The following is a 112,443-nucleotide window of genomic DNA, read 5'->3' as shown; positions in this document are numbered from 1 at the left end:
GCATCAACCACCCGCACGAGGGGAACTTCGGCTTCGACGTCGACGACAACACGCAGATCTCCGATCTCGCCATCTTCGGCTCCGGCCGGATCCGCGGCGGTGACGGCAACGCGGAGGGCGGTGTCGGCATCAACGGGCGTCTCGGGAAGAACACCAAGATCTCCAACGTGTGGATCGAGCACGCCAACGTCGGTGTCTGGGTGGGCCGCGACTACTCCAACATTCCCGAACTGTGGGGACCCGGCGACGGCCTGGAGTTCAGCGGGATGCGGATCCGCGACACATACGCGGACGGCATCAACTTCACCAACGGCACCCGCAACTCGACCGTATACAACTCGTCCTTCCGCAACACCGGCGACGACTCGCTCGCCGTCTGGTCGAGCAAGTACGTCAAGGACACCTCGGTCGACGTCGGCTCCAACAACCACTTCCGCAACAACACGATTCAACTGCCCTGGCGGGCCAACGGCATCGCGGTCTACGGCGGCTTCGGGAACACCATCGAGAACAACGTCGTCTCCGACACGATGAACTACCCGGGCATCATGCTCGCCACGGACCACGACCCGATCCCCTTCAGCGGCCAGACGCTCATCGCGGGCAACACCCTGAACCGCACCGGCGGGGCGTTCTGGAACGAGGACCAGGAGTTCGGCGCCATCACCCTCTTCGCGCAGGCGACGAGCATCCCCGGCGTCACCATCCGGGACACCGACATCCTCGACTCGACGTATGACGGCATCCAGTTCAAGACGGGCGGCGGTCAGTACACCGGGACGAAGATCTCCGACGTGCGCATCGACAAGTCGAACAACGGCTCCGGCATCCTCGCGATGAGCGGTGCCCGCGGCGACGCGACGCTCTCCAACGTGACCGTCTCGAACTCACGCGACGGCGACCTGCTCGTCGAGCCGGGCTCGCAGTTCACCTTCACCGGCAGCCCCACGAAGGGAGCCGCCAAGCGCTGACCCGACATACTCGCGCGGCCCCGCCCGCGTCCCCCCGGGGGGACGCGGGCGGGGCCTTGCCCCGTGGGCGAGCGGTCCGTACCGCGAGGAGCGCGCGGCGCCCGGTGCGGCGTTCGAAGCGCCCAGGCGACGGGAGGTGGAGTGGGTTCGGGCTTTCCGCCGGTGGTGAACCGATTGTTCTACAGCCTCATCCCCTGCTGTTCGGCCGCGCCGAACTCAGCCCTGCCGCGTAGACGGCCGATGCCTTCCGGCGCCGGTGAGATCGGACGACGGGGCACGGGGCCCTCGTACCCCGCAGGGGGCGGGGCCGCCGCAGCCCCGGCGTGCGTGACAGCCGGGCTCCGGGCGGGGCCGGAGCCATGATGAAGACGACGTCCCCCGGGACGCCGAGGCGTCCTGGGCAGCAGGCTCGTGCGCCAGTGGCGAATCCTCCTGGGCAGGTGCGGGTCTTCACCGCTGGAGGGTCAGGATCTCGGCTCCGCTCTCGGTGATCGCGATGGTGTGCTCGCTGTCCGGCAGCCGGTCGCACTGCGCAGCGTCCAGCCGTCGGCGTCGAAGACGAGGCGGTCAGTGTCTGCCATCACCCACGGTTCCAGCGCGAGGAGCAGGCCCGGGCGGAGGGGGTACCCGCCGCTACCGACACCGGGCCGCGGCCCGTGGTCCCTCTGCCGGGCTCGGCGGCGATCGGTGCGCCCCGGACCCCGGCGCCCCCGCCCGACAGGTCCGCGGGCCGCAAACGGACCGGATCAACCACGAGTGCCGCACGCCGCCGTCTCGCCTGCGGCGCCGCGGGCGATCCGGTCCGGACACAGCCCTCCCCCGGTCTTCCCTGCCGCGACATCCATCACCCCGTTACGCGATGCCGTTCCGAGTGACGACGGCATGCGCGGTCCATGGGCGTCCCGGCCCCGTTCACACCATCGCTGTCAGCACGCCCCCGTCGGCGCGGACCGCCGCACCGTTGGTGGCCGATGAGTGGGGGCTGGCCAGGTAGAGCGCGAGGTGCGCGATCTCGGCGGGCTCGATGAAACGCTGTAGCAGCGTGGTCCGGTTGGCCCCGATGATCGTGGCTTTCATCTCCTCGGCCGTCAGGGCCTGATCCTGGGCGATCCTGGTGACCGTGTCCGCGACGCCGTCCGAATACGTGGGGCCGCCGAGAATCGTGTTGACCGTGACATCGGTGCCCCGCGTGAGCTTGGCCAGACCGTTGCCGAGAGCCAGCATCGCCGCCTTCGTCGCGCCGTAGTGCACCATGTCGGCGGGAATGTTCACGCCCGACTCGCTGCCGACGAAGATGATGCGGCCCCAGTTCCTGTCGAGCATGCCGCCGAGCACGTGGCGCGAGAGCCGGACACCGCTCATGACGTTGACCTCGAAGTAACGCCCCCACTCGTCGTCGGAGATGTCCTCGAAGCGGGCCAGGCCGAAGAGGCCGACGTTGTTCACGAGGATGTCGACGTCTCCCAGGGCCGCGAGCAGGTCCCGGACCTGCGCGGGATCGCTGAAGTCGGCGACCAGGCCGGAGACCCGCGCGTCCGGAAGCTCGGCCCGGAGCCGCCGCAGGGCGTCCTGGACGCCGGTGTCGCTCCGCCCGTTGACGACGACCGTCGCACCCTCGCGGAGCAGGGCGTGCGCGATGGCGAAGCCGATACCACGTGTCGAACCGCTGACGAAGGCGGTCTTGTCGTTCAGTCGCAGATCCATGAGCCGTTCTCGTCCCTGTGGTGCCGTGTCGATGTGCCGTGTCGATGTTTATTCACTTGCCTGGGCAACTGAAACGTAGGCCGGATGACTTTCCTGGTCAAGTCAATGACGCTAGGATGCCTCCATGTCACAACTCAGCGACGACGATCTGGAAACCTGGACGGCCCTGGCCACGGTCCTGGAATGGCTGCCGGCCGCCCTCGACGCACAGCTGCAGCGCGACGCCGAGCTGACACACTTCGAGTACGGGGTGATGTTCGCGCTCGCCGATGCCGACAACCGCACGCTGCGGATGAGCACGCTGGCCGGCTACTCCAACAGCTCCCTGTCCCGCCTCTCCCGCGCGGCGGCGCGCCTGGAGACGAAGGGGTGGCTGCGCCGCGCACCGGATCCGGCCGACGGGCGCTACACCCTCGCCACGCTGACCGACGCCGGCACGCAGAAAGTCGGACAAGCGGCACCGGGCCACGTCGAGACCGTCAACAAGCTGGTCTTCGACCCGCTGACCCAGGCCCAGACCCGGCAACTGCTCGCCATCAGCCGCCGCATCATGAAAGCGATCCGGACCGAGGACGGCTGGAGACCGCCGCCCGGGTCCGACCACTGACGCGATCCGCAGCCCGGCACAGCGGGACCGGACGCCCAGCCGACCGGACACCGCAAGGCCGCATCCCGGATTTTTTCCCCGTACACGTCGTCTTCCGGTACCCGAGGCGGAGAGCACCTTCCCCGCCCGACGATGCGGGGAAGGCGACGTACGCGATCGTCCTGCTGTGCCGGGTACCGAAGGCCACCCGCTCCTCCCAGCGCCCCTGGTTCAAGGGCGAGGCGGCCCGTCGTGCCAGGCAGGCCGCCGGCGACGCGCTCGCCCATGCGATCACCGTGGTGCACATCGCGTCCCGGCACGCCTGCGGTGTTCCGCTGCCTCACCCCGGCCGAGACCAGGCGGCGGCGACGGCACGCCCTCGCGGCATAACCATCACGTGTCGAGATCACGGGGAAACTTCGGTGGTCGCGCAGGGATCTCCTTGCGACGCGGACCAGCAGGGGCCGCGACGGAGACGGCCCTGCGGCACGCCGACCGCGGTCAGGGCGGCGATCAGTCCTACGGTCACTGCTTGCGGCGCACCCGCGTCCGCGAGGAAGGGAGGCAGCAGCACCTCGCGCGGCGGCCGGTCTCCGCTTCTCGACCCCTTCGAGCACCGCGAGCGTCACGCGGTCGAGTGCGGGACAGCCGTCTCAAGCGGCACCGCGCTGTCACTACCCGGTACGTACGCCGAACCCGCCGTCCAGGGCCTCCCAGACACACGGCTTGCCCCTTGGCTCGCGCCACTTGAACCATCGACAGCTGCGAGGCCACCACGATGCTTGAGCGGTGGGCCACCCGGTCGACGCGTCTCCGCAGGCTTTGTGTGCGGCATCGCGGTCCGTGCCGCCGGAGACGACCGTCGCTCCGCGGCCCGCAGCGGCCGCAGGTCGTATCAGTCGAGGGTGTGGCTGCGGGCGGCCCGCAGAATCTCGTCGGAGAGCCCGGGCTCGACGTGGCGTACGGCGCGGGCGATCATCAGTGCACCAACCATTTCGCTGAGCAGGCGAATGGCCCTCTGGCGGGCTTCGGCCGGGTCGGGTTCGTGGCCCTTCCCCTCGGCTTCGCGCAGGAACTCGGTGGTGAAGCCGGCCAGATAGCCCTCGACGCCTTCGGCGTACTCGCCCTGCACCGCTTCGTTCTGCCGTACGGCGTCGGTGACCAGGGAGGCGGAGGGACAGCCGCCGTTCGCGTCGTCACGGTGTGCGGTGGACAGATACCCGGCCACGACGTGTTCCAGCGGAGCGCCGGCCTTGTCCTGACCGTCCTTGAGCATGGCGGCCAGGCTCTCGTGCGAGGCGGCGAAGGAGGCCCTGCACACCTCGACCACCAGGTCGTTCTTGGAGGCGAAGTGGTTGTAGAAGCCGCCGTGGGTGAGCCCGGCTTCCTTCATCAGCTCGGCGATGCCGACAGCGTCGATGCCCTGCGAGCGGAACATGCGGCCCGCCGCTTCGAGGATGTTCCGCCGGTTGCGGGCCTTGTCCTCCTTGGTGATCCGCGGCACTGCAGTCCTTCCGCCGTCGTTCCCGAGTTGACCTTTTCAATGACGACCTTCATCATAACAGGAGTCGCAATGACGCCCATCATTAAAAAGGCTGTCGAACGGGCGCACCGCACGTGCTCCGATGCGGCACCGTCGCGGCCCGTCCGCCCGTTCCCGGGATCCGACGACCCGATGGGATCGCAGCGTCTGTCGATTACGCCGCGGGGGCTTCTCCCCCGTGGCGGTACCAGCACCGAGGAGAACAGAAGTGACACGCAATGAAGCGGTCGTCCGCGAGGCATATCGGCTGGCGGAAGGGGACGTGCTCGACGGACGCGGCTTTCGCGCCCTGTTCACCGAAGACGGAACCTTCAATGACCTGCCGAACGCGATGACACTGCGCGGGGACGAGATCGCACAGGGAGTGGCGGGGCTGGCCGGCGTCTTTCCCGACATCCATCGCGAGCTGCTCGCGGTGCATGTGCTCGGTGACGTCGTCTCCGTCGAACTGCGGATCCAGGGGACGCATCTCGGCGCCTTCCCGACTCCGGTCGGCGAGATCCCTCCCACCGGGAACCGCATCGACGTGCCGACGGCGGACCTCTGGTACCTCCGTGAGGGAAAGATCGAAACGTTCAACTGCTACAACGCGGCGAACGTACTGCTCGCACAGATCGGGGCCACCCCCGACTTCACATCGGCGATCGAGGCCGCCAAGACCGCTGCCACAGGGGCGTAGCACCACGGAACGGCGCCCAGCAGGCTACAGACGCTTCGCCGGGGCGGCCGCCGCCGGCCGCCCCGGCCCGCTCGTCATGCGCCCGCCGCTCCCTCATACGGACGGGCGCACCGATCAACCGGGCGCCACGCGCAAGGGCTTCCCCGAGCGGGGAAGCCCTTGCGCGATTGTGCGGCGAAACGGTCGAGGTCAGGCGTGGCGGCGGTTGCCGGTGATGACCCGGTAGAGCACGAGCAGGATGATCGAGCCGACGACGGCCGCGATCCACGTGGAGACATCGAAGAAGCCGTCGATGGAGTCCACTCCGAAGATGACCTTGCCGAGCCAGCCGCCGAGAAGGCCGCCCGCTATACCGATGAGCATCGTGATGATGATGCCGCCCGGGTCCTTGCCCGGCACGAGCGCCTTGGCGATGATGCCCGCGAGCAGCCCGATGAAGATCCACGCAATAATGCCCATGACTATCCGCCCAACCTGGTCGTATAAAAGTGTTGTAAGGCCCGTCTTTACTGAGTTGCCGCTTCCAAACATCGACGGCGCCCCCTTCTTGCGTGGGAGGGCCTGGGCATTCCAGCGGGCCTTGCCGCTCGACGCCGCCATCCCTGTCAGGGTTCGCGGCGGTCACCGCGGTTCGACAGGCGGCAACACCTGGATGACGGAGGTGTCCGCGGCGGCCGTCCGCTCCTCGGTGTCTCCGCCAGGTGGACAGGCGACGACGTCCTCGGCGCCGAATCCCCGTCGCAACCGACGGCGTTCGCCCCGCTCGGGAAGAGATCGCCGATGAACTCGTGCGCATCATTCTCGGCAGGTACCGGCCCACCGGTTGACCGCGGCGGGAGCGAGGACCGGCAACCGCCCGGACTCGGCCACCCTGGCGCGGGTGAACCTCGCCGCGTGGCGCCCACGCGCGCTCGGCCCGACCTCGCCGCCATCCCCGATAAATGGACGCTCTGTTCATTTCATGGTTATATGAACGCAGCGTTCATAAGAAGTCGTAGAACGACGAGGGGATTTCATGAACACGTCCGCACCCGACCGCGTCGCTCTCGTCACCGGCGGCTCCGGCGGCATCGGCCGCGCCACGGTGGAGAGGCTGGTCACGGACGGCGTCTCGGTCGCCGTCCACTACGCCGGCAATCGGGCCAAGGCGGAGGAGACCGTCGCAGCCATCACTGCGGCCGGCGGCCGCGCGATCTCCGTGGGCGGCGACGTCGCCGACGAGAACGCGATGCGTACCGCCTTCGAGACCGTGGGGTCCGCGTTCGGCGGCATCGACGTCGTGGTGAACACGGCCGGCATCATGGCCCTCGGCCCGGTCGCGACCTTCGACCTCGACGACCTGGACCGCATGCACCGCACCAACATCCGCGGCACGTTCGTCGTCAGCCAGCAGGCCGCGCGAAGCCTGCGCCCCGGCGGCGCGATCATCAACTTCTCCACGTCCGTGGTCCGCACCCAGTTTCCCCAGTACGGCGCCTACGTCGCCAGCAAGGCCGCCGTGGAGGCCATGACCCTCGTCCTCGCCAGGGAACTGCGTGGTCGCGACATCACGGTCAACGCCGTGGCCCCCGGCCCCACCGCCACCCCCCTTTTCCTGCAGGGCAAGGATGAGGAGGCCATCGACAAGCTCGCCAAGGCAACCCCGCTGGAGCGCCTCGGCAGGCCCGAGGACATCGCCGAGACCGTCGCCTTCCTCGCCGGCCCCGCCCGCTGGGTCAACGGCCAGGTCATCTACACCAACGGCGGCTTGGCCTGACCGGCCGCAGCCACCCCCTCCGAAAGGCCCCCGTGTCCCTCACCAGCAACGTCGTCGTCATCACGGGCGCCTCCAGCGGTTTCGGCGCCCTCACCGCGCGGGCCCTGGCAGACGCCGGCCACACCGTGTACGCGGGCATGCGCAACACCACGGGCCGCAACGCGCCGCAGGTCCAGGCCACAGCGGACTACGCCCGCGGGCACGGCGTCGATCTGCGCGCCATCGAGCTCGACGTGAACGCGCAGGATTCCGTCGACGCGGCCGTCGCGCAGGTCGAGGCCGAGTCCGGCGGGATCGACGTGCTCATCCACAACGCCGGCCTCATGGCCACCGGCCCCGCCGAGGCATTCGCCCCGGAACAGCTCGCGGAGCTCTACGACGTCAACGTGCTCTCCACCCAGCGCGTCAACCGCGCCGCGCTGCCCGGCATGCGCCGCCGGGGCCGGGGCCTCGTGCCCTGGGTGTCCAGCAGCAGCGCCAAGGGCGCCACTCCCCCGTACCTCGCCCCCTACTTCCAAGGCCGCCATGGACTCCCTCGCCGTGTCCTACGCGGCCGAGCTGGCCCGCTGGGGCATCGAGACCACGATCGTCGTACCCGGGTCGTTCACCAGCGGCACCAACCACTTCGCCCACTCCGGCCGCCCCGTGGACACCTCCGTCGAGAGCGAGTACGCGACGAAGCACCCCGGGCTCATGGACCAGGTCGCGGAGAAGCTGGCGGCCCTCGCCCCCGAGAACGCGAACGCGTCCATGGTCTCCGACGAGATCGCGCGCATCGTCGCCCTGCCGGAGGGCGACCGGCCCTTCCGCGTACACGTCGACCCCGCGGACGACGGGTCACGGGAAGTCTCGGACACCGCCGGCCGCATCCGCGCCACTTTCCTGGAGCGGATCGGCCTCGCCGACCTGCTGAGCGGCGGTCACTGACCTTGCTCGGATGACGTGCGGGGCCTCGGCCCGCACGCCTCCGGCACGGACCGCAGCGTCACCAACCCCTCACCCCGAACAGGAGCAACCCGTGTCAGAAGCCGCGAAGACCCCGGCGAACAGAGGCCGTGGACGGCGACCCGCCGAGGAGGTGCGGGCAGAGGTCCTGCACACCGTCGGCGAACTGCTCCTGACGGAGGGGACGAGCCGTCTCACCTTCGAACGGATCGCGAAGGCGTCGGGCGCCAGCAAGACCACCCTCTACAAGTGGTGGCCGTCCATCGGCGCGCTCGCGCTCGACGGCTACTTCCATGCCGTCGAGGAGACCCTCGCCTTCCCCGACACCGGGGACATCCGCGCGGATCTGCTCACACAGCTGCACGCCTTCGCCGAGGTGATGACCCGGACACCCGGCGGGCGCGTCCTCACGGAGCTCATCGGCGCCTCCCAGACCGATGCGCAACTGGCCGCCTCCTACCGGGACCTGTACTCCGCCCAACGCCGCAGGCTCGCGGGCGAGCGGCTGCGGCAGGCCCGGGCACAAGGGCAGATCCGCCCCGACGTCGACGTGCAGGTGATGGTGGACCAGCTCTGGGGAGCCGTCTACCACCGGCTCCTGATACCCGACGAACCGGTCACCGATGCCTTCGTCACCGCCCTGGTCGACAACCTCTTCCTCGGGGTCACCGCCCGCCCGGCACCCGGCTCGGCCGGCTGAGCCGGGCGGCCCCGAGCGGGACCACCGCCCCACACGCACGATAGTTCTGTTTTTTTCATACGCATGACGGCCTCTTGCGGCGACGTGTTCACGTCAATACAGTTCCCCGCGTAAAGTTGCAGCGCTACCGGTGGTCCGTTCGCGGCCCCGCGGGGTGCCGCAGTGGAGAACTGATCGAAGGAGCCCTCGGTGGGATTCACGCGGCGCATGTTCTTGCAAGCGGCGACGGCGGCGGGACTGACGGGGGCCATCGCGGGCGGGGAGGCCACACTCGCGCACGCGGCGCCCGCGGCCAGCGCCCCGGGCGACGTGGTCGGCAAGGTGACCGTGGGGTACCAGGGCTGGTTCGCCTGCAAGGGCGACGGCGCCCCGATCGACGGCTGGTGGCACTGGGCGCGGAACTGGGGGGAGACCCCTTCCCCGTCCAACCACGCCATCGTGGCCTGGCCCGATGTCCGTGAGTACCCGGCCACGTACCGAACCGCCTTCGGCAACCTCGGCAACGGGCAGCCGGCCTCGTTGTTCTCGTCCTACGACCAGTCCACCGTCGACACCCACTTCCGGTGGATGAAGCAGTACGGCATCGACGCCGCGGCCCTCCAGCGGTTCAACCCGACCGGCGGCGAAGGGCCGACGCGCGACGCGATGGCGAGCAAGGTACGCGCCGCCGCGGAGGCCGAGGGGGTCAAGTTCTACCTCATGTACGACGTGTCCGACTGGACGTCCATGCAGACGGACATCAAGGCCGACTGGACCGCCAAGATGCGTGCGCACACCGCTTCTTCGGCGTACGCCCGGCAGAACGGCAAGCCGGTGGTGTGCATCTGGGGCTTCGGCTTCAACGACGCCCAGCGGCCGTTCACACCGGAAGCCTGCCTGGACGTGCTCAACTGGTTCAAGGCCCAGGGCTGCTACGTCATCGGCGGGGTTCCGACCTGGTGGCGAACGGGCGACCGGGACTCCCGGCCGGGCTTCAGCGGCGTCTACCACGCCTTCGACATGCTCTCGCCATGGCTGGTCGGCCGGATCGGCAACGCCGGTGACGCCGACAACTTCTACAACGCCGCCACCGTGCCCGACCTCGCCGAGTGCACCGCGCACGGCATCGACTACCAGCCGTGCGTCCTGCCCGGCGGGGTCACCGAACGCCAGCGCGCCCACGGCGACTTCATGTGGCGGCAGTTCTACAACATGGGCCGGGCCGGGGTGCCCAGCGTCTACATCTCCATGTTCGACGAATACAACGAGGGCAACCAGATCGCCAAGACCGCGGAGTCCCGGGACTGGGTCCCCACCGGGTCGGGCTTCCTCGCGCTCGACGAGGACGGCACCGCCTGCTCGTCCGACTACTATCTCCGGCTGACCGGCGACGGCGGCCGCATGCTCAAGGGCCAGCTCCCCGTCACCGCCACCCGGCCGACCCCGCCGCTCGTCGGCGGCAACGGCAACCAGCCGCCGACCGCCCCAGGCAATCCGCGCGCCACCACCGTCACCGACACCACCGTCGCCCTGGCCTGGACCGCCTCGACGGACGACTCCGGTGTGACGGGGTACCGCGTGCGCCGGATCACCGGTGACACGGTCACCCCCGTGGGCACCGCTCCGGGGAACGCCACCACGTACACGGTGAGCGGCCTCTCCCCGTCGACCTCGTACACCTTCGACGTCCAGGCGCTCGACTCCGCAGGCTCCGTGTCCGCGGCCTCGGCCCGGGTCACCGCCACCACGGCGGCCGGCGGCGGCACCCCCACCGGCGATCTGGCGCTGCGCCGGCCGGTCTCCGAAAGCAGCCACACCCAGACCTACGGCGCGAGCAACGCCGTGGACGGCGATCCGGGCACGTACTGGGAGAGCGCCAACCACGCCTTCCCCCAGTGGCTCCAGGTCGACCTGGGCGCTACCACAGGCGTCCGTCGCATCGTTCTCGTCCTGCCGCCGTCCACCAGCTGGGGCGCGCGCACGCAGACCGTCACCGTCCAGGGCAGCACCGACGGCGCCTCCTTCTCCGTGCTGCGCGGCAGCACGGACTGCTCCTTCGACCCGCTCACCGGGAACACCGCCGCTCTGACCCTCCCCGCCTCCACGGCCACCCGCCATCTGCGGCTCGTCTTCACCGCCAACACGGGCTGGCCCGCGGGCCAGCTCGCGCAGCTCCAGGTGTACAGCGCCTGACCCCGGAAGCGGCGGCGGCCCCGAGACCCTCCGTGGGTCCCGGGGCCGGCGCGCTGCATGCGCTTCGCGTCCGCGGGGGTTCGTCATGCCCCCAGGGGTTGCGCTGCATTCGGCGATGAGCGTCTGGTTCCCCGTCACCGTGATGCTCACCGTGTCTCCGGTCTGCGGCGGTCTCCTGCCGTCGACCGTCCAGCCGACGAGGCAAAACCACGCGCGGGGCGGGCGGTGACGGTCACCGGGTCGCCCTTCGCGAGCGACGCCCCCACACCGGCTCAACAGAATGATCACGTTCGAGGCGCGTTGTCGAGGCGTGCGCGTCGAGCGTCGTGCCGGATCGGGGTCCGTCTCGTCGTCGCTGTGCGGGTCGCGCAGCTGCTGCAGGCCCGGTGCCGGAGGCCGCTGCTCGGACCCTGCCGTCGTGCGCGAGACGCTCGACGCGTGCCTGCCCCGCGTCGTCTGGGACTCGTCCTGGTCCCGCACCCGCAGGGTGAGCCAGGAGCGCCTTCCCGCTTCACAGCCGCACCCCGCACCCCGACCTGCCAGCGGCGCAGCAGCAGCTGCTGGGTGATCTCGCCGGCCACCGGCACGCCTGGCTCATGCGCTCGTCCGCAGTCCGGCTGCGAGACCTCGGCCTTCCCGACACGCGGGAAGTCCTGCAGCCCGGACTGGACGACCAAGGTCCGTTCACCGACGACCGGGGTTACGGTCTCCGCTTCGCACCGGAGGGAGCCGGGACGGCATCAGGCGCAGACGATCAGCCGGGGTGACGTCCCCGCTGGGCCTTCAAGCCAGGACCAGGAGGGCAGCGATGATCACCATGGTGGCGGCGGTGCCGAGGTGGACACCGTAGATGGCGGAGCGTGGCCCCTTGCTGCGGGCCACGACGGCCGCGTCACCGGCGGGTATCAGCGCGGCGGCCAGCATGACCCAGCCCAGGAGGTGAGTGGTGGCGCCGATCAGCAGGACCCCGAGAATCAGGCCGGTGCCGATGTCGCGGACGCCCATGATGGCCAGCCATGACCGCATGGCCGGATCGTCGGGGCGGGTGTGGGGAATGCCGAAGCCGACGGCGGAGCCGGGCGCCCATACGGAGCGGGCCCCGACCAGGACGACAGCGGCGGCGATCAAGGCAGCCAGGGCGGTGGCAATGGCGACGAGCATGAGACGGATCCGTTTCGTGGCGGTGTTGGAGAGGCGGAAGACGTCGATGCCGGAGCGGACCCCCGCTCGGAGGCGGGGTAAGACTCCGCATGCACGTAGGGCTTGAGAGACAGGTGGATCATGCGACGGTGGCTCATCTGCCGAGGGGCGCCTGAAGCCACTTGTCCGGCGAGAGTGGACATGGTGCGTCGCCGTCACCGCTCGTGGATGTCGACGAAATGGTTGTCGTGGTCGTCGTGAAGCCGGCTCAACTCCCGCTCGTTGATCGTGGCGAGCTGTGCGAAGTACTCCTCTCGCGGTACGCCCGGCGAGAGTGCCATCAGGAGGGCCGCTGGTTCGGCGCGTTCCTTCCGGATGGCGTGGACGCCGCCCATCGGGGCGTGCGCGGTGTCGCCAGGCCGCAGTCTTCGCCATGCCTGCCCATCGAAGTAGTCGACTTCGCCTTCTTCCACGATGAAGGTCTCGCTGAAGGTCGAGTGAAAGTGCGGGGCAGGTCCCCGGCTGGAGGGCGACATACGCCACCGGTAGATGCTCACCATCCCGCTGGTCTCCGCCGGACCCGCGAGGACTTCGATGGTCGATCCGCCGCCGCCCAGCCGGATCGTTCGCGTCTGCTGCACTCGCCCGGATTCCTCGGAACGCCGGGCAATCGGTTCCGTGTCGGTCATGGCCCGAGTCTCAGGGTTCGGCCGTTCTGCTCGCGCTCACTTCGGCGGTGGCCTAACAATACGGGGATGATCCGCTACCGATTGGGCGCCGGCGCTGCGCGTGTGCGGTGGGCGATGTCACCGATCCACGAAGTGGTCAGCCTTGCCCAGCTGTTGACCGAACCACAGCGTCACACGATGTTCCGTCCGTGGCTTCGCCGTCGCCACCTCCACCTCTCGCACCCGGACCTGCGGGCGCTCAGCGTCTTCATGGCCGAGGGTGCGTACCGGCCCGACTTCCTCGACCCGTCGCCGATGACCAGTGAGCCGACGTTCGAGGAAGGTATGGACGCCCTCCTCGGCGCACCGGCGGACCAGACGTACGCGGAACTGGTCGACGCCACGAGGGGGCGTGGGGCAGACATGTGCCGGCTGCTCGACGACCCCGAGCGAGCCAGGTCCGAGGCCGCCGACGCACTACGGCGCCTCTGGACAGCAGTTGTGGAACCGGAGTGGGTCGGCATGCGGCAGGCGCTGCGTGCCGAGTTACTGGACCGGGCCATCCAGGTCAACCGCGAGGGACTACGCTCAGTCCTTCCGCGCCTGCACCCCTCCGCGGCGTGCGAAGACGACATGGTCACCGTCGAGAAGCCTGTGGACATCGACGTCGACTGCCCGGAAGGGCTCATTCTCGTTCCGTCGCTGTTCATCACCGACCGGGTGCAGTGCACCACTTCGGACCAATGGGCTCCGGCGATCTACTACCCGGCGTCCGGACGGTATCTATGGGCGGCACCCCCCACCCCGAGATCTCTTCACCGTCTCCTGGGCGCGACTCGAGCGAGGATCCTCGCCGCACTCACCACTCCGCTGCAGACGACGGCGGTGGCCGGACTGGTGAACGTCACCGCCCCGACGGCCAGCGAACACCTGGCAGTCCTGCGGGACGCCGGACTGGTCGATTGCAGCCGAGCCGGCCGCACGGCCATGTACGAACTCACCGAGGCCGGGCGCACTCTCCTGGCCGCGGCCTCGCCACCGCCATGACAGGTCGGGGTACTGCTGGTGAACCGTAGCGTGGCGCCCACCGCGAGGCAGCCACGGCCCGGAGCTGCCACCGGGGCAGGAGGCCGCCGGCTTCGGAGTCGGCTGAGAGGACGACCAGGGCACGGTCCAGGGCGTGGAGCCCGGCTTCGCCGGTGATGAAGTCCTGCTGCTCGGCGGCGGTGTCGGTGCACACGGTCCGGGCGGTGGGGGCCGTGGGCAGCAGGCCTCGGACAACGGCCGGACGCTGGGCGGCGAGCCGGGCGAGATGGGCCTCGTGCAGTTCCTCCCCACGGCGTCCGGGCCTCCACCGAGGGCAGGCCGTTGGTGGCGATGTCCTCCACGGCGGCGGCGATCCCGTCGCCGCTCCCGCGGGAGCCGGACGCCGAAGGCAGCGGAGCCGGTACCGGGACGGATCATCCGCGTCGCGAGTCCCTGGACAACTGATGACTGGCGTCAGCTTCTGCGTAAGGATGACCTCATGACGCAGATCGACGATCCGCTCCCTCGTCACGTCGCCGACGCCTACGTCGACGCCCTCATCGTGCTTGACCCGATCACGGGTACGTTCCTCGGCGTGCCGGAGAGTGCCAGCCGCTTGCCCGATACGTCACCGGCCGGCGCGGACGCCCTCGCGGCCCTTGCACGCGAGACCCTCGCACGCCTCACCGAAGCTGAGCGCTTGCCCGGTGCCGGCAGCGGGACCGAGCGCCGCTGCGCTCGCCTGTTGCGCGAACGCCTCACTGCGGAGCTCGCGGTTCACGAGGCCGGTGAACACCTGCGCGCCGTGGGCAACATAGCGACGCCGCCGCACTTCGTCCGCGACGTTTTCACGGCGATGCCGACCCGGACCGAGGAGGACTGGGCAGCCGTCGTCGAGCGTCTGCGGGCCGTGCCCCGGGCGCTGGCCGGCTACCGCGAGTGCCTGACCCTCGGACTCGAACGCGAGTTGCACGCGGCCCCCCGCCCCACGGCCACCTTCGCCGGCCAGCTCGATCAGTGGGTGGATACAGATGGCCAAGGGCGAGGCTGGTTCGAAGAGTTCACGGCCGGCGGTCCCGACGCGCTGCGCGGTGAGCTGGACGAGGCGGCCCGTGCCGCCACTGCCGCCGTCGCCGGGCTGCGGGACTGGATCCGCGCGGAATACGAACCTGCCGTTCAAGGCGCCCCGGACACCGTCGGCCGCGAGCGCTACGCCCGCTGGGCCCGTTACTACAATGGCACCGACCTCGACCTCGACGAGGCGTACGCCTACGGCTGGTCGGAGTTCCATCGACTGCTCGCCGAGATGCGGGCCGAGGCCGAACGCGTCCTCCCCGGCGCCGACACTCCCTGGGCCGCGCTGGCCGGGTTGCGCGAGCACGGCCGGCACATCGAGGGCGAGGAGAAGGTCCGTGACTGGCTCCAGGGCCTGATGGACCAGGCGATCAGCGCCCTGGACGGCACCCATTTCGAGCTCGCCGACCGGGTACGGCGTGTGGAGTCCCGTATCGCGCCGTCCGGAGGCGGAGGAGGCCCGTACTACACCCCTCCCTCCGAGGACTTCTCGCGGCCCGGCCGCACCTGGCTGCCGACCATGGGCGAGACCCGCTTCCCGGTGTACGACCTGGTGTCCACCTGGTACCACGAGGGCGTTCCCGGCCACCACCTCCAGCTCGCCCAGTGGATACACGTCTCAGGAGACCTCTCCCGCTACCAGGCGACCGTCGGCATGGTCAGCGCCAACATCGAGGGGTGGGCCCTCTACGCCGAGCGTCTGATGGACGAACTCGGATTCCTGACGGACGCCGAGGAACGGCTCGGCTATCTGGACGCGCAGATGATGCGGGCGGCCCGGGTGATCGTCGACATCGGCATGCACCTGGAGCTGGACATCCCGGCCGACTCGCCGTTCCACCCGGGTGAGCGGTGGACGCCCCGCCTCGCCCAGGAGTTCATCGGCGCACACAGCAGCCGCCCGGCGGACTACGTGGAGAGCCAGCTCATCCGCTATCTGACGATGCCCGGGCAGGCGATCGGCTACAAGCTCGGGGAACGGGCCTGGCTGCTCGGCCGGGAAAGGGCCAAGGAGCGCCGGGGGGATGCCTTCGACCTGAAAGCCTGGCACATGGCCGCCCTCTCTCAGGGCTCCCTGGGTCTGGACGACCTGATCGACGAGCTCTCACGGCTCTGACGGGCGGGCCAAGGGCTGCACCGAACGCGGACGACGCCCGGGACCGATGAGCCGCCGCGCCGGAGCCGAAGGCTGCCATGGACACGTTTCCAGCGCGCCAAGAAGGGGCCGAGGCCCAGCTTCTGGCGAGGCGGCCGGTGGCGGTGCCCACACCGCCGGCCGCCGCCGGGACGAACAGGTCCTGCCGCTCGCGGGTTTCCGCGATCCGGCCCATGGTGCGGCCCTCCAGGGGGACGTTCAGCGCGAAGTCCGCGTCCATCACCTCGCGGTGACAGGGGCCCACCGACCAGAACAGGTTCTCCACCAGCGCCGTTCCCGGGCCGGGCTCCGGCACCGAGGGCTCGGCAAAGGCGAGATGGCGGGGGTGGGGAAGCCATAGGGGCGGGCGTCGACCGTGAAGGAACCCCACACCGTCACCGGTCCGACGAAGCCTGCGTCTCCGAGGTGAGGAGGCCGGTCTCAGTCGGGTTGCCCGCGAGTGCGGATACGTTCTCGACGGCGCGTTTGAAGTCGGGGCGCCTCCCGAGCGGTTCGTGGTCGCGGACGGCCGAGTGGCGGAGACGGTCCCGGGGCAGCGTGCATCTGCTGACCTGGACCGTGGAAGAGGCCGTCTCCGGCTGAGGAAGCTGTTGTTCCCGTCGATCGCCGACGGCGCGGTGCTGTCGGCGGGCGTGCACATCGCGATAGCGCGCGTTGATGCGTAGTGCACGGCCGACGGCGCCGAGTACCCCTCTGTGGTGCCGGGTCGAACCGGGTTCACAGATCCTGCCTGGTCTACGAGGTAGTCATGCCCGCACTGCGGATTACGGCGAGGGAGCGTGCGGGGCCGGGGTCGTGCCGATGCCGGTGCCGATGCCGTGGAGCAGGGTGTCGACGACGATGTCGGCGGCTTGTCCGGGGGTGAGTCGGGGTAGTTCCCGGGATGCCTGGTGCATGAACAGGGGGATGAGGGCGGCGGCCCACCCCGGCGGGAGCCCGGGTCGGAACAGGCCCTCGTCGGTGGCGCGCTGGAGGAAAGCGTCGACTTCGTGCACGAACTGGTCGCGCCGCTCGCGGGAGGGGGCGTCGGTCAGCATGCGGGCGAGGTCGACGGGCCAGGTCCGGTTGACCTCGATGACACCTTCGACGTAACGGTGCAGGGCGACCTGCACCGGGGCCTCCCGTAGGCGGGCCTCACGGATCACAGCCTCGATGGCGTCGAGCCGGGCCTCGTAGACCGCGGCCAGCAGGGCCTCCCGGGAGGCGAAGCGCCGGTAGACGGTGCGCCGGTCGACCCCCGCTTCCGCGGCGATATCGGCCATACTCGCCCCCGCGTCGACGGCGAGTGTCCGTGCTCCCGCCGTCAGAACAGCTTCCAGGTTGCGTGCTGCGTCAGCTCTCATCCCCAAAACGTACCCTGCATGCGCCTTGTAGGGGATATTCCGTCTCGCGTCTGAGTCGCCAAGCAAGCTAAGTGCTACATTGAAGTGACACATAAGTTCTCGAAGGGATCGAACGTCATGACGACGACCTACGACCGGCTCTTCATCGGCGGCTCCTGGGTGAAGCCCAGCGATCCGGAGCTGCTCGACATCCGCTCCCCTCATGACCAGTCCGTCATTGCCCGCGCCGCCCAGGCGCAGCCTGCCGATGTCGACCGCGCCGTAGCCGCCGCCCGGGCCTCGTTCGAGGCCGGGGTATGGAGTGGCACCCCGCCGCAAGAGCGCCTCGCCGTCCTGCGCCGCTACAACGAACTGCGCGAACAGTACGCGGAGAAGATCGCCGAGCTGATCACCGCCGAGAACGGCTCGGCGGTCTGGTTCACTCTCGCCGGACAGGGCGGCCTGACCCGGCAGGCCAACGCCTATTTCAAGGCCGCCGAAGACTTCGACTGGGAGGCCGTCCTCGTCCCGTCCGACCCGGCCGTCCCCTTCCGCAGCATCGTGCGGCGTGAAGCGATCGGCGTCGTCGCAGCCGTCATCCCGTGGAACTCGCCGTTCTCCGCCGCCAACGCGAAGATCATCCCTGCGCTGCTCGCCGGCAACAGCGTGGTGCTCAAGGTCTCCCCGGAGAACTCCCTCAGCATGCGTTTCCTCGCTGAGCTGCTGGAGCGGACCGGGCTCCCGCAGGGCGTGATCAGCGTGCTGCCCGCCGACCGGGCGACCAGTGAGTACCTGATCTCCCACCCCGACGTCGACAAGATCGCCTTCACCGGCTCCACCCGCGCCGGACGGACCATCGCGTCCATCGCCGGGCAGCAGCTCAAGCGAGTCAGCCTCGAACTCGGCGGCAAGTCGGCCGCGCTGATCCTCCCCGACGCCGATGTCCAGCAGGCCGTCCAAGGGCTGAAGTTCGGCTCGCTCCTCAACAACGGAGAGGCGTGCATCGCGCAGGTCCGCATTCTCGCGCCCCGCTCCCGCTACGAGGAGGTCGTCACCGCGCTCAAGGAACTGGTGGAGTCGCTGAAGGTCGGCGACCCGCTGGCGCAGGACACCTTCATCGGCCCGATGATCCGCCGCGATCAGCAGCAGCGCGTGCGCGACTACATCCGGGTCGGCATCGAAGAAGGGGCCCGCCTCATCACCGGCGGCCCCCACGTTCCCGCGGGGCTGGAGGCGGGCAACTACGTCACCCCGACCCTCTTCGCCGATGTCGACAACTCCATGCGCATCGCCCAGGAGGAGATCTTCGGCCCGGTCCTGGTCGTCATCGCCTACGACGACGAGGACGACGCCGTACGCATCGCCAACGATTCCGAGTACGGCCTCTCCGGCGGTGTCTGGTCCTCCGACACCGGCCACGCCCTCGCCGTAGCCCGGCGCCTGCGCACCGGCACGGTCACCGTCAACGGCGCTCCCATCGGTTTCGACGGTCCCTTCGGCGGCTTCAAGAACAGCGGCATCGGCCGTGAGTACGGTGCCGTCGGCCTCGGCACCTACACCGAGTACAAGACCATCACCACCACCTGAACCAGCCCCGCCCATCGACACGGCCAGCCGGCCGGCCCCGATCGACAGCCCCGGGCGACTGAGCCGTGCGGGCATGTGCCGCACAGGCCGCGGAAGCGCACCTGTAACAGTGGACGACCGCACCACGGGCGGGGTCACTGAACAGAGAGACGGCTGTGGACGCCGTCGACGGGCAGCGAGCCGATGCGCATCCTCCGAGAAGCACGCGACTGCCAGGTCGCCGTCGCCGACAACCTGGTGCACTGGCGCACCGGCCTGGCCGACCGCCCGGAGGCCGATATCCGTGTCTACGAAACCGACAACCACCTCTTTCTGCCCCGGCGCGGGACCATCCACCCCCGCCAGGTACAGCACCCAGCATGTCGACCCCGCCGTCATCACCCGGCATCGCCCAGTGGCTCAGCCGCCGCAGACGAGTGTCCGTACCACCGCCGTCGGCGCCTACCTGAGCAGCCCGCACAGCGCGTGCGAGCCAGGCGGGTGGGCCTGGTAACCCACGGGCTGGGCGAAGCCGGTCATGGCGGTGTGTCTCCTGTCCGCCCCGTTCCGGGTCGAGGGGGAAGTCGATGTCGAACCCGAGCACTCCGAGAGAGCGCCCTCGGTGACGGCCGGTGGTCGGCGAGTATTCCGGCCGAGGCGCCCACATCACCGCTCTTCAGCGCAGGCGACTCGTCATCCAGGTTGCAGGTCCTCGGACTCGCCGTAGCCGGTGAAATCGAAGGAGAGCACCTGGGCTCAGGCCAGCCCGCCCGTTACCCGCAGGTTCTGGCCGGTGATCCACCTGCCTTCCGGGCCTGCGAGAAACGCGACGACAGCGGCCACGTCGGACGCCTCTCCGAGGCGGCCGAGAGGTGTCATCCCGGCGACCGCCCGGAGCGTCTCCGGGGGATTTGCGCCACGGAGCATTTCCGTGTCGGTCGCGCCGGGAGAGACAGCGTTGACCGTGATGCCTCGTGGTCCGAGCTCCCTGGCTGCGACCGCGGTCAGCTGCTCGATCGCGCCCTTGCTGGCGACGTACGGCCCGATCCCCGGCACGGGACGCACAGTGTTCATGGTCGAGATGTTCACGATCCGCCCACCGTCGCGCATCTGCCTGGCTGCATAACGCATCGTCAGGAAGACCGACTTGGTATTGATCGCCATCACGCTGTCGAATACCTCCGCCTCGGTCTGTGCAAGTGGCACCGGGCTGTGGGCCACCGCCGCGTTGTTGACCAGGATGTCCAAGCCGCCGAGGTGCGCCTCTGCGGTTTCCATCAGCTGCTCCGGCGCCTCGGGCTTCTCCAGGTCCAGGCACACCGCCCGGGCGTTGCCACCGTCCGACTGAACGACGCGGACGACATCGGCAGCGGCGTCCTCACTGGTGGAGTAGTTGAAGACTACGTCGACGCCCTCACGGCACAGGCGTTCGACAATCGCTCGACCGATTCCCCGGGACCCGCCCGTGACGACGGCCGTCATGCCTTTGAGCACTGTTCCTCCGCTGTCGAGAAAATGATCTGAGAGCCTGAACGTACTGGTGCCAACGCTCCCGCTCCACCGTCTCGCATGCCTGATCCGCAGACCGGCTCGAAGGACTGCCCGTAAGGAAGCTCGGATCACCCGCAGTGCGAGGGGAGCCTTCTCGGGTGTGATCGCTACGGGCTCCCCCGAATCCGACGTGCCGCGCCCGGGACGGTGGCAAGGATCGCCGACCGGTTCGTCGGTCCGCAGGGCCTGGATTCAACGTCGTACCTCGCCCCTTCGAGCATGTGCAGGAGATCGCGTCCGCTTCTTCGAGGCGCTGGGTGCGTCGAACGCAGGGTGCCTCAGGAATTCGTCCGTGTCCCGGTTCGGCCTCGCGCCGTGCGACCGGGAGCCCGGCGCGGAGAAGACCGAGGTGTCCGCGCACCTGTGACACCCAGGCTGATCCGAACCGGTGCGGTGATACGCGTCGGTCAGGCCCCAGGTGTGGTGGCTCGCGCGGAGCTGGTCGGAGGGGCGGCATGCGCTTCCACGGAACCCGCTCAGGAAGGCAGGTCCTCGGGCCCCGATGCGGCGGTCGCCCAGGGGTCGGCAAGTCGGGATCGCAACAGGCGCCGGTCCGGCTTGCCCACAGCTGTCAGAGGGATCTCCGGTACGAGGTGCACGGCGTGCGGAGCATAGAGAGCTCCCTTGCGTACGGTGACGAAGTTCTGAAGCTCTTCCAACGAGGGATCGTGCCCGGCCGCGGGCACCACGGCCGCGTGCACCTGTTCCAGTGCGTGCCTGTCACGGCTGCCGAAGACCGTACACCGGGCGACGCCGGGATGACGCAGCAGCAGCTCCTCCAGATCGGCCGGATAGACGTGACCCCCGACGACCACGATCATGTCCTTGATCCGGTCGACGATGAAAAGGTGGCCGGCCTCGTCGAGGTAGCCGACGTCGCCGGTGTGCAGCCAGCCGCCCCTCAACACCTCGGCGGTAAGCTTCGGTTGCTTCCAGTAGCCGGGCATCACGTGGTGCGAACGGACGTGCACCTCCCCGAGCTCACCCGGTGGCAGACGAGTGCCGTCCGGGCTCCGGAGGGCGATCTCCACACCGGGCATCGCCCGGCCGACCGTGAGATGGCCGTCGCGACCGGTCAGCTCCTGTTCACCGGGGCCCGCTTCGGTGATGAGTTGGGCCTCGGCCTGGCCGTACCAGCCGTACAGGACGGGCCCGAGGACCGCGGCCGCCTCGCGCAGCCTCTCGGGTGAGGCAGCCGTACCGCCGTACGTGATCCGGCTCAGGCTGCGCAGATCAGTGCCCGGCAGATCGGGGTGGTCGAGGATCTGATAGAGCAGCGGCGGCAGGAGCCAGGTGTGGGTGATGCGTTCACGGGCGACGGCGGCCAGTACCTCACCTGGGTCGAAGCCCTCTTGCAGCACCACCGACCCGTGCTGGTACAACGTGCGGTCGACGAGGAGCCCAGCAAGGTGGGCCAGCGACGTGCAGGCGAGGAAGCGGGGCGGCTCGCCCGCACCCTCGAGCCGGTCATCGAGGCCGCGCCGGTGCGAGGCATGGCTCATCCGGATGCCCTTGGGCATGCCTGTCGTGCCACCCGTGTGCCCGATGCGCCAGTCGTCCCCCGGTCGGGCCGGGCTCCGCAGCGGAAGTGCGGGGCGGCGGTCAGCCAGGGCCAGGACGTCCTCGGCGTACGTGCTCGGCCCCAACGACAACGTGCGGTGCGTGGCCGCCGTGCCCACCAGCTGCGCGCCCGCCTCCTGCCGCCGACCGTCCACGAGGAGCAGCGAACAGTCGACGCTCGCCATGATGTCCGCCATCGTGGTCGCGCTCGTGCCCTCGTAGAGGGTGACGACCTTGCCGCCGGCCATATTGGCGGCGTAGCGCGCGACGAGACCCTCCACGGTACTGCCCGTGAGCAGGGCCACCGTGGTGCCGCGGCCCACACCGCGATCGCGCAGTTCGGCGTCGAGGCGCCGGATACGGTCACGGAGGTCGGCCGCACGGATGTGCGCCCCGTCGGCAGAGGTGATCACAGTCCGCCGCGGCTCGGCGGATAAGACATCGAGGATGGCCTCGACATAGCTGACGGATGAGTCCCTCACAGGGCCGTAATGCCCGCTCATCGCCGTTCTCCCTCGTCGGAATCGTTGTGGCGCCCTTGACGTTAGTGCCGCTCTCCTCATGACCTCCACTACCGATATCGCCATGCACTCATGACGGATGGGGCATAAGGCGTTCCCGCGCCAGCCGGCGGAAGTCCAGCGCGGCGGGTGACAGATAGGCGCCCTGCCGCCAGACAAGGGTCAGCGTGCGACGGCTCTCCTCACCGCGCAGGCGCGCCCAGGCCACCGGGCCGCCCTCACCTATCGTCCGCCGGGCGACGGCGGGCATCAGCCCGACCCCGAGGCCCGCGCCGACCATCTCCGGCGTGGCCGCAGCCTCGTCGCCCTCGCAGACCACCTGCGGTCGCAGCCCCTCCCGGGCGAACAGCCTCTCGAGGAGGGCGCGCTGCCAGTGCCCCGTTCGCGTAGTGACGAACCCCTCCCCTGCCAGCTCGGTCAACGCGACGTCCTCTCGGTCTGCCAGCCGGTGGCCACGCGGTACGGCGAGGAATACTTCCTCCCGGCAGAGTTCCACGGTTGCCAGCCCAGGCCCGGACAACGCCTGGGAAGCCAAGGCGAAATCCACTTCGCCGGAAGCGACGTGTCGCCGCATCCCCTCCAGTGAGGCTTGGAACAGCCGCACCTTCACGCCCGGACGCTGCGCGCGGAAGGCCGCCAGCACCCCGGCCAACTGCAAGAGCGTCTCCGCCGCTACGGCCACCCGTCCAGGACCTCCGGCGGCCGCGTCAGCCATCTCACGTCGTCCGTCGTCAAGTTCGGCCAAGGCATTGTCGACCCGCCCAAGAAACGCGACGCCGTGGTCGTTGAGCCGTATCCGACGCCCCTGACGGTCGAAGAGGCGCACGCCGAGGTCCGACTCGAGCCGGCTGATTGTCCGGCTCACCGAGGGCTGCGCGACACGCAACTCCTGCGCGGCGCGGCTGATGTGCTGGTAACGGGCCACGGCCTGGAAGTATCGCAAGGCAAGGAGATCCATGGCAGCAGTGTCTCCCCCTCGCGTCCGCCGATGGCTGGAACGAGCCTCGGGGCTCTGTGTCCGCGCAGCCGCGACCGCCCGGGCTCCTTGACCCTTGGACCGTGTCCTGCGTGGTGAGTCGGTGGTTGGGTTCAGCGTGGGGAGAAGTACTGGGAGTCGGATCGTTCCCGACGGACTGTGAGAGATCGCGGAGCCGCTGATCCCGCCGTCGAAGGTGCGGCCGCAAGGCGGCGGGCCACAGGACACACCTGATGAGACGCTGTTCGCGGCGCTCATCTATGTCCTGGTCAGCGGATGTTTCTGGCTGGCGTTGCCGCCGTGCTTCGGAATATCGAAGTCGACGGCCCGCCGCAGGCTCCTGATCTGGTCGCTAGCCGGTGTCTGGGACCCGCTGCACGAGGAGATCATGCCCCGGATGGACGACGCCGGCCTGCTCGACCTGTCCCGGGCCGTGCTCGACTCGGCCCACGTCAGAGCCAAGACCGTGTCCTGCATGCCGAGTCGGGCCAGCCGAAAGCCCGCCGAGCTGTGCGCGGCGTTCGAAGCCGCTGGCATCGTGGAGGAGGAATGCCTCGAACCGGGCGAGGCCGACGGCTCCATCACCATGGGCGCCGTCTGTGCTCTGGCCCGCCTCCCGCGCCCGCCCGGAGCGCCCTGCGTCAGGTTGCGCTGGTGGCCCTGCCGTTCGGCTGACGGGGCCGCCCGTGACGTCGGTCGGCGAGCGGCCCCGCCCGACTGCTCGGGTCCTGCTCGTGCACCCTGCCTTCGAACGCCAACGGCTGGGCCATGCAGAGGAGATGCACTGTCCCAACCCTCCGCCTCGTTCGGTACGGTGCGCCCGTGACGTCTGCGATACGAGACCGGCTCCGTCCCTTCCGTGAAGAAGCCGAGGTCCAGGGCGTGCCGGCCGACGATGTGGAGCGGTGGCTGGCCACAGCCCGTCCCTGTGCCACCCTGGCACTGTCCGACGACGACACCGGACCGGTCGTGGGACGGTTCGGCGGTGAACTGCTGCTTCCGGCCGACACCCGGGACCCCGGGCACCCCTTCGTGGCCTCGGTCGACCTCGCCGCACTGCCGGCCGCGGCGACGGACCTCCCCTTGCCGCCTGACGGCCAGTTGCTGTTCTTCGCCCTGCTCGAGACCAGGGAAAACACTTCCATGGGCACCGTGATCCACGTGCCGGCCGACGCGGCCGTCACCCCACGGGATCGGTGCGCGTGGGGGCCGGCGAACATCGCCGAGGACGACAGGGTGTTCGCGAGCTATCCGGAGGGGCCTCTCCGGGCGCGGACCGACGTATCGCTCCCCCACCACCAGTTCGTCGTTCCCCTCGGTGAGGAGGAAGCCGTATACCTTCCCGGGCATCCCCGCTGCTCCGAACTCGTCGAGATCTGGGAGGACACCAAGGACCTCATCGCGCCCTCGGCGCAGATGCAGATCGGAGGATACGCGGACGAGGAGATCGTGGAGTTCGACCCGGTCGACATCGCGGCGTCCCTCGCGGCGCAGGCGGTGGACGCCGGCCACTGGGACGGTCCCGTCTCGGCCGACGTGGCCGACTGGGTGCTCCTGGCCGACTGGTACGCCGGCAGGGACGTGGAGAAGCGGGAAGGCGCGACCGTCCACTGGGTGATCCAGCGCGAGGACCGCGCGGCCCGACGCTTCGAGCGTGTGTTCACCACCGTCTACTGGAACCCCTGAGCAGGCCATGGCGGTGGCGAGCCGGAGCGGCAGGCAACCGGTCTTCGACCACGAGGGCGCACATGCGGCGCACGGGGCCGTTTCCTACGTGGTAAGCCGGGCGAGTCGTTCGTAAACGACCGGCCCGACAAGTCCTGGTTCGATCCGGTTGAGCCACGAGGCGGGAGGGCGGGGATCCAGTGGACGTGCCAGATCGGGCGAGCAACGGACCACTGTTCAGGCGGCTTGCATCTGCTCCCGAAGGATGTCTGCGTGGCCGCAGTGCTGGGCCAGTTCGCGCAGCATGTGGAGGTAGATCCAGCGCATCGGCAGCGGGCCGCGCCGGTTTCCCCGTACGACATCGTCCAGCGACAGCTCCGCGGCGGCCTTCCGCGATGCCTCGCAGGCTTCCCTGTAGGCGAGCTGAACCGAGGCGACGGTATCGCCGTATTCCAGGTCGAAGGACTCGTCGGGTGTGGCCGGAATACCGATCTCGGCACGCGACCGACAGGTGATCGCCTCGTCGAACCAGACCTTCTCCACGAACGTGGCGTGCTTGACGAGCCCCAGCAGCGTGGTTTTCGATGCCACCAGCGACCGCCGAGCCTGCTCCTCGGTCAGCCCGTCCAGACTGGCGTGGAGGGCGGCCCGGTGCTCATCGAGGAACGTCTCCAACTGCTCGCGAAGCGGGGCGGGGAAGGTAACGGGGTCGGTGGTCGATCGGAAGTCCATGACTGCAGACCCTAGCCTGGCGCTTCCGTGAGATGCCTCTCTGCTCACCGGCCACGCATTCAAGTGCCGCCCACTCTGGCTCGGCGGTGAGGAAGCCGACGATGTATCCCCGGATGATCCCGCTTTGGCCCTACATCCGGCCTGGCCGAGCAACTGGACAACAGGGCGGCTGCGTGTGACCGGACTTTGAACAGGGAAGACCCCGACCTCTCCGGCTTTCCGTCGGAGCAAGCTGAGCAACGTTTCGTTGACCACCAACGCGGTGGGGTCGATGCGCTCCAGCGGCTTCGCCCAGTGAGCCTCTTCGAGTTGGTGACCGATCGGGTGATGGGCCGCGAAGCGCAACGAAGGAGGCCCCGAGCTGCTGATCGAGATGGCTGACGTCTGTACCCTCGCCGGGTGCGACCGGGTCGGCGACGGCCGGGCCGACTACTCCCACGAACACCGGCGCCACAACGATGTGCAGGTCATTACCGATCCTGGAGGCCGGCTGCCCGGGCTCTCGCCCGCCCTGCCGGGCCACACCCACGACCTAGGCAGAGGGAGGCCGCCCCCCGGGTGGCTGGGCTGCGGCCTCCTTCCCGTCCGGGCTCAGTCGTAGGACAGGTCGCCCCAGTTCTCCTGGGACAGGCTGCCCGCGAGGTAGAGGTTCCCCTGTGAGTCCAGGATCGCGACCACCTTCTTGTCTGTGCCGTGGTAGGTCGTGAAGTAGAACTTGTTCTTCTCGTGGTCCACTTCGAGGTTGGTGTTGATCGACAGCTCGATGCTCTGCGGGCTGCTGATGAGCACGTCCTTCTTCGGCCAGTAGAGATGGTTCTGCCGCAGCTTGACGCGGCCGTTGCCGTCGCCTTCCCAGTTCTCGTCCGTGGCTACGCCGAGATCGATGTCGGGCATGGAGTCCCCCTCTGTGATCCACGGCCGTTGCCGATGGGCAACCGCCGCGCTCCGGTGAAACAAGGTCGTGGCCGGATGAACGGCTTCCTCATCCGGTGGAGGCGCACGCGCTTCGGGCGCGCACAGGAGCGGTGGGGCCGTGCCCTAGTAGGTCAGGTTCTTCTGCTCTGTGATCAGCCGGCCGGCGAGGCGCAGGTTGCCCTCGGAGTCCAGCACCGCGAGGATGCGCATCAAGCTTCCGTGGTGGGTGGCGAAGAAGAACTTGTCGGCTTCCTGGCTGCTGGAGTGGTTCGTGTTCACCGACAACTCGATGCTCTCCGGGCCGCTGATGAGTACGTCCTTCTTCTCCGAGTCCGAGTAGACCCGGTTCTGTGTCAGCTTGACGCGACCGTTGTAGTCACCGGTCTTCACATCCGATGCCACACCGAGGTCGATGTCGGGCATGGGGTTCCCCTTTACGGTCCGCGGAAGTCCCTGCGGGCACTACCGCACTCTGGTGGACACGAGATCAACGCCGGGCGAGCGGCCTCATCACCCGCAAGGCGTACGTACCGTGCGCGGCGCGCGGGCCCTGCCCCCTTGTCGGGCTGACTTCCCGAGAGGGGAAGAGGGCCGGGGCCTCGCACTGTCAGGCCAGGTACCCCTGATGGGGGAAGACCTTGCCGGCGATGGACATGTGGCCGTCGGAGTCGATGACGGCGATGACCTTCTTCGTGCTGCCGTGGTGGGCCGTGAAGTAGATCTTGTCGCCTTCCTGGCTGCTCGACAGGTTGGTGTTCACCAGCAACTCGATGCTCACCGGCGACCCGACGAGCACATCCTTTTTCGCCGGGCTCGATTGGCCCCGGCTCCCCGTCAGCTTCACGACGCCGTGGAACTCGCCGACTTCCCAGTCATCCGCCGCGCCGAGGTCGATGTCAGGCATGGAGACCCTCCTCTTCGGTCCCGCGGGCGCCCATGAGACACGTCCGCGCTCCGGTGAAAAACAACTTCGTTGCCAGGTAAGGCACTTGGCCACGCGAACTGATCGAGAATCTACCCAGCGCTCACGCGAAGTCGGCACATCCGTCCGAAAATTTCCGGCATAGGAAGAAACTAATAACTCCTGATCGCTTCTGTCCGCGCACAAGACCCCAGGAACACCACACACCACTCGTGCTCCCAGACTGTCCACACGGCAGAGCCGGTGCCGATACGGAGGCGCGCGGTCCAGGTGAGGCAGAGCGGGAATACCTCGTTCGTCTCGATGCGCGCCGCCGAACGAGGCGTACACAGCCACGCCGGCCAGCAAGCACGCATGCGCCAGGACACCGCTGCGGGCCGGTCGTACCGGGGGTAATTGCCGACCCCTGACGAAGGGCCCGTGGGCACGCCCGAGAATGAGCTCGCCTGCCACCCTCGCCTGCCACCAGAGTATGCGCATCGCGTGAGGACCCTGCGTAAGGACTGCGGCAGCCGGGGTCAGGAGTCGAACCGGGGTCAAGGGCTGCGAGAGTGGTGGCATGGATATCCGAAGGAGAAACAACGTCACTGTGACCGGAAACCCGCAGGGGCCGACGGTGGTACTGGCTCATGGATTCGGTTGCGACCAGAACATGTGGCGGCTCACGACGCCCGCCCTCATGAACGATTACCGTGTGGTCGCATTTGACTACGTGGGGTCCGGTTCCTCGGATCTGTCGGCTTTCTCGGTGGAGCGCTATAGCGCTTTGGAGGGTTATGCCCAGGATGTGGTGGATGTGTGCGAGACGCTCGACCTGCGCGACGCCACGTTCGTAGGCCATTCCGTCAGTGCCATGATCGGGGTCCTGGCTGCGGCGATGATCCCGGAGAGAATCGGTGCGCTGATCATGGTGGCGCCTTCTCCGTGCTACATCGACGACGAGAATTACCGGGGCGGTTTCAGCGCCGAGGACATCGACGAACTGTTGGCATCGCTGGAGTCCAACTACCTGGGGTGGTCCGCGGCGATGGCACCGGTGATCATGGGAAACGCCGACAGGCCCGAGCTCGGAGAAGAACTGACGCACAGCTTCTGCGCCACCGACCCGGAGATGGCACAAGTTTTTGCCCGGACCACGTTCCTGTCCGACTCACGGACCGCTCTCCAGGGTGTGAAAGTGCCGACGCTTGTCCTGGAGTGCACCCACGACGTCATCGCCCCGCGGGAAGTCGGCGCCTACGTTCACCAGGCGATCCCCGGATCATCGCTGGTGACTCTCGATGCCACGGGGCACTGCCCGCATCTGTCGGCGCCGGAGGCCACCAACGAAGCCATTGCCGCGTTCCTGAGGAGTCTGCGGTGATGTGCCGCTCCGGACAGCAGTCCGACCCTCACAACACCGGCCCCGAGAGCAGCACGGACGCCGCGTTCGCCGCGCTGTTGGAGGACAGCGCCGACGAACTCTACGAGAGCGCTCCGTGCGGGTACCTCTCCACCCTGATGGATGGCACCATCGCGAAGATCAACACCACTCTGCTGGACTGGCTCGGCCTGGAGCGCGCGGCGGTGGTGGGCCGGATGCGGTTCACCGACCTCCTTACGGTCGGCGGCAAGCTGTACCACGAAACACACTTCGCTCCTCTGCTGCAGATGCAGGGCAAGGTCAGCGGCATCGCCCTCGATCTCAAGCGGGCCGACGGCGGACGGGCGCCGGTTCTGGCCTCCTCCGTGGTCAAGCACGGCGCCAACGGAGAGCCTCTGCTCATCCGCACGACCGTCTTCGACGCACGTGAGCGCCGTGCCTACGAGGACGAGCTCCTGCGCGCCCGCAAGGCGGCCGAGGAGGCCCGCAAGGAGGCGGAGGCCGACCGCCGTCGGCTGCAGGACGCCCTGGCCGTGCTCCAGCAGTCGCTGCTGCCCACCACGCTGCCCGCCGTGCCCGGAGTGGAGGCGAGCGCCCACTACCGCACCGCATCTCCCGACCGCCTCGGCGGAGACTTCTACGACCTCTTCCCCATCGACGGCAAACGTTTCGGCTTCTTCCTCGGCGACGTGTGCGGAAAGGGGCCCCAAGCGGCCGCCGTCACCTCTCTCACCCGTTACACCCTGCGGGCAGCGGCCCTCCACCACCCGGACCCGGTTTCCGCCCTGTCCACCCTGAACACGGTGCTTCACGAGCGCTACACCGGCGGCGATCCCCGCTACTGCACAGCAGTGTTCGGCATCCTCGAACCCGACCTCTCCGCCGGACACACCTCTGTGCGCCTGGCCTCCGGTGGTCACCCCCCTGCCCTCGTCCTGCGGGCCGACGGCACGGCCGACTTCCTGCCCACCCCTGGCGGACTCCTCGTCGGGATCCTTCCTGACGCGCCCTTCTCCTCCGCCGCTACTACGCTCGCCCCCGGCGACACCCTGTTGCTGTACACCGACGGCCTCACCGAAGCCCGCACGGGAGCCGACCGGACCGCGTTGTTCGGAGACGAAGCCCTCCGCACCCACGCCGCAGGCTTTGCCGGGAAGCCGCCGCACGCCGTCATCGAGGCCCTGAGCGGGCTGTTGGACGACTTCGGCGACGGACTCGACGATGACACAGCCCTCCTCGCCCTTGGCGTGCCGGCTACCAGATCGGAGACGAAGAGCACCGCATGACCCCGCTCACAACCACCACTCGAAGCGCTACCGCCGGCCCCCTTCTGGCAATCACGGGCGACCTCGACTACGAAACCGTCGGCCAATTGCGCGACATTCTCACGACCATCGCCCTGCGACCGGGCCAGCTCCTGGTCGTCGACCTGGGCGGCATGACGTTCTGCGATTCCAGCGGCCTCGCCGCCCTCATCGCCGCCCGGACCCACGCCCACGCCGCCGGTGCCGAGATCGCCCTCGCCGCCGTACCCCAGCACACCCTGCGCGTCCTGCGGGTCGTCGGCCTCGACCAAGTCTTCCGTCTCCAGCCCGCCAGTGACGCTCAGGGAAGCCCCGAGGCCGGCCACGGCACGCCGTGACCACAGGAAACGTGGAGGCGTGCGACAACCCTCTGCAGGTCATTGGCCGGCGCCGCACGTGCGGGCGAGAGGCGACAGCCCCGACGGTGCGGCTCGCCCCGCACGGCCGCATCCACCCCTGTGCCGGCTTGGAAGCGTTTCCGGTGCGGACGGCCAGGACGGCATCAAACCCAGCCGACTGGCAGAAGGGCCACGCCGCTGAGGCGATCCCTTCCGGCCTCTGAGAAGCCATGAGGCCGGAAGGGATCAGGCTATGCCACGTCCAGGAAGAACTTCTCGTCGCCGCCGCCGTTGGCGTTGTACTGGCAGTTCACCGTGCCGCCGGGCCCGGTCGCGTCGGTGACCCCGCTGCCCGTCACCAGGCGCAGGAAGATGTTCGCGAAAGCCGCCGACTCGAAGGAGAACGAACCGTCTCTCTGGGCGCGCGCTCGGAACTTCTCGTAAGGGCCTATGAAGAACTGGCAGTTGACCGTGCCGCCGCCGCTCATGTCGGTGGGTACCCCGGAGCCGTCCATGCGCAGGAACACGCTGGGAAAGGCCACCGATTCGAAGGCGTACGAGCCATCGGCCTGTGGCCGAACCTTGAACGTCGTCCAGGCGCCGGTACCGTACTGGCAGTTGACCTTGCCGGCGCCGGGTTCGCTGGGGGCGGTCACGCCGGTCCCGTCCATACGCAGGTACACGTTCGAGTAGTGCGTCGACTGGATCGTGATCGGGGTCTCTCCGAGTTTCGCGAGGTCGGTTTCCGATAGAGCCATGCTGACCATTCCTTCCCTCTGGGATGCGTTGGCGAGTGGGATGAGCGCAGTCGCCGTCCATGCCTTGCGGCGCTGATGCGGTGAGCCGATGGCGGGGCGGCAGGAGGCGGCGATCGACTTTCCCTCGGAGTGCGACGGAAAGTGACCCACCGCCCGGGTGGCACGGGACGCCTGTGCCGTCCGGGCCGAGTGTGAGGTCAGGGGCAGCTGACGAGCACGATGGACAGGGCTGTGCAGGTGAGGGCCGCGCTGTCGTTGGCCGTGTTGGGATCGGCGGGTGCGGAGGCGGTCCGCTCGCCGGTGACGGTGACGGGGCCGAGCGTGAGGAGGTTCAGGGGCACGCGGAAGGTCTTGCTCACGCTCGCACCGACGGCGATTGGGCCGTAGGTACAGGTCACCGAGGCGTTCGCGGAAGTGCATCCGGCGGCAAGGTCGGTGGCCGCGGCGCCGGCCGGGAGTGTGGCGGTCAGCGTCGCCGAGGTGAGAGCGTCCGGGCCGTCGTTGCGGGCCGTGAGGGTGTAGCCGAGGTAGGGCACCAGAATGCCCAGGCGCGGCTTGGCAGTGAGGCCGACCTCGATGTCCGAGGCCTGCGGCGCGGGCCTGAAGGCCATGCCGTAAGGGCCGGTGAACCCGGTGATCGTCGCGGTGACCGTATGGGAGGCGGTATTGATCACCGAAACCTGGTTGCCGGACTGGCTGGTGGCGTAGACGGCCGTGCCGGACGGATTGATCCTGGCCTGAGCCGGGTTGCTGCCCACCGGCACGGTCGCGGTGACGGTGAGGGCCGCGGTGTCGATGACGGAGACCGTCGAGCTGCCGTAGTCGGCGACGTAAGCCCGTGTACCGGCCGCGTTGAACGACACTCCGTTGGGAGCGGTCCCGACCGGGACGCCGGCGATGACCGTGTTGGTGGCCGTGTCGATGACGGAGACCGTGGACCCGCCGTTGTTCGTGACGTACGCGACGGTTCCGGCGGGGCTGACGGCCACACCTGAGGGGGCACTGCCGACCGGGATGGTCGCGGTGACCGTGTTGGTCGCGGTGTCGATGGCCGAAACGGTGTCCTCGTAGTTGTTCGTGACATAGACGGTGCTTCCCGAGGGGGCGACCGCCACCCCGTTCGGGCCGCTTCCGACCGAGACGGTGGCGCTGACCGACGTGGTCGCGGTGTCGATGACCGAAACCGTGCTCGTGCCGTTGTTGGTGACGTAAGCGGACGCGCCAGACGGAGTCAACGCCACGGAGAGCGGGCTGCGGCCGACGGGAACGGTCGCGGTCACCGCGTTGGTCGCCGTGTCGAATACCGAGACGGTGTCGCTTCCGAAGTTCGTGACGTACGCCTGAGTGCCGGCGGGAGACACCGCTACGTTGGCGGGGCTGCTGCCGACCGTGACACTGGCGGCGACGACGTTGGTACTCGTGTCGATCACCGAAACGGTGTTGCCACCGATATTGGCTACATAGGCGAGCGGGCCGGTCGCGGCCTGCGCGGGGGCGCTCAGCGCCGCCACCCCCGTGAGCGCCAGAGCGCCACCGGCGGCCAACGAGACCAGGCGGCGGCACCAGGCGGAAGAGAACCGGCGCATGCGGGCAGGTGCAGAAGGCAAGGGACTTCCCCTCATCGGTCCGCGCGCCGACGGCGGGCCCTGAGGACCCGGGAACCGGCGGCCACGCGGTCGCGCGACTCCACCACCGAGGGCCGGTCGGCCGCTGGCGGCGGAGCTCTGGCCGTACTGCGTGCATCGCGCACCGCCGCCACCGACACCTGCGGACAACGGCGCACACCTCACATTCACCACCGTGGCGTGAACCGGAACCACGACAGCTTCGTCCGACCGGACAGCGGCCAGGCCGCTCCCCCGAAGTCACCAGAATCATCGCGATCCTCCACCAGGAATGCCACAGAACATCCATAGTTGTCTGCAATAGATCTATGGGAATGACTGCGGGAAGCCTTGACGCACCATCAGCACACTCGGCATCAGGCCCCTCGGCCGGTATCTCTGCCATCACCTGTGGCTGCACACAACGGCAGACCGCTGTGGGCGACGCGCAGGGCGGCCTCGGCGAGACGGGCGGCACGGGAGCACCACGAGGGGTGGGAGAAGGAGCTGTTCGAGGGGGCGAACCGCTCCTTCTGACCCGTCAAGCGGTTCGGGCAGCCCTCCGAGCGCAAGAGCTACGGAGACGAGTCCCGGCGCCTGGGGCGCTCGCGAACATCCCCGCCTACGGCAGGGCAACTCCAAGGGGCACCACGAAGTAGCCAGGTCGCCGCACCCGCGCACGCACCATGCCGGTACATGAATCCGCCGCGCAACCGTCGGCCCTGTGGTCGCTGAACCGACGATCCGCGGGCCGGCGGTTCAGGTACGCCGTCCCGCACCGAGCGGCCATCGAGATCACCGTCGACGGCCGAAGTTCGCGTCGTTACTTCTGTCCTCCCTGCCTCTCCATGCCTGCGCCACCGACTGCACTTCTGTATGCGCGTGGTGTTGTTGGTCTGGTTGTCGGTGTCGCGCTTCCATGGCGTCGCTCGCGGTGGCGGGCCACGGCGTCGTTGTTGGCGCAGCGCACCGAGCAGTAGGCGCGTTTGCCGTTGCGGGAGGTGTCAACGAAAGCCAGAGCGCAATCGCGTCGTGCACAACGTCCCAGCCGCTCGGCGTCGGCGGAGCAGATGACGTAGGCGAGTCCGGCCGCGGTGATGGCGCGGATGTGCGCGGCCGGGTCGGCGCCGGGGGCGCTGTAGTGCAGGTGGGGCCGTCCATCATGCAGAGAGATACGGGGGCTGCTCGAAGCGTCGGCGAGGAGCGCGTTGACTGCATCGCACCGCTCATCGAGGTTCTGTCGCCCGAAACATGCGGCCAGGCGCCGGCTCCACGTCCAGATGGTCTCGGCCTGCGCGGTAGTGAGCGTGCGGTTCACCACGCCGTGCGCGGACAGGAGCGGTTTCAGGTCTGCGGAATGGGGTGCCTCGGTCAGGTTGACGAGGTCAGCGGCAAGTCGGGCGGCCTCACCGCCGTAATGGTTGAACTGCATAAGACAATTACATCATGATGTGCCCCGGGTGGGCACCTGGGCGACAGGCTGAAGCGCTGTGTGGCCGTCGCGGCCTGCCGGACGACACCGGATGCGACGAGATCTCGGAGGCGCGATGACGCAGGCTGCCCGCTTGCCGCAGCAGGGGACCGCGACGGCGCCGGCGTTGATGCTGGTCCAGATCGCCTGTCTTCAGGCTGGGTCGGCCGTCGCCAAGGAGGCGTACGCGTCCGTAGGCCCCTCGGCTCTGGCCGGTATGCGGCTGTTTTTCTCCGCCGTGATCCTTTGGCCGCTTGTCCGGCCGTCACTGCGCGAGGTCACGGCGGTACAGTGGCGTGCAGTGATCTCGCTCGGCTTGGTCTTGGCGGCCATGAATGTGGCGTATTTCCAGGCCATCAGCAGCCTGCCGATCGGCGTGGCCGCGACCGTGGAACTGCTCGGCCCGCTCGCCTTGTCGATCGCTCTGTCCCGCCGGCTGGAGCATCTCGCGGTGGCGTTGCTGACACTGGCGGGCGTACTGCTCCTGACGGGCCTGGGGGCCTCGCTGCCCGCCGTCGGGCTGCTGCTGGGAGGCACCGCCGCGTTGTGCCGGGCCGCGTATGTGGCCCTGAGTCGGCGGGTTGGACGGCTGTTTCCCGACTGGACGGGCCTGTCGCTGGCATTGGCCTGCGGTGCCTGCGTTCTGACCCCAGTCTCCGCTGTCACGGACGGTGTTGCGGTGGCGGCCCACCCTGCGGTTCTCCTCACCGGTCTCCTCGTGGCTCTTCTGTCCTCGCTGATTCCGTACGCGCTGGACATGACGGTGCTGCGGCGTATCGATGCCCGTACCTTCGGGGTGCTTCTCGCAGTGAGCCCCGCCGTGGCGGCGGCCGTCGGCTTCCTCCTGCTGCACGAGCAGTTGACCGTACGCCAGCTGGCAGCGATCGCGCTTATCGTCCTGGCTGGCGCCTGGTCGGTGCGGCGGACTGGGCGGCCTGCCGCACCAGAGGCCCGGCCTGACACGCCTGATAGCTGAACCTTCTACTCGATGTAATGGTTGAAGCGCTATAGACAGTGACAGCATGTTGGTGGCATGACACCCACACCCTCGGCCACCGCCACGCCGTCACAAGACCGCTGCCCCGTCTGCCATGAGCCGACCGAGAGGGAAGCGCGGTGGTGGACACTGCGATCCCGACACCGTACGTCCGAGGGCGAGGTCGAGTACTGCACCGGTGGCTGCGGGTGCCTCGTCGTCCTGGTCAACGGCGAAATGGTTAAAGCTCTCCCCGCCGACCGTCGGTGAAGTACGAGCGGAGCCACAGCATCAGGGCCCAGGTTCAGGCACAGGCCACTCTGCGGTGCCGAGGCGGCACCCCGGAGTCAGGCGGCCCCCCTCCCTTATAGACAGCGGGACGGGCCAACCGTTGCGGCGGGAGCCGTACCTTGTCACTGCTGACGTGACCGGGCCGCTCGCCCTACGGGCGAATACTGCAACTCTCGAGTATCGACACTCCACCAGTAGCGCGGGAAGTCGTTCGAGGCGATCACCGGCCGTGTCACCGGATCCCTCCAGCGCCCACACGTTCTGCTCCTGGACGCTACGAGAACAGCGGTGGCGAGCCGGCCCGCGAACGCCAGCTGGTTCACGTCGACGCCAGGGACCAGACGGACGAGTTCGGCGAGCAGTGCGGCATGGGCAAGAAGCGACGGCGACAGGAGGCCGGCGGCGGCTTCGCGGGCGGCCTCACTTCCCACCACTCGTCGTCCACGATCAGCGGCCGGGTACCCACACGTTCACGACCGGCCTGATCGGTCAGACCGGTCACGACCAACCAGGACGCCTGATCGAAGACCCACTCCGCGAAGGGCTCATCAAGAAGCGCCGGCTGGTGCTCACGTCACGTTGCCGCGCAGCAGCGCCGTCGCCGCGCGCGTGGCGCGTGTAGCCACATCGTCGGAGGAGAGGCGGGAGAGCGTCAGGAAATTCTCCGTGTCCAGGGTGACGTAGCCATGGGCCAGGACGAAGAGCTGTTCGAGTAGAAGCAGTGCTTGGGAAGGGTCGGCGCGCCCTCGATCACCGAGGCGACCTCGGAGGCCGAACATGACTTGAGCGGGGAGTAGACGCAGACCGGCTTTCGCTCGACATGCCTGTAGATCATCGCCCCGGGGTCCTGGCAGCCGGGGTGCCACTCGGTCATCAGGTGGCTGGACCGGGCACCGGACTTGCCGCTGTCGGAGGCACACGCCGTGCCGGTGCCCCACCACAGCTCATCCCGGATGGCGAAGGTGGCGTTCACCAGCTTCCGCATGGCCGCGCGCATGGGGGCGCGGTTGACGAACAGGTGCCGCACTCGCCGCAGCGTCGCCTCGCTCTCGCCATGCCTGCCGGTCACCTCGACCCGCCTCAGCGCACGGTGATGACCAGCTTGCCCTTGGTACGGCCTGTCTCCGCCAGGACGTGGGCCCGGGAGCCTTCGGCGAGGGGGAAGGTGCCGGAGACGTGGGCGCGGAGCCTGCCTCGCTGGACGAGCTCGGCGACAGCGCGCATCCCTGCCTGGTCGTGCTCAACGAGGAGGGTGACGGCGCGGACCTGAGCCTTCTTCGCCGCGGCCAGGGTGTCCTCGGCACCCGGCAGCAGGGAGACGAGGACGCCACCGGGAGTGAGCACGCCCACGGAGCGGGTGGCGTTCGCCCCGCCGAGGGTGTCAAGGACGACGTCATAGCGCTCCTCGGTGTCGGTGAAGTCCTCGGATCGGTAGTCGATGCAGGCGTCCGCGCCGAGCTCGCGCAGGAAGTCGTGATGGGGGGCGCTCGCCGTCCCGGTGACGTACGCGCCACGCTCCTTGGCGATCTGTACGGCAAGATGACCGACTCCGCCGGCTGCGGCGTGGATCAACACCCGCTGCCCGGGCCGGAGGTCCGCGGTCTCGACGAAGGCCTGCCAGGCAGTGAGCGCGGCCAGAGGCAGCGCGGCGGCCTGGACGTGGTCGATTCCGGCGGGCTTGGCGACGAAGGCGCGGCTGGGGCCTGTCACGTACTCGGCGTGGGAGCCGGCCCCGTACGGGTAGGGCAGCATGCCGAACACCTCGTCACCGGGCTTGAAGAGGGTGACGCCGAAGCCGGTCTCCACCACGGTGCCAGAGACATCCCAACCGAGGGTCAGCGGCGGGGGCGGCAGGAAAATACTGAGGGCGCGGTGCTTGAAGTCCGTGGGGTTGAGACCGGCCGCGTGAACGGCGACGAGGATCTCCCCGGGGCCGGGCGCGGGTCGGGGAAGCTCAGTCAGCTGCAGGACCTCGGGGCCGCCGAGGGCCGTCTGGTGCAGGGCGAGCATGACGGGGGCGCCGTCCAGGACAGCGGGATGGGAGAAGTCCGTGGCGGCCGGAGAGTTGAGGTTCTCAGGGGTGTCCGTCGAAGTCATGCCTCGATCCTGGCCACTCGCCCCTACCCGGGCGATGGCAAGAAGGTCAGCCTTCGATACATTCCCGCCATGCCCGTCACCCCTGCCGCCCGCTGCGTTCCCGGAGCCTCCAGCACTCCCGACGTCCGCCCCTCCGCCGCTCCCTCACGGGCCCGTGACCTCGCCGACCGCGCGGCCGAACTGGATCGCCGGATGCGCCCGGACCCGCGGCCCGACGCCCACAAGGTCGTGGTCCTTGCCCTCGACGGCGTCTACCCCTTCGAACTCGGCATCCCTCACCGGGTCCTGGGTTCCGCCGATGGCCGCTACGAGGTGCTGTCCGCGAGCGTGGACGGGGAGCCCGTGCGTACCGACGCGGACCTGACCGTCATCCCCGGGCACGGCCCCGAGGTGCTGGCCAGGGCGGACACCGTGGTCATCCCTCCGTACGCGCTCTCGCCGGACCCGGCCCCGCAGGCGCTCACCGCCCTGTCCCGCGTCCGCCCCGGGACCCGCCTGGTGTCCATCTGCACCGGCGCCTTCCTGCTGGCCGTAGGCGGTCTCCTTGACGGGCGCCGGGCCACCACCCACTGGGCACTCACCGACTACTTCCAGGAGCTGTTTCCCCAGGTCGAGCTTGACGCCGGCGTGCTCTTCGTCGACCACGGTGACGTGCTGACCTCCGCGGGCGCGGCGAGCGGTGTCGACGTCTGCCTGCACATGGTGCGGCAGGACCACGGCAGCGAGGTGGCCAACCAGGTCGCCCGTCGCTGCGTCGTACCGCCCTATCGGGACGGCGGGCAGGCGCAGTACATCGAGCGGCCGCTGCCGCCGGCGAGCGGAACCGGCACCGGGCCGACCCGCGACTGGGCCCTGCAGCGGCTGGAACTGCCTCTGTCGCTGGACGAACTGGCCGCGCATGCGGCGATGAGCACCCGTACCTTCGCCCGGCGCTTCCGGGAGGAGACCGGGCTGAGCCCCGGCCGCTGGCTGACCCAGCAGCGGCTGCGGCGGGCGCGGCATCTGCTGGAGTCCAGCGACCTGCCGGTGGAACGGGTCGCCCACGAGGTCGGCTTCGCCACCGCCACCTCGCTCCGGCGGCACCTGGCCGCGGAGGCCGGGGTTGCCCCGTCGGCATACCGGCGCACTTTCCGTGCCCAGGGTCCGGTCGCGGGCGACGTCAGGGACGTATCAACGACGGGGTCCGCTCGGTGATGCGGTAGTAGGGCGTCACCCGGCATCAAACCGTCGACGAACGTCGCTCGCCCTCGCCTACGGCTGTCGGGTTCTTGTGCCGTCGCAGCTCGCGGATCTGTTCGATGGGAAGCTCGCGCCGCTCGGTGACGAGGGCCGCCGCTTCTGATGGCGACATCGCCAGGGCGGCGAGCGTGTCGGCGCCCAATGCCTCTGGACTCCAGCCGGAGTTCTCGTCCTCGGGACCGAGATGTTCGATCACCCACGTGCGCAGCATGAAGTCCTGCTGGAGTTTGCGCGCTGATCCCTCTGCGCTGGCGCCGAGCATGCGTCGGTTCGCCAGCAACGACAACTCCGCCCAGTGCCGACGCATTGCGCGGGGGTGGCTTGAGTCGCAGGCGTGCCGCTGGGCAAGGCCGATGGAGAAGGCAGTCCCATCGGCCGTGGTGAGGGAGATGGACCGTGCCGCCTGCGTCCCTGGTAGCCCTTGTCTGCCCAGCCGCTGATGGCGGCCTCGGCGAGTGCCTCGATGATGCCGTGCTCGCGCGCGGGGAGAGCGTGGTGATCTGTCGGACGCGGCGTGGGAACGGATGCGGCCGTTTCTGCCGGTGAGCAACGGCCGGTGCGGACGGTGGCGCGATCATCGGCAGGTGATCGACGGGATTCTGCACCGGGTGCGGACCGGAGTGCAGTGGCGTGACCTGTCGGCGCGGTTCGGCCCATGGAAGACGGTCAATGAGCGCCATCGACCGTGGTCGGCGGACGGAACCTGGGACGGCTGTTGCAGCAGGTCCAGGCCGCGGCCGACGCGGCGGGCGAGATCGACTGGGACGTCTCGGTGGACTCCACCATCGTGCGCGCGCACCAGCACGCCGCCGGTGCCCGAACCGACCCGCCACCGGCACCGGGCGCGTCAAACGGGAACGAGGCGGCAGGACACCAGGACGAGACACCGTGGCAGAGCCTGGTCGGCCGGCTGGTGGAGGTGGTGAGCGAGGAGGGCCTGGGCCGCTCGCGCGGCGGCTTCACCGGCAAAATTCATCTGAGTGCCGACGGCCGCTGCCGCCCGCTGTCCCTGGTTGTCACCGCAGGACAGCGGGCGGACTGCACTCAGTTCATCCCGGTACTGGAGAAGATCCGGGTTCCCCGCCCCGGGGGCGGCAGACCCCGCAGGAAGCCGACAGCGTTGCGGCCGACAAGGGCTACATCAACGGCCCCTGCCGCGAATACCTGGGGCAGCGAGGCATCCGGCACACCATCCCGGAGAAGACCGACAGCCGGGCCGCCCGCCTGCGCAAAGGATCACGAGGCGGACGCCCCCCGGGCTTCGATGAGGAGCGGTACAAGAAGCGCAACACCGTGGAGCGGGCCTTCAACAGACGCAGGAACTCCCGAGCGGTGGCCACCCGGTATGACAAGCGTGGCTACGTCTTCCTCAGCACCGTCACCGTGGCAACCGTGGTCATCTGGCTGCGATCTTGATGCCTTCTCACAGCGCGAAGGGCTGGTACTCCAGAGCTTGATCGACCACTTCAGCGGCTGTCGGCTCCGGCCCCTTCGGCCAGAAGATCAGGTCGCTGATATGGCCACTTGGACAGCCGAGGGCCCTGCTCAACGTCTTTAACACGTGGGAGGCCTCGGCATCGTCGGCGTAGTCCGCGTCCATGATCTTCTGAACCATTGCAACGGCAGTCTCACGAGCCATCACCACTGCAGTCACCCCTTCCAGGCGACTGGGAGCCTAGCGAGTCACATAATCGGCCGGACAGCTTCTAGTGGGCCGTGGTCGGCCCGGCCGACGGCGCCGTCCGCGTCCAGGGACCGCGTGACCTCTGGGCCGTGCTCGAAGACGCGTACGCACGCTGGGAGCGGCCCGGCCGGCCCCAGCAGTACCGGGTCGACCTCCGCGACCCGGCCGGGGGCCCGGCACGTCAGCAGCTTCGGCGCGGGCTCGACGGCGGCCCCGGCCTGGACGCTGCCTCCGCTCACCGCCGTCGTGCGGCAGACGCCATGAGTACCGGAACGGCTTGCGGCGTTACCCGGCGGGCCGTGGCTGCCACCCCTCCGCCCGACAGGCGTAGCCGATACCCCTCTGGATGACGACGGCGGCGCCGCGGCTCCGAGGGATCGCTGACCGCCGGTCGTTCCGGCGGAAGGGCGCCCTGTCACGGCGCCCTTCCACACTCCGGCCCACTCGCAGAGCGGGCAGAAGCGCAGACAAAACCATGCCCCACCCCAGAACGCAGAATTCCGGGTGCTCACGAGGGTTTCCGCTGTGGGGTCCGACCACACCGCGCCGGTCACAGAGGAACGACCGCTCCTTCGCGCATCCACCCCCGCCCATCCGCCGCTGCGTCGGTGGTGACCAGCACATAGCCGTACTCGTTGTAGGAGGCGCCCTCACATGTGGCCGCGCCTACGATGTCGCCCGCGTACTTCGTCTTCACGACGGCGCTGTAGGGATTCGGTTCCTCGTACACACCGGCTGTCGGCCACACGACCTTGTACTGGCAGCCGGCCGAAGCCGACGCGTTGGCGACCGGGCTGACGACGAGCGAGCCGCCGAAACCGAACGCAACGAGCAGAACACTGGTGACGAGACGCCTTGTAGGCATGATGGTCGCGGCTCCGAAGAAGTAGGTGCATGTCGGGTACATGATGACAGCCTGCAGAGGCGCGGCACTCGCGGGTTGACGGTCACAGCACCGCCTGACGGAACCCGAGGCGAGCCATCCGGGCTTCCCGCGCCTGGCTGTCGCCGGCTTCGAGCGGATCAGCCGAACCGACAGCAGTGATCACTGTGCCGCCGTGGCACTTCGGCTCTGGTTTGCATGGAAACGCGCCTTCTTCTGACGGTTGCCGCAGGTGTTCATGTCACACCATCGGCGGGTGCGGCTTCTACTGGTGTCGAAGAAGGCGGCTTGGCAGGTCGGTGAGGCGCAGAGGGCCAGCCGCCCCTCCCGTTCACCGGCGACGATGGCGATTGCGTCGGCGGCGATCACCCCCAGAGCATCCTCCAGGGCGGAGGCTGGCGCCAGCTGCCAGCGGTGCTTGCCCTCAGGTGTCAGCATCGAGGTGGCCCGGCCCTGTCCGCTGCGGTCATTGAGCGTTCGGACAGCGCATGCGGGCAGCGGGCCCTGGAGCGCGGCTGCGGTTGCGACCGCGTGGATCGACTCCCTCAAGTCCCGAGCGAGATCGAGCTGGTCGGGAGTGCAGGAGTGCACCTCGAGGCCGTAGATCGCCAGCCAGTCGACGAGCCGTCGCGGCGTGGGAATGCGCTCCACAGCCTCGCCATGACGCTCGGACAAAGTCCCCGTGAAGCTGGTCGCCAGTACGGCTCCGAGGCGGAAGTCGGGGAACTCAGCACGCATGGAACCACCATAGACGGTTGCACGCAGGCGCAGAGGCACGCTAGAACCGTCAATGCCGGTTCGCAACGGGATGCGGTCGGTATCGCGATGGCCAGGAGGTCCCATGTCTCGCCCCACCGATGACGTGTACGCATTCACATCCCGCACCACCGACGCCGAACTCGACGACCTGCGCACGCGCCTGTCCGCAGCGCGGCTGCCGGAGACCGAGACGGTGCACCGCGCCGCACCGGGCCCGCGCCGGTGGGCCCAGGGCGTACCACTCTCCGACCTCGTCAGCGTCGCTCACTACTGGCGCACCGAGTACGACTGGCGGTGGTTCGAGGAGCGCTTGAACGCGATCGGCCAGTACCGCACGACTATCGACGGCCTGGGGATCCACTTCCTTCACCGCCGATCACCGCGTACGGATGCGACACCGCTGCTCCTCACTCACGGCTGGCCGGGCAGCATCGCCGAGTTCGTCGACGTTGTCGATGAACTGGCTGACCCGAAGGACGCCAATGCGCCGGCGTTCCACATCGTGGCCCCGTCGCTGCCGGGCTTCGGATACAGCGACAAGCCGGTCACCACCGGGTGGGGGGCCGGCAAGATCGCGACCGCATGGGTGGAACTCATGCGAAGGCTGGGATACGAGAGGTTCGCAGCCCACGGCGGCGACTGGGGAGGCGTGATCACCACTGTCCTCGGCGGCAGGTTCCCCGCCCAGGTCCTCGGCATCCACACCACGCTCGCGCAGGCACCGCCCGGGCTGACCACCGAAGGGCTGACGCCGGCCGAACGCCAGTGGGCCGAGGAGACCCGCGACTTCTGGCATCACCGCTCGGCGTACGCGAAGCAGCAGGCGACCCGACCGCAGACCATCGGCTACTCGCTCGTCGACTCACCGGTCGGTCTCCTCGCCTGGATCCTCGACAAGTTCGCCGAATGGACGGACACCGGCGACAGCCCGTTCGAAACGGTCTCCATCGACCCAATCCTTGACGACGTCACCCTGTACTGGCTGACACGGACCGGCGCGTCAGCGGCTCGCATCTACTACGAGAGTCACGGGGGCGTCAACGCCCTCGACCCCGACCTCCGCGTCGACGTCCCGACAGCCATCACCACATACCCCAGGGACATCGAGAAGTGCCCACTCACCTGGGCACAGCAGCGGTACCAGCAGATCGTCCGATGGACGACGCCCGAAGCCGGCGGCCATTTCCCGTCGCTGGAAGTGCCCGAATACTTCGTCAAGGACCTGCAAGCAGGCATGGCGGCCGTGCTGACCGCCAACGGCCGATGAGCATGCAGACGAGCCCCTGAACCGCGTCCACGGCTCGGGACGCTGTTGGGGCCCCTGCCCGCCGCAGATGGTCAAGCCCCCCCGGCGGGCCGACACCGTCCGCACACAGAAGCCGGACCTCGCCGTACCCACCGACCAGGAGGAGTGGACCGCGTCCCGCTGTACCAACGACATGCGTCGGGACAGCGGGACGCGGTCCGTAGTGGCGTGCGATCAGGCGTGCCGGCGGCGCATGGCGGTGAAGCCCACGGCGCCCCTCCGGCCGCGACGAGGCCGGCAGCAAGCGTCGCTGGTGCCGAAAGGCCGCTGCTTCCCGTCTCGGCGAGCTCGCCATCATCCGGGGCGGGCTCGGCGCGGGGCGGCTGCTGTGCGGTCATGCCAGAGGTTGACGAAGTGGTGGTGCCAGTACCCGTCGAAGTGGTGCCGGTGCCCGTCGAGGCGGAGGTGGACGGGGACGCGTCGCTGGAGGTGGTTGCCGCCGTCACGGTGACGGTGGCCTCCGGGCCGCAGGTGGCAGCGCCCCTGAAGGGGGTCGAGCCCTGCACACCGACGGCGGAACGTGACGTGCGCGCCGTTGAGGCGGCGCGCCCGGCCCAGGAGTCGAGCCGGACGTCACAACGCGACCGCCGGGGCGGCAGCCGGGCCGGCAGCCGCCCCGCTGGTCGTCGCCTCGCCCGGTCAGCCGCGGACGATGTTCTGCGCCTGCGGACCCTTCTGCCCCTGCCCGATGTCGAAGGTGACGTGCTCGCCCTCCGTGAGCTCGCGGTACCCGCTGCCCTGAATCTCGGAGTAGTGCGCGAAGACGTCCGCGCCACCGCCGTCCTGCGCGATGAACCCGAAGCCCTTCTCGGAGTTGAACCACTTCACAATGCCGCTGGCCATACTGACGATCCTTCGCTCATACCCGGGAGCGCCGCCCGGCCATCCGTGCGTGCTCCGGTCCCTGGCAGCAGGAACCGCAAACGTTCTACCCCGCCCGGTCACAATTATCCGATCAACGACACGCCGGGTCCCAAAGACCGTCCCGCGCCCACGTCCCGACGTCCTGGAGCCTTGCCCTCTTCCACGCCGCGCACCTGCGCCCCGGCCTGCGCAACATCACGTTCACCGACAGGAACTGAAGTAGCGCCCCGCTACCGGCCCGGCAGCCGCACGTTGTGGACGGCGACAGAACCGCCAGCCGGAAGGCGAACCAGTTGCGGCGCGGCCGAGGCCGGCACGGCGCCGGTTCATCGGTCCGCTTCGCCCGGTGGCCGACCTGTCGTGCACACCCCTCATTGCCCGCAAGGCACGCACCCCCTGCCGGGGGGCGACCCGACGCTCTTGTCGATGCGGTGGTCCAGGGCGTCGGCCAGCCATCCGGCGTCGGTGCCGAGTGAGAGGTGCTCAGAACGCGCCGCCCCACCCGAAGGTGATGTGGTACGCGCGCTGAAGCGCGTGCCGCCCATGGTCTTTGTCGGCGTAGGCCCAGGCGAGGGCTGCGGAGAACCAGAGCACAAACGCTGCGCTGACGATGCCCAGAGCGACCAGCTTGCCGTTCCAGGCCAGGAGGACCTGGGCGGTGGATACGACCGCTGCGCCGAAGTGTGCGCCCTTGGAATCGAGCGGTGCGTTTCTGCGCGCCTCCCTGCCCTGGGCCCGTTCCGCGGCGAGGCGTTCCTCTCGCACGGACTGCGGTTCGTTCTCGTCGAAGTTCATCTCATATCCCCCTTGCGCTGACGCTACATGGGCTCCGCGCGCAGAGGAGTCGAGTTCTTCGAGGAGCAGGGGGCCACACTTTCCAACTTAGCCTCGCGTAAAGGGAGCAGTGCCCAATTTCCGCCGCACGCGCAAGAGTTCACCGAGCAGCAGCGTCAATGCCGGGCCTGAACATCGCGCCCGCGCGCATGGCCACCGGCTCCAGTCCGGGCGAACGGTTCACGCCATCGGCAGCGCCCCGGCAAGAGGGGAACGTGCGTGCAACGAACAGCCGGGGGTTCGTTCCGGCCATCAGCCTGTCCAAGGTGATCGAGTACGCGCCCGACCTGGTGCCCCGTTACGAGGCGGCGGGCAGCAGCATCCGGGCCCACGGGCTGGAGGGAACGCGGGCCGCCGTGTACCTGGTGCTGGACCGTTCCGGGTCGATGCGGCCCTACTACCGGGACGGCACCATGCAGCGGCTGGCCGAGCAGGTGCTGTCACTGTCGGCGCACCTCGACGACGACGGTGTCGTCCCGGTGGTGTTCTTCTCCACGGACGTCGACGGGTCCACCGATCTGGAGCTGGGCCGACACCACGGGCACGTCAGCGGGATGCATGAGAGCCTCAGGGCTGTACCAACTACCACTGGGCGATGGACGCGGTCATAGACCACTACTTGGACGCGGACAGCAGCGCCCCCGCCCTGGTCGTCTTCCAGACCGACGGGGGGCCGACCAGCAGGCTCGCCGCCGAGCGGCATCTCCGCGAAGCCGCCCGGATGCCGCTGTTCCGTCTGCCAAGAGGACCGCGACGACGAAGCCCACGGCCTCGAAACCCGCGAGGAAGGGCTCCGGCTTCTTCGCATGGCTCTTCGTGTGAGGCCGGATCTCGTGAACGATGGAAAAGGCCCCGCACGCGAGTAGGGCGAGGTTCTGCCGGCCGCCCGACTCCACAGGGCCATGCCGGCACCGCGTCCCGCCACCCCGGCCGAGTCCCGACCGGGCCATCGAGCCGCGCCGCCGACCAGCCTCACCAAGCTCTCGAGCCCCTCACGCTCCCCTCCGTCCCACGAGCAGTTGCGGCCGGTGTGCTGTGGGTCACGTTCGCGCGTGGCGGGGTGCGCGCCTGCCACGCAGCTCGGGCATTCTCTCTCGGCGGCCGTGCGCAAGGGCGCGGCGCGGTCACCGACAGGGGGAGAGATGTCGCGAGACGCGGGCGGGGAACGGGAGCGGGGTACAAACCGCGGACGGGGCGTGATCGAGGGGGCGTTCGCGCTCCTGGACGCACTGCGCCGGTGTGGCGGGGAGGCGGGGCTCACTGAGATCGCCGCGGCCTGCGCCCTGCCCAAAGGGAGCGCGCACCGGCTGTTGGAGCAGCTGCTTCTGGTGGGCGCCGTGGAGCGGCGGGGCAGCCAGTACCGTGTCGGCTCGCAGCTCTACCGCCTCGGGCAGGTCTGGGAGCCGCACCCCGGCCTACGAGTGGCGGCTCGCCACCCGCTGCACCGGCTGCGGGCGGTCACCGGGGCGAGTGCCCTGCTGACCGTCCTGCACGATGGCCGGGCCCTGACTGTGGCATCGGTGCCGGGCGAGGTGGAGCCGCTGGTGCCGGTGCGCAACGGGATGAGCTTCCTGTTGGACACGGCGGCCGGCCAGGTGCTGAGCGGTCAGGGCAGGGCCGGTTCCGGGGGCCGGCTGGCGGGGGCGGTGCTGGAGTGCGCGGAGGTGATGGACGGGGTGTGCTGCGCGGCGCTTCCGGTGCGGGGGCGCGACGACCGGACCATTGCCGCGCTCGCCGTCATGACGTTATCCGCGCAGGGGCTGCAGCGGGCGGCCCACGAGGCGGCGCTGGCGGCCGCGGCCGTCACAGCGGCCCTCTCCCGTGGCTCCCTCTCGCCCTGCCTGCCTCCGGTCCTGCACTACTGACTTGCCGTCACCTGCGAGCCCGTCAGGGTATTGACTCGCTCTTTCGCCCCCGGGTTCCGCTCAGCGGAACGCGCGTAGAACGGCGGGCAGCGGCTTGGGCAGTCTGTTCCTCGAGCCGGTCGGGGGACCGGCAGAATCCTGAGACCAGGGGGACAACATGACCATCCGACGCGTAACCGCCTTTGCCCTCACAGGCGCGCTGGCCCTCACCTCGCTTGTGGGCGCCGCGGGCGCCGCGCAGGCCGATCCGGTCGACTACGTGCAGATCCGGCTCGTCGACCTGTACTGCGGTGATGAGAGCGAGGGCGACCACGACGAGGCCTACCTCAACATCGCGGCGAACGGCGGCAAGGCCGTGAAGCTCTGGCCCGCCAAGGCGTCGTACCAGACCATGGGCACCGGCTACCGCCGCACTCTGGACGAGAGCAACGGCAACGCCCTGCTGATCCTGGGCAAGACCGAGTCCCGCACCCTCTCGCTGTGGGACTACGACAGCACCAGCAGCGACGACCGGCTCGGCTCGGTGACCATCACGGGCAACGAGTTCGGCGCGGAGACGCAGTACCGGGTGCTGGAGGGCTCCGGTGGCGTCTACACCATCGCCTACCAGGTCATCGACATCTGATCCACCTCTCCGGCCGGGCCCTTCGGGTCCGGCCGGACCGCGACAGGACCACGTGGAGGGGGCCCCGGCCACCGAGGCCCCCCGGCGCCCGCCCGCTCAACCCATGTCGGCAGCCCGGTCTCCTTGGCGGCCGTCGGCAGACTCACCCACCCGGCCTCGACCAAGCCGGGTGGGTGCCTGTTCCGGGCTGCGCGTGTCTTGGAGCGAGCCGGGGCTGGGATGGCCTCGCTCTTCGAGGCGACCACGATCCTTGCGGGGGGGCCGGAGGGGTGTCGGTGCGATCCGTCGACGGGCGGTGGGGTCGGGCAACAGGCGATCGGCGTGGCTGGACCCGCCGAAAGGGCGGGAGAGGCCGCGACGCCGGATCTCCGGTGGACACGGAATCCGCCTCCGCGGCCGCACCGGCCCCTGCCGCTCGTCGCCTGGAGCAGGCGCGCCATGTCTTCGATCGTCGCCTGGTGGCGATCGTTCCAGGTCCCCGGGGCGGTCCTGGGCGCTCAGGCTTGGACCGAAGAGGTCACCCGTCGGTCGGCGACGGCCTCGTCGTGCTCACGTCGGCCTCGCCGTCGCCGAACACTTCCTGCACGAGTGCCCCGGTCGCCTGCTGGAAGGCCTGGGCCATGGACATCGAGGCGTCGTCCACATAGTTGAGCGCCGCGGTCAGAGTCCTGGTGCCGTCCGGGGTGCTGTACATCAACGCCGCATGACCTGCCATTCCTCCATTGTGGGTGATGAGCTTGCCACCGTCCGGGCCCACGTCCTGGACGAAGACGCCGAGCCCGTACCCGGCTTTGGGGTGCGGCCGGAACATCTCGGTCAGCAGCGGGGCCGGGAGCAGCTTGCCGCCCGTCAACGCGGAGATGAAGGTGTGCAGGTCGTGGGTGGTCGAGATCATGTCGCCGCCGGTGGAGATCCATGACGGGTTCTGGCGGGTGACGTCGACCGTCGTCTTCTCACCTCCGTCTTCCTCGTAGCGGTAGTAACCGTGCGCGTGCGGCTCCGCAAGACCGGTTTCGGTCTCCGGCAGCGAGGTGTCCCGCAGTCCGAGAGGCCCCAGAACCAGCCGCTCCATCTCGTCGGGGAGCGAGCTGCCGGTGACGTTTTCGATCAGCAACCTGACCAGTACGTAATTGGTGTTGGAATAGCTCCAGTCCGTGCCCGGCTCGAAGCGAGCCGGCTTGGACAGGGCCAGGCGTACGAGTTCCTCCGGGCGGTAGGTGCGGAAGCGGTTGTCCACCCATTCCCGGCCTGCCGTCGTCGCGGCGATCCCTGGAGCAAACGTTCCGTCCTCGTAGTACTCGCCGGTGAAGTTGAAGATCCCGCTGGTGTGCTGCAGGAGCATACGTACGGTGATCCCGTGGTCGATTCCCAGTCCGGGGAGGTACTCGGCGGCGGGGGCGTCCAGGTCGATCGTCCCCTCGGCCACCAGCCGGAGGGCCGCGGCGGCGGCGAACGTCTTGGTGTTGCTGCCGATCCGGATGTGCCCGTCCGTCGGCGGCTTCGCCGTCTCACCCAGCTCGCGCAGGCCGGCACTGCTCTCCCACGGGCCTCTCTCGTCCTGCACGCGTACGGCCACGCCGGTGAATCCGGCGTCGATCATGCCGTCGATGATCTTCTGCAGCTTGGGGCGGTCATTTTCGGATGGCGTGAAAGACACGGCTGTGTGCTCCTGTCGGGATATCGGAAGGTCTTGGCGGATGGGAAGGCGATGGGGGCAGTCGGGGCACGGTCATCGCCGCAGGGGTCGGCTCTGCTGCGGCGGGGGGTTTCGCACCGTGCCGACGAGCCGTTGGCACCGCCGGGACAGCAGAGCTGTCCGGTGCTCCCCTCCCGCACCGGCGGGTGGCCGTTGCACTGCCGGCAGGGAGGAAGGTAGGCGTAGGGAAGGCATGCTTCATGTCTTTCGATCGAGAGGTGATTCATGGCCGTGTGCCGACGCGGGAGCGGCGGACGTGGTGGCCCGGACCGCGCGGCGGCTATCGGCATACGGACAGGGCGTGCGTGGCTCGATGGCGGTCAGGCGCCGGCCGGGGGAATCCACTCCGCGAGCTGGATCACCACCGCGTTGGGGTCGGTGAGTTGCAGACGCCATTCCCCCCAGGGCTCCATGCGCAGCGGAAGGGTGATCGGTGCTCCTTCGCGTCGCAGACGCTCGTACTCGGCATGGATTCCGGTAACCGTGTAGGAAACGAGCGTGCGCACCGGCTCGGGCGGCTGCTGTTGCGCGGTGCCGGGGCCGGCGCTGCCACGAAGGATGATGTCGGTGGCCGCGTCGTCGCGGGAGAGGTGGGTCGCTCCCTGAGCCGCCAGTACCTCACGGAAACCGAGGTGGCTGACGAAGAACCGGACCGATGAAGCCGGGTCGTCGACGGTCAGTACCACGGTCGAACCGATGATGTTCACGGGCTGGTCCCCTTTCCCCGGATCGGTTGCTCACGCGGTCCAGCTTCACGTCCGGGAAGAGGGGCATCAAGGCCGTATCCTGCAACGATCGTTAAGCCGGCGGTACACGAAACGGGGGGTGGGCGGCGTGGAACTGCGAGAGATAGAGATTTTCCTGGTGCTGGCGGAGGAGCTGCACTTCGGCCGGACGGCCGAGCGGATGCGTGTCACACCGGCACGGATCAGCCAGGCCATCAAAAAACAGGAACGTGCCATCGGTGCCGAGCTGTTCAAACGGACCAGCCGCAGCGTCCAGCTCACGCCCACCGGAGTGGTCCTTCGCGACGGTCTCGCCGCCGGTTACCAGCAGATCAAGGAAGCGCTGGCCGCCGCCGCGGCCGCCGGTCGGGGCATCACCGGCGAACTCGACGTCGCGTACTCCGCGGCATGGTGCGGCACTCTTGTCGTGGCCGCGACCGATATCTTCCGTGCGCGCCACCCCAACTGCCACGTCCGTATCCACGAGTCGCCTCTCCTCGACCCCGTCGGCCCCTTGCGCAACGGAACGCACGACATCCAGTTGGTCGAACTGCCCATCGACGAGCCGGACATCGTCAACGGGCCGGTCCTCTTCTACGAGCCGCGTGCGCTCGTCGTTCCCCGCAACCACCCGTTCGCCCAGCGGGACACCGTCTCACTCGAAGATCTCTCGGAAGCCCCCCTGATCACCGTCACGGGTCAGCCCCAGTACTTCCTCGACCACCATTACCCGCACCGCACGCCCAAGGGACGTCTCATTCCGCGCGGTCCGTCCACGACGGCCTGGCAGGAGGTGCTCGCCCTGGTCGGCGCGGGCAAGGGCGTCTCGCCCACGTGCGCTCGCGCCGCCCAGTACTACTCGCGCCCCGATGTGGTCTACGTACCGTTCAGCGACGCACCGCTGGTCGAGTACGGCCTCCTGTGGAGGGCCACGAACGGCACCCCCAAAGTGCGGGCCTTCATCGAGATCGTTCTGGAGACGGCCCGGTCCTCGGCACCGGCGGAGCCGTAGCGGGCACAGCGGGATTCGAGTCGTGGGTGAGGGCGACTCCGAGCGTGCGCTCCAGGCCGTCGATGCCCTTGTCGGTCACGTGCACCACTCGGGGGCTGCGCCCCCACCGCACCCAGTCCAGTGCGAAGAGGCGGGCCGTCAGCACGGCGCCGAGGCCGCCGGCGAGGTGGTGCTGGTGTTCGCTCCAGTCGACGCAGTAGCGGATCGCGGGCCTGCGTGGCGGCAGCCGGTCCGTGTCGATGCCGAGTTCGGCCAGTGCCGTGTGCCCGGCGCGGGTGAGTCGGTACTGGGCGTCGTGGCCGTAGGAGGCGGGCCGGTCTCGCACGGCTTCGCCGGGCCGGTGGATGCCGTCGTGACCGGTGAGGATGTTGCGTTCCAGCAGACCGCGCATGATGGCCACGCCGAGCCGGCCGGCGAGGTGGTCGTAGCAGCTGCGGCCTCGGTGCAGAGCATGGGCGCGGTTGCTCTGCTTGAGCGAGGTGATGGCCAGCGGCGGCGCGATCAGCGCGAGGCATTCCAGGGCCGCGCTCACGTCCGGGCCGGCGAGGCGGTAGAAGCGGTGTCTGCCCCGCTGCTCGACAGTGAGCAGCGCTCCCTCGACGAGCTTGGCCAGGTGTGCGCTGGCGGTGGCGGCGCCGATGCCCGCCTCGCCGGCCAGGGCGTTCGCCGGAAGTGCCCTGCCGTCGGCCAGGCACTTGAGGATCCGGGCGCGTGAGGGATCGGCGATGAGGGCGGCGGCGCGGGCGATGTCGGTCTGGTGCTTGAGCGGCTCCCCCGAGGAACCGGGCCCCCCGGTACCGGTCGTCGAGTGTGCGCGGTCGCGGTTGCTGTTCGGCATGGGAAAACCGTAAGCAACGATACTTCGCCGGGCAACGAAGTATCCGGAGCCGATGCTCTTTCCATGACTACCGCATCGACGGACATCGCCGTCACTCGTCCTCCCGGCCTCCCCACTGTCCCGCCTGACCGGGACCCGCGGGGCGGAGCGGAAACGAGGCGCGGCCAGGGAGCGCCCTTCGCCCTGGCGCCCCTCCTCGCCCTCAGTCTCGGGTATTTCCTGGTGATGCTGGACGTCACGGTCGTGAACGTCGCACTCCCCGATATCCGCTCCTCCCTGGGCGCTGGACCCTCGGCTCTCCAGTGGGTCGTCGATGGGTACAGCACGGTCTTCGCGGCGCTCCTGCTGTTCGGCGGAGGGGTCGCCGACCGGTTCGGGCACCGCCGCGTGTTCCTTGCCGGTCTCGCCCTGTTCAGTGGTGCTTCGGTCTTCTGCGGTCTCGCGGGCTCGGCGGTTCTGCTGATCGCGGGGAGGCTCGCGCAGGGAGCCGGAGCCGCACTGATCGTTCCCGCTTCGCTCGCACTGCTGCAGGCGGGCTTCCCCGACCGTGCGACGCGGGCCCGCGCGATCGCCGTCTGGGGGGCTGTCGCCTCGGTTGCCTTCGGTGCCGGTCCCGCCGTCGGGGGCCTCCTGGTCGCCGGCGCGGACTGGCGCGCGGTGTTCTGGCTGAATCTGCCCCTTGGTGGCCTCGCCGTGCTGCTGACGCTACGTCACCTTCCGCCTCGCGCGGCGCGTCCCAGGGCGCGGAGGGCGGATCCGGTGGGCCAGGTTCTCGCCGTCGTCGGTCTCGTCGCGGTGACCGGCGGTCTCAACGAGGCCGGCTCACGCGGCTGGACGTCGCCCCTGGTCCTTGCCGCCTTCCTCATCGGCGCGGTCGCCCTGGTGTCCTTCGTCCTGACGGCGCGGGCCCTGGAAGCACGCGTGGCGAACGGAAGCGGCGGGCGCGTCCCGCTGCTCCGGCCGTCCATGTTCCGGTCCCGCTCCTTCACCTCGGCCACCCTGATCGGGATGCTGATCAGCCTCGGCTACTACGGCATGCTCTTCCTCGCCACGCTGTACTTCCAGCAGGAACGCCACCTCAGCGCCCTCGGGACCGGCCTGGCCCTGCTGCCGTCGGTGTGCATGGGGTTGATGGCCGCCCCACTGTTCAACCGCATCGCGCCCCGTACCGGGCCGTACGTGCTGATGGCCGCCGGTCTCGCCGTCGGTACCGCCGGATTCGCCGGCTGGATGTTCGCCGGACCCGGCACTCCGTACCCGGTGTTGCTCTTCGCCCTGATCGCGACCGGTCTGGGGCAGACCATGACTGCCCTCGCTGCCACCGCCGCCGTCGTCGAGACGGCGAAGACCTCGGACGCGGGTGTGGCCACCGCCGTCTTCAACGTGGCACGGCAGGTCGGCAGCACCGTGGGCGTCGCCCTCTTCGGCACGTTCACCGCCACGGCCCACCACTTCACGTCCGGGCTGCACCTGTCCGCCGGCATCGCCGCCGCCTCGTTCGCCCTGGGCACGCTCCTCGCCCTGCGGGCCAGGTCGGCCGATCCCGCGATCGCGGGCCTGACCTCCTGACCGCGGTACCCGCGTCCATGGCCGGCACCGCCGGCCGCGAAGCCGCACGAACGCCCGGGTGCAAGCGCCCGGCCATCCCCCACACACCCCGCCCACGATCGGCTTCGGCCGTGAGGAGAAACCATCATGACGACAGCGAACCGACGCCCCGAGATCCTGCGCTACACCGCCTTTTCCGCCGACCCCGCAGGCGGGAACCCCGCCGGTGTCGTCCTGGACGCCACCGGACTGACCGACGCGGAGCAGCTCTCCATAGCCGCGGAGCTGGGATACAGCGAGACCGCCTTCCTGACGGCCCCGCCGGCCGAACTCACCGGCCTGGACCGGGCCTACACCGTCCGCTACTTCTCCCCGCGCGCCGAGGTTTCCTTCTGCGGGCACGCCACCATCGCCGCCGCCATCGCCCACGCGGAGCGTCATGGTCCTGGCGACCTGCAGTTCGCCACCCCTGCCGGTGTCGTCCCGGTCACGGTGACCAGCACCGCGGAGGGCGCGCTGCACGCGACCCTGACCAGCGTCGAGCCCGCGGTCCACAAGGTGGCGGAGGACGACGTCGACGAAGCGCTGCAGGCGCTCGGCTGGTTCCGGGCCGACCTGGACCCGGAATTCCCGCCCCGGATCGGCTATGCGGGGGCTCGCCATCTGATCCTGGCCGTACGCACCCGCGCCCGGCTGGCCGACCTCGCCTACGACTTCGAGCGCCTGAAGGACTTCATGACCGCTTTGGACCTGACCACCGTGCAGCTCGTGTGGCGTGAGTCCGCGACGGTCTTCCACGTCCGCGACCCCTTCCCCGTGGGCGGTGTGGTCGAGGACCCGGCGACCGGCGCCGCGGCCGCCGCCTTCGGCGCCTACGCACGCGAGCTGGGGCTCGTACCCGAGGAGACGATTCTCCACCTCCACCAAGGCGCGGACATGGGCCGTCCTGGCGAGCTCCGAGTGGAGCTGAGCGCCGGCGACCCACGGGTACGGGTGAGCGGCACGGGAACCCGTGTTCCTGAACGGCACGAGCCGTGAGCCGGCTCGGCACCCCGGCAGTTCCTTGTCTCGAGGGGCGCTGCCCGGTGCATCAGCAGGAGGCTTGAGCCCCTCCGCCTGCCGACAGCACGCGCGGTCGGCAGGCGGAGGGGCTCAGTGGTCGTTCAAGAAGTTCATCCGTAGGGCCCTGGCCCACCCGGCCCTCGTAGGTGAGTGGTCAGGGGATGTAGACCTCGATGCTCGTACTGGACGGCAGGTGAAGGGCGTCCCCGGCGAACGACGCGGTGTAGGTGATGTAGCCGCGGGCGGTGGCACGGTCGGTGAGCGCGAAGGTCTCGTCCGCGGCGAGAGTGGTGGGCGGGAGCGTCACCGGCTTGGTGGCACCGGGGGCCAGGCGGGTGAGGGTGACGGTCGTGCCGGCTGGAAAGGGCAGGTCGGAGGAGAGACGGCCGGTGAGGGAGCGGGTCCCGGAGGGAGTCGTGGAGGGTATGTGCAGCACGGTCTCGGTGGCGGCCTTGCCGGGAGTGGTCAGCACGCGCAGGACGACCGGCGCGCCCTGGTGTGTCTCCCGGGTGACGGCGAAGAGGCGGCGGTTGTCCGGCGCCCAGCCGAGACCCGCGGGAAGCAGCAGCGGAGAGGCATCACCGGAGGCGAGCTCGAAGACGCCGTGCGAGACGCGGGCGCCCGGCTTGAACATGAAGACGTCCGAGCCGTACCTGCTGTCCACCCCGGCCGCGACGGCTCCGTCGGCGGCGACGGCCACCGCGTTGGGGTAGGCGGCGGCCGGATAGCGGCCCGCGTCGGCGAGGTCGGAGGTGCGCAGCACCTGGTGGTAGTAGGGGCTGCCGCTGGCCAGGATGATGCTCTCGCCGTCGGCTGTGAAGGCCAGGTCCTGGGTGTCACCGGCGTCCGGCAGCCGTCGTTCGGCCGTGCGGCGGGCAGTGGCGGTGTGTACGTCGTACACGGCGAAGGTGGCGGGGCTGACATCCCGCTCACCGGCGACCAGGACGCCGGGAGCGGCCGCGGAGGCGGCCAGTGCGGGTGCGGAGTACCAGCCGTCGCCGGTGGTCTGCCCCAGGGTGACGACGGGGCGTGCGGTGGTGAGGTCGACCGAGCCGATGTCGCCGGCGCCCTCGGCACCGTAGCCGAACCACAGCCGCCCACCGCTGACCGCGAGGGTGCGCGGGGCGGTGCCGGCACCGGTGGCATACCTCGCGACGACCGCGTGGGAGGTGGTGCTGATCGCCGCCACGGTGTCCGCACCGGGCACGGCCGCGTAAAGGGTGGCGGCGTCCTCCGACAGAGCCAACTGCGCCGCCCCGGGCAGGCCGGCCACCTGCTTGAGCACCATGCCGTCGAAATCGGTGACGATCACGGCGCCGCGGGCGGGGTCGCTGAAGTAGAGGCGGCTGTGGGCGCCGTCGACGACCATGTCCGAGTAGTCGTCGAGCGGCAGGACGGCGGAGGCAGCGCGGGGCTGAGCGGCAGTCGCCCACCGGGCGGTCGCGGCATCGGCACCGGAGGGGGCGGCAGTGGCGGCAGCCACCGGCGTCAGCAGGGCGAGGGTCAGGCCGGCGGTGCCCCAGAGACGCGCGGCGGCACGGGCGCGGGTGGCCGTACGGGTCCCGGCCCTGGAGTCGATGCGGGTACCGAGTCTGTGTCGACGTGAGAACACTGGTCCTCCTCTGATGAGTGCACGGTGTCCGGCCCCTCGCGTACGGGAGCCGGGAGAGAGACGCCGTCCCACGGCTTCTTGACCCGCGGTGGTGACGCGCCGTGCTCCTACCCCCGTCAACTCCGTTGATGACAGCCACTGCAGCGGCACCAGGGTTCAAGTAGCAACGTAGGTAATGAAGTTCACGCACTCGCCTCAGCCGGCCATTGACCTCGCAGGCGTGGAGCCCTCGGGGCAGGCAGTCCTGATGCATGCCCGATGTCCGAACAAGGCGATAATTCACTGGTCACGGCTGTGCTCGAACTGATCGCAGTACGAGACAAGTCCGAACCTGTTGACTTTCGGCGCCACCTCGCGCACGTTCGCCGGAACATGTGCGTTTTACCGAAGGGCTCGTTGGAGACGATGGCAACGCTGTTCCTCTCCTCGCGCCCGGTCAGGACCTGGAAGAGGAGTTCGGCTCTTCGTCGAGGTACGCGACATCGGCTGGCCGGGTCTGAGGTGCCCCTCACCAACCGACGCGACGAGGTGCTCCACTGGGCCGCCTCCGAGCGGCGTCCTTCCGCCACGATCCCGTCTCCAGCCCGTCGGACCCCCAGCTCACCGATGGGGCGTGCCGCAGGCGTGCGGTCCGACCTCGCCGACCCGGCCCTCGCGCAGCCTGCCGCGCCCGGCGCGGGCCGGCCGACAGGCCGTGTCACGGCACGTGGAGCAATTCGCTCGTGCCGTCGAGTCCGAAGGATGGACGATGAAGGCGCCGGCCCCCGATGACCACGGCGCGTTATTGGGCGGAAGCCGGTCGTTCGCGCAGCAGCCGCCCGCTCAGCAGCACCGCGCACGCCGTGACAGTCAGCAGGCCGCCGGCGAGGAACGCGCCCCGCACCCCGGCGAACGGCAGGATCAGTCCGCCGAGCGCGGCGCCCGCCGCTATGCCGGCGTTGTAGAGACCGGAATTGGCGGCGAGCGCGATGTCCGTGCGGCCGGGGGCGCAATGGAGCATCGCGTTCTGGGTGGCCATGAAGACCGGCCCGAGTGCGCTCCCCATCAGTACCAGGAACACCACCGCGGCCACCGGAACGCGGCCGGCCGCGTACAGACCGATCATCCCCACCGCCTGCGTGGCCACGGCACCTGTCAGCGCGGCCTGTGGAAAGCGGTCCAGCACCGCCCCGGTGACGCTCACGCCGATGAGACACGCCACCCCGAAAACCACGAAAAGGGCACTCACCGCGCTCGGGGAGAAGCCGCTCACCTCACCCAGCAGCTTCACGATGTAGGTGTACCCGGCGAACGCCCCGGTCGCGGACAGGGTTCCGGCCACCAGCACGATCCGGAACCGGCGGGCGTCGGGACCGGTCCCGTAGGCGGCAGGCTCCTCCTCCGGCCGCGAGGTCGGGAGTACGACGGCGATCGTCACGAGGGAGACGAGCCCCAGCCCGGCCAGCACAGCCACGGGCACCTGCCACTCACTCCGCTGCCCCAGCCAGGTGCCGGCGGGGACACCCAGCACGAGGGCGAACGAACCGGCGACGGACAGCGCTCCGACCACACGCCCACGGAGCCTCGGCGCGAACAGGCCCACCGCGACCGGCCCCATCACGGCCCAGAACAGCGCCTGGGCGAGGGCGGTCAGCAGCCGCGCCGCGAGAAGCACCCAGTACGAGGCCGCCAGTGCCGCGATCAGACTGGACACCACCAGCGCGGCCAGCAGTCCGGTGAGTACATGGCGTCGGGGCACTGCCCTCATGCCGTGGGCGAGCGGCACGGACGCGACGGCCACGGTGACGCCGTAACCGGTGACCAGGAGTCCGACCGCCTGCACGGACACCCGCAGACTGTCGGAGATGACCTCCAGAAGGCCGATCGGCAGGTTCTCCGCGGTGTTGAAGGTGAAGGCCGCCAGCATCAGGGCCGCCAGCACCGCAGGCCCGCGCCATGGGGCAGGTCGCGGCACGACCGTCAGGACTCTTCCTCGTCTCGTCCGTCGCATGCGCTCCGTGGCTCCGTCCATGGAGATACCCCATCCGGCTCACGGGTCCGCCGCAACCGCATTCATCCCTGGTGCGCGCGGGGGCTGCTCGGCCGGTTCCCCCGGGCTCGGGGAGTCACGCTCCCTCCGTGAACGCGGTGGAGTGGTCGGCGACCCATTGACGGAACGTTCGCGGCGCTGTCCCCAGGATGTCGGCCACCGCGGTGGTGATGTACGCGGGCTGTCCGACCGCCGCGCTCCACGCGGCGAGCAGCATGTCGAGCACCGGGCTGGGCACCGCCCCCTCCGACATCCTCCGGAACTCGTCCGGAGTCATCTCCTCGAACGCGATCCGGTGCCCCAGGACGTCAGCGATGACGTCCACCTGCGCTGCCTGGGTCAGCGATTCGGGGCCGGTGAGGACGTAGTCGGAGGAGGCGTATCCGTCCAGGTGGAGCGTTCGCGCCGCGACGGCCGCGACGTCCCGGTCGTCGACCGGTGCCGTTTCGGCGGCGCCGTAGGGCCACCGGACGACTTCGCCGGCCCGGATCGCGGGTGCCCACCAGGCCGGCGCGTTCGACGCGAGCATCCCCGGCCGGATGATCGTCGACTCGAGTCCGGTGGCCGCGATGAGCCGCTCGATGCCGGCGTGGAACTCGGCCATGGGATTGGGCTGCTGGAAGAAGGGGTGCGGCGTCTGGTGCGGGGAGGAGAGGAAGACGACCCGGCGCACGTGGGCTGCCAGCCGCTCGACAACCGCCGCGACGGTCCGAGGCGGAGCGGTCCATACGAGGAAGACCGCGCCGGCGCCGTGCAACGCCGGGTCGAGTGACTCGGGCACGGTGAGGTCACCGGCGAAGACCTCGACCTCCGGGGGCAGCATCGCCGCCGCCTCGGGACGACGTGCGAGGGCTCGGACCGGCACGTTCGCGTCGAGGAGCTGATCGATGACGGCGCGGCCGATCCGGCCCGTCGCCCCGGTGACGAGCACGGGAGGACTGTCTGTCTGATGCATGCCACTCATGAGAACGTTACCGGGTTAAAAAAGCAACTCGGTCATGAATGTTACGGTGGCCCCATGAGCGAGTCGACGGGACTGCGGGCCCGCAAGAAGGAGCGGACGCGCGACGCCATCGGAGACGCGGCCGTCTCGCTCTTCCTGGAGCGCGGTTTCGACCGCGTCTCGGTCAACGACGTCGCCGCGGCAGCCGAGATCTCCAAGCCGACCCTCTTCCGGTACTTCCCGACCAAGGAAGACCTGGTGCTCCACCGGTTCGCCGACCACCAGGGCGAGGCGGCACGCGTCGTACGCGACCGCGGGTCAGGCATCGAACCGGTGACGGCGCTGCACCGGCACTTCCGGGCCGGCCTCGACCGGTACGACCCCGTCACCGGCCTCAACGATCACCCGGAGGTGGTGGCGTTCCATCGGCTGGTGTTCAGCACACCCAGCCTGGCGGGGCGGCTCACGCGGTATCAGCTGGAGGACGAAGAGGCGCTGGCGGATTCCCTCGGCGAAGGCATTCGGGCACGTCTGCTGGCCGCCCAGGTCCTCGCGGTCCAACGCGTACTCGCCCGGACCAACTGGCAGAGGATCGCCGACGGCCGCACCGCCCACGACGTCCGCCCCGAAGCCGTGGCCGACGCCGACCACGCCTTCAGCCAACTGACCTGACGGGCGACGCCGAGCTCCGGCCGCCCGACTAGCGCAGGGCCGCGCCAAACCGGACGACGGCCGTTCGGCAGTCGGAACCCAGTCGTATCGGGCCACCTCCCCCGCGTCCGAGATACCGGCATACGGCTTCCAGCGGCTCGGCTCCGCGCCACCGAGCCGGCGGTCACCGCTGTGGGAACCCCCTCCCCCGCAGGGGCGTTGTCACGGGTTGCGGGGAGGACGAGGGGAGTGGGACCGTGGCGCAGAAGCACTCGCGGGGGCCGTGGCGGCTGCTGCTGGTCGAGGACGACCGGGAGCTGGCCTGCATGCTCTCCGACGTACTGCGGGACGAGGGATACGCGGTCGATGTGGCGACCGACGGCCAGCAGGGACTGCATCTCGGCCTTTCCCGGCAGTACGACGTGCTCGCCGTCGACCGGCGCCTGCCGGGGCTCGACGGCCTAGACCTCATGGGCCGGTTACGGTCGCGCGGCGTGCGCGCGCCCGTGCTGCTGCTGACCGCGATGGGCACGGTGCACGACCGGGTCGACGGGCTGGACGCCGGTGCCGACGACTACCTCGTGAAGCCGTTCGACCTCGACGAGCTCAGCGCGCGCTTGAGAGCATTGTGCCGACGGGCCCTCGATGCCGCCGATGTACTCAGAATCGGCTCGGGGCACCTCTACGTCGGCCGCAGGGAGGTCGAGCTGGCGAACGGCGAACAGGTCGCCCTCGCTCCCCGGGAGTTCGCTCTGCTGTGGGCACTCGCCTCGCGCCCCGAAACGGTGTACTCGCGGACCGAGTTGCGCCGGCTGGTGTTCCAGGAGGCGCCCGCCTCGTCCATTGTCGACACCTACGTCTACTACCTGCGCCGCAAGCTGGGCAGACGTGTCGTGCGCACGGTCCGGGGTCTCGGCTACCGGCTGGGGGCACTGTGAACCCGTCGGCGTCGGCCGAGTGGGCGGCGGTGCGGCGGGCGCGCCTGCGGATCGCCGTGATCACGGGGGCGATCATCACGCTGCTGGTCACGGTCGTCGGTGGTGTGGCGCACACGGTGATGGTGGACGCGCAGAACGACCAGGTGTGGCGCGAGTTGCGCTACGGCGCCATGTACGGCGACCCGGTCAAGCCTCCCGTGTGTACCTGGCTGTATGCCTCCGGCGTGGAACCCATGCCCAACGCTCCGCTCGGATTCCCGGTGCGCGCCGACATGGAGGAGGTCCGCGGCACCCGTGAGGCCGTGGAGCGCACCGTGAAGCGTGATCACACGGTCTATCTGGTGCGGACACAGCCCCGGGCGGACGGAAGCGTCGTACAGGCGGTGTTCGACATGCGCTTCCAGCTGGCCGACCGCAGCCATCTGTGGTTCGCGCTGGCGGTGGCCGAAGTGGTGGGGCTGCTGGCCGCGGCCGTCACGGGGGTGGTCCTCGGCCGTCGTGCGGTGGCCCCGCTGGCGGAGGCCCTGACCCGGCAGCGCCGGTTCGTGACGGATGCCAGTCACGAGCTGCGAACCCCGGTCACCCAGGTGCACACGCGGGCGCAGATGCTGGCGCGGCAGGCGGCCGACCAGGGTCTGCCGGGCCCGCATCGTGACACGCTGGCCCGGCTGGTCGCTTCGACCGGGCGGCTCGGCGAGGTGCTCGACGACCTGCTGCTGTCCGCGAGCCTCGCGGCCGGCCCGGTACGGCGATCGGAGCATCGGCCGGTGGAACTGGTCGCGCTGGCCCGGTCGGTGGTGGCCGAGGAATCGGACCGGGTGGGCGCGCGTCGTCTCACCGTCGTCGTGGACGGTCCCCCGCACCCTCTCTTCGTCGACGGTGTCCAGTCCGCGCTGCGCCGTGCCGTCGGTGAGCTGCTGTCCAACGCGATCCGCCACACGCCGGCCGAGGGGCGGATCGAGATGATCCTCTCGCGCTCCGGAGGGACGGTGCTCCTGGTCGTCGCGGACACCGGGCCCGGGTTCGAGCCGGCCGCGGTGGAGCAGCTGTTCCGTAGGTTCCACCGCGGCAGCGGCGACGGCGGGCGGTACGGGCTCGGGCTGGCGCTGCTGCGGGAGGTCGTCACACGCCACGGCGGTACGGTCGCGGCCGACGGGCGCCCCGGTCAGGGGGCCAGGTTCACCATCCGCCTGCCGGAGTGCGCGGCCCCGCCCGGCGCGCCCGGCGTCCTGGCCGACGCCCGGCCGGTCGAGGCGCACCCGGTCACGGTGCCTCGTGCGCGGCGACCAGGCGGGCCGCGGTGCGGACGTCCCGGTCCAGCGGGCGGTCCGGGTCGACGGGGCGAATCGCCTCGCTGAGGGCGTCGAGGAGTTCCGCGCACCGGGGCGCGGTGGGGCGGCGGGCACCCACGCGGACCGCTTGGCGCAGACCGAGCGCGAGCGATCCGGTGAGCAGGCCGAGCAGTTCCGCCATGTCGTAGGAACGCAGGGCGGCCTGGGTGCCGAAGGGGACGACGTCCTGGTTGTGCAGGTTTGTCGGCAGGCTCTGCATGGCGGCCGGTGTGGCGTTGCGGCGGATCTCCGCGACGAACGCGGTGGCTGCCAGTTGCACGCCCTGGAGCCCGTGCTGAAGGCCCGGTGCCGTGGCGAGCATCGGTGGCAGTCCTCCGTTGCGTGCCGGATCGGTCAGCAGGTCGAGCTGGCGTTCGGCGAGATTGCCCAGCTGGGCCGTCACGGACGCCAGCAGGTCGGCCGCGAACGCGGCGGGCTGCCCGAAGAAGTTGCCGCCGTGCACCACTTTCCCCTCCCGGCCGCCATGGCCGGGAAAGAACAGCGGGTTGTCGCTGACGCCCTTGAGGTCGGCGGCGACCACGCCGTCGATGTAGCACAGCGCGTCCTCCGCGGCACCGAGCAACTGCGGGGTGCAGCGGATGCTGTACGGCTCCTGGAGCGGCCGGCTCTCCGAGGGGCTGAGGCCGGTGAGGGTCCGCCGCATGCGGGCGCCGACGTCGACCGCTCCGGCGTGCCCGTACGCCCGGAGCAGGTCGTCGTCCAGGAAGCCGGGGTCGCAGCCCAGCAGGTCGGTCAGGAGGCAGCTGAGAAGCGTGAGCGAGCGGTGTGCGTCGCGGACGCCGTCGCGGGCGAGCGCCAGGGCCGCGGTGGTGACGGAGGTTCCGTTGACGAGGGCGAGCGCGTCGCGGCCGTCCAGGTCGAGTGGGCGGAGCCCGGCGGCGGTCAGCGCCTCGTCGGCCGCCATGCGGCGGCCGTCCAGATAGGCGTACCCGCGACCGCGGAGGGCCTGGGTCGCGTAGGCGAGCGGGATGAGGTCGCCGCTCGCGCCGACGGAGCCGTAGCGGGGGACGGCGGGCGAGAACGTGGTCGCGAACATGTCGGTGAGGCGGTCGACGACCTCTCCGGAGACTCCGGAGAGGCCCCGGGCGAGGGACCAGGTGCGCAGCAGGAGGGCGGCACGGCATATCCCGTGGGGAAGGTCCGGGCCCTGGCCGGCCCCAAGGTGGGCGAGGGTGTTGTCGCACTGGTCCGCCTCGTCGGGGCGGCCGGCGTACCCGACGAGCGCGCCGAAGCCCGTGGTGGCGCCGTAGATGGGGCGGTCCCCGCCACCGTCGCCGTGTCGCAGCCCGTGGAAGAAGCGGCGTCCTCGGTCCACACGGGCTCGGGCCGGGGCGTCCATGGTGACGGTGAGCGGTGTGGCGGCTCGGCGCAGGGCGGCGGAGTCCGGAGGGCCGGTGAGGGAGAGGGAGTCCGTGGTGGTCAGCACGTCCGGAAAGGTAGGCGGGCAATCTCAGAGTGCTCTGAAATCGAGTGGCTAGCTTCCGGGGGCATGACCCATGACTACCTGATCATCGGTGCGGGCCCCGCCGGACTGCAGCTCGCCTCCCTGCTGGAGCGGGACGGCGAGGACTACGTCGTCCTGGAACGCGGCAGCGGTCCGGGTACGTTCTTCACCCGGTTCCCCAGGCACCGCTTCCTCATCTCGAACAACAAGGTGCACACCGGCTACGACGATCCGGAGCTGAGGCTGCGGATGGACTGGAACTCCCTGCTGAGCGACGATCCGGAGCTGTTGTTCACCCGGTACAGCCCCCGCTACTTCCCGCCGGCCGACGACCTGGTGCGCTATCTGTCGGACTTCGCCGCCCGGACCGGGGTGCGTGTGCGGTACGACACGGAGGTGACGAGGGTCTCGAAGCACGGTGAGGGCTTCGCCGTCACCGACGGTACCGGCAAGGTGTGGCGGGCCCGGCATCTGGTGGTCGCCTCCGGGATGCCCGTCCCGAACCTGCCCGCGATCCCGGGCGTCGAACTGGCCGAACGCTACGACACGATCGAGACCGATCCGCAGTCCTTCACCGACCAGCGGGTGCTCATCATCGGCCGGGGCAACTCCGCCTTCGAGACGGCCGAGAACCTGATGGAGACGGCGGCGGTCATCCACCTCGTGGGCTCGGGCTCGCTGAAGATGGCCTGGCGGACCCACTATGTGGGACATCTGCGCGCTGTCTACAACAACTTCCTGGACAGCTACCAGTTGAAGTCGCAGAACGCCCTTCTCGACGGCCGGGTCCTGGCCATCCGGCGCGATCAGGACGGTTTCCACGTCCCGGTCGCCTTCGAGCGGGTCGACGAGGTGGTCAAGGAGATCCGTTACGACCGGGTGATCGTCGCGACCGGCTTCCGGTTCGACGCCTCGGTCTTCGACGACACCTGCGCGCCGGACCTCATCGTCGACGGCCGTTTCCCCGAGCTGACGCCGCTCGGCGAGTCGGTCAACGTACCCGGTCTGTATTTCGCGGGGACGCTGATGCAGGGGCGCTCGTTCGGGAAGGCGACGACCGGCTTCATCCACGGCTTCCGTTACGCGGTGCGCGCGCTGTACCGCGGACTGCGGCAGCGTCACGCCGGCGTGCCCTGGCCCACGACGGTGATCGGGGATTCCACCGAGCGGGCCGTCGACGCGGTGATCAGCCGGGTGAACCGTTCCTCGGCGCTGTGGCAGCAGTTCGCCGTCCTCGGTGACCTGCTGCTGCTCGCCCCGGACGGCACGTTCCGCTACGCCGAGGAGGTGCCCGTCGACCACGCGCCGGGTGCGGTGCGGGCCGGGGAGTTCGGTGAGGTGGAGGCGTACGCGGTGGTCACCCTGGAGTACGGGGAGGACCACGACCGGGTGGACCCGTTCGACGTCGGCGCCGGCCGCAAGTCCCAGCAGGACGTGTCGGGTCTGGACGGCCGCTATCTGCATCCGGTCGTCCGCTGGTACCGGGACGGCGAGTTCGTGGCCGACCACCACCTCACCGAGAACCTGGAGAACGAGTGGGACAGCGAGGAGGTCCACCGCGCCCCACTGGCCGCCTTCCTCACCGCCCGGCGCGGCCAGGCCGCCCCGGTGGCGCCGTGACGCTCCGCGAACTGCGCGAACGGGCCCGGAAGGTGATGGACCCGGTCGTCTACGACTACGTCGCGGGCGGCGCGGGCGAGGAGCGCGCCCTGGTCGACAACGAGCGGGCGTTCGACCGGTACGCGCTGCTGCCGCGGGTGCTGAGCGGCGGTGAGGCACGGGAGACCGGCGTCGATCTGCCGGGCGCCCCGCAGGCGTCCCCGGTGTTCGTGGCGCCGACCGCCTTCCACCGCCTGGCGCACCGGGCCGGCGAGCGGGCGACGGCCCGGGCCGCCGCGGCCGAGGGCGCCGTGCTGGTGACGGGAACGGCGGCCACCGTCGCCGTGTCCGACGTCGTCGCGGCGGCGCGCGAAGCCGCCCCGGACCCGGCCGTGTGGTTCCAGCTGTACCTGCATCCCCGCCCGGAGGTCACCGGGGCGCTCGTCCGGCGCGCCGAGGACGCCGGCTGCACGGCCCTCGTCGTGACCGTCGACTCGCCGGTGTTCGGCCGGCACACCCGGGACCTGCGCAACGGGTTCACCGACCTGCCGCCCGGATTCGCCGCGGAGAACATGCGCGGCCTGCCCGGCGCCGGACCCGGTGCGCTCACCGACATCCCGATGTCCGCCGCACTCCGCTGGCCGGACTTGGCCGAGGCGATGCGCGGCACCTCGCTCCCCGTGCTGGTCAAGGGCGTGCTCCATCCGGACGACGCACGCCTCGCCGTCGAGCACGGTGCGGCCGGGGTGGTCGTCTCGAACCACGGCGGCCGCCAGTGCGACGCGGTCCCGGCGGCCGTGGACTGCCTGCCGGCGGTCGTCGCGGCGGTCGCGGACCGGGTCCCGGTCCTGCTCGACGGCGGGGTGCGGCGGGGAAGCGACGTCGCGGTGGCCCTGGCGCTCGGTGCGAGGGCCGTCGGCCTCGGACGCCCCGTGGTGTGGGGCCTGGCGGCCGACGGGGAGGCGGGCGTGCGGCGGGTCCTCGCGGTGCTGCGCGACGAGTACGACCACACGCTCGCCCTGTGCGGTGGGCTCCGGAACACCGATCTGAGACCCGGCATGGTGGTACGGAAGGGTGGAACGTGGTGAAGGCCCGGACGGGTACGGACGCGTGGTGGCTGCCGCGCGCTGTGGTGGCGCTGCGTGTCCGCATTTTCGAGAAGGTCAACGGGGACCGGGCGGTGACCCTCCCGAACGCCACGTACGGTCCGGAGGTGTTCGAGCGGGTGTACGCCCACCCCCACGCGAACGGCCGGAGTGAGGGGGCGGGACTCTCCGACCTGTTCTGGTACTGGCTGGCGCCGGGACCCGAGGTGCACCAGGAGCACTTGGAGCCCGGTACGCGCTACCAGGACGTGGCCGCGACGACGCGGCGCATCGTCGCCGGGAACTCGGCGGATCTCACCGCGGCCGCCGCCCGTGCCGTGGCCGATGCGCTGGACGCGGTGCCGGACACCCGGATCAGTCTCGTACGGCTGCGGGACCTGGTGATGCCGGCGTGGGCCGCGTTCTGCTACGAGCTGGTCTTCCAGGAGCCGTGTCCGGCGTCGGCCCGGAAGTTGATCACCGCGCATGCCGACGACGTGATATCCGCTCTGAAGTGCACCGGGCTGCGCCACTCCCGCCGCCGGGCCCGGCTCACCGGCTACCTGCGGGACCGGGTCGAGGCGGGCCACGTGCCGCACCGGCTGCCGCCCTCCCTGTCCGTGCCGGAGCAGGTGCACTACCTGCAGGGGACCTTCTTCAACACGGCGGTCGTGCAGCTGTCCGAGGCGACCGCGCACGTGCTGCTCGCCGTGGCCCGCCATCCGGAGGTGCAGCGGCGCCTGCGCGCGGATCCGGAGGACGACGGGTATCTGACGCGGGTGCTCGACGAGACGATGCGCCTGTATCCGCTGTTCGGCATCGCCCACCGCATCACCACCGGTGACATAGACCTGGACGAGGGGACGGTTCTGCCGACCGGTTCCGTGGTGTGCTTCAGCTACCCCGGCTACCACGCCACCGGGTACGAGCGGCCCGGCGAGTTCGATCCGGACCGCTGGGCGGAGCTGGCCGTCAAGGACGCCCCTCACATCCCGTACGGTGTGGCGGCCAACCGCCCCTGCCCGGCCTGGCGGCTGTCGCCGCTCGCGCTGCGGGCCGCGGTACGGGAGGTGCTGGACCGGTTCCGGCTGGACTCGACGGCCTCCCACACCCGCTCCATCCCGCACCGGGCGCCTTGTCTGCTGATCCCGCGCGGCCTGCCGCCCCGGCCCCGCCTTCTGGGCGCGCTCCGCGGGTTCGTCCGGCTGCGGGACGGGGTGGAGGACGTCACCCGGGGCGTCCGCCAACTGCTGCTCGGCACGGTCATGGTCCTGCACGCCCGCACACAGCGCCCCGCCACGCGCTATTTCGAAGAGCGGCGGACCGGAGGGTGCCCCGTGCCCCAGGTGGAGAGAGGGAACGGATGACGCCCCATGAGCCGTGCCCGGCCTGTCGGGAGGTGAGCACATGAGCTCGCCCGCCCGGCCTCCCTCCCTGATCGCCCGGCCGCTGATGTTCTGGGCAGGTGTGGCCCTCACGTGTGCGGGTGTCGGCCAGCACGTCTGGATGTTCGTCGATTCCAGGTCGATGGGCTTTCACATGGCGATGATGGGGATGTCCGGCGTGATGTGGGCCGCGATGGCCGCCATCGTCGTGGGCGTGGTGGTCTCCGGATGCGCGGTCGTCCAGAGCCCCGGTTCGGCCGGGGCCGGGGCCTCCGTTCCGGGCGGGTCATCCCAGGCACACCGGCGGCGTCTCATCGGTGTGCTGAGCTTCGCGCTGATGGTGGACCAGATGAAGCCCGCCACCCTGGCGTTCATCCAGCCCGGCATGCGCGACGAGTTCCAGCTCAGCGCCGCCGAGATCTCCTGGCTGCCGACCGTCGCGCTGAGCGGCACCGTACTGGGATCGCTCGTCGGCGGCCGCTCGGCCGACCGGATCGGACGCAGGGCGACGATCCTCATCGCGTCCCTGCTCTTCCTCGGTACGACGGTGTGCGGGGCCATGCCGACCTTCGGCGGCATCCTGGTCATGTGCGCGCTGATGGGGATGGCGGCCGGAGGCATGCTGCCCGTCGTGTACGCCCTGATGACCGAGAGTCTGCCGCCGGGGCGGCGCGCTGCCGTCATGGTGCTGCAGGCCGGCCTCACCACCACCGGCGGCTATATGGCGGCCTCCGGACTGGCCTCGTTGCTGATCCCGTTGACGGGATGGCGCGTCCTGTGGTTCGCGCAGCTCCCGTTGGTCCTGATCCTCATCGCGCTGAACCGCTGGATCCCGGAGTCGGCGGCCTTCACGGCCCAGCGGGCCCGGAGCGGGCACGTCCGCGCCTCTGCACTGTTCAAGCACCCTCAGACGACCAGAACACTGGTCGTCAGTGGCTACGCCCTCGCCTGGGGGCTCGTCTACTGGGGTTTCATCACCTTCCTGCCCAGTCAGCTGGAGGCATCGCACGAGGGAGGCATGTCCGCCGCCACGCTGCTGTTCCTGTCCTCCCTGCTGTCCATCCCGACCTGTGTGGTGGCGGCATGGCTCTACAAGCGCTGGTCGGCGAAGGGCACCATGGTCCTGTACGCGGCCCTCACCGTCGCGGCACTGCTCGTCCTCGCCGCCGTGGGGATGGACGGCAGCGAGCCGGTTCTGCTGACCGCCGTGATTCTGCTGTTCGCCGGTACCGCCGGAGTCATCGCGCTCATCGGCCCCTACACGGCGGAGATCTTTCCCCTGGCCATCCGGGGGACCGCCGGCGGCTGGGCGGCGGCCGTCGGCAAGTCCGGCGGTGCCTTCGGCCCCCCGCTGATCGCACTGGTGCTGTCGGCGCCGGGGGGCATGCGCACCGCCGCTCTGCTCGTCGCGCTGCCGATGGCCGTGGCGGGCGGCGCCGTGGCGCTGCGCGGCAGCGATCCGCGTACGGCCGAGGCGTCTCCCGGGGACTCCGTTCGGCTGGAGGCCGAACTCGACGCTCTGGTGCGCGGCGAGGCCGTTGCCGTCGAGCGGGCCGATCCGAAGGCGCCTCCCACGGGCGGGAACGGCGGCGGCGCGAGGCCCTGAGCGGTGACATGACCGGGCCCCGCCCTCGTGACGAGGGCGGGGCCCGGTCCGCTATCTTCCGTGCACCAGCCGCTGTTTGTCGGGCTTTCCGGCGGCCGTGAGCGGTACCTCCTCGATGACGGTGAGCCGGGTCGGAGCGCAGTCCTCCCCCACGCCCGCCGCCACCAGCGCCCGCAGTCCGGCGAGGTCGGGAGTGTGACCGGATGCGGGTACGACGAAGGCGTGGACGGCCTCGCCCGTACGGTCGTCGGGCACGGCTACGACGTACGCCTCGGCCACGGAAGGGTGGCTGGACAGCAGCCGCTCGACGGGCCCGGCGTAGTACACGTTGGCGTTGACGATGATCACGTCCCGGGTCCGTCCCGTGAGCCACAGCCGGCCCGACGCGTCGAGGTGGCCGAGGTCGCGGGTGCGCACCCATTCCCCGGAGAACACGTCGGCGCTGAGGCCGGGTTCCTGCCAGTAGCCATGGCTCTGGGAGGGGGTGCGCGCGAAGATCTCGCCGTCGCAGCCGTGCCGGACCGGGTGGCCCGAGGCGTCACGGATCTCCAGTTCCACGGGCGGCACTCCGAGAGAACCCGGCGGCTCCCCCGGGGTGGCCATCGAGATCATGCCGGTCTCGGTCTGGCCGTAACCGTGGAACACGACAGGGCCGAGCACTTCCGCGGCCTCCCGCATGCGCCCCGGCTCCAGCGGCGATCCCGACACCATCAGCGCGCGCAGCTCGCCGAGGTCCACGGGCGCCGCGCGCTGCGCGGCCACGAGCCTCGTCAGCCGGGCGACCGTGATCACGCTGGCGGTCGCCCGGTGACGCACCAGGGCGTCGGGGAAGTCCGGAGGGTCGGCGGTGACGAGGGTGCCGCCGGCCGCGAGTGCCAGCAGCCCGTACTCCATCATCACTTGGCTGGCCAGGGTGCCGAACACCAGGAACCGGTCGAGACGCCCGGCGAGTTCGCGGACGGCCGGCGGCCAGGCGTCCGGCCGGTGCGCCCACCCCGCGGTCATCGCCGCGTACGTCTGGGCGCACGCCTTGGGGAGGCCGGTGCTGCCGCTGGTGTGCAGGAGCCGGGCGGTGTCCCCGGGCCGGGCCAGGACCCGCGGCCGGACACCGTCGTCCGTCGCCGCCAGCAGGTCGTCCAGCGCGAGGGTCAGACCGCTTCCGTGGTCACCGGTGCCGTCGGGCCGGTCGGTGACGGTCACTCCGACGTCTCGCACGATGTGTTTCCGCTGTTCCTCGGTCAGGCCGGGCCGCACGCCGACGACACGGGCACCCACGACATGGGCGGCGATGATCGCGGCGAATGCTCCGGGGCCCACGCCCAGGAGCATGGCCACGCCGTCGCCGGGTCCGACGCCGTGGCCGCGCAGGCCGTTCACCGCGCGCCGCACGGTGCCGAGGAGCCGGGTTCCGGATATCTCCACGCCGGCGTGCTCGAACACCGGCCGGTCGCCCGCCGCTTCGAGGAGGTCCAGCACGGCGCCGGGAAACTGCTCAGTCAAGGCACTCCTTCACGAAGTCGGTGAGCGGCCGGCGGTGGGCCTCCGGCAGGTTCCAGTCGTTCTCCAGGTTCTCCGCCAGGTGGTGGGTACCGGCGAGCACGCCGTCCCGGTAGTGGCGGACGACCGGATGGAGGTAGGTGGAGTCCTTGGCGTGGTCCACGTCGTTCTCGACGACGCGCGGGACGGCCACGTCGAACGGGTCGGCCGGCTCGTGCTCGGCCCCGTACTCGAGGTCGATGACGAACCGGTGCGGGGCGGGCCCGAGACCTCCGTCGGTGACGTAGTCCAGCGGGACCTCCTCCTGGTACACGGCCCGGTCGCCGTCCACGCCGACCACATCGCCGAGGAATCCGAACTGCTGCCAGAGCGCCGACGAGCGGTTGATCCTGGCGATGACGGCGTCCGCGATCGTGTCCGGCGTCGCGGCGAGCGTCCGGGCCGGCCAGGGGGTGTCGAGAGCGCGGGCGCGGAGGATGCGGTGCAGGGCGCGCACCGCGTAGCGGAATCCGTGGATGAAGCCGTTGGTGGATTTCTTGAAGTCCCGCTGCTGCATCAGCGTGCCGGCGAAGTAGAGGCCCGGCACGTTGACCGACTCGAATGATGAGGTCTGCTCGGGGAACCGGTCGTTGATGACGAGCGCCGGGCGGCAGGCCTCGTCGAAGACGGACGCGTCGAAGCGGAAGCCGGTGCAGGCGATGATCCGGTCGTAGTGGAGCTCGCGCAACGGTTCGACGGTCCGCGCGTAGCGCAGCATGACCCGGTAGCCACCGCTCTCCGTCTTCTCGATGCTCTCGACGGTGCCGTCGAGTACCGCGTTCTGTGACTTGAGCTGGTAGGTGTCCAGGAAGTTGTTGTTCACCGCGCGCAGGTGCCCGAGGTAGTGGGTCTTCCAGGCGAGCTTGACCGAGTGCGGACCGGCGACATGGATGACCGCGGCCTTCTCGATGAGGCCGTCGGCGGTTTCGAACGCGGAGTTCCCCTTGCCGATGATCAGCACCCGCTGGTTGGTGAAGGACGCCGGGTCGGGGTCGAAGGAGTCGTACCGTTCGGCGAGTCCGAAGCCCGGGATGGGTGGCGCGTAGAGCCGGGAGACGCCCGTCGCCATGACGAGCCTCTTGGCCTGCCAGGTTCGTCCGTCGCCGTCGCTCACGGTGAAGACGCCGTCCGCCCGGGTGACATGGACGACTTCCGTCCCGTACTCGACGCGCACGCCGGTACGGGCCGCGAAGTCGGCCAGGTAGCGCACGAAATCGTCCGCGGGTGGGAAGTAGCGCTCGCTGTACCGGGTGAAGAGCAGCTCCGGATCGTCGCTGAGCAGCGAGTTCCAGTCCATGCGCAGGTTGAGTTCCGGGTCGGTGAAGCCGGTGTTCACCTTGTTGGTCGATATGAGCCGGCGATGGCGGGGATACCGGGCGAAGAAGGTTCCCGGTCCGCTCCCCCGTTCCAGAACGATGTAGTCGTGCCCGTCGCGTTCGAGCAGAGCGGCGAGCTGAAGTCCGGCCGGTCCGGCCCCGATGATGAGATAGTCGCGCACCATGGGCCCGGACGGTAGCGACGCGAAATCAGAGGGCTCTGAGATTCGGCGCTCCCTCTTATCCATGGATGTCCCACGCTGTCAACTCCTCTTTCTCGTGGGGGAGTCCGCGCCTTAGGCTCGGACGGTGACTCACATGAGCTGGTCGGAGCTGCTGCAACTGGGGACGGCGGACCCCACCTTGACGTTCGCCCGCGAGAAGTGGACCCAGCCGGGAAAGTTCGTGTGGGTGGCCCCCCGGGAGACCGTCACGGCCCCTACCGGGGAGCGGTACCCGCTCTGCGTCACGGTGTATTTCAAGGACGCCGACGACATCGTCAAGCCCTACCAGCCGAGCATGGACGGGATGACGGAGGCCGACGACTGGTACGTCGGGGTCTCGGGCCGACCTCCCGGGGAGCGGTGAGCGGGTACGCGCCCGCGACTCCCCGGGGGTGGCGCGACCGGGAAGCACATCACCAGGGGACCTCTCCCTCGTCGTCGAAGAAGCGGCCGGTGGGCCCGTCGTCCGCCACGGTCGCAAGCCGGATCGCAGCGACCGCTCCTTGCTGGGGGGTGCGCACCCCCCGGAAGCCGTTGAGGTCGGTCGCGGTGAAGCCGGGGCAGACGGCGTTGATCAGGATGGGTGTGCCGGCCAGTTCCTTGGCGTACTGCACGGTGACGGCGTTCAAGAAGCTCTTGGACGGGGCGTAGGCGATGGAGATCGGGCCGGTCTCGGCGCCCGGGGTGGTCTGGAGTGTGAGGGATCCCACGCTGCTGGAGACGTTCACGATCCGCGGCGACGGCGAGCGGCGCAGCAGCGGGAGCAGCGTGTTGGTGACGCGGATGACGCCGATCACGTTGGTCTCCACCGCCGCCCGCACGCGGTTCACGTCGACCGTGGTGGGGTCCTGCCGTCCGCCGCCGGTGATCCCCGCGTTGTTGACGAGCGCGTCGAGCCGCCCGGTCCGCTCCTCCATCAGCCGAGCCGCCGCGGTCACGCTCGCGTCGTCGGTCACGTCCAGCGGTACGCCGAACGCGTCGGCCCCGGCCGCGCGCAGCTTGTCCACGGCGGCCTCGCGCCTCTCGTCGTCCCGCGCACCGATACCGACGGACCAGCCGAGGGCGCCGAGTCCGGCGGCGATCTCATAGCCGATGCCCTTGTTCGCGCCGGTCACCAGCGCGATCTTGGGGTGGTTCACGGTGTTCGTCTCAGTCATGGCATCGATCCTTCTCCCCCTCGGGGCAGGACGTCCAAGACCGACCGGGTGGGCGGCGATACCGCCCGGGTATCGGCCCTGGCCGGCCCCGTTAGGCTGGCGGGGTGGAGACACGTGAGTTGCGGTACTTCGTCGCCGTCGCAGAGGAGCTGCACTTCGGCCGGGCCGCGAACCGGCTCGGTATCGCCCAGCCCCCTCTGTCCCGGGCCATCAGCGGGCTGGAACGGCGTCTGGGCACCGTCCTGCTGGAGCGCGGCAGTCGGGGTGCTTCCCTGACCGGGGCGGGGGCGGTGCTGCTCCGGGAGGCACGCGCCGCACTGGACGCCGTCGAGGCGGCCGAACGACGCACCCGCCGGGCCGCTCTGGCCGAGGCCGGCCGGCCCGCCGTGGCCCTGGCCGCGAAAGCGGGGGCCTCCAGTGAACTGCTGGCGAAACTCCTTGACGTTTACGCCGCCCAGCCCGGCGCCGTCGCCGTGGACGTGGTGCTGTGCGGGCCGGGCGAGCAGGCATCGGTCTTGCGAACGGGCCGGGCCGACGTGGCCCTGCTGCACCGGCCCTTCGACGACACGGCCGGCCTCGACACCGAGGAGCTGTACACCGAGAGCCAGGTCGTGATCCTTCCGGCCGGCCACCCCCTCGGCGTGCGCCCCCACCTGCGGCTCGCAGAGGTCAGCGACCTGCCCGGCCTCCCTCTCCCCCGCTGGCCCCGCCCCGACGGCACCTTTCCCGAAGGTCCCGGGCCCCAGGTGCGCGACCACACGCAGCTCACCCAGCTCATCGCCCTCGGCCGCGCCTGTGCGGTCGTACCGGAGTCCGGCCGCAGCGGCCTGGGCAACGGCCTCGCAGCCGTGCCGGTCTCCGACGCGCCCCGCGTCACCACGGTCATCGCGTGGCCCCCGCACAGCCGCTCGACGGCGGTCGCGGGGCTGGTCCGCGCCGCCACCGCTCTGTGACCGACCGGCGGTGAACGTACCGAGAGCCCGGCCCCCGCGGTGGCGGGTGCCGGGCCGTGGTCAACGCGTGCGGCCGCGAGTGGCCGGGGGTGCCGCGCCCTCCGGCCGCGCGGCCGGTCCCTCGCCGGCGAAGGGGCCGTACAGGGCTGCCCAGTGCAGGAGCATGATGGTCTTGCCGTCGGTGACGCGTCCGTCGCGGGTCATGGCGAGGGCCTCGGCGAAGGGGAGTTCGAGGACTTCGATGTCCTCGCCTTCTTCCTCGACTCCTCCGCCCGTGCCGGTCCGGTCGGACGGCGTGTAGGAGGCCGCGAAGAAGTGGAGGCGCTCGGTGACGGAGCCCGGGCTCATATAGGCGTCGAGGACGCGGGTGAGCGGGCCGAGTCGGACGCCGAGTTCCTCCTCGCTCTCGCGGCGGATCGCGGTGTACGGGTCTTCCGCGTCGAGCAGTCCCGCCGCCGCCTCGATGAGCATGCCGTCGGGGTGCCCGTTCACGTAGGCGGGGTAGCGGAACTGACGGGTCAGCAGCACACGGCCGCGCCCGGTGTCGTAGGGCAGGACGACGGCCCCGTCGCCGCGGTCGTAGGTCTCGCGCTGCTGGGTCTCCCACCGGCCGTCGCGGCGTCGGTAGTCGAAGGTGGTGCGGCGCAGGACGTGCCAGCCCTGGGAGGTGAGCTCGACGTCGCGTATCCGGACGTCGGGGTTGCGGTCCAGTCCGCGTCCGGCCCGGTCGAGGCCGGTGCGGCCGCGGTGGTCGGGGGTGTCGATGCCGGGGCGGCCCGTCATGCGGCCTCCTCCGGGGCGCGGCGCGGGATCTCGGCGACCTCGTGGTACACGGGCAGGCCGCGGCGGCGGGCGGTGGCGACGTCCTGGTCGGCGCCCGCGGATTCGCCCGGCAGGCGCAGCACGGCATCGCAATGGGCGAGCAGACGGTCGGCGGTCGGGTAGAGCACCTGGTCGGCGAGTGGGTCCGTGGGGCCGGCACCGGCCGAGTGCAGGACGGGCAGGGCGATCCACTCCCCGATCACGGGCAGGTGCCCGGCCGCGAAAACCGGCCAGGCGGCGGCTTCGAGGCGGCCGAGGTTGGCGGCCATGGCCTGCGGGTCGCCGTCGGTACCGGAGCGGTAGGGACCGGCGATCAGGATGAGCTTTGGCTTGTCGTTCACGACCGCTACGATACATGCAGAAACGTGCAAGAACAGGAGAGAGTGCGGATGCTGGCTGCTGAACGACGTGACCACCTGCTTGGTCTGCTCGCCCGCGAGGGAAAGATCGTGGCCAAGGAGGTCGCCGCCGAACTGGGCATTTCCGAGGACAGCGTGCGGCGTGACCTTCGCGATCTCGCCGCCGAGGGGCTGTGCCAGAGGGTGTACGGCGGCGCTCTGCCCGCTTCCCCGGCGGTGGTGGACTACGACGCCCGGCAGGCGGTCGCCCCGGACGGCAAACGGAAGGTCGCCTCCGCGGCAGCAGCGCTGGTACGGCCGGGCGGCTCGGTGATCCTCGACGGTGGCACCACCGCCCTCGCCGTGACACGGGCGCTTCCGCAGGACCTCGCCTGCACGGTGATCACCCACAGCCCGACGATCGCCACGGCTCTGATCGACCACCCGCGGGCGGAGCTCTTCCTCCTCGGAGGACGCGTCTTCAAGCACTCGGCGGTCACGTGCGGCGCCGCCGCTGTCGAGGCCGCACAGAACGTCTCCGCCGACCTGTGCCTCCTCGGCGTCACCGGTGTCCACCCCGACGCCGGGCTGACCACGGGGGACGCCGAGGAGGCGGCGATGAAGCGCGCCCTGTCCGCGCGGGCCGCGGACACGTACATCCTCGCCTCGTCGGAGAAGATCGGCACGGCGTCCCCGTATCGCGTCCTGCCGTGGGAGAAGATCACCGGGCTGATCACCGACGCCGGTCCCGGCGACACGGTGATCGAGCGACTCAGGGCGCTGAGCGTCGAGGTCCTGGTCGCCCGCTGACCGCCGGCTGCGGAACCTCGCCCGGCGGTCGGGCCGCGGCGCGCGGCTCTCGCTCCGGGCCGCGCCATCCTGCCTCCGCGGCAGGCGGCGGGCGGCGGTCCCTAAGGCAGAGCCGCCGCGCGCGTGACAGCGTGGGCGAGGTCCGGACGGCTGAGGACCTCGGTGCTGTCGATGAACTGGTCGACCGCGCCGAACGCCGGCAGGGCGCGGACGGCCGGGTCGGTGATGCGGGCGGTCAGGGCCCCGGCGAAGCGCTCGGCGTGCAGGACCCGGTACGGCCTGTTGTGGTAGGGCCGTGTCGCGGGGTCGACGGGGTCACAGAGGCCCAGGCCGTTCTGCGCGGACGCGACGCTCTCGTAGGCGAGGGCGAGGTGGTCCTCGCGTGTGTGCCAGTCGGTCGCGGCGAGGGCGGCGGCGAGTACCGGGGTGAGGGCGGGCCCCTGGGGGGTGCGCGCGAAGGCGCTGCCGAGCCATTTGCCGTACGGCGGGTAGCGGCGGTCCATGAGCAGGCAGAGCCGCATCAGGTCGCGCACCAGCCGGGCGGCGACGACGGCGGAGCCGAGTTCGTCGCCCACCTCGCCGCAGCGCCCGACGAAGGCTTCCTCCTGGGAAACGCGCTGCCACTGGCAGGCCAGGAGGTACAGCCAGAGATCATCGGGATACCAGCCCAGGGCGGACCGGGCCGGGCCGAGGCGGCCGAGTCCGTCGTGGAAGACGGCACCGGCCGTGACCTCGGCGAGCCGCTGGGCGGGGGCGGCCAGCCAGTGTTCCAGGGCGATGGCCCGGCCCGGGTCGAACCCCAGCCGCGCGGTGAACCAGGTACTCGCGTCGGTGACTTCCACCCGGTGGCGGACCGGCCCCTCCGTCTCCCGCATGACCCCGATGCCCGCGTCCCCGGTCTCGGCGAAGTGCGTCGGGTAGCCGCGGAACGACTTCGGCAGGCGCTCGGAGAGCAGGGTCGTGATCGCCGTTCCATGACGGGCCACGTCGCGCGGGTGCAGAAAGATCTGCAGACGGGGCCCCCACTCGTGGTCGGCGGAACGGTCGGTGTCGAACCCGAGGACCTCCGAACCACTGCCAAGACGGGCGGCGGAGTGCCTCAGCCCGGGAACGGCCTCGCCGAGCAGGGGCCGCACGGCTTCGCGGTAGAAGCGACGCGAAAGTTCCAGTCCGGGAATGAAGGGCGGCGTGGTCACAGCGACGAGGGTGCCGCAGCGGTGGCGCCCCGTCCAAGCCATTTCCGCGCCCGGTGGAGCGTCGTCGCCGGTCGGCAGGCGTCTTGTCCCCGCATCCGCCCACCGTCTTGATCAGCGGGCGGAGGCGCGCGAGGATGCCAGGGGTATCGGAGCCGGGGGGAAGATCAGTGGGTCTGGGAGCAGTGGCTGTCACAGGGGCCGCGGGGACGATCGGTTCCGCGGTGCGTGAGTCCCTGCCCGTGCCTACCGAGCCACGCCATCTGGCCACCTGGCTGAGCCCGCGGGACGCCGTCGGATACATCCGGGCCGCCCTGGCCGCGCCGTCCTCCACCCGCTTCGTCACGGCGTACGCCGTCTCCGGCAATACCCGCCGCTTCTGGGAACTCCCCGCCACGTCGGAGTTGGCCTACACCCCCGTCGATGACGCCGAAACCCACGCCGCGGGCGTCCCCGGAGATCTCCCGGCCGATCCGGCCGGAGTCCAGGCAGGCCACTACGCCGAGCCCGCATTCACTCTCCAGCACCTCCGACGCCGCACCGGTTTCACCCCCTCTACGCCTGATTGAACCGTGGTCCGACCCGGTACAGGAAGGGACATGACCACCCATGAGATCGGCCCGCGCATGGCGGGCGAGCGGCTGATGTACAACCGAGCCGTCCGCGTGGACGCCCCGCGCAGTTGGCTGTTCCTTTCCGGACACGAAGCCCGCGACGATGACGGCGGCATCGCCCATCGGGGAGACATGGCCGGTCAGATGCGACTGACGCTGCGGCGGCTGGGTGAAACCGCCGCCGAGGCGGGAATGACGATGGCCGACGTGGTGCAGATCCGGATCGTCACCACCGACCTGGCTTCGTGCAAGGCACACTACGACGTGCTCCTGGACGAACTCGCGGCCGCGGGCTGCCGGCCGGCCAGCCTGCTGGCGGAAGTCAGCGCCCTGTCCGATCCGGACATGCTCATCGAGATCGAAGCCGTGGCGGTGCGCTGAGAGCCCGCCCCAGTGGCACTGTGGCGAAACGCGTTCCTTCTCGGCCTGAACGGTTGGCCCGCCGTGTGCCTGCCACCTCTCGCGACGTACCTCGGAAGGGCCGGCCACGACGCGGCGGGCGCGGCTGGGCTTACGGTTTGTGGGCCACCCAGAGTGCTTCCGCCGGCCAGTGGTGCGCCCAGTCCGGCGGGTCCGTCCTGTTGTAGCCATTGGCCGCACCGGGGTCGGGGCGCGGTTCGATGAGGTCGTCGATGACGAGCCCGGCGCCGCGCAGGACCCTGATCCAGTCGCCGTAGGTGAGCTGGTAGCTGACCGCGCCCTGGTCCTCGTCGATGGCGTCCAGGCCGAAGTAGTCCCGTTGCAGTGTCGTGGTCGCGCGGCTGCCGGCTTCGTCGTAGCAGGCTTCGAACCAGGGGCTGGCGACGTTGAACACCAGACGCCCGCCGCGCCGCAGCACGCGGGCGGCCTGCGGTACGGCCAGATGCGGGGGCGCCCAGCTGAGCCCGCCGTAATCGCAGAACACCAGGTCGAAGCTGTCGGCGGCGAACGGGAGCTGTTCGGCGGCACCCTGCACCAGCGGGTAGCGGGCCGCCCCCATCGCGCGAGCCGCTGCGGCGAGCTGCTCTTCGGACAGGTCGAACCCGACCACCGCGGCCCCCTCGGCGGCGAGCGCCCTCGACCACTGGCCGGCACCGCAGCCGAGCTCCAGGACTCGCTTCCCCGTGACGTCGCCCAGCGCTCGCAGGTGCGCGTCAGGGAGGGCGTACGTACCCCACAGGCGGGGCACCGCGCCGATCCGCGCGTCGTGTCTGTCCTGGTAGGCGCCGCTGATCCGATTCCAGAACCGCCTGTTGCCGGGGATGCTGTCCACGGAGCGACCCAAGCATGACCTGTGGGGACGGTCAACGTGGTTGCGGTGGGGGCCGCCGCGCCCCACGGTCATGGGCGGAGGCGGACCCGTCACCGGGCCGAGGTTCGGCGCAGCCGGCCGCACAGCGGAGGTCGCCGCCTCCAACACCCGCTGCTCGAACGCGTCATGAACCGTCACACCGCTCAAGGCCGTGCGTCCGACACCGATGAGTTCACCGTCCACGAGCGGTCTACCCGGGTGACCCAACCGTTATCGGCAGGAGCACCATGTCCACCATTCAGCCAGTCATCCTCACCTCCCGCCAGGACGTCCTGGCCGGCTTCTACACGCAACTGTTCAGCGCCGAGGAGATCTTCCGGGTGCCGGCGGACGGCCCGGTGTTCTACCTCGGTCTGCGCATCGGCGACACGGACCTCGGGCTGGTGGCCAAGAAGGAGGCGGAGGACGGCGCGGCACCCCGGATGCTGCTCAGCATCGGCGTGGACGACGTCGACGCGACACTCGGGCGCGTCGAGGCGTTGGGCGGATCGGTCAACGGCGCACCGAACGACATGCCGTGGGGCCAACGCGTCGCCCACATCCTGGACCCCGACGGCAATCCGGTGAACCTGACGCAGCCGGTCCGGACCCAGTGAGTCTCCCGGGCGTGCGCACCGGTCGTGGGCGATCCGAGGTGACGCCGGCCGGCGCGAACGCCCGGGACAGGCCCCAGCGGCAAGGCGGGCCGTGCGCACCCCTCTGCCGATCGCAACAGGCGGGTTGAGCCCGGTGGGCGGTCGGGCAGGCAACCTTCCGTACGGGTCGTTCGTCCTGCCATGCATGCGAATCTCATTCCTCATCCACAACGCGTACGCGATCGGAGGGACGATCACCACCACGTTCAACTTGGCTCGCGCACTGGCCGATCGGCACGATGTGGAGATCATCTCCGTGCTCCGGAGCAGGGAGCGCCCGAACCTCGCACTCGATCCGCGCGTGCGGCTCCGCCCCCTGGTGGATCTGCGGCACGAGAAGGACGACCCGCGGCACCTGACCCCGGCGCAGGTCTTTCCCTCCTCCGAGTACCGCTACGGCGAGTACAGCGCGCTGACCGATGAACGCATCGGGGCGGCGCTGGCCTCCCTCGACGCCGATGTGGTCGTGGGGACGCGGCCCGGGCTCAACGTCCACCTCGCTCTCCACGCTCCTGCGCGTTCGGTGCGGGTCGGACAGGAGCACCTGACGCTCGACCACCACCCCCCGCGGTTACGCAGGGCCCTGCGCCGGGCGTATCCGCGGCTGGACGCGATCACCCCGGTGACGGAGGCGGACTCGGCTGTCTACCGGCGCAAGTTGCGGCTGCCGGGTGTACGGGTGCAAGCGCTGCCCAACAGTGTCCCCGCCCCGGTCCTCGCGCCGGCGGACGGCCGGGGACGCATCGTGGTCGCCGCCGGGCGGCTGGCGCCGGTGAAGCGGTTCGACCTGTTGATCGACGCCTTCGCCGCGGTCGCGGCGGCGTATCCGGACTGGCAGTTGCGCGTCTACGGCAGGGGCGAGGAGCGTGAGCGGCTGCGTGCGCTCATCGACCGGCTCGGGCTGTACAACAACGTGTTCCTGATGGGTGCGGTGGCACCGATGGAGGCCGAATGGGTCAAGGGGTCGATCGCGGCGGTGACCTCCGATCTCGAGTCCTTCGGCATGGCCATCGTCGAGGCGATGAGCTGCGGGCTGCCGGTCGTGAGCACGGACTGCGCGTACGGCCCCGGCGAGATCATCACCGATGGGGAGGACGGCCGGCTGGTGCCCGTCGGAGACCGGGACGCGTTGGCCGGCGCCCTGCTGGACCTCGTCGGTGACGACGAACTGCGCCGCCGCATGGGAGGCAACGCGCTCGTGAACTCGCGGCGATACGGCCCCGCGCACGTCGTGGCCCAGGCCGAACAGCTCTTTGAGGAGCTGCTGGCCGCCCGGCGTGCGGGCCGAACGGTGACCGGAACGGCCACTACCTTGTCGAGCAGCGGTTTCGCCGCACGCGACACGATGCTCGTCGCGGCCGGCAGCGTCGCGAGGGCCGTACGGAAGGCGCGACGATGAGCGGCGACGGTGACGGTGTGAACGGACTCGCGGAGAAGCCCCGTGGCGCGGTGACGGCGCAGGCCGGGGGGCGTCTGCTCGTACGCGTCCAGCTGTCCGGGTCCGTCGCGGCGCATCCGCGGCTGCTGATCCAGCCGCGCCCGAAGAAGGGCCGGCCGGAGGAGGCCGGGCGTTCTCTCGTGCTGGAGGCCGTGGGGACGGACGAGTGGCAGACCGTGCTGGAGGCTGACCCCGCCCTCGACGAAGGCCGCTGGGACGTCTATGTCGTGCCCGGACCGGGCGAGGAACGCGTGCCGTTGCTGCCCGGCCTGCGTGATCTGCGCGGGCTGGTATCCGGTGGGGACGCCGTACCGGGTGGGCCGGTGGCGGTCCGGATCCCGTACGCCACCAAGGACGGCCGGCTCGCCCTGCGCGCCTGGCGGCGCGCCACGCATGCGGAGGCCGGCCGGATCACCGTCGGATCCGACGCGATGACGGTGGAGGCGCGGCTGTACGGTGCCGGTCTCGGCGAAGGCGCGGAGGTGTCGCTGCACCGGCGCGGGCGGGAGTCCGCGGTGGCTCGGACCGCGCTGAGCGCCGACGGGGGCCGGGACTTCTCGTTCACCGTCGCCTACGCCGACCTGCTGGCGGAGGTGGCGGGAGGCACACCGGTGGTCTGGGACGTGTTCGTCCGTCCGTCCGCCGGTGCGCCCCGGGTGCGGGTGGCCCGGCTGATGGACGACATCGCGGACCGGAAGACGGTGTTCGTGTACCCGGCCGCCACGCTGAGCGGGGTGTCGGTGCGCCCGTACTACACCCTCGACAACGATCTCTCGGTGGAGGCGGCACGGCGGCCTCCACGGTGAACCCGCCTCCTCGTCGCCGGACGTGTCACCGCCCGTCGTGCGGCCGTGCCGCCAACGCGGCCAGGGGTTCCGTCTCCTCCGCGTAGCCCAGGGCGGCCAGGCGCGGGATCGCCGCGTCGAGGCGGCGAGGGCGGGGGCGGTCCGTTCCAGGCAGATGCCCTCCAGGGCGCCCGCGAGCCGGACGCACTCGGCCCACTCGCCGGCGTTTTCCGGTCCCGGCTCGCCGAGCCCGCCAAGGGCCTTCTCCAGGGCGGTCAGGGCGTCCTCGTGCTGTCCGGCGTAGGCGTGGACCCGGCCGTGTTCGTGGGCGAGGGCGGTCTCCAGGCCGCGGTCGTGGGGCTCGTACCCGGCGGCGGGCCTCGCCGGCGATCCGGTCGGCTTCCCGTAGGCGGGCGAGGGCTCCGGTAAGGCCGTCGGTGCCCTGCCGCTCGGCCTGGAGGCGGGCGAGTTCGCGCAGAGGCGGCCCCGCCGACAACGGTTCCACAGGGCCTTCACGAGTGCTCGATATCCCCGGCACCGGCATGGCTCCCCGCCCCTCGCCGGTCACGGCGCCCCGATGGAGGGCGAGTCCACCTGGTCGATGCCCGCGCCGCCTCGACACGCACAGGAGCATCCGCCGGGCCGCGCACGAACGGTGCTCACGTCGCGGTCAAGCGCCCCTACGCCGCCATCACCTTGTTCATGGGACCCGTAACCGCGCCTCCGGTCAGCCGGTCCCGCGGTCGGGTGGGGCGCTCAGCAGGCGGTGGACGAGGATGCTCCAGCTGTCGGCCAGTGGGCGGCCTTCGGCCGAGGAGAGGGGCCTGTCGGTCTCGGGCGTGGCCAGGAACAGCAGGAGGGGGCCTTCGAGGGCCCCGGTCAGCTGGACGGCCAGGCTGTCCAGGTCGGGGAGCTCGGCCTCGGCCTGTCCCAGGAGGACGCGCAGGTGCACACGCGTGATCGACGCCGGACCGGCGGGAACGGGCTGGTTCCGGTCGAGGGCGGCGCGGGCGACGCCGTGATGGTCCAGCAGGAAGGCGATCCTGGCCTTCCCGTAGGCGACCATGCGGTCGAGTGCCGGCGCACCCGGGCCCAGCGGAGGCGGGCCGTAGAGCACCCGTTCCTGGAAAGCGCGGTCTTCGGCGTCGAGCAGGGCGCGGAAGATGCCGGCGCGGGTGCCGAAGCGCCGGAAGACAGTGCCCTTGCCCAGGCCCGCGCGTTCGGCGAGGGCGTCCATCGTGACGCTGCAGGCACCCCCGTCGGCCATCATCTCCCGGACGGTCGCCAGGAGCAGCTCGCGGTTGCGCACGGCGTCGGCGCGTTCGGGGCGGGGCCGCCCCAGGGGGATGAGGGATCCGTTCACCCGTCCAATCTACCGCCCCACCCCCTAAGCGGGGTATAGTCCGTTTATGGCGCGGCGAGGGTCCCGCCCCGGGGCTTCCGCCACGCGCCCTCTACGACTGCTCTTGAGGAGTTCCACCATGAACCTGTTCCGTCTGGACGCGAGCATCTTTCCGGCCACTTCGGCCAGCACCGAACTGGCCTCCCTCGTCGAGGCGGAGTGGACTGCCGCACACCCCGGCGCCACGGTGACGCGACGGCACATCGCCACGGACCCCATCCCCTCCGACGCCTGGGCCCTGGCGACCACGGCCGGCTTCACCCCCGAGGCGGACCGGAGCCCGGCCCAGCGCGACGCCGCGGCTCTCGCGGCCACACTCGGGAATGAGCTGCGTGACGCGGACGCGGTCGTCCTCGCGGTGCCGTTCTACAACTTCGGGGTCTCCCAGCACTTCAAGACATGGGTCGACCTCGTGATCGCCGGAGCCGGACCCACCGACCCGGTACTGAAGGGCAAGCCCACCGCCCTGATCACCACCATCGGCGGCGGCTACGGCCCCGGCACCCCGCGCGAAGGGTGGGACCACTCCACTTCGTACCTCGAGCGCATCGTCCGCGACGTGTGGCAGGCCGACCTCACCCTGGTCAAGCGCGAGCTGACGTTGGCTGCCACCAATCCCGCCATGGAGCAGCTGCGGGACCTCGCGGACCAGCACCACACCGCCGCCAAGGAGCAGGCACGCGCGGCCGGCCTCGCCCTGGCCGGCAACTGACCCGGCCCAGCGGCTGACGCGACCACGACGGTCCCCCGTCGCCGGGTTCTCGGCGTGGTCGTCGCGCTTGCCGCGTGCGGTGAGCAGGTGCCGGGAACCCGGGTTGCGGGGCCGGTCCGGGTGCCGTTCGCATCCAGGCCGGAAAAAGGCCGGTCCGAGTGCTCTGCGTGAGGTGATGCCGACGTCGGCGTCCGTGGCGGGCTGCCCCCGGTCCGGCCAGGTCGGCGGCGGACAGCACCAGCCGGATCAGCGAAGGGACGTCCCTCGGATACTTCGCGCTGTACGGGAAACACGGCACCGCGCAGTCCTCGACGCGGACCTGCGCCGGCAGAACGCCGCGGGAAGCGGCTGAACAGCCTCACTTGCGAAGCGGGGCGCGGCCGGCACCACCTCGGCGGCCGCGCCCGTCAGCGGCGTAGGCACGGCGCACCGGGCGGGCGCCTACCCGGCGGCCAGCGGCAACGTGTTGCGCTCCCGCGGTGGCAGCCCCAGTGACTCGGCCAGGCGCACGAGGTGTCCGGGACGGACAGCGCCGGCCCACACGTGACCACTCCCGTAGTTGATCGTTGCCCATCCGTACTGGCGGCCGGAATCGCAAAGGCCGACGATCGCGAACAGGACGGCGAAGCTGATGCGTGTGAACAGGACTGCCCGCCCCGGGCAACCGCCCATGCCGCCCGGCCCAGGAGCGCTCACCCGCTCCCGGGCCCTGCGTTTCTGGCTGGACCCGGCCAACCTCGCAGCCCGCCTCGACCAGGCCGGCCCGGTCGTCCGGACCAGGACCGGCCCGGCGACCGCCTTCCAGGTCAACGACCCCTCGCTGCTGCGCAAGGTCGGCAGTGACGAGGACACCTTCCGGTTCTGGGGCCCGGACCCGAGCCTGCGCGACTTCAACGAACACGGGGTGGTCGGCCTCGAGGGTGCCGCCCACCGGGAGCGGCGCGCCGTGATGAGGCCCGCGTTCGCCGCGTCCCGGCTCACCGCTCTGGGGCCCGGCGTCCAGACGTGTACCCGGCGGCTTCTCGCCGACCTGCCCTCGGACCGGCCGCTCGACATCCGGGTGGAGATGAGCAGACTCGCTTGCGGCCTCCTCGTCAGCTGCATTTTCAACAGCGAGCTCACTCCCGGGACCCTGTCGAGGATCGCGGCCGCCCGCCCCATCCTGTCCAGCGGCACCTTCTGGCGCTACGCGCTCTCGCCCTGGCCCTGGGTGCCCGTGCCCCGGCACCGCGCCTGCCGCCGCGCGCTGGCCGAACTGGACGAGGCAGTCCGCCAGGTGCAGGCCGGCCACCGGCCCGACCCGGACGGCCAGGACCTGGTGTCCCTGCTCAGTGCCGCCGCTCCGGGCGACCCCCTCGCGGTGCAGCGCGACATTCGAGCCCTGCTCATCGCCGGGATGGAGACCAGCGCCTCCACGCTGTCCTGGGCCTGCTACGAGCTGGGCCGCCACCCGCACTATCAGCAAGCGCTCCAGGACGAAGCCGACGCCGCGCCGGATACGAGTCACCTGCAAGCACACCAGCTTCCGCTCGCGACCGCCTTCATTCAGGAAGTCATCCGTCTCCACAGCATCCCGTTCCTGGTCCGCCGCACCCGCCATCAGACCTTCCAGGGCGGTGTACGGATGCCGGCCGGAGCCGTGGTCACCCTGCCTCTGGGGGCCCTGCGCCGCGACCGGAACCGCTACCCCGACCCGGACGTGTTCGACCCGAAGCGCTGGCTCCCCCACGCGGTGCCGCCACCCGCCCCCGCAGCGCTGCTCGCGTACGGCCTGGGGCCCCGGTACTGCCCCGGCGCAGCCGCGGCCGATGCCATGCTGCCCGTCGCCCTGGCGACTCTGGCCGGCTTGCGCACCCTGCGTCCGGCGCGGCCGGGCCGCAAGATCGGCATGAGCCTGGAACTCACGCCGACGCCCAAGGGGCTGACCATGTACGCCACACCATGCGAACCCCGGCTCGCAGGCACCAGGCCGGCACCCGGCACGCACGCCGATCCCGGTTCGGGGGCGGCTTCCACCGGGAGTGGACACCCCTGACCCTCACTCAGCGTCTGGGGAGGCGGTGCAGGGTGACCTCGGTGAGTGCGCGGTCCCTCACCGTGCACGTCATGTAGGTGCAGTACGGCTGCCGTCTGCGGTCCGTCGGCGATCCGGGATTCAGCAGGCGCAGCCCGCCCGGAGCCCCGGTGTCCCAGGGGATGTGGCTGTGACCGAAGACCAGGACGTCCAGGTCCGGGTAGAGCGCGGCGCAGCGCGCCTCCCGCCCCGGGGCCGCCCCCGTCTCGTGGACGACACCGAAGCGCACGCCTCCCAGCCGGACGCGGGCCACCTCCGGCAGCCTGGCTCGCAGTTCCGGACCGTCGTTGTTCCCGTACACGCCGACCAGGCGCCGAGCGTGGTGCTCCAGCAGATCGAGGGTAGCGACGTCGACCCAGTCCCCGGCATGGACGACGACGTCCGCACGGTGCACATCGTCCATCAGTTCATCGGGAAGGTGTCTGGCGCGCCGGGGTACGTGGGTGTCCGAGACGAGCACCAGCCGCAAGGGCGGGTGCACGGGTGTCGCGGTGGTGTCGTCGTCCATCTGCCGGCCGTTTCTTCGGGTACCCCTCTTGTTTAGCCGAGGGGTGCCGGTCCGGTGCGTTCTTCCTGTGCATGAGCGCGGGGTGTCGCCCACGCGTCGGCGTCGGAGACGCCGGCCCTGCCGGTGGGGCCCCGATGTCCGGTCAGCGGGCGAGCGGACCGGACAGTGCGTCCAGGAAGGTCCCGCCCAGCAGGCCGAGCAGGACGGAACCGGTGGCTGCTCCGTAAGCGGTCGCGGCGGCGGTCCTCGACGTGGTGGGCGAGGTATCAGCAGGCGCGCGCGCCAGGAACGCCGGGGCGATCCAGCGCAGGTAGTAGAAGAGGGACGCCACCGTGTTGACCGCGGCGACGACGGCGAGCCATGCGTAGCCTCCGTCGATGGCCGCGCTGAACACTTCCAGCTTTCCGAGGAAGACGGCGGTGGGAGGCGTGCCCACCAGGCCCAGCAGGCAGACCACGAGGGACGCCAGCAGGGCCGGATGCGCCCGGGCCGCACCCCGGTAGTCGTCGATGGTGTGGGCCTGGCCGAGTGCGCAGACGACGGCGAAGGCCCCGAGATTGGTCAGCGCGTACCCGGCCAGGTAGTACAGCAGTGCCTTCTGGTCGAGGCCGGTGCGTCCGGCGACGGCCACCGGGAGCAGCAGATAGCCGACCTGGCTGATGGTGGAGTAGGCGAGGAGGCGTTTGACGTCCTGCTGGAAGAAGGCCGCCAGGTTGCCCAGAGTCATCGAGGCCACGGAGAGCACCGCCACCAGGTCCGCCCACGGCAGGCCGACGTCCGCGAGGGGAACGGCGGCGAGCCGGTAGAACGCCGCCAGCGCGCCGGTCTTCGGGATCGTGGTGAGGAACGCGGCGACCGGTGCCGAGCTGCCCTGGATCGTGTCCGGCACCCAGAAGTGTCCGGGCACGCCTCCGGCTTTGAAGAGGACACCGGCGAGCAGGGCGAGCGTGCCGGCCGCCACCAGTCCGGACGGCGCCTGGGCGAGTCCGGTGCGCAGCGTGGCGTACGACGTGGTCCGCCCGGCGACCAGCAGGATGGTGATGCCGGTGAGCATGACTACGCCGAAGAGTGCGCCCACGACGTAGAACTTCAGGGCGGCCTCGGTGCCCGGGCCGTCCTTGCGGAAGCCTGCGAGCGCGTAGGCCGGCACGCTGGCCAGCACATAGCCGGAGGCGAGCAGGAGCAGATCCTGGGCTCCCGCCAGCATCAGGGCGCCGGCGGTGGCGAGCTGGAGCAGGACGTAGAACTCGGTTTCGCGCGGGTCGCCGTGCAGGCGCGGCATGGTGAGCGCGAGGACCAGCAGGGTGGCCCCGAGAATGACGATCCTGCTGGTGGCCGTGAGGGTGTCGAGCGCGAAGGACTGACCGAACGCCGTCTTCACGGGGCCGCCGGCGGCGAGCGCGGCGGCCACGGCCCCTCCTGTGCACGCCGCACCCGCCAGGGCTCCGGTCAGCCACTGGCGGGTGCGCGGCAGCCAAGCGCCGAGCAGCAGACCGAGCACGGCGGAGGCGGCGAGGAGAACCTCGGGCAGGAGGTCGAGGGGGTTCTCGTTCATCCCGGTCATCTCGCGAGCAGCTCCAGCACGGTGCGCGAGGCGGGTTCGATGACGTCCAGGACGAACCGGGGAGCGAGGCCGAGAACGACGCCCAGGACGAGCAGCGGAACGATCGCGAGCCCTTCGTGGAGGCGGATGTCGGGGAACGGCCGGTCGGTGCCCGGCGCGGCGAGCGGCAACCGCAGCGGGCCGAGGAAGATCTGTTGCAGGGCGCGCAGGAAGAGACCCGCGGTGAGCAGGATGCCGAGCACTGCCAGTCCGGTGGCCACCGGTTGCGGGCCGAGGCTGCCGGTGAGCACCTGGAACTCGGCGATGAAGCCGGAGAAGCCGGGCAGCCCGAGGGAGGCGAAGGCGGCGACACCGGTCAACGCGGCGAAGACCGGTGCCCGCCCCGCGACCCCGGAGTAGGCGGACATGTCGTACGTACGGCCGCGCTCGTACAGCACGCCGGACAGCAGGAACAGGGCCCCGGTCAGGAGCCCGTGGCTGACCATCTGGAAGACGGATCCGGTGACGGCGAGGCGGCGGGCCTCCTCCTGGCCGGTGCCGACGGCGCCCGCCGCGCCGATCGCCAGGACGATGTAGCCCATGTGGTTGACGGAGGTGTACGCCACCATCCGCTTGAAGTCGCTCTGGGCCAGGGCGACCAGTGCGCCGTACAGCACGGAGACCACACCGATGGTGACGAAGACGAGGGCGTACTCGCGCCAGGCGCCGGGGAGGATGGGCATGGCGATGCGCAGGAAACCGTACGTACCCATCTTCAGCAGCACCCCGGCGAGGATCGCCGACCCGGTGGCCGGGGCATCGGTGTGCGCGGGCGGCAGCCAGGTATGGAAGGGCACCGTGGGGGTCTTGACCGCCAGTCCGACGCCGATGGCGAGGAGGACGAGGGCGCCGTACGCGGCACGACCGGCGAGCGGGTCGGCTGTGGTCAGTTCGGTGATGTCGAAGGTGTGGGGGTCCGCTGCCAGGTACAGGCCGATGAAACCGAGCAGCAGGGCGAGGGAGCCGGTGAAGGTGTAGAGGAAGAACTTCAGGGCGGCGCGGGCGGCGTCCCTGTGGCCCCATCCGGCGATGACGAAGTACATCGCGACGATGGACAGGTCGAAGAAGACGAAGAACAGGATCAGGTCGAGGGCGACGAAGAGGCCCAGGCAGGTGGTTTGCAGGAAGAGGAACAGGGCCGCGAACTCCCGCACCCGCCGGGTCGAGCGCCAGGCGTACAGGGCGCACGCCAGGAACAGCACGCAGGTGACGGCCACCAGCGGCAGGGACAGGCCGTCGACTCCGACGTGGTAGCTGATGCCGGCGCTGGGGATCCAGCGAGCCCGCGTCTCGTACTGCATGCCCGCTCCGGGCTCGTAGCCCGTCCAGACGGTCACCGTCAGAGCCAGTTCGGCGGCGGCGGTGGCTGCCCAGGCCGTCAGGAAGAGGCTCCGGGGCGCGCCGCGCGGCACGCACAGCAGGGCGGCCGCCATGACGGTCGGCAGCAGAACGATGGCCGTGAGCACGGCGGTCACCTCACGAGGACGAGGACGACGGCGAGGACGGTGAAGGCGGCGACCGCCTGAGCGAGGTACTGGTGCAGCTGCCCGGTCTGCGGTCGGCGCGCCCAGCGGCCGAGCGCCCTCGCGCCTTCGGCCACGCCCTCCACGGCACCGTCGACGAGCCGTTCCACGTGTGCGTCGGTCCACTTGGCCAGCCGGACCGATCCGCGGGCGGTGGCGTCAACGCCACGGTCGAGCACTCGGTCGTCGAAGTCGGCGAGTGTGCCGGCCAGGCGCAGGACGGGGGCCACGAGGAGCGTGCGCGCGGCGGATTCCAGGCCGAGCCAGTGCGACACCGCGGCGGTGATCCGGCCCGGCGGGACGAGAGGTCGTGGACCCCGGATCCAGACCCCGGCGGACACGGCGACCGCCAGTGCGGCGGTCAGGGCGAACTCCCAGACGTGCGGGTCCGGTTGCGCCCGGGCGCCGAGCACCCTGCCCACCGCGTCCCGCACAGGCGGGAAGGAGGTGACGGTCAGGGCGGCACAGGCGACAGCCAGGATCAGGAGCGGCAGCCGGGACGCATACGGCTGCGGCTGCCGTTCGCGGGCGGCCGGGGCGGCCGCGGGCCGGGGCCGCCAGACGAACCACAGGGCCTTGACGCTGTAGACGGCGGAGATCGCGGCGCCGGCCAGCCCGACGGCGTACAGAGCCGTACCGCTCTCGAGGGCACCGGCGAGGAGCACGTCTTTGGCCGGCCACAGGGCCAGGGGCGGGACACCGGCCAGGGCCAGGGCCGCGACGCCGAAGGTCATGCCGGCGGTTCGGAATCGCCGGGCCGCACCGCGCAGGGCGGTCAGTTCCTTGGTGCCGAGGGCCGTCAGCCAGACGCCCGCGACGAGAAAGGCCAGGCTCTTCGCGGCGGCATGCGCGATGAGCTGCAGGATGCCACCGGTCACCGCGCCGACGCCCGCAGCCAGCACCATGAAGCCGATCTGGGCACAGGTCGAGGCGGCGAGGAGCTGCTTGAGGTCGCTCTGGGCCACGGCGACCAGGCCGAGCACGACCGCCGTCACGGCACCCGTCCACGCCACCACGGGCCCGCCCCAGCCGGACCGCGCGAGGAGGGGCTCCAGCCGAAGCAGCAGATACGCCCCGGCCGCGACCATGGTCGCCGAGTGGAGCAGGGCGGAGACGGGGCTGGGTCCCCGCATGGCCCTGGACAGCCAGAAACTGAACGGCAGCTGGGCGGACTTGCCGAAGGCGGCCGTGATGACTCCCGCGGTGACGAGGTCGGACCACGCACCGGTCGTGGCCGCGAGGCCGTCGAGGGCGAGGGAGCCGGCTTGTCCGCTCGCCAGCGCCGCTCCGGCGGCGAGGTAGAGGCCGAGGTCGGCGGCGCGGGTGGTGAGGAAGGCGGTGGCGGCGGCGTCACCGCGCTCGCTGTCGCGCCACCAGTAGCCGATCAGTGCCCAGGAGGTGGCGCCCATCACCTCCCACGCCATCAGCAGGACGGGCAACGTGGTCGCGGTCACCGTCGCCAGCATCGCGCCGCCGAACAGCAGCATCAGCCCGAAGAAGCGGGCGCGTGCCTCTCCCGGACCGATGTCCGCGACACTGAACACGAGGACGGCCGTGGTCACCGCGGTGACCGTGACGACCATGAGGCCCGACAGTCCGTCCACCGCGAGGCCGGCGGGAAGCCCGTCCAGCAGTGGCGCTTCGACTCGCGGATGCGCGAACGCAGCCGCGACGGCGAGGCCGAGGCCGGCGGCGGCCGTGCCGACCGCGACGGCGGGAGCGCAGCGGTCCACCGGCCGGCCGGCGACCGCGAGCAGTGTCCCCACGGTCAGCGGCAGGGCGATGAGCGCCCACAGCAGCGCGCTCACTCCTTCAGCTCCGCCGCCATGTCGGTCATGTCGACGTCCCGGGCTCTGAAGAGCGCGGTGACCACAGCGAACCCGATGGCCATCTCCACCGCCATGACCGTGACCGCCAGGACCACGAGCACCTGACCGTCGGCGGTGGCCGGGGTGATGTAGTGCCAGGCAGCCGCCGCGCCGACGATGACGCCGCCCAGCATCAGTTCGAACCCCATCATGAGCATCACGACCGACTGCTGGGTGAGGGCCCCGAAGAGGCCGATGCTGAACAGGGCCGCGGCCAGCAGCAGGAAGAGCTCCAGGCTCATCGGCCCACCCCTCCCCGCACCGGGTCGTCGGCGGTGCGGGACTTCAGGTCGTCCCCGAACCGGTCGTACCGGCCGCGGCGGGTGGACAGGACGACGGTCGCGACCATGGTCGCGAACAGCGCGAGGCCCAGGGTCATCATCGTGAGCATCTGCGGACCCATCAGGGACATACCCAGATCCATGGTCGGATCGGCCGACGGCCGACCGTGCCGGGACGGCCACGGAGCGACGAACACGCCCGCGGCCAGTCCCGCGAAGAGCGCCGCGCAGATCACGGTCGCGCCCTTCTTGTTGTGGACCATGCTCATCGGCATCAGCCCGGCCGGATTCATCATGTACATGAGCATGAACACGGCCATGATGGCCATCTCGATGGTCATCATCAGCACGATCACGACCCCGAGGTAGTCCAGCCCGAGCAGCAGCACCTCGCCTCCGACGCACAGCAGCGACGCCAGCAGCGCGTAGGTCGCCCGGGCCATGGAGTCGAACCGGAACACCATGGCTCCACCGGCCACCGCCACCAGGGCCAGCACCCAGAAGATCACCTCGTCGAGCATCGGCAGCGCACCTTGCCTCTCATCGGTCCAGTACGACGACGGCGACGAACAGCGCCTGCAGCAGCGTCAACGGCACCAGCACCATCCAGGCCACTTCCGTGTACCGCTCCATCCGCAGTACGGGCAGCGCCCGGCGCCCGGCCACCAGCAGCGCCAGGACCGCGGCGGTCTTGAGCAGCGTCCACGACCAGCCCGGCAGCACGGGGCCGTGCCCTCCTCCGAGGAACAGCGGCACGCTGAATCCGGCGGTCACCACGAGCAGCAGCCACCGGCCGCCCAGGAACACCAACCGGTCCACGCCCGCGAGTTCGGCCGCCGCGCCACCGGCGGCGTCCCGGGACAGCGGGTGGGAGAACGGTCCCCAGAAGGACATGGCGAGCGCGCTCAGCAGGTAGACGACGAACGCGACCGGCATCCACACCACGAACCACACACCGTCCTGGGCGGCGACCACGTCCCCCACCCGCAGGGACTCGGCTCCGAGAGCGGCGGTGGTGAGCGCGAACATGTGCGGCAGTTCGTAGGCCAGACCCTGCGCCAGGAACCGGTAGCCGCCGATCAGCGACAGCGCCGAGTTCGGTCCCCAGCCGGCCAGCCACACCGCTGCCCAGGCCAGCGCCTCCATGGCGTTGAACCACACGATGCCGACCGGCGGATCGCTCACCGCGCGAAAGCCCCACGGCAGTACGCCGCCCGCGAGCACCGCCGCCACGGGGACCAGCACCACGCCCAGCCGGCCGAGCAGCGGGTCGGCGGCCGTCGTACGGCGCGGCTGCTGGACGAGCAGCCGCAGGGCCTCACGCAACGGTGACAGCGCCCGCACCCCGGCCTCCCGGACGCTCCCGGCCCGGCCGCGCCCGGCCTCCCCCGACACCACCGCAGAGAACCCCGCCGTGACGACGGCTGCCGCCGCAAGCGCCATGGGGAGGGCGACGGCCGCCCACGAGGGCCCGGTATCAGCCATGGAACGCTCCGGACACGGGTGCGGAGGCGAGTTCATCGACGTCCGGGTCCAGACTGGCCAGGATGATCCGCGCGCAGGCGTACTCGGCTCCGGTCAGCAGGCCGGGAAGAACGTCGAGCAACGGCTGCGACGGCGGCGTCGGCCCGTCCAGCAGGCCGCGCGGTCCGGCCCGATCGGCCCACGTCAACGGCCGCGTGTCATCGAGGGCGTCGAGACCGCGCTCCGTTTCCCGCAGCCACGTCAGCAACCGGTCGTGGGCGTCTCCGGCCGCGGCCAGGGCCGGCCCGGACACCCCGGCCGCTCGTGCTCGACCGGCCGGCAGCCCTCCGAGTCCGGCGATCGACCAGCGCAGGGTCCGGGACCGCCCGATTCTGCGCACCGTTCCGCCGAGCACACCGCCGATCGCCTCACGCGATGCCCCTGACAGCACAGCGTCGCGAAGCAGACGGCACCGCGCGGCGGCATCCTCCCAGCCCGCGACGGCAAGGAGCCGTCCCGCGCTGTCCAGATGCGCCGCACAGCGCCGGCGCGCCGCGCAGCCCTTGGTGACGTGCTCGCCCCGGGCGGCCCGCAACCACGGCTCGTCCCAGAAGGGCAGCCGCTGGCCGGGCGGTACGGGGAGGTGGTCCGCCTCGACGGCCTGCACGACGTCTCCCTGCAGCGTGAGACGGAGGATCAGCCCCGCGGGCCAGTCGCTCAGCCCGGGACCGAACGGCACGTGCAGCTGGTCGAGCTTCAGCGCGTCCCGGTCATCGGCCCGCTCGGCCAGCGGCAGGCCGGCCACCTCGCCCATGGCGTGACCCATGTGGCCCCCGTGGCCGTGGGGCTCCGCGGACTCACGCCCGGCGCGTCCGTGGCGCGGGGCATCCGGCCGGTCCGCTGCCTCGCGGTGGTGGGCAGGACGGTCCGTCGCCCCGGCGCCGCGCGGGTCCACCGCCCTGCCGGTCAGTTCCCGGCGCGCCGCGTCCAGTGCCTGTGCGACCTGACCGCTTCGCTCCACCGCGACGCGCACGGCGGGTTCCGGTACCGACTGCTCGATGCCGTCCACCCATTCCGCGGCCGTGAGGACGGGCACGCCACAGACGAGAAGCAGGTCCGCGGCCGCCGGAGCGGACGCGACGGGCCATCCACGTCGGCGCAGCTCCGCCTCCGCCTCCAGCCGCAGGGCCGTCGCTCCGGGCATCGTGGCCATCAACACGGCCGGGCGGCTCATCGCCGTACGCCGCAGCAGTCCTCTCACGCCCACCTCAGAGCCCCCTCGCGCCAGGCGTAGGCCACCGCGGCGAACAGGACGCCGAGGAAGAGGAACATCTCCACGACGGCCGGGGTGCCCACCTTGGAGACGACCTTCACCCACGGGTACATGAAGAGCATCTCCATGTCGAAGGCCAGGAAGATCATGGTCACGGGGTACCAGCGCACGTGGAACCGTGACACGGCGTGCCGGCCCGGCGCCAAGCCCCCGGAGAACGCGCCGGTTTCCAGGGGCGTGCGCACCGCGGCCAGGTAGAGGCCGAGGCCGTACAGGGCTGCCACGCCGGCACCGACCACGCCGAGGAGGACCAGCAGCGACTGCCACGCGTCCATCCCGCCCACCTCCGCTCGCGGCTTCACCGGCGCCCCCATAGTGCGCGGCCGGCCGCCTCCGGCCCCGCAAACCGGCCCGGGCCGCCGAAGACTCCCTGGTCCGACGCGCCTCACTTCCGCCGGATGGCGCAACGCCGGGACTGTACGGACGCCATGGCCCCACCATCGCCCGTGGCGCCCGCTGCGCGACGGGGGCGGCGTGCTGGTCGGTGCCGGGTGGGCGGGGCGACCGGGGGCGGGGCGGGCGCCGCATGGTGGCCGCCCCGCCTGCGGGCTGGTCCGGTCAGTTCTTGCCGAGGAGCTTGTTCATCCGGGTGATCTCGGCGGTCTGGGAGGTGATGATCGCTGCGGCCATCGTCCTGGCGGGTCCGTGAACGCCGTCGGCCCGCTCGGTCCCGGCCATCTCCACCGCACCCTCGTGGTGCTTGATCATCATCTCCATGAAGGCGGTGTCGAACGCCTTGCCCGACGAGTTCGTGAGCCTGTCCATGTCCTCGGCGCTCATCATGCCGCCGCCGTGCACGGAGTGGTCCATGGCGCCCTCGGCCGGTACCTCCTCGCCCCAGGAGGTCAGCCAGCCGGACAGCGTCCTGATCTCCGGGGCCTGGGCCTTCTTGACGTCCTCGGCAAGCTTCTTCACCTCTGCCGACTCGGCGCGGCCGGGGACGAGGTCGGCCATCTCCACGGCCTGGCGGTGGTGGGGGATCATGCCCCTGGCGAAGGCGGTGTCGGCCGCGTTGTGCCGGCCCTGGGCGGTGGACGTCGGGGCGGAGGCGGGGCTCGTGGTGTGGCCGTTGTGGCCGGACGAGCTGTCGCTGCTGCCACAGGCGGCCAGGACGAGCGCGGCCGCACTCGCGGCGGCCACCGCGGTGGTACGACCGATCGGAGAACGCTTGCTGATCATGGTGATGCAACTCCTTGGGCGCGCGGCCGCAGCCGGGGCGCGCGGAAGTGAACGGACTGAGCGGGCGAGAGCGCGGCACTACGGACCGGAACAACCGGGCCAGGTGCCGTGCGTGCCGCTCTAAATCCGAAGAAGTTGCAGCTCGGAAAGGTCGGGCGGCGCCCGCCCGCTCTCCGCGGAGTCCGCCCGTCGCGCCGGCGCGATGTCGGTGAGGGGCGCGTCGGGCAGGGCGCCGGCCAGCGGGGGCGGCGCATATGCGGAGCCGATCCCGGCCGCCACGCAGGACGCGTCGGCGTGAGCCAGGTGTTCCGGCCCCCCGCCGTCGGTCCGTGAGCACCCCGACGGCGGGTGCGAAGCGTGCTCGGCGGTGGTGGTCATCGCCATGGCGTGGCGGCCCGCCTCCGGCAGGGCTCCTCCCGGGCCGAAGGCGTGCATGCCCCACACGCCGGTGAGCACCGCCCACACCAGCAGCAGCGACAGCCGCCCGGCGGGGCGGCGGCTCGTGCGCTGCGCGGAGGAGGCCATGCGCCCATCGTACGAGCTGTCCCGGGCGGGCCCGAGCGCCCGTCCGCCTACGGGGCGGTCCGGCATCGGTGGCCTGCCCACCGGCCTCGCGCACCCGGAGAGGGTGCGGGGGACGCGTGACGGGAGCAGGCCACCGAGGGGGCGTCAGCATCACCCTCGGCGCCCGTTTTCGGGCACCGTGGGTGCCCACGCACTCAGCAGATGGAGACCCACGGGTCGTAGGGGAAGGCCGTGCCCGTGTAGGCGACGACCTGCCCGGAGGCGTCCTTCACCACGCTCGACACGGAGATGCACGTGCTGCCCGGGGCGTATACCTGCATGCCGAAGGAGGACCCGACCGCGGGGTCGGTCTCGTAGTGCTCGTAGTAGCCGAGCCACCCGCCCTGCCCGTCGGGCTGGCTCGACGGGCGCCGGATGCCCTTGGTGACGGTGTTCGTGGCATTGGGCACGGTGATGACCGCCCGTACCCAGTTGGTTCCGCACGAAGGGGAGTAGCGCACCTCCATCGTCCCGTAGGTCGCCTGCTGACTCCTGATGGGGCGGGTGGCGATGGTGACCGCGTCCGACTGGCATCCGGTCGTCAGCGGGTTGCTCCCGGTGTACGGGTCGTACGGGGCGGCCTCGGCCGGCACGGCCGAGAGGGCGACGGTGATGGCCGCTGCCAGCAGGGTCAGGGCCCGTCTTCCGGTCACGCGCATGATTGCTCCTTGGTGTCTGTGTCGTCCGGTGTGGGTTGTGGCGAGTGCCGCGTCGGGGCCGTTCAACTGGAGCAGACGGTCGCGCCCACGCGGAGGTTGTCGTTGATGAACACCCGCCCCCACGAGCAGACCCGTTCGCTGGGTGCGACCCGCAGGTACGGGGACCAGTTCGAGGTACCGGTGTCCACGGCGCGGGAGTTGCGGCCGGTTCTGGGGACCTCGGTGTAGGACTCCAGGGTCTTCGTACCCACGTACGACGTCGTGCGGGTCCAGTTGCCGCTGCACGCCCACGACCAGCGCATCTCCACGACGCCGACGACGGTGCCGGCGTTGACGATGTTCGCCGAGGCGATGGTCTGTCCGCCGGCGCAGTCGGCCGAGGGGTTGCCGTCGCCGCCGTAGTCGGCGGCGGCGGCCTCGGGGGCCGCGCCGAGCACTCCCGTGCACAGCAGCGCGGCAGCGGCGATGGCGGTCCTGAGCCTGTTCGCAGAACGCATGGCTTGTCCTTCCGGTGGTCCACGGTCGAGTGGTCGTGGACTCGGTCTACCGGGGGGCGGCATGGAATCGGCACAGGTCGCGCCAGGTCCGTACAGCTCCGTACACGGCCTGCCGCGGAGGACGCCGCTCTCGGCCGGGGCACTTCGGTCACGGCTTCACGGGCCGCGCTCTGTACGCCTGGGGGGCGATGCCCCACAATCCCTCCGTATATCCGGCCGGATCGACACCCTGGAAGCCGGGCGTCGCCCAGGGAGGGAAACGACATCGAGACACCAGAGGAGTTCGCGCGGGCACTGAACACTCTGCGCAGGGCGTCGGACAAGTCCTACCGGCGGCTGGCCGACGAGTGCGGGCTCGGGTTCAACACGATCGCGGGGTACTGCTCCGGGCGGCATCTGCCCCAACTCGCCGTTCGCGCCGAGTTCTCCGCGCTGCTGACCGCGCTGGACGTCCCGCCGGGAGACGCACAGAAGGCATGGCTGGACGCGCTCCGTGAACTGTCCCTGCGCACGGGGCGGAACACCGCGCGGGTGTGGAACCCCTACCGCGGGCTGGAAGCGTTCCAGCCCGGTGACGCCGATGCGTTCTTCGGCCGTAAGGCGCTCACCGCGCAACTGCTGGACAGGCTGGGCGTCTGCCACGCACGGGGGATGCCGCTGGCCGTGGTGGGGCCGTCGGGGTCGGGGAAGTCCTCACTGCTGCGGGCCGGGCTCCTGCCCCTGGTGGGGCCCTCGATGCTGTTGACGCCCGGTGCACAGCCGATGCGGCAATGGGCCGCGCACACGACCTCGGCGGACACCGTCGTGCTGGTCGACCAGTTCGAAGAGGTCTTCACGCTGTGCCCGGACGAAGGCGAGCGCACGGCCTTCCTGGACGCGCTGCTGGAGTGCCGGAGCCCGGTGGTCTTCGGCCTGCGAGCCGACTTCTACGGACGGGCGTTGCAGTACCCGCGACTGGCCTCCGTACTCGAACAGGGGCAGGTCCCCGTCGGGCCGATGACCGAAGCCCAGTTGCGTGAGGTGATCGTCGAACCCGCGCGGCTGGCCGGACTCGTACTGGAGGACGGGCTGGTCGACCTGCTCCTCGCCGACGCCGGACGGGAGCCGGGCGCTCTCCCGCTGCTTTCGTACACGCTGGCGACCATCACCGAACTGGCCGCGCGGGAGTCCTCCAGACCCACCGTGGGCGTACGGCACTACCGGGCGTCCGGCGGTGTGCGCGGCGCTGTGGGCCAGGCCGCGGAGGTCGCCTTCCGATCCCTGCCGTCGCACCAGCGGGCGGTGTGCCGTCGACTGTTCCTGCGGCTGGTCCACACCGACGACGGCACAGCGGACATCCGCCGGCGGGTCACCTTCGACGAGCTGCTCGACACTCCGTCCGCCGACTACGCCGACGACGTGGCCGAAGCCCTCGACGTCTTCGTGACCCACCGTCTGCTGACCGCGGGTGAGCAGACGGTGGAGATCGTCCACGAGGCCCTTCTGATGGCGTGGCCGCGGCTGAACGGCTGGCTGGCGGACAACCGCGAAGGCCGTCGGGTCCACGGGAGGCTGCGGGCAGCCGCCCGTCAGTGGCGCGACGAGCAGTACCCCGCCGAGGGCCTCTACCAGGGCCGGCTTCTGGCGACGGCTCTGGAATGGGCCGCGGAGCCCGGTTCGAACGAGGCCGTGAACGCCCTCGAACACGCCTTTCTCGCCGCGTCGTCCAAGGCAGCGACGGCCCGTGAGGCAGCGGCGCGGCGCCGGGTTCGCCACCGCCACCAGTTGATCGGGCTCCTGATCGCGCTGGTGCTGGTCGCGGCCGCGGCGGGCGTCTACGCGAGGCAGGTCAGCGACTCCGCGCACCGAGAAGCACGCATGGCGCTCTCCCGGCAGATCGCCGAGAAGGCCGACCGGTTACGCGACAAGGACCCCGGCCTGTCGGCGCAGTTGGCGCTGGCCGCCTACACGGTGTCGGCGACTCCCGAAGCCCGCGCCTCACTGCTCGATTCCTCCGCCCGACCGGTGGCGCGGAGGCTTCGCGCAGGTGCCGGAGCGGGCGTGGTGATGGCGGGCGCGCGCTCGTTGACCGCGGTGGCGACCTCGACGGGCCGGGTGCGTCTGTGGCGGACCCTCGACGGCAGGGCGCCGGCTGCCGTCGAGTCGGACCTGGCACTCGCAGGCGCACCGCGGGCGCTCGCCCTCAGCTCGGACGGTGTGCTTCTCGCCGCGGGCGGCCGCGCCGACGGGGTGTCGCTGTGGCGGGTCGCCGACCCGGCGCATCCCGTGCGCCTGCCGCCCCTGCCGGGTGCGGCTGACACCGACGTCCTGGGGCTGGCGTTCAGGGCGGACGGCCGGCTCCTGGCTGCCGGTGGCGGTGACGGTACGGTCCGGCTGTGGCGTGTGGCGAAGCCCGCGGCCCCCATCCTCCTGACCGGACCGCGCGCCGCCGTCAAGGCCGTCGCCTTCTCGCCCGACGGTCGCACCCTGGCCGCCGGCGGCGACGACGCCACGGTGCGCCTGTGGGACGTATCCGTACCGAAGGACCCGCGCCCGCTGCCCGCTCTCACCGCCGGCAGGAGCCGCGTCTACGCCGTCGCGATCTCCCCCGACGGGCACACTCTGGCCGCGGGCACGGCCGCCGAGCACAGCGTCCGCACCTGGGACATCTCCGTTCCCCAGCGCCCGAAGGTCCTCGGCGAGCCGCTGACCGGACCCGCCAGCTGGATCAACGCCGTCGCCTTCAGCCCGGACGGCAGGACCCTCGCCGCCGGCAGTTCGGACACCATGGTGTGGCAGTGGGACCTGCGCACGCGGCAGCCGATGGGCACCCTGCCCCAGCCCGCGCCGGTCTCGGCAGTCTCCTACGCGGACGACAACACGCTGAACACCCTGTCCGGCGACGGGATCCTCCGCGCCTGGAACGTACCGGGCCCCCTCATCGCCACCGGCGCGAGCCAGGTCTTCTCCGTCTCGTTCGACGCCACCGGGGGCAGGCTCCTGGCGGGTGGCGGTGACGGCTCGTTGCGCCTGTTCGACGTGCGGAACCCGCGGCGTCCGGCCGGCACCGGACCGCCGCTGAGCAACGGCCCGGACGCGGGATCCGCCGCTCTCGCCGGCGCTTCCGTCCTGGCCGGTGACGCCCGGACGGCGCTGGGCGGTGCGACCGATGGAACCATCCGCCTCTTCGACATCACACACCCCTCCCGCCCCTCCCCCGCCGGTCCTCCGGTGCCCGTCGCCGAGGCGACGATCGAGGCCATGGCGCTGAGTCCCGACGGATCAACCGCCGCGGTCTCCAGTGACGACGGCACCGTCCACCTCCTCGACATCTCCGTCCCGGCCCGTCCGCTCGCCCTCGCGACCCTCACGGGTCCGGCCGGCATCGCCTTCGGTGTCCGGTTCAGCCCGGACGGAAAGCTGCTCGCCGCAGCGGGCGAGGACGGTGCGGGATACGTCTGGGACGTCCACGACCCGCGGCGCCCCCGGCTGCTGACCACCGTGCGCGGCTTCAGCGGCTCCGTCTACGCCACGTCCTTCAGCCCCGACGGGAAGCTCCTCGCCTTCGGTGGCGCCGACTACTCCGTCCGGATCCTCGACCTCTCCCACCCCGAGGATCCGGCTGCCATCGGCACGCCTCTCATCGGACCGGTCGGCGAGATATACGAGCTCGCCTTCGCTCCGGACGACAACCGGCTCGCCATCAGCAGCATCGACCACACCGTCTGGCTGTGGGACTTACGCCGGCCCCGCCACCCCGGTCTCCTGGCTACGCTCAAAGCCTCCGAGGACGGTCTGCTCACCGTCGCCTTCGCCCCTGACGGCCGGACTCTCGCCGCCGCCGGCCGGGGAGGCGGCGTACGCCTGTGGAACACCGACCCACGCGCGGTCACCCGGTGGCTGTGCGGCGCCGTCGGCGACCCCATCACCCCGGCGGAATGGAAACAGTTCGTGCCCGGCCTGGCCTACGCCCCGCCCTGCGGCCGGTAGGCGGTGCCGGCCCCTTGCTCAGGGGGCTGCCGACGGCAGGGCACGTCCTCAGCCGGCGTTGCCCTGGCCGGGGTCGAAGGGTTCGTTCGACAGCAGGCCGGCGGCGGCGCCGTCCAGCGCCGCCTGCCTCTCGCGGGAACGGGGCACCATGACCTTCTCGTACGCGCGGACGGCTTCGGCGACGGTGTCGTGACTCGTGAGGGCGATGGCGAGCTCACCGGCGTCGAGCATCGCGAGGTTGACGCCGACGCCGAGCGGGGGCATGAGGTGTGCGGCGTCGCCGAGCAGGGTGACGCTGGGGTTCGTCTGCCATGTGTGCGGAACCGGCAGGGCATAGAGGGGACGGTGGATGTAGGGGCCGTCGTTGTCGGTGATGAGCCGGCGCAGGCCCGGTGCCCAGCCGCGGTAGCGGTCCAGGAGCAGGGTGCGGATCCGCTCGGTGTCCTGGTCGGTCAGTCCTGCTCGGGTGAGCCAGTCGGCGGGGCCGGGCTGGATGATGTAGACGCGTACGTGACCGCCGCTGTTGCGCTGGGCGAACAGGCAGCGTTCACCGTCGGCCGCCATGGCGCTGCCCTGACCGACGAGATCGGCCACGGACCGGTGTGCGGTCTCGACGTCGTCGAACCAGGCTTCGAGGAAGTTGATGCCGATGTGCTCGGGTACGGCAGGTGAGAGCGCGCGTCGGACTGTGGACCAGGCGCCGTCGGCGCCGATGACGAGGTCGGCCTGAACGACACTGCCGTCGGCGAAGTGCAGCCGGCGCGGGCCGTCGTCGGGTCCTTCGACGCTCCTGAGCCTGCGGCCCCAGTGGACGGTGCCGGGGGTGAGGGAGTCCAGCAGGAGGTCGCGCAGCTGGCCGCGGTCGATCTCGGGGGCGGCGAACTGGTCGTCGTCGGGACGGTGGTGGAAGCGGAGGGTTCCGTCTGCGGCGTCGAACTTCCGCATCTCCTGGCCCTCGGGACGGGCGAGGCGGGTGAACTCCTCCAGCAGTCCGGCCTCCTTCAGGGCGGCCTGACCGTCTTCCTCATGCAGGTCCAGCGTGCCGCCCTGGTTGCCGGCGTCGGGGCCGGAGGCCAGGTCGTAGACAGTGACGTCCATCCCGTTGCGCTGAAGGACACGGGCGCAGGTGAGGCCGCCGGGGCCCGCTCCGACGATCGCGATGCGGGGGACGGCCGAGGGCGTGGTCATGGTGATGCTCCGTTTCCGTGGACCGCACGAGTGGGCCGGCGGCAGGGCGTGATCGAGGCCGGGGCGGGCCGGTCCACCAACCCGCCGCATCAGGAAAGCACACCGGATAAACAAGTGCAACGGTTGCACTTTCTCAGCGGTATCACCGTGAGGTAGATTGGCGGCATGCCCGATGCCAGCAGTACGGCGCCCACACCGCTGGGCCGTCGTGAACGCAAGAAGGCCGCCACCCGCCAGGCCATCGCCGACGCGGCCCTGCGCCTTTTCCTGGAGCGCGGCTACGACGACGTCGGCATCCGCGAGATCGCCGACGCCGCCGACGTGTCCACCACCACGCTGTTCAAGCACTTCCCGGGCAAGGAAGCCCTCGTCTTCGACCAGCAGGACGAGATGAAGGCCCAGCAGCTCCACGCCGTACGCAACCGGCCGGACGGGCAGTCCCTCCCGGCCGCTCTGCGCGAACACGCCCTGCGCTACCGGCTGCTCCTCCCCGGCGAGAACCCGGACGTCAACGCCTTCCTCCGCCTGGTCACGAGCACCCCGGCGCTGCTCGATTACCAGCACAACACCTGGCTGGAGAACACCGCTCCCCTGGCCCGGGTCATCTCCGAGGAAAGCGGCCTCCCCCCCGACGACCCGGCCGGCACGGCCCTCGCCCGCTTCGCCCTCGAAGCACCTCGCATCGCCCGCGACCGGCCCGACAGCGCCGCAGCACTCAACGCCGCCTTCGACCTTCTCGAACACGGCTGGCAGAGCATCGCCCCGGGCGCCGGAACTCCGCCGCGGGGCGAGCGCGTCAACGCACAGTCCTGATACCTGAAGAAGCAGGGCCGGCGAACTTCTCGACGGCCTCCGCGGTGACGGGGGTGAAGAAGTTGACGAGGTTGCCGTCGGGATCGCGGAACAGCAGCGACCGGTTGCCCCACGGCATCGTGGTGGGCTCGTTGACGAAGTCCGTGACGAAGCCGGCCAGGTTCTGGCGCACCTGGTCCACGTCGTCGACGAGGAACTCGGTGATCACGCTGTGGTTGTCCGCCGGCCGGGCAGAGCCCGGGGCGAACAGCGGGACCGTGCGGGTGCCGGCGATCGCGAGGGTCGCACCCGCGGTCCTGAGCTCGGCGAAGTCCTCGGTGGCCCACGTCGCCCGCACTCCTGTGGCCCGCTCGTAGAACTCGACGAGGCGTGCGACGTCGCCGGTGATGATACGGATCGAGACGAAATGCATGGAGATCTCCTTGGCTGTGCCACAAACGGGTACGCCACAGGCTAGGAAAAATAGTGGACGGAATCGGTCCTCTATCCGCGTGCTCGCGTTAGGCTGCGCAGATGCCTGGACCCACCGGCCGTGTGCTGACGCTCCTGGAACTGCTGCAGTCGGGCGGCACCCGGACGGTGGCCGAGCTCGCCGACCGTCTCGGTGTCGAGGGCCGCACCGTGCGGCGGTACGTGAGCCGGCTGATCGATCTGGACGTGCCCGTGGAGTCGGTACGTGGCCGCTACGGCGGCTACCGGCTGGCCCCCGGGTACCGCTTGCCTCCGCTCATGCTCAGCGACGACGAGGCGCTGGCCGTACTGCTCGGTCTGGCCGCCGGCCGCCGAGCGGGGCTGACGACGACGGAGCGCGCGGCGAGCGAGACCGCGTCGGCGAAGATCCGGAGGGTACTGCCCCAGCACATCGCCCACCGGCTCGACGCGCTCCAGGCAGCTCTCGCCCACACCGACGAGCCCCGCGAGCCGAACCCCCCGGATGCCGAGGTCCTCCTCACCCTCGCCGATGCGGTCCGCCACAGCCGGCCGGTCTCGGTCCGCTACACCGACCGCGAGGGACGGCACAGCGAACGCACACTGCACGCGTACGGGATCGTCGCCCATGCGGGCCGCTGGTACCTGACCGGAAGGGACGCCCGGGCCGGCGAGGACCGGACCTTCCGGCTCGATCGCATCGATACCGCGAGGGCCCTGCCCGGCTCGTTCGAAGCGCCCGTGGACACCGATCCGGCGCAGCGCCTGCTGTCCGGGTTCGCCACGGCCGGGTACCGGCACGAGGTGACCCTGCGGATCCACGGGACGCCGGAGCAGATCAGCGCGCACCTTCCCGCCAGTGTCGCGCGCCTGGAGGAGCACGAGCCGGCCGCGGGCGAGGACCCGGCGGCCGAGCGCTGGCTGCGCGCCGAACTGCGGGTGCAGCGGCTCGACTGGCTGCCTCGGGTACTCGCCGCACTCGACCGGCCGTTCGTCATCGAGCGTCCCGACGAACTGCGCACCCTCGTCGGCGCGCTCTCCCAGCGCCTCGCGTCCTACGCCCGTCAAACCTGACAGGCACGCACCGGCTGCTCGGCCGACTAATCTGACCGCATGATCGATGAAGGCGACTTCCGAGCCGGGGACGTGCTGTCGGTCGCTTGCCCCTTCACGGTCACCAGGGTGGAGCGGGGTCTCCGGTGGGATGAGGTGTCGGTGCGGTGGCCGTGGTGGGAAATCGACACGGACAACGAGTTCGCACGCTGGAACGGGGTCGTCGCCCTCGGCGTGAACAGCGGCGGTAGCGTCTCACCCCATGTCGAGGCCGAGCTCTTCCGGACGGACCCCCCGCCCGACCAGCTGAAGGCGGGGGACGTCTGCCGTGTCGGCGTTCCGCCGACCGTCGTGCACGTGACGACCGTCGACCACCACGATCCCCCGCTGGAGACGGCCTGGCTGCCCCACCCCAGCCGGACCGTGACCGTGCTGCCCGGAGGTCTGTCCTACCGCGAGTTCCCGGACGCGAGCCATCTCGACGGCTCGGGGTACACCATCCACCCCGGCGACGGGATCCCCTTCACCTACGAACTCCTGATGCGCCCCTACACGTCTCTCCACATGGGTGACGAGGTCGCCGATGCCGTCGGCCGGGCCTGGCGGTTCAACGGCCCATGGGACTGGACGGCCTTCGACGGGGAGCCGGCCGGTACGGGCCCCGCGTGGCCGCTCGGCCTGCTCGCCCGGGCGGGAGCGCCACGCTCCGCCGAGGACGCCGAGGCGGTGGCGGCGAGTACGGCGAAGGGGTCCCACCAGGAGACGGTCCGGCGCTGGATGGCACTCACCGACGCCTCGCCGACACCGTGACACGGGACGCGTCCGTGGCCCGGACGCGTCACGCGGATCGCACCGAAAGATCTTCCCGCCGTACTCCTTCCGTTGGCCGGGGCTGACTACTCTCCAGTCGCCCGGTCCGGCACAGGAGAGGTACGTCATGAGCACCCCGGTCCACCGCACCCCGACTCGGCAGTCGGTCCTGCCCCCGGCCCGGCAGCCCCGGGAGCGGGGCCGGACCGGAGCCCCGTCCCTCACCTCCCCCGGCCACCCGCTCCTCGCGATCCAGGCCGGCCTCGGCAATCGGGCAGCGGTCGCCGCCCTGCAGCGCGCCGGCGAAACCGCCAGGAGCAGGGACGGGAGCAGAGAACCGGAGAACGCCGGCCCACTCCCCGCTCCCAAGAGTTACCGCGACCGGATCGCCGCGGTTCTCGACAAGGTCAAGAAGAACCTCGAAGTCATCGACACCTTCGTCAAGGGCGTTCACGTTCCCGCCAACGCGGGCTTCGCCCAGCAGGCGTCCGCGACGGCGAGCGACGGTCTCAAGCACTCCACCGGCGCATCGGGGACCGCCGCCGCATCGGAGAACCTCGTCACGGAGTCCGCGGGCGCCCTGCTCAGCGGTATGGAGGCGGTCAAAGCCAGGAAGGACGCCGCACAGCACGGCAACGGGGCCGCCTTCCACACGGCGGACAAGAAGGCCAACTCCAAGAAGGCCGACGCGGTCGTCGGTGCCGCCGGAACGGGGAACTACGCGCTCGGCATCGCCAAGGAACTGACCAAGGCGCAGATGGCGGCGCACGCCGCGACGGCATCCGAGGCCAGCGGTATCGGTTCCAGCGTGGTCGGAGCGGTGAAGGGCGCCCGCGCCGCGGCGCGGGTCGGGCTGACCGCTCGCAAGTACCACGCCCTGAAAGGGCTCGAAAGGCACGACCGCACCGACGACGAGGCCCTGGCCCGGCTGGCCCGGGCCCGGCAGGAGGCCGAACAGGCCGCGGATGCCGCGTACGTCGCGCTGGACGGCCACTGGGACCACGAGGGCGAGGACCGGATGGCGCGCGTCTCCCAGGCCATCGATGCCGCCTGGGCGGCGACGGGCGCCGCCCGTGACGCGGCCGCCGACATCCGGCGCGCGGAGGACGCGAACACGATGCACACCGTGCACACGTACGCGCTGGGCAAGCAGCGCAACAAAATGGGCAAGCAGGCGTTCACCGCGGTGGGCGAGACCGCCAAGGCCGCCGGCGGCATCGTGACGGCGGTCGCCGCCACTGCGGGAGGTGCCGGGCTGGCGAGCAATCCCGTCGGCTGGGGCCTGGCCGCCGGGGCGGCCGGCCTCATCCTCGGCGTCACCGCGTACAAGGCGGGCCGCGCGGGCATGAAGCGTTACGAAGGGGCCCGCCACCCGGAACGCTGGGGGGCGGATGAAGCCTCGGGCGAACCCGCCTCCCGGCCCGATGCGCTGAAGGAAGCCCTGAAGTTCTGGAAGAAGGTCGAGAACGGTGAACGCCAGGCCATGGCGCGCAGGATCTACGGGCTCGCGGCGGGCGCGGGAATCGACGGGAGCGGCCAGACGTCGTCCGCGATGCGCGACTCGGCCCGCGCCCTCCTCATCGCTCTCAAAGCGGGTCCCAGCCACCACAAGCTGACCCCGGACGAGTGGGCGGAGTCCCTCAACGACCCGGCCAGGAGCGCTGCGTGGGTCAAGGAGATCGCCGAGCAGTTGTCATCGGCCTGAGCCCCCCGGTGGGGCCGCCTCGCGGGCGCGTTCGCACGTCGCCCGGGCTCGGGAACCGGACCCGGTACGCGGACGGTGTCCTTCACCTCGCGGCGGGAGAAGCGGCCGTACTTCTCCCGTCCGTCCCCGTACCGCCACAGCCCAGGTCCGCAGCAGTGCACACCTGTGCGCGCACCCGATGCACCTCATCGCATCCGTCCTGCGTCCCCGAGAGCGAGCTCGGCCCATGCAAGAAGGCTCGCGTCTTCTGCGTCGGCCCTCGGGGACAAGGATCATCGGGCGACGGCTGCGAGGATGGAGCGGAGCCTGTCGGCGGGCAGTGCGGGCGCGACGAATCCGTCGCGCCCGACCATGGTGCGTGCGGCCAGGATCGCGTTCAGTATCGCTTCCTCGGTGGCATCCACGACTGCGGCGAACAACTGGCTGATCCGGCGGTTGGGCAACATCCGGATCGCGATCTCCGCGACGTCAGAGGCCCCGTAGGCGCCGGCCAAGCCGGAGTTTCCGGTGGCGAAGGCCAGGAAGATGTCCCCGCTCCAGTGCTCTCCCACGCCGCCGAGCCTGCCGACCCCAAGACCCGCCCGCTGTGCCAGGCGCCGGCACTGAGCGGGAAGCAGCGGTGCGTCGGTGGCGATCACGCCGATGATGCTGCCGGACCCGTCAGGGAGCCGCCCGGGGCCGGGAGCCACGCCGGGTACTCCCGGAAGGGGGATGTCCGCCGTCTCGGGGCCGATCGGAACTCCGTCGACGCTGAAACGATCCCGCGTGCCGTGATTCGCCTGGACCAGGACGCCGACCGTGTAGGCGCCTTCGCCGTCGTCGACGACGCGTGAGGCGGTGCCGATGCCTCCCTTGAACCCGTGGGCGATCATGCCGGTGCCCCCACCGACGTTCCCCTCCTCGACGGGCCCGCCCGCAGCCGCGTCGATCGCATCGCGGAGGTCCTCCGCTGTCACGTGCTGTCCGTTGACGTCGTTGAGGCGGCCGTCCCAGGTCTCCGCGACCACGGGGAGCGCCCAGTACTCCTCGTCCGGGCCGCGCTGCGCCGTCTGATGGGCCACCAGGGCGTCACGCACGACACCGACGCTGTGGGTGTTGGTGAGGGCGATCGGCGTCTCCAGCAACCCGCCCTCGCGGATCCACTCCAAGCCCGTGAACTCGCCGTTTCCGTTCAGAGTGTGCGACGCGGCGAACACCGGATCCTGCCAGATCGCCGTCCCCTGTCTGGGCACGACGACGGTGACGCCGGTGCGCACGCTGTCCCCCCGGATCAGAGTCTTGTGCCCCACACGTACTCCAGGCACGTCGGTGATCGCGTTGTACGTCCCGCTGGGTCCCCATCGGGCCCCGATCCCAAGATCCCTGGCTCGCGTCATCCCGGGATGCTAACGACGCACGGCCGACATGCCAACGGATCAGGTAGCCGTGAGTGCGACAGAACGGGCAGACGCCGGGAGCAGCGCCCCGGGCAGGTGGTTTGCGCTGCCGGCGCCGCGTGGCCGCCTGGCGGGCCGTTGCCGTTGTAGCCGCCGCTGGGCAGGCAGACCAGCGGCGGCCCTTCCCTGGACACATGGAGGGCGAGCAGGGCCCCGGCGGGCGCGGCGAAGGCAAGCGCGGGATCGAGGCGGGGCGCGGCGGGCAGCCGGGGGCGCCAGGTCCCGAGACGCCCCCGGTGAACGGATGCCGACCGGTGTCGCTCATGAGTCGGGCCGCGAGAGCACCGAACTGACCGCAGCGACACGGTCGGCCAGGCCGCCGGCAGGGACGTCGATGAGCTCGAAGCCGTAGGCACGGTAGCTCTGTTCGTGGATCTTCTCGAATACCAGCGACTCCTGGAAGCTGATCCGACGGGCACCGGTGGGCTCGCAGAATCCCAGATTGCGGACGAAGAGCACCTGGCGCTCGTAGATCTCCTCGGCAGTGATGCGCTGGATCTCCGCCGTCAGCGCGGCCGATACCGGCCGTCCCAGGTAGTGCGCGAGCGCGTGTGTGCAGACCGGCGACCGGTCGAACACCTGGACAGAGTCTGTGGCGGAGGCTCGCAACTGCCGTTGTTTCTGGAGCTCTACGATCTCGTCGATGAAGGATGCCCGTGTCCACGGCTCGCCCTCGCCCTGAGCCTGCGCTCGTGCGATGACTGCGGTCGCGGCTTCCTCGACGACCTCGTAGCCCTGCTCCGCCAGGCTCCGCAGGATCGACGTCTTGCCCGCGCCTGGCGTGCCCGTGAGAACGTACCGTCGCATGTTCAGATGCCTTCCGTGCGCTGTGAGACGGGCCCACCGGCGCGTGACATGCCTCTCGCGGAAGCATCGAGCCGGTGGAGACCTGAGGACCGGACGTGGTGGGGCTGGGACAGGGACGCTCGAACGGCTCACATGCCGGAGTTGCCCGCATACCCGAGGCACTGGTCAGTGCTGGCCACAGCCAGGTTGGTCAACGTGGTGCCAGCTTGCAGTACAGCCTGCCGACGGCGTTCGTGGCAAGTGCGCCACGGCGATCAGGTCGCTGCGAGGAGCGGTCGGCCTTCAACACCGAGGTGCCCGGCACGAAGCCGGTCGGCGACGTCACCGCGCTGCCGGCCGGGGGTGGCCGGCTCTGCCCGGCCTGCCGGCCTCACCCCCGTACGGACAGTGGCAAACAGCGGGACGCGTCAGCGCGTCGCGTAATACAAGGCGTTGTGAGCGGTATCCGGCAGGTAGAGCACATCGCGCCCGTCCGAATCCCGTCGCACGGCGAGCCGGTCGGCGTTCACCCCCGGCGCGGCCGACTGCGCGGTCCAAGCCCCGTCCGCCGACTGGGTCGCCGAGAAGACCCGGTCGGTGCCCGAGGTGGTCACGTAGTAGACCCGCTTGGTGTCCGTCTCGTCCCAGGTGATGCCGAGGGCGGCCGCGGTCTGTCCTCCGGCGTACACGGTCTTGCCGATCCAGCCGCCACCGCTCGGATAGGCGTAGTACACGTGGAACCGGCCACCGCTGTCCGCCGGGCGGTAGCGGTAGGCGACCTTCGGGGTGGAGCCGTCGAGGGTGAGCTTGGCGCTCTGTACCGCGGGGCCGGTGTACGCGTTGTCGGCGCTCCACTCCTCGCCCGCGGTGAGGTCCTGGACGACGTCGGAGGCGGCGGGCGTGACCGGCGTGGCGACGGTCATGTTCCTGCTGTCCGCGAAGGCCCCGGTGGACGGGTCGTAGGACAGGTACGAGAGCTGGTGGCGGAACGCGGTCGCCGGCGCCTTCGCCCACTCGTAGAGGAGGTGCACGCGGCCTGACGCGTCCACCGCGAGGTCGTCGGGGTACACGGAGCGGTACAGCGCGCTCGCGAAGGTCGCCACGACGCTCCAGCGGGAGTCGGCGTTGTCCCAGCGGTACAGCTTGCCGGGGCGCCGGTCGGAGCCGGTACCGACCCGGGCGGCCAGATACAGGTCGCCGTTGGGGGCGGTGGTGACGACCGGGTAGGTGATGCCCTCGCCCTGGTCGGGCAGTTCGGATGCGTGGTCGGTGACGTTCCCGCCGGGGGCCTCGGTGCGGAAGTAGCGCCAGGGGTTGGCATGCATGGAGGTGAAGACGTGCAGACGGCCGCTGCCGTCGCGGGCCACCGACGGCTGGTTGTGGCCGTTGTCGTCGGGAAACTCGGCCTGCTGCCCGTCACTGTTCAGCAGCGGCAGCCGGCTCCAGACCCCGTCCGCGTCGCGCCGTGCGATGGCGGGTCGGTGCGTCGCGGCCGTCGAGCCCGGCTCGTTGAAGGCGAAGTACGTGTACTGGCCGCGGCCCTTGTACGTGGCGACCGGCGTCCACCAGGCGGCCTGGTTCGACGCGTCCATCGCGTAGGGGACTTTTTCGACCACCGTCGCCGCAGCTACGGAGGTCTGCGCGGTGGCGGCCCCCGCGGCCGGTGCGGGCAGGAGCAGAGCGGCCAGGGCCGCGGCCAAGGCGGTGTGGATACGTACCGTGGGGCGTCGCAACATGAGCTCCTTCGCGGGTGCGGGCGTGGGAGGGTACGCGGACGGCGGCGGCCCGCGGGTCCGCCGGCGCGGTCGTCGTGCGGGGTGGGGACGGAGCGGGGCCCGG

General features: G+C 70.7%; 101 protein-coding genes and 10 pseudogenes (1 of these 111 only partly in view). 48 read left to right on the top strand and 63 right to left on the bottom strand.

Translation table 11 applies throughout. The features are described 5' to 3' along the window. On the top strand, window positions 1-971 hold the 3' end of the coding sequence (locus G3I41_RS30235; RefSeq protein ID WP_164403723.1) for a CARDB domain-containing protein. Its footprint begins 2,452 nt before the window's first position; the window shows 971 of its 3,423 coding nt (coding positions 2,453-3,423); its start codon lies off the left edge, out of view; its stop codon occupies window positions 969-971. 450 nt (window positions 972-1,421) lie between these two features. On the opposite strand, the pseudogene G3I41_RS37170 reads toward G3I41_RS30235, so the two are convergent. Further along, window positions 1,422-1,600: pseudogene (locus G3I41_RS37170) on the bottom strand (type I methionyl aminopeptidase); the annotation flags it as partial. A 283-nt stretch (window positions 1,601-1,883) separates the two neighbouring features. After that, window positions 1,884-2,675 carry an SDR family oxidoreductase gene (locus tag G3I41_RS30225; protein ID WP_164403722.1) on the bottom strand — a complete coding sequence of 264 codons (792 nt, stop codon included), beginning with the start codon at window positions 2,673-2,675 and terminating at the stop codon, window positions 1,884-1,886. A 124-nt stretch (window positions 2,676-2,799) separates the two neighbouring features. Here G3I41_RS30225 and G3I41_RS30220 point away from each other — a divergent pair, with 124 nt between their 5' ends. Then, window positions 2,800-3,282, top strand: coding sequence for a MarR family winged helix-turn-helix transcriptional regulator (locus G3I41_RS30220; protein WP_164403721.1), 483 nt, complete (start codon window positions 2,800-2,802; stop codon window positions 3,280-3,282). A gap of 874 nt (window positions 3,283-4,156) precedes the next feature. Here the strand turns inward: G3I41_RS30220 and G3I41_RS30215 are convergent. After that, window positions 4,157-4,765 (bottom strand): TetR/AcrR family transcriptional regulator, encoded by a 609-nt coding sequence (locus G3I41_RS30215; protein ID WP_164403720.1) that lies wholly within the window; start codon window positions 4,763-4,765, stop codon window positions 4,157-4,159. 247 nt (window positions 4,766-5,012) lie between these two features. Between G3I41_RS30215 and G3I41_RS30210 the strand changes: the two genes are divergently transcribed. Next, complete coding sequence (locus G3I41_RS30210) at window positions 5,013-5,483, top strand: nuclear transport factor 2 family protein (RefSeq protein ID WP_164403719.1); 471 nt, start codon at window positions 5,013-5,015, stop codon at window positions 5,481-5,483. 189 nt (window positions 5,484-5,672) lie between these two features. Here the strand turns inward: G3I41_RS30210 and G3I41_RS30205 are convergent, their stop codons facing one another. Next, the gene (locus tag G3I41_RS30205; protein WP_164403718.1) at window positions 5,673-5,942 is read right to left on the bottom strand and encodes a GlsB/YeaQ/YmgE family stress response membrane protein; all 270 of its coding nucleotides are present in this window, start codon (window positions 5,940-5,942) and stop codon (window positions 5,673-5,675) included. Window positions 5,943-6,498: 556 nt separating this feature from the next. Between G3I41_RS30205 and G3I41_RS30200 the strand changes: the two genes are divergently transcribed. The 4 genes and pseudogenes from G3I41_RS30200 to G3I41_RS30185 all read left to right on the top strand — a co-directional run bounded on the left by G3I41_RS30200 (window position 6,499) and on the right by G3I41_RS30185 (window position 11,056). Beyond that, on the top strand, window positions 6,499-7,239 hold the full coding sequence (locus G3I41_RS30200) for an SDR family oxidoreductase (protein ID WP_164403717.1): 741 nt from the start codon (window positions 6,499-6,501) through the stop codon (window positions 7,237-7,239). Between the two features lie 32 nt (window positions 7,240-7,271). Next, window positions 7,272-8,166, top strand: a pseudogene (locus G3I41_RS30195) (SDR family oxidoreductase). A 91-nt stretch (window positions 8,167-8,257) separates the two neighbouring features. After that, window positions 8,258-8,884: a TetR/AcrR family transcriptional regulator C-terminal ligand-binding domain-containing protein gene (locus G3I41_RS30190; protein ID WP_343242256.1), complete on the top strand. Its 627-nt coding sequence runs from the start codon at window positions 8,258-8,260 to the stop codon at window positions 8,882-8,884. A 189-nt stretch (window positions 8,885-9,073) separates the two neighbouring features. Beyond that, window positions 9,074-11,056 (top strand): discoidin domain-containing protein, encoded by a 1,983-nt coding sequence (locus G3I41_RS30185; RefSeq protein WP_164403715.1) that lies wholly within the window; start codon window positions 9,074-9,076, stop codon window positions 11,054-11,056. A 783-nt stretch (window positions 11,057-11,839) separates the two neighbouring features. On the opposite strand, the gene G3I41_RS30180 is transcribed toward G3I41_RS30185, so the two are convergent. Beyond that, window positions 11,840-12,217 carry a DUF4267 domain-containing protein gene (locus G3I41_RS30180; RefSeq protein WP_164403714.1) on the bottom strand — a complete coding sequence of 126 codons (378 nt, stop codon included), beginning with the start codon at window positions 12,215-12,217 and terminating at the stop codon, window positions 11,840-11,842. A 194-nt stretch (window positions 12,218-12,411) separates the two neighbouring features. Continuing rightward, the gene (locus G3I41_RS30175; RefSeq protein ID WP_164403713.1) at window positions 12,412-12,885 is read right to left on the bottom strand and encodes a cupin domain-containing protein; all 474 of its coding nucleotides are present in this window, start codon (window positions 12,883-12,885) and stop codon (window positions 12,412-12,414) included. Between the two features lie 177 nt (window positions 12,886-13,062). Between G3I41_RS30175 and G3I41_RS30170 the strand changes: the two genes are divergently transcribed. Next, on the top strand, window positions 13,063-13,911 hold the full coding sequence (locus G3I41_RS30170; RefSeq protein WP_239081902.1) for a DUF5937 family protein: 849 nt from the start codon (window positions 13,063-13,065) through the stop codon (window positions 13,909-13,911). Between the two features lie 478 nt (window positions 13,912-14,389). Next, entirely contained in the window at window positions 14,390-16,081 is a 1,692-nt protein-coding gene (locus G3I41_RS30165) for a DUF885 domain-containing protein (RefSeq protein ID WP_164403711.1), read from the top strand. A gap of 121 nt (window positions 16,082-16,202) precedes the next feature. On the opposite strand, the pseudogene G3I41_RS37165 reads toward G3I41_RS30165, so the two are convergent. Both G3I41_RS37165 and G3I41_RS30160 read right to left on the bottom strand, forming a co-directional pair. After that, a pseudogene (locus G3I41_RS37165) lies at window positions 16,203-16,498 on the bottom strand (hypothetical protein); the annotation flags it as partial. 386 nt (window positions 16,499-16,884) lie between these two features. Next, a complete protein-coding gene (locus tag G3I41_RS30160; protein ID WP_164403710.1) occupies window positions 16,885-17,463 on the bottom strand; it encodes a TetR/AcrR family transcriptional regulator in 579 nt (192 codons plus the stop codon). 117 nt (window positions 17,464-17,580) lie between these two features. On the opposite strand from G3I41_RS30160, the gene G3I41_RS30155 reads away from it, so the two are divergent. After that, window positions 17,581-19,029, top strand: coding sequence for an aldehyde dehydrogenase (locus tag G3I41_RS30155; protein ID WP_164403709.1), 1,449 nt, complete (start codon window positions 17,581-17,583; stop codon window positions 19,027-19,029). Between the two features lie 735 nt (window positions 19,030-19,764). On the opposite strand, the gene G3I41_RS30150 is transcribed toward G3I41_RS30155, so the two are convergent. From G3I41_RS30150 to G3I41_RS30140, 3 genes are all read right to left on the bottom strand, one after another. Further along, on the bottom strand, window positions 19,765-20,490 hold the full coding sequence (locus G3I41_RS30150) for a glucose 1-dehydrogenase (protein WP_164403708.1): 726 nt from the start codon (window positions 20,488-20,490) through the stop codon (window positions 19,765-19,767). 545 nt (window positions 20,491-21,035) lie between these two features. Then, window positions 21,036-22,622, bottom strand: coding sequence for an AMP-binding protein (locus tag G3I41_RS30145; protein ID WP_164403707.1), 1,587 nt, complete (start codon window positions 22,620-22,622; stop codon window positions 21,036-21,038). Window positions 22,623-22,710: 88 nt separating this feature from the next. Next, entirely contained in the window at window positions 22,711-23,598 is an 888-nt protein-coding gene (locus G3I41_RS30140) for a LysR family transcriptional regulator (protein ID WP_164403706.1), read from the bottom strand. A 184-nt stretch (window positions 23,599-23,782) separates the two neighbouring features. Between G3I41_RS30140 and G3I41_RS30135 the strand changes: the two are divergent. Together G3I41_RS30135 and G3I41_RS30130 are read left to right on the top strand one after the other, a co-directional pair. Further along, a pseudogene (locus tag G3I41_RS30135) lies at window positions 23,783-24,079 on the top strand (transposase); the annotation flags it as partial. Between the two features lie 359 nt (window positions 24,080-24,438). Further along, on the top strand, window positions 24,439-25,302 hold the full coding sequence (locus G3I41_RS30130; RefSeq protein ID WP_164403705.1) for a DUF1963 domain-containing protein: 864 nt from the start codon (window positions 24,439-24,441) through the stop codon (window positions 25,300-25,302). Between the two features lie 216 nt (window positions 25,303-25,518). Here the strand turns inward: G3I41_RS30130 and G3I41_RS30125 are convergent, their stop codons facing one another. After that, window positions 25,519-26,013 carry a DinB family protein gene (locus tag G3I41_RS30125; RefSeq protein WP_164403704.1) on the bottom strand — a complete coding sequence of 165 codons (495 nt, stop codon included), beginning with the start codon at window positions 26,011-26,013 and terminating at the stop codon, window positions 25,519-25,521. Between the two features lie 388 nt (window positions 26,014-26,401). Between G3I41_RS30125 and G3I41_RS30120 the strand changes: the two are divergent. Beyond that, a pseudogene (locus tag G3I41_RS30120) lies at window positions 26,402-26,548 on the top strand (IS5/IS1182 family transposase); the annotation flags it as partial. Between the two features lie 56 nt (window positions 26,549-26,604). On the opposite strand, the gene G3I41_RS30115 reads toward G3I41_RS30120, so the two are convergent. The 3 genes from G3I41_RS30115 to G3I41_RS30105 all read right to left on the bottom strand — a co-directional run bounded on the left by G3I41_RS30115 (window position 26,605) and on the right by G3I41_RS30105 (window position 27,832). After that, window positions 26,605-26,907 carry a DUF6342 family protein gene (locus G3I41_RS30115; protein WP_164403703.1) on the bottom strand — a complete coding sequence of 101 codons (303 nt, stop codon included), beginning with the start codon at window positions 26,905-26,907 and terminating at the stop codon, window positions 26,605-26,607. A gap of 144 nt (window positions 26,908-27,051) precedes the next feature. After that, window positions 27,052-27,351, bottom strand: a complete 300-nt coding sequence (locus tag G3I41_RS30110; RefSeq protein ID WP_164403702.1) for a DUF6342 family protein — start codon at window positions 27,349-27,351, stop codon at window positions 27,052-27,054. Between the two features lie 184 nt (window positions 27,352-27,535). Further along, window positions 27,536-27,832 carry a DUF6342 family protein gene (locus G3I41_RS30105; protein ID WP_164403701.1) on the bottom strand — a complete coding sequence of 99 codons (297 nt, stop codon included), beginning with the start codon at window positions 27,830-27,832 and terminating at the stop codon, window positions 27,536-27,538. A 577-nt stretch (window positions 27,833-28,409) separates the two neighbouring features. Between G3I41_RS30105 and G3I41_RS30100 the strand changes: the two genes are divergently transcribed. From G3I41_RS30100 to G3I41_RS30090, 3 genes are read left to right on the top strand one after another with little or no spacing between them, the layout of a single operon-like run. Continuing rightward, window positions 28,410-29,213 carry an alpha/beta hydrolase gene (locus tag G3I41_RS30100; RefSeq protein ID WP_164403700.1) on the top strand — a complete coding sequence of 268 codons (804 nt, stop codon included), beginning with the start codon at window positions 28,410-28,412 and terminating at the stop codon, window positions 29,211-29,213. Next, complete coding sequence (locus G3I41_RS30095) at window positions 29,213-30,499, top strand: SpoIIE family protein phosphatase (protein WP_164403699.1); 1,287 nt, start codon at window positions 29,213-29,215, stop codon at window positions 30,497-30,499. Before G3I41_RS30100 ends, G3I41_RS30095 begins: the two co-directional genes overlap by 1 nt. Further along, on the top strand, window positions 30,496-30,855 hold the full coding sequence (locus G3I41_RS30090) for an STAS domain-containing protein (RefSeq protein ID WP_164403698.1): 360 nt from the start codon (window positions 30,496-30,498) through the stop codon (window positions 30,853-30,855). The genes G3I41_RS30095 and G3I41_RS30090 overlap by 4 nt, the downstream gene beginning before the upstream one ends. A gap of 251 nt (window positions 30,856-31,106) precedes the next feature. Here the strand turns inward: G3I41_RS30090 and G3I41_RS30085 are convergent, their stop codons facing one another. The 3 genes from G3I41_RS30085 to G3I41_RS30075 all read right to left on the bottom strand — a co-directional run bounded on the left by G3I41_RS30085 (window position 31,107) and on the right by G3I41_RS30075 (window position 34,649). Further along, entirely contained in the window at window positions 31,107-31,613 is a 507-nt protein-coding gene (locus G3I41_RS30085; protein WP_164403697.1) for a hypothetical protein, read from the bottom strand. A 197-nt stretch (window positions 31,614-31,810) separates the two neighbouring features. After that, window positions 31,811-33,199, bottom strand: a complete 1,389-nt coding sequence (locus G3I41_RS30080; RefSeq protein WP_203601853.1) for a beta-propeller fold lactonase family protein — start codon at window positions 33,197-33,199, stop codon at window positions 31,811-31,813. An 841-nt stretch (window positions 33,200-34,040) separates the two neighbouring features. Continuing rightward, window positions 34,041-34,649, bottom strand: a complete 609-nt coding sequence (locus G3I41_RS30075) for a CGNR zinc finger domain-containing protein (protein WP_164403695.1) — start codon at window positions 34,647-34,649, stop codon at window positions 34,041-34,043. Between the two features lie 115 nt (window positions 34,650-34,764). On the opposite strand from G3I41_RS30075, the gene G3I41_RS30070 reads away from it, so the two are divergent. Beyond that, complete coding sequence (locus G3I41_RS30070) at window positions 34,765-35,664, top strand: EamA family transporter (protein ID WP_164403694.1); 900 nt, start codon at window positions 34,765-34,767, stop codon at window positions 35,662-35,664. 943 nt (window positions 35,665-36,607) lie between these two features. Here G3I41_RS30070 and G3I41_RS30065 read toward each other — a convergent pair. Continuing rightward, window positions 36,608-37,024, bottom strand: coding sequence for a Tn3 family transposase (locus tag G3I41_RS30065; protein WP_164403692.1), 417 nt, complete (start codon window positions 37,022-37,024; stop codon window positions 36,608-36,610). 11 nt (window positions 37,025-37,035) lie between these two features. Continuing rightward, on the bottom strand, window positions 37,036-38,052 hold the full coding sequence (locus G3I41_RS30060; protein WP_164403691.1) for an NADP-dependent oxidoreductase: 1,017 nt from the start codon (window positions 38,050-38,052) through the stop codon (window positions 37,036-37,038). Between the two features lie 69 nt (window positions 38,053-38,121). On the opposite strand from G3I41_RS30060, the gene G3I41_RS30055 reads away from it, so the two are divergent. Further along, the gene (locus G3I41_RS30055) at window positions 38,122-39,246 is read left to right on the top strand and encodes a helix-turn-helix domain-containing protein (protein WP_203601852.1); all 1,125 of its coding nucleotides are present in this window, start codon (window positions 38,122-38,124) and stop codon (window positions 39,244-39,246) included. A gap of 25 nt (window positions 39,247-39,271) precedes the next feature. Here the strand turns inward: G3I41_RS30055 and G3I41_RS30050 are convergent, their stop codons facing one another. Together G3I41_RS30050 and G3I41_RS30045 are read right to left on the bottom strand one after the other, a co-directional pair. Next, window positions 39,272-39,571, bottom strand: a complete 300-nt coding sequence (locus G3I41_RS30050; protein WP_164403690.1) for a hypothetical protein — start codon at window positions 39,569-39,571, stop codon at window positions 39,272-39,274. A gap of 79 nt (window positions 39,572-39,650) precedes the next feature. Further along, window positions 39,651-39,774, bottom strand: a pseudogene (locus G3I41_RS30045) (IS5/IS1182 family transposase); the annotation flags it as partial. A gap of 41 nt (window positions 39,775-39,815) precedes the next feature. On the opposite strand from G3I41_RS30045, the pseudogene G3I41_RS30040 reads away from it, so the two are divergent. Next, window positions 39,816-40,707: pseudogene (locus G3I41_RS30040) on the top strand (IS5 family transposase). A gap of 7 nt (window positions 40,708-40,714) precedes the next feature. Here the strand turns inward: G3I41_RS30040 and G3I41_RS30035 are convergent. The 4 genes from G3I41_RS30035 to G3I41_RS30020 form a co-directional block, all read right to left on the bottom strand. Then, window positions 40,715-40,930: an e9imm peptide gene (locus tag G3I41_RS30035; protein WP_203601877.1), complete on the bottom strand. Its 216-nt coding sequence runs from the start codon at window positions 40,928-40,930 to the stop codon at window positions 40,715-40,717. 44 nt (window positions 40,931-40,974) lie between these two features. After that, complete coding sequence (locus G3I41_RS30030; RefSeq protein ID WP_164403688.1) at window positions 40,975-41,214, bottom strand: hypothetical protein; 240 nt, start codon at window positions 41,212-41,214, stop codon at window positions 40,975-40,977. A 311-nt stretch (window positions 41,215-41,525) separates the two neighbouring features. Further along, window positions 41,526-41,882, bottom strand: a complete 357-nt coding sequence (locus tag G3I41_RS30025) for a glycosyltransferase (protein ID WP_239081900.1) — start codon at window positions 41,880-41,882, stop codon at window positions 41,526-41,528. Between the two features lie 138 nt (window positions 41,883-42,020). Continuing rightward, complete coding sequence (locus G3I41_RS30020; protein WP_164403687.1) at window positions 42,021-42,596, bottom strand: CGNR zinc finger domain-containing protein; 576 nt, start codon at window positions 42,594-42,596, stop codon at window positions 42,021-42,023. Window positions 42,597-42,699: 103 nt separating this feature from the next. Here G3I41_RS30020 and G3I41_RS30015 point away from each other — a divergent pair, with 103 nt between their 5' ends. Beyond that, entirely contained in the window at window positions 42,700-43,884 is a 1,185-nt protein-coding gene (locus G3I41_RS30015; RefSeq protein WP_164403685.1) for an epoxide hydrolase family protein, read from the top strand. Window positions 43,885-44,562: 678 nt separating this feature from the next. Here G3I41_RS30015 and G3I41_RS30010 read toward each other — a convergent pair. Together G3I41_RS30010 and G3I41_RS30005 are read right to left on the bottom strand one after the other, a co-directional pair. Beyond that, window positions 44,563-44,766 carry a cold-shock protein gene (locus G3I41_RS30010; RefSeq protein ID WP_164403683.1) on the bottom strand — a complete coding sequence of 68 codons (204 nt, stop codon included), beginning with the start codon at window positions 44,764-44,766 and terminating at the stop codon, window positions 44,563-44,565. Between the two features lie 504 nt (window positions 44,767-45,270). Beyond that, window positions 45,271-45,582, bottom strand: a complete 312-nt coding sequence (locus G3I41_RS30005) for a hypothetical protein (protein WP_164403682.1) — start codon at window positions 45,580-45,582, stop codon at window positions 45,271-45,273. Window positions 45,583-45,836: 254 nt separating this feature from the next. Between G3I41_RS30005 and G3I41_RS30000 the strand changes: the two are divergent. The 3 genes and pseudogenes from G3I41_RS30000 to G3I41_RS29990 all read left to right on the top strand — a co-directional run. Next, a pseudogene (locus G3I41_RS30000) lies at window positions 45,837-46,354 on the top strand (VWA domain-containing protein); the annotation flags it as partial. Window positions 46,355-46,817: 463 nt separating this feature from the next. Beyond that, window positions 46,818-47,486 (top strand): helix-turn-helix domain-containing protein, encoded by a 669-nt coding sequence (locus G3I41_RS29995; RefSeq protein ID WP_343242255.1) that lies wholly within the window; start codon window positions 46,818-46,820, stop codon window positions 47,484-47,486. 157 nt (window positions 47,487-47,643) lie between these two features. After that, a complete protein-coding gene (locus G3I41_RS29990) occupies window positions 47,644-48,111 on the top strand; it encodes a hypothetical protein (RefSeq protein WP_164403678.1) in 468 nt (155 codons plus the stop codon). A gap of 517 nt (window positions 48,112-48,628) precedes the next feature. On the opposite strand, the gene G3I41_RS29985 is transcribed toward G3I41_RS29990, so the two are convergent. Next, the gene (locus tag G3I41_RS29985; RefSeq protein WP_164403774.1) at window positions 48,629-49,711 is read right to left on the bottom strand and encodes a serine hydrolase domain-containing protein; all 1,083 of its coding nucleotides are present in this window, start codon (window positions 49,709-49,711) and stop codon (window positions 48,629-48,631) included. 416 nt (window positions 49,712-50,127) lie between these two features. Further along, window positions 50,128-50,514, bottom strand: a complete 387-nt coding sequence (locus tag G3I41_RS29980) for a VOC family protein (RefSeq protein ID WP_164403676.1) — start codon at window positions 50,512-50,514, stop codon at window positions 50,128-50,130. Window positions 50,515-50,641: 127 nt separating this feature from the next. On the opposite strand from G3I41_RS29980, the gene G3I41_RS29975 reads away from it, so the two are divergent. Further along, entirely contained in the window at window positions 50,642-51,544 is a 903-nt protein-coding gene (locus G3I41_RS29975; protein ID WP_164403674.1) for a LysR family transcriptional regulator, read from the top strand. Here G3I41_RS29975 and G3I41_RS29970 read toward each other — a convergent pair. Next, the gene (locus G3I41_RS29970) at window positions 51,492-52,382 is read right to left on the bottom strand and encodes a metalloregulator ArsR/SmtB family transcription factor (RefSeq protein WP_164403673.1); all 891 of its coding nucleotides are present in this window, start codon (window positions 52,380-52,382) and stop codon (window positions 51,492-51,494) included. The two genes, G3I41_RS29975 and G3I41_RS29970, sit on opposite strands and share 53 nt — an antisense overlap. Window positions 52,383-52,445: 63 nt before the next feature. Between G3I41_RS29970 and G3I41_RS29965 the strand changes: the two genes are divergently transcribed. Further along, window positions 52,446-53,951 carry an MFS transporter gene (locus tag G3I41_RS29965; RefSeq protein WP_164403672.1) on the top strand — a complete coding sequence of 502 codons (1,506 nt, stop codon included), beginning with the start codon at window positions 52,446-52,448 and terminating at the stop codon, window positions 53,949-53,951. A gap of 126 nt (window positions 53,952-54,077) precedes the next feature. Further along, entirely contained in the window at window positions 54,078-54,968 is an 891-nt protein-coding gene (locus G3I41_RS29960; RefSeq protein ID WP_164403670.1) for a PhzF family phenazine biosynthesis isomerase, read from the top strand. A 178-nt stretch (window positions 54,969-55,146) separates the two neighbouring features. On the opposite strand, the gene G3I41_RS29955 is transcribed toward G3I41_RS29960, so the two are convergent. The 4 genes and pseudogenes from G3I41_RS29955 to G3I41_RS29940 form a co-directional block, all read right to left on the bottom strand. Further along, complete coding sequence (locus tag G3I41_RS29955; RefSeq protein ID WP_164403668.1) at window positions 55,147-56,604, bottom strand: hypothetical protein; 1,458 nt, start codon at window positions 56,602-56,604, stop codon at window positions 55,147-55,149. 383 nt (window positions 56,605-56,987) lie between these two features. After that, window positions 56,988-57,080, bottom strand: a pseudogene (locus tag G3I41_RS29950) (AAA family ATPase); the annotation flags it as partial. Window positions 57,081-57,385: 305 nt separating this feature from the next. Then, complete coding sequence (locus G3I41_RS29945; protein ID WP_203601874.1) at window positions 57,386-58,510, bottom strand: MFS transporter; 1,125 nt, start codon at window positions 58,508-58,510, stop codon at window positions 57,386-57,388. Window positions 58,511-58,709: 199 nt separating this feature from the next. Then, window positions 58,710-59,588: an NAD(P)H-binding protein gene (locus G3I41_RS29940; RefSeq protein WP_239081899.1), complete on the bottom strand. Its 879-nt coding sequence runs from the start codon at window positions 59,586-59,588 to the stop codon at window positions 58,710-58,712. Window positions 59,589-59,651: 63 nt separating this feature from the next. Between G3I41_RS29940 and G3I41_RS29935 the strand changes: the two genes are divergently transcribed. The 3 genes from G3I41_RS29935 (at window position 59,652) to G3I41_RS29925 (ending at window position 62,523) form a co-directional block, all read left to right on the top strand. Next, on the top strand, window positions 59,652-60,248 hold the full coding sequence (locus G3I41_RS29935; protein ID WP_164403666.1) for a TetR family transcriptional regulator: 597 nt from the start codon (window positions 59,652-59,654) through the stop codon (window positions 60,246-60,248). 236 nt (window positions 60,249-60,484) lie between these two features. Next, window positions 60,485-61,165 (top strand): response regulator transcription factor, encoded by a 681-nt coding sequence (locus G3I41_RS29930; protein WP_164403665.1) that lies wholly within the window; start codon window positions 60,485-60,487, stop codon window positions 61,163-61,165. After that, entirely contained in the window at window positions 61,162-62,523 is a 1,362-nt protein-coding gene (locus G3I41_RS29925) for a HAMP domain-containing sensor histidine kinase (protein WP_164403663.1), read from the top strand. The genes G3I41_RS29930 and G3I41_RS29925 overlap by 4 nt, the downstream gene beginning before the upstream one ends. On the opposite strand, the gene G3I41_RS29920 is transcribed toward G3I41_RS29925, so the two are convergent. Beyond that, a complete protein-coding gene (locus tag G3I41_RS29920) occupies window positions 62,429-63,943 on the bottom strand; it encodes an aromatic amino acid ammonia-lyase (RefSeq protein WP_164403661.1) in 1,515 nt (504 codons plus the stop codon). The genes G3I41_RS29925 and G3I41_RS29920 overlap by 95 nt on opposite strands. Before the next feature lie 63 nt (window positions 63,944-64,006). Here G3I41_RS29920 and G3I41_RS29915 point away from each other — a divergent pair, with 63 nt between their 5' ends. From G3I41_RS29915 to G3I41_RS29900, 4 genes are read left to right on the top strand one after another with little or no spacing between them, the layout of a single operon-like run. After that, the gene (locus G3I41_RS29915) at window positions 64,007-65,581 is read left to right on the top strand and encodes an NAD(P)-binding domain-containing protein (RefSeq protein ID WP_164403659.1); all 1,575 of its coding nucleotides are present in this window, start codon (window positions 64,007-64,009) and stop codon (window positions 65,579-65,581) included. Next, on the top strand, window positions 65,578-66,648 hold the full coding sequence (locus G3I41_RS29910; protein ID WP_164403657.1) for an alpha-hydroxy acid oxidase: 1,071 nt from the start codon (window positions 65,578-65,580) through the stop codon (window positions 66,646-66,648). Before G3I41_RS29915 ends, G3I41_RS29910 begins: the two co-directional genes overlap by 4 nt. Further along, window positions 66,642-68,012, top strand: coding sequence for a cytochrome P450 (locus G3I41_RS29905; RefSeq protein WP_164403656.1), 1,371 nt, complete (start codon window positions 66,642-66,644; stop codon window positions 68,010-68,012). Before G3I41_RS29910 ends, G3I41_RS29905 begins: the two co-directional genes overlap by 7 nt. Before the next feature lie 40 nt (window positions 68,013-68,052). Continuing rightward, a complete protein-coding gene (locus tag G3I41_RS29900) occupies window positions 68,053-69,636 on the top strand; it encodes an MFS transporter (RefSeq protein WP_164403655.1) in 1,584 nt (527 codons plus the stop codon). A gap of 51 nt (window positions 69,637-69,687) precedes the next feature. Here G3I41_RS29900 and G3I41_RS29895 read toward each other — a convergent pair whose 3' ends face one another. Both G3I41_RS29895 and G3I41_RS29890 read right to left on the bottom strand, forming a co-directional pair. Continuing rightward, on the bottom strand, window positions 69,688-71,136 hold the full coding sequence (locus G3I41_RS29895; protein ID WP_164403653.1) for a fatty acid--CoA ligase family protein: 1,449 nt from the start codon (window positions 71,134-71,136) through the stop codon (window positions 69,688-69,690). Beyond that, window positions 71,129-72,673, bottom strand: coding sequence for an NAD(P)-binding domain-containing protein (locus G3I41_RS29890; RefSeq protein ID WP_164403651.1), 1,545 nt, complete (start codon window positions 72,671-72,673; stop codon window positions 71,129-71,131). Before G3I41_RS29890 ends, G3I41_RS29895 begins: the two co-directional genes overlap by 8 nt. A gap of 133 nt (window positions 72,674-72,806) precedes the next feature. On the opposite strand from G3I41_RS29890, the gene G3I41_RS29885 reads away from it, so the two are divergent. Continuing rightward, window positions 72,807-73,076 (top strand): hypothetical protein, encoded by a 270-nt coding sequence (locus tag G3I41_RS29885; RefSeq protein WP_164403649.1) that lies wholly within the window; start codon window positions 72,807-72,809, stop codon window positions 73,074-73,076. Window positions 73,077-73,125: 49 nt separating this feature from the next. On the opposite strand, the gene G3I41_RS29880 is transcribed toward G3I41_RS29885, so the two are convergent. After that, a complete protein-coding gene (locus tag G3I41_RS29880) occupies window positions 73,126-73,869 on the bottom strand; it encodes an SDR family oxidoreductase (protein WP_164403647.1) in 744 nt (247 codons plus the stop codon). A 104-nt stretch (window positions 73,870-73,973) separates the two neighbouring features. Between G3I41_RS29880 and G3I41_RS29875 the strand changes: the two genes are divergently transcribed. Then, window positions 73,974-74,822, top strand: coding sequence for a LysR family transcriptional regulator (locus tag G3I41_RS29875; protein ID WP_164403645.1), 849 nt, complete (start codon window positions 73,974-73,976; stop codon window positions 74,820-74,822). Window positions 74,823-74,882: 60 nt separating this feature from the next. On the opposite strand, the gene G3I41_RS29870 is transcribed toward G3I41_RS29875, so the two are convergent. Continuing rightward, window positions 74,883-75,605, bottom strand: a complete 723-nt coding sequence (locus G3I41_RS29870) for an NUDIX domain-containing protein (protein ID WP_164403644.1) — start codon at window positions 75,603-75,605, stop codon at window positions 74,883-74,885. Next, entirely contained in the window at window positions 75,602-75,985 is a 384-nt protein-coding gene (locus tag G3I41_RS29865; RefSeq protein WP_164403643.1) for a DUF4406 domain-containing protein, read from the bottom strand. The genes G3I41_RS29870 and G3I41_RS29865 overlap by 4 nt, the downstream gene beginning before the upstream one ends. A gap of 48 nt (window positions 75,986-76,033) precedes the next feature. Between G3I41_RS29865 and G3I41_RS29860 the strand changes: the two genes are divergently transcribed. Continuing rightward, window positions 76,034-76,792: a DeoR/GlpR family DNA-binding transcription regulator gene (locus G3I41_RS29860; RefSeq protein WP_164403641.1), complete on the top strand. Its 759-nt coding sequence runs from the start codon at window positions 76,034-76,036 to the stop codon at window positions 76,790-76,792. A gap of 101 nt (window positions 76,793-76,893) precedes the next feature. On the opposite strand, the gene G3I41_RS29855 is transcribed toward G3I41_RS29860, so the two are convergent. Further along, window positions 76,894-77,988: a DUF4037 domain-containing protein gene (locus G3I41_RS29855; protein ID WP_164403639.1), complete on the bottom strand. Its 1,095-nt coding sequence runs from the start codon at window positions 77,986-77,988 to the stop codon at window positions 76,894-76,896. A gap of 239 nt (window positions 77,989-78,227) precedes the next feature. On the opposite strand from G3I41_RS29855, the gene G3I41_RS29850 reads away from it, so the two are divergent. Then, complete coding sequence (locus tag G3I41_RS29850) at window positions 78,228-78,554, top strand: hypothetical protein (protein ID WP_239081898.1); 327 nt, start codon at window positions 78,228-78,230, stop codon at window positions 78,552-78,554. 30 nt (window positions 78,555-78,584) lie between these two features. After that, window positions 78,585-78,980 (top strand): Rid family hydrolase, encoded by a 396-nt coding sequence (locus G3I41_RS29845; protein WP_164403637.1) that lies wholly within the window; start codon window positions 78,585-78,587, stop codon window positions 78,978-78,980. A 130-nt stretch (window positions 78,981-79,110) separates the two neighbouring features. Here G3I41_RS29845 and G3I41_RS29840 read toward each other — a convergent pair whose 3' ends face one another. Then, on the bottom strand, window positions 79,111-79,851 hold the full coding sequence (locus tag G3I41_RS29840) for a class I SAM-dependent methyltransferase (RefSeq protein WP_164403635.1): 741 nt from the start codon (window positions 79,849-79,851) through the stop codon (window positions 79,111-79,113). 266 nt (window positions 79,852-80,117) lie between these two features. On the opposite strand from G3I41_RS29840, the gene G3I41_RS29835 reads away from it, so the two are divergent. From G3I41_RS29835 to G3I41_RS29825, 3 genes are all read left to right on the top strand, one after another. Next, window positions 80,118-80,486, top strand: a complete 369-nt coding sequence (locus tag G3I41_RS29835; protein WP_164403634.1) for a VOC family protein — start codon at window positions 80,118-80,120, stop codon at window positions 80,484-80,486. A 184-nt stretch (window positions 80,487-80,670) separates the two neighbouring features. Beyond that, the gene (locus G3I41_RS29830) at window positions 80,671-81,924 is read left to right on the top strand and encodes a glycosyltransferase family 4 protein (RefSeq protein WP_164403632.1); all 1,254 of its coding nucleotides are present in this window, start codon (window positions 80,671-80,673) and stop codon (window positions 81,922-81,924) included. Further along, a complete protein-coding gene (locus tag G3I41_RS29825) occupies window positions 81,921-82,769 on the top strand; it encodes a hypothetical protein (RefSeq protein WP_164403630.1) in 849 nt (282 codons plus the stop codon). Before G3I41_RS29830 ends, G3I41_RS29825 begins: the two co-directional genes overlap by 4 nt. Before the next feature lie 25 nt (window positions 82,770-82,794). On the opposite strand, the pseudogene G3I41_RS37160 reads toward G3I41_RS29825, so the two are convergent. Both G3I41_RS37160 and G3I41_RS29815 read right to left on the bottom strand, forming a co-directional pair. Then, window positions 82,795-83,226: pseudogene (locus tag G3I41_RS37160) on the bottom strand (hypothetical protein); the annotation flags it as partial. 249 nt (window positions 83,227-83,475) lie between these two features. Beyond that, complete coding sequence (locus G3I41_RS29815) at window positions 83,476-84,120, bottom strand: TetR/AcrR family transcriptional regulator (RefSeq protein ID WP_164403771.1); 645 nt, start codon at window positions 84,118-84,120, stop codon at window positions 83,476-83,478. Between the two features lie 109 nt (window positions 84,121-84,229). Here G3I41_RS29815 and G3I41_RS29810 point away from each other — a divergent pair, with 109 nt between their 5' ends. Both G3I41_RS29810 and G3I41_RS29805 read left to right on the top strand, forming a co-directional pair. Beyond that, window positions 84,230-84,862, top strand: coding sequence for an NAD(P)H-dependent oxidoreductase (locus G3I41_RS29810; protein ID WP_164403628.1), 633 nt, complete (start codon window positions 84,230-84,232; stop codon window positions 84,860-84,862). A gap of 631 nt (window positions 84,863-85,493) precedes the next feature. Next, window positions 85,494-86,897 (top strand): cytochrome P450, encoded by a 1,404-nt coding sequence (locus G3I41_RS29805; RefSeq protein WP_164403626.1) that lies wholly within the window; start codon window positions 85,494-85,496, stop codon window positions 86,895-86,897. A 7-nt stretch (window positions 86,898-86,904) separates the two neighbouring features. On the opposite strand, the gene G3I41_RS29800 is transcribed toward G3I41_RS29805, so the two are convergent. The 13 genes from G3I41_RS29800 to G3I41_RS29740 form a co-directional block, all read right to left on the bottom strand. Next, entirely contained in the window at window positions 86,905-87,405 is a 501-nt protein-coding gene (locus G3I41_RS29800) for a metallophosphoesterase (protein ID WP_164403770.1), read from the bottom strand. 181 nt (window positions 87,406-87,586) lie between these two features. After that, complete coding sequence (locus G3I41_RS29795) at window positions 87,587-89,008, bottom strand: NADH-quinone oxidoreductase subunit N (protein ID WP_164403625.1); 1,422 nt, start codon at window positions 89,006-89,008, stop codon at window positions 87,587-87,589. Next, entirely contained in the window at window positions 89,005-90,513 is a 1,509-nt protein-coding gene (locus tag G3I41_RS29790; protein ID WP_343242254.1) for an NADH-quinone oxidoreductase subunit M, read from the bottom strand. The genes G3I41_RS29795 and G3I41_RS29790 overlap by 4 nt, the downstream gene beginning before the upstream one ends. Window positions 90,514-90,518: 5 nt before the next feature. After that, window positions 90,519-92,378, bottom strand: coding sequence for a proton-conducting transporter membrane subunit (locus G3I41_RS29785; RefSeq protein WP_164403621.1), 1,860 nt, complete (start codon window positions 92,376-92,378; stop codon window positions 90,519-90,521). After that, a complete protein-coding gene (nuoK, locus tag G3I41_RS29780) occupies window positions 92,375-92,680 on the bottom strand; it encodes an NADH-quinone oxidoreductase subunit NuoK (RefSeq protein ID WP_164403620.1) in 306 nt (101 codons plus the stop codon). Before nuoK ends, G3I41_RS29785 begins: the two co-directional genes overlap by 4 nt. Continuing rightward, window positions 92,677-93,240, bottom strand: coding sequence for an NADH-quinone oxidoreductase subunit J (locus G3I41_RS29775; RefSeq protein WP_164403618.1), 564 nt, complete (start codon window positions 93,238-93,240; stop codon window positions 92,677-92,679). Before G3I41_RS29775 ends, nuoK begins: the two co-directional genes overlap by 4 nt. 19 nt (window positions 93,241-93,259) lie before the next feature. Further along, window positions 93,260-94,204: an NADH-quinone oxidoreductase subunit H gene (locus G3I41_RS29770; protein ID WP_164403617.1), complete on the bottom strand. Its 945-nt coding sequence runs from the start codon at window positions 94,202-94,204 to the stop codon at window positions 93,260-93,262. Then, window positions 94,197-95,444: a hypothetical protein gene (locus G3I41_RS29765; RefSeq protein WP_343242253.1), complete on the bottom strand. Its 1,248-nt coding sequence runs from the start codon at window positions 95,442-95,444 to the stop codon at window positions 94,197-94,199. Before G3I41_RS29765 ends, G3I41_RS29770 begins: the two co-directional genes overlap by 8 nt. After that, window positions 95,441-95,791, bottom strand: coding sequence for an NADH-quinone oxidoreductase subunit A (locus G3I41_RS29760; protein ID WP_164403613.1), 351 nt, complete (start codon window positions 95,789-95,791; stop codon window positions 95,441-95,443). The genes G3I41_RS29765 and G3I41_RS29760 overlap by 4 nt, the downstream gene beginning before the upstream one ends. A gap of 283 nt (window positions 95,792-96,074) precedes the next feature. Continuing rightward, a complete protein-coding gene (locus G3I41_RS29755; protein ID WP_164403612.1) occupies window positions 96,075-96,695 on the bottom strand; it encodes a DUF305 domain-containing protein in 621 nt (206 codons plus the stop codon). A gap of 120 nt (window positions 96,696-96,815) precedes the next feature. Continuing rightward, on the bottom strand, window positions 96,816-97,220 hold the full coding sequence (locus tag G3I41_RS29750; protein WP_164403610.1) for a DUF6153 family protein: 405 nt from the start codon (window positions 97,218-97,220) through the stop codon (window positions 96,816-96,818). A gap of 194 nt (window positions 97,221-97,414) precedes the next feature. Next, window positions 97,415-97,912 (bottom strand): DUF2690 domain-containing protein, encoded by a 498-nt coding sequence (locus G3I41_RS29745; RefSeq protein ID WP_343242252.1) that lies wholly within the window; start codon window positions 97,910-97,912, stop codon window positions 97,415-97,417. 68 nt (window positions 97,913-97,980) lie between these two features. Beyond that, window positions 97,981-98,415 (bottom strand): hypothetical protein, encoded by a 435-nt coding sequence (locus G3I41_RS29740; protein ID WP_164403605.1) that lies wholly within the window; start codon window positions 98,413-98,415, stop codon window positions 97,981-97,983. 531 nt (window positions 98,416-98,946) lie between these two features. Here G3I41_RS29740 and G3I41_RS29735 point away from each other — a divergent pair. Continuing rightward, window positions 98,947-102,384, top strand: a complete 3,438-nt coding sequence (locus tag G3I41_RS29735) for a hypothetical protein (protein ID WP_343242251.1) — start codon at window positions 98,947-98,949, stop codon at window positions 102,382-102,384. Window positions 102,385-102,432: 48 nt separating this feature from the next. Here G3I41_RS29735 and G3I41_RS29730 read toward each other — a convergent pair whose 3' ends face one another. Continuing rightward, window positions 102,433-103,572 (bottom strand): NAD(P)/FAD-dependent oxidoreductase, encoded by a 1,140-nt coding sequence (locus tag G3I41_RS29730; protein ID WP_164403603.1) that lies wholly within the window; start codon window positions 103,570-103,572, stop codon window positions 102,433-102,435. 165 nt (window positions 103,573-103,737) lie between these two features. Between G3I41_RS29730 and G3I41_RS29725 the strand changes: the two genes are divergently transcribed. Beyond that, on the top strand, window positions 103,738-104,385 hold the full coding sequence (locus G3I41_RS29725; RefSeq protein ID WP_164403602.1) for a TetR/AcrR family transcriptional regulator: 648 nt from the start codon (window positions 103,738-103,740) through the stop codon (window positions 104,383-104,385). On the opposite strand, the gene G3I41_RS29720 is transcribed toward G3I41_RS29725, so the two are convergent. Further along, a complete protein-coding gene (locus tag G3I41_RS29720) occupies window positions 104,369-104,797 on the bottom strand; it encodes a VOC family protein (protein WP_164403600.1) in 429 nt (142 codons plus the stop codon). The two genes, G3I41_RS29725 and G3I41_RS29720, sit on opposite strands and share 17 nt — an antisense overlap. 101 nt (window positions 104,798-104,898) lie before the next feature. Between G3I41_RS29720 and G3I41_RS29715 the strand changes: the two genes are divergently transcribed. From G3I41_RS29715 to G3I41_RS29705, 3 genes are all read left to right on the top strand, one after another. Continuing rightward, window positions 104,899-105,888, top strand: coding sequence for a WYL domain-containing protein (locus G3I41_RS29715; protein WP_164403598.1), 990 nt, complete (start codon window positions 104,899-104,901; stop codon window positions 105,886-105,888). 39 nt (window positions 105,889-105,927) lie between these two features. After that, window positions 105,928-106,677 carry a hypothetical protein gene (locus tag G3I41_RS29710; RefSeq protein ID WP_164403596.1) on the top strand — a complete coding sequence of 250 codons (750 nt, stop codon included), beginning with the start codon at window positions 105,928-105,930 and terminating at the stop codon, window positions 106,675-106,677. 127 nt (window positions 106,678-106,804) lie between these two features. Beyond that, window positions 106,805-108,382, top strand: a complete 1,578-nt coding sequence (locus G3I41_RS29705) for a hypothetical protein (protein ID WP_164403594.1) — start codon at window positions 106,805-106,807, stop codon at window positions 108,380-108,382. Window positions 108,383-108,654: 272 nt separating this feature from the next. On the opposite strand, the gene G3I41_RS29700 is transcribed toward G3I41_RS29705, so the two are convergent. The 3 genes from G3I41_RS29700 to G3I41_RS29690 form a co-directional block, all read right to left on the bottom strand. Beyond that, window positions 108,655-109,758, bottom strand: coding sequence for a P1 family peptidase (locus tag G3I41_RS29700; protein WP_164403593.1), 1,104 nt, complete (start codon window positions 109,756-109,758; stop codon window positions 108,655-108,657). 321 nt (window positions 109,759-110,079) lie between these two features. Then, on the bottom strand, window positions 110,080-110,625 hold the full coding sequence (locus G3I41_RS29695) for an AAA family ATPase (RefSeq protein WP_164403590.1): 546 nt from the start codon (window positions 110,623-110,625) through the stop codon (window positions 110,080-110,082). Between the two features lie 407 nt (window positions 110,626-111,032). Further along, window positions 111,033-112,337, bottom strand: coding sequence for a BNR-4 repeat-containing protein (locus G3I41_RS29690; protein ID WP_164403768.1), 1,305 nt, complete (start codon window positions 112,335-112,337; stop codon window positions 111,033-111,035). Between the last annotated feature and the right edge of the window lie 106 nt (window positions 112,338-112,443).

This window comes from Streptomyces sp. SID9727, from assembly GCF_010550605.1.
Classification (GTDB): Bacteria; Actinomycetota; Actinomycetes; order Streptomycetales; family Streptomycetaceae; genus Streptomyces.
The sequence above is the reverse complement of the archived record's forward strand: the minus strand, read 5'-3'. Positions and strand labels throughout refer to the sequence as shown.

Coding starts and splice junctions, on each gene's coding strand:
- G3I41_RS30225 (WP_164403722.1), bottom strand. CDS start 2,675: ATGGATCTGCGACTGAACGACAAGACCGCCTTCGTCAGCGGTTCGACA.
- G3I41_RS30220 (WP_164403721.1), top strand. CDS start 2,800: ATGTCACAACTCAGCGACGACGATCTGGAAACCTGGACGGCCCTGGCC.
- G3I41_RS30205 (WP_164403718.1), bottom strand. CDS start 5,942: ATGGGCATTATTGCGTGGATCTTCATCGGGCTGCTCGCGGGCATCATC.
- G3I41_RS30200 (WP_164403717.1), top strand. CDS start 6,499: ATGAACACGTCCGCACCCGACCGCGTCGCTCTCGTCACCGGCGGCTCC.
- G3I41_RS30180 (WP_164403714.1), bottom strand. CDS start 12,217: ATGCTCGTCGCCATTGCCACCGCCCTGGCTGCCTTGATCGCCGCCGCT.
- G3I41_RS30175 (WP_164403713.1), bottom strand. CDS start 12,885: ATGACCGACACGGAACCGATTGCCCGGCGTTCCGAGGAATCCGGGCGA.
- G3I41_RS30170 (WP_239081902.1), top strand. CDS start 13,063: ATGTTCCGTCCGTGGCTTCGCCGTCGCCACCTCCACCTCTCGCACCCG.
- G3I41_RS30165 (WP_164403711.1), top strand. CDS start 14,390: ATGACGCAGATCGACGATCCGCTCCCTCGTCACGTCGCCGACGCCTAC.
- G3I41_RS30160 (WP_164403710.1), bottom strand. CDS start 17,463: ATGAGAGCTGACGCAGCACGCAACCTGGAAGCTGTTCTGACGGCGGGA.
- G3I41_RS30155 (WP_164403709.1), top strand. CDS start 17,581: ATGACGACGACCTACGACCGGCTCTTCATCGGCGGCTCCTGGGTGAAG.
- G3I41_RS30150 (WP_164403708.1), bottom strand. CDS start 20,490: ATGACGGCCGTCGTCACGGGCGGGTCCCGGGGAATCGGTCGAGCGATT.
- G3I41_RS30145 (WP_164403707.1), bottom strand. CDS start 22,622: ATGAGCGGGCATTACGGCCCTGTGAGGGACTCATCCGTCAGCTATGTC.
- G3I41_RS30140 (WP_164403706.1), bottom strand. CDS start 23,598: ATGGATCTCCTTGCCTTGCGATACTTCCAGGCCGTGGCCCGTTACCAG.
- G3I41_RS30125 (WP_164403704.1), bottom strand. CDS start 26,013: ATGGACTTCCGATCGACCACCGACCCCGTTACCTTCCCCGCCCCGCTT.
- G3I41_RS30115 (WP_164403703.1), bottom strand. CDS start 26,907: ATGCCCGACATCGATCTCGGCGTAGCCACGGACGAGAACTGGGAAGGC.
- G3I41_RS30110 (WP_164403702.1), bottom strand. CDS start 27,351: ATGCCCGACATCGACCTCGGTGTGGCATCGGATGTGAAGACCGGTGAC.
- G3I41_RS30105 (WP_164403701.1), bottom strand. CDS start 27,832: ATGCCTGACATCGACCTCGGCGCGGCGGATGACTGGGAAGTCGGCGAG.
- G3I41_RS30100 (WP_164403700.1), top strand. CDS start 28,410: ATGGATATCCGAAGGAGAAACAACGTCACTGTGACCGGAAACCCGCAG.
- G3I41_RS30095 (WP_164403699.1), top strand. CDS start 29,213: ATGTGCCGCTCCGGACAGCAGTCCGACCCTCACAACACCGGCCCCGAG.
- G3I41_RS30090 (WP_164403698.1), top strand. CDS start 30,496: ATGACCCCGCTCACAACCACCACTCGAAGCGCTACCGCCGGCCCCCTT.
- G3I41_RS30085 (WP_164403697.1), bottom strand. CDS start 31,613: ATGGCTCTATCGGAAACCGACCTCGCGAAACTCGGAGAGACCCCGATC.
- G3I41_RS30080 (WP_203601853.1), bottom strand. CDS start 33,199: ATGCGCCGGTTCTCTTCCGCCTGGTGCCGCCGCCTGGTCTCGTTGGCC.
- G3I41_RS30075 (WP_164403695.1), bottom strand. CDS start 34,649: ATGCAGTTCAACCATTACGGCGGTGAGGCCGCCCGACTTGCCGCTGAC.
- G3I41_RS30070 (WP_164403694.1), top strand. CDS start 34,765: ATGACGCAGGCTGCCCGCTTGCCGCAGCAGGGGACCGCGACGGCGCCG.
- G3I41_RS30060 (WP_164403691.1), bottom strand. CDS start 38,052: ATGACTTCGACGGACACCCCTGAGAACCTCAACTCTCCGGCCGCCACG.
- G3I41_RS30055 (WP_203601852.1), top strand. CDS start 38,122: ATGCCCGTCACCCCTGCCGCCCGCTGCGTTCCCGGAGCCTCCAGCACT.
- G3I41_RS30035 (WP_203601877.1), bottom strand. CDS start 40,930: ATGGCTCGTGAGACTGCCGTTGCAATGGTTCAGAAGATCATGGACGCG.
- G3I41_RS30025 (WP_239081900.1), bottom strand. CDS start 41,882: ATGTACCCGACATGCACCTACTTCTTCGGAGCCGCGACCATCATGCCT.
- G3I41_RS30020 (WP_164403687.1), bottom strand. CDS start 42,596: ATGCGTGCTGAGTTCCCCGACTTCCGCCTCGGAGCCGTACTGGCGACC.
- G3I41_RS30015 (WP_164403685.1), top strand. CDS start 42,700: ATGTCTCGCCCCACCGATGACGTGTACGCATTCACATCCCGCACCACC.
- G3I41_RS30010 (WP_164403683.1), bottom strand. CDS start 44,766: ATGGCCAGCGGCATTGTGAAGTGGTTCAACTCCGAGAAGGGCTTCGGG.
- G3I41_RS30005 (WP_164403682.1), bottom strand. CDS start 45,582: ATGAACTTCGACGAGAACGAACCGCAGTCCGTGCGAGAGGAACGCCTC.
- G3I41_RS29990 (WP_164403678.1), top strand. CDS start 47,644: ATGACCATCCGACGCGTAACCGCCTTTGCCCTCACAGGCGCGCTGGCC.
- G3I41_RS29985 (WP_164403774.1), bottom strand. CDS start 49,711: ATGATCGACGCCGGATTCACCGGCGTGGCCGTACGCGTGCAGGACGAG.
- G3I41_RS29970 (WP_164403673.1), bottom strand. CDS start 52,382: ATGCCGAACAGCAACCGCGACCGCGCACACTCGACGACCGGTACCGGG.
- G3I41_RS29965 (WP_164403672.1), top strand. CDS start 52,446: ATGACTACCGCATCGACGGACATCGCCGTCACTCGTCCTCCCGGCCTC.
- G3I41_RS29960 (WP_164403670.1), top strand. CDS start 54,078: ATGACGACAGCGAACCGACGCCCCGAGATCCTGCGCTACACCGCCTTT.
- G3I41_RS29945 (WP_203601874.1), bottom strand. CDS start 58,510: ATGCTGGCGGCCTTCACCTTCAACACCGCGGAGAACCTGCCGATCGGC.
- G3I41_RS29940 (WP_239081899.1), bottom strand. CDS start 59,588: ATGCATCAGACAGACAGTCCTCCCGTGCTCGTCACCGGGGCGACGGGC.
- G3I41_RS29935 (WP_164403666.1), top strand. CDS start 59,652: ATGAGCGAGTCGACGGGACTGCGGGCCCGCAAGAAGGAGCGGACGCGC.
- G3I41_RS29915 (WP_164403659.1), top strand. CDS start 64,007: ATGACCCATGACTACCTGATCATCGGTGCGGGCCCCGCCGGACTGCAG.
- G3I41_RS29900 (WP_164403655.1), top strand. CDS start 68,053: ATGAGCTCGCCCGCCCGGCCTCCCTCCCTGATCGCCCGGCCGCTGATG.
- G3I41_RS29890 (WP_164403651.1), bottom strand. CDS start 72,673: ATGGTGCGCGACTATCTCATCATCGGGGCCGGACCGGCCGGACTTCAG.
- G3I41_RS29885 (WP_164403649.1), top strand. CDS start 72,807: ATGAGCTGGTCGGAGCTGCTGCAACTGGGGACGGCGGACCCCACCTTG.
- G3I41_RS29880 (WP_164403647.1), bottom strand. CDS start 73,869: ATGACTGAGACGAACACCGTGAACCACCCCAAGATCGCGCTGGTGACC.
- G3I41_RS29870 (WP_164403644.1), bottom strand. CDS start 75,605: ATGACGGGCCGCCCCGGCATCGACACCCCCGACCACCGCGGCCGCACC.
- G3I41_RS29860 (WP_164403641.1), top strand. CDS start 76,034: ATGCTGGCTGCTGAACGACGTGACCACCTGCTTGGTCTGCTCGCCCGC.
- G3I41_RS29845 (WP_164403637.1), top strand. CDS start 78,585: ATGACCACCCATGAGATCGGCCCGCGCATGGCGGGCGAGCGGCTGATG.
- G3I41_RS29835 (WP_164403634.1), top strand. CDS start 80,118: ATGTCCACCATTCAGCCAGTCATCCTCACCTCCCGCCAGGACGTCCTG.
- G3I41_RS29830 (WP_164403632.1), top strand. CDS start 80,671: ATGCGAATCTCATTCCTCATCCACAACGCGTACGCGATCGGAGGGACG.
- G3I41_RS29825 (WP_164403630.1), top strand. CDS start 81,921: ATGAGCGGCGACGGTGACGGTGTGAACGGACTCGCGGAGAAGCCCCGT.
- G3I41_RS29810 (WP_164403628.1), top strand. CDS start 84,230: ATGAACCTGTTCCGTCTGGACGCGAGCATCTTTCCGGCCACTTCGGCC.
- G3I41_RS29805 (WP_164403626.1), top strand. CDS start 85,494: ATGCGTGTGAACAGGACTGCCCGCCCCGGGCAACCGCCCATGCCGCCC.
- G3I41_RS29795 (WP_164403625.1), bottom strand. CDS start 89,008: ATGACCGGGATGAACGAGAACCCCCTCGACCTCCTGCCCGAGGTTCTC.
- nuoK (WP_164403620.1), bottom strand. CDS start 92,680: ATGAGCCTGGAGCTCTTCCTGCTGCTGGCCGCGGCCCTGTTCAGCATC.
- G3I41_RS29775 (WP_164403618.1), bottom strand. CDS start 93,240: ATGCTCGACGAGGTGATCTTCTGGGTGCTGGCCCTGGTGGCGGTGGCC.
- G3I41_RS29770 (WP_164403617.1), bottom strand. CDS start 94,204: ATGGCTGATACCGGGCCCTCGTGGGCGGCCGTCGCCCTCCCCATGGCG.
- G3I41_RS29760 (WP_164403613.1), bottom strand. CDS start 95,791: ATGGACGCGTGGCAGTCGCTGCTGGTCCTCCTCGGCGTGGTCGGTGCC.
- G3I41_RS29755 (WP_164403612.1), bottom strand. CDS start 96,695: ATGATCAGCAAGCGTTCTCCGATCGGTCGTACCACCGCGGTGGCCGCC.
- G3I41_RS29750 (WP_164403610.1), bottom strand. CDS start 97,220: ATGGCCTCCTCCGCGCAGCGCACGAGCCGCCGCCCCGCCGGGCGGCTG.
- G3I41_RS29740 (WP_164403605.1), bottom strand. CDS start 98,415: ATGCGTTCTGCGAACAGGCTCAGGACCGCCATCGCCGCTGCCGCGCTG.
- G3I41_RS29730 (WP_164403603.1), bottom strand. CDS start 103,572: ATGACCACGCCCTCGGCCGTCCCCCGCATCGCGATCGTCGGAGCGGGC.
- G3I41_RS29725 (WP_164403602.1), top strand. CDS start 103,738: ATGCCCGATGCCAGCAGTACGGCGCCCACACCGCTGGGCCGTCGTGAA.
- G3I41_RS29720 (WP_164403600.1), bottom strand. CDS start 104,797: ATGCATTTCGTCTCGATCCGTATCATCACCGGCGACGTCGCACGCCTC.
- G3I41_RS29715 (WP_164403598.1), top strand. CDS start 104,899: ATGCCTGGACCCACCGGCCGTGTGCTGACGCTCCTGGAACTGCTGCAG.
- G3I41_RS29710 (WP_164403596.1), top strand. CDS start 105,928: ATGATCGATGAAGGCGACTTCCGAGCCGGGGACGTGCTGTCGGTCGCT.
- G3I41_RS29705 (WP_164403594.1), top strand. CDS start 106,805: ATGAGCACCCCGGTCCACCGCACCCCGACTCGGCAGTCGGTCCTGCCC.
- G3I41_RS29700 (WP_164403593.1), bottom strand. CDS start 109,758: ATGACGCGAGCCAGGGATCTTGGGATCGGGGCCCGATGGGGACCCAGC.
- G3I41_RS29695 (WP_164403590.1), bottom strand. CDS start 110,625: ATGCGACGGTACGTTCTCACGGGCACGCCAGGCGCGGGCAAGACGTCG.